Consider the following 112421-nt stretch of genomic DNA (forward strand, 5'->3'; position numbering starts at 1 on the left):
GCCAACCCGTAACGCCCGAAATGGTCATCTGTTTGTGACTGAGGGTGTGGTGAAAATCCGCAACGCCCGATACAAAGATGACACTGCGCCTCTGGATGCGGAGTGTGATTGTTACACCTGTCGCAATTATAGCCGTGCCTACTTGTATCATCTCGACCGTTGTAACGAAATACTGGGCGCGCGTCTGAACACTATCCACAATTTGCGCTACTACCAGCGTCTGATGGCAGGTTTACGCCAGGCCATCGAAGAGGGTAAATTAGAGCGCTTTGTAACTGAGTTTTACCAACGGACGGGCAAAGAAGTTCCGCCATTAACGTCTGATAATTCATCAATGAGGGAAATTTAATGAGCTTATTCATTTCTGACGCCGTGGCTGCAGCTGGCGCACCGTCTCAGGGAAGTCCGTATTCTCTGGTGATCATGCTGGTGGTGTTTGGTCTGATTTTCTATTTCATGATCCTGCGTCCGCAGCAGAAACGTGCGAAAGAGCACAAGAAGCTGATGGATTCCATCTCTAAGGGTGATGAAGTGCTGACCAGCGGTGGCCTGGTAGGCCGCGTAACGAAAGTCTCTGACACGGGCTACGTAGCTATCGCGCTGAATGACACCAATGAAGTGGTCATTAAACGTGATTTCGTCGCCGCCGTGCTGCCTAAAGGCACTATCAAGGCGCTGTAATTCTTTCTTCCCTAAGGGAACTGCCGTGTTAAATCGTTATCCTTTGTGGAAGTACGTGATGCTGGTCGTCGTCATTCTTGTCGGCCTGCTCTATGCGCTTCCCAACCTGTATGGTGAGGATCCGGCCGTTCAAGTCACTGGTGCGCGCGGAAGCGCCGCCAGTGAGCAGACGTTGGATCAAATTCAGTCCGCATTAAAACAAGACAATATCCAGAGCAAATCTGTTGCGCTGGAGAATGGTGCGATTACCGCGCGCTTCAGTAATACGGATGTGCAGTTACGCGCCCGTGAAGCGATCATGAAAGCGCTGGGTGAAAACTACGTTGTCGCGCTGAACCTTGCGCCAGCCACACCGCGCTGGCTGAGTATGCTGTCAGCAGAGCCGATGAAACTCGGTCTCGATCTGCGTGGTGGTGTCCACTTCCTGATGGAAGTGGACATGGACACCGCGCTCAGCAAGCTGCAGGAGCAGAATGCTGACACGCTGCGTAGCGATCTGCGCACCAAAAATATCCCTTATACCACCGTCAACAAAATCGCGAACTACGGCGTGGAAATTCGTTTCCGTGACGCTGCCAGTCGTGATGCGGCGATCTCATGGCTGGCCTCGCGTCATCAGGATCTGGTGATCAACAGCAGCGGCAGCGATGCTCTGCGTGCCACCATGAGCGATGCCCGTCTCAGCGAAGCGCGTGAATATGCGGTTCAGCAGAACATTACGATTCTGCGTAACCGTGTAAACCAGCTGGGCGTAGCTGAACCGCTGGTTCAGCGTCAGGGTTCTGACCGCATCGTGGTTGAGCTGCCGGGTATTCAGGATACGGCGCGTGCCAAAGAGATTCTGGGCGCAACCGCGACGCTGGAATTCCGTCTGGTTAACACCAGCGTGGATCCTACTGCGGCGGCCAGTGGCCGTGTACCGGGTGACTCTGAAGTCAAAGACATGCGTGATGGCCAGCCGGTCGTGCTCTACAAGCGGGTGATTCTGACCGGTGACCATATCACCGACTCAACTTCCAGCATGGATGAGTACAACCAGCCACAGGTGAACATTTCACTGGATGGCGCAGGCGGTAACATCATGTCCAACTTCACTAAGGACAACATCGGCAAGCCGATGGCGACCCTGTTTGTGGAGTACAAGGACAGCGGTAAAAAAGATGCCAATGGCCGTTCAATTCTGGTGAAACAGGAAGAGGTGATTAACGTCGCTAATATCCAGTCTCGCCTGGGGAACAGTTTCCGCATTACCGGTATCAACAACCCGAACGAAGCGCGTCAGCTGTCGCTGCTGCTGCGTGCCGGTGCGTTGATTGCGCCAATCCAGATTGTGGAAGAGCGTACTATCGGGCCGACCATGGGTCAGCAAAACATCACTCAGGGTCTGGAAGCCTGCCTGTGGGGTCTGCTCGCCTCGATCCTGTTTATGGTAGTGTTCTATAAGAAGTTTGGTCTGATTGCGACGAGTGCGCTGCTGGTTAACCTGGTGCTGATTGTCGGCGTTATGTCCCTGCTGCCTGGCGCGACCCTGACCATGCCGGGAATTGCCGGTATCGTGTTAACACTGGCGGTAGCAGTCGATGCTAACGTACTGATTAACGAACGTATTAAAGAAGAGCTGCGTAACGGGCGCTCGGTTCAGCAGGCAATTCATGAGGGCTACAAAGGCGCCTTCTCCAGTATTGTCGATGCGAACGTGACCACCCTGATCAAAGTTATCATTCTTTATGCGGTCGGCACCGGTTCGATCAAAGGCTTTGCTATTACCACCGCAATTGGTATCGCGACCTCAATGTTCACCGCGATTGTCGGTACCCGTGCCATTGTTAACCTGGTTTACGGTGGCAAACGCATCAACAAGCTGTCTATCTGAGGAGTGCGTTGTGGCACAGGAATATAACATTGAGCAGTTAAACCACGGGCGTAAAGTCGTCGACTTTATGCGCTGGGATAAGCTGGCCTTCATCATTTCAGGACTGCTGATTCTCGCTGCGATTGCGATCGTAGGTGTGCGTGGTTTTAACTGGGGCCTCGATTTCACCGGTGGTACGGTGATTGAGATCGCGCTGGAAAAACCGGCCGACCTCGACACGCTGCGCAGTGAACTGGTGAAAGCGGGCTTTGACGAGCCGCTGGTGCAGAACTTTGGCAGCAGCCGTGACGTCATGGTGCGTATGGCACCGGTTACCGGCCCGGCGGGTACGGAGTTAGGCAATAAAGTGGTGTCGGTGATCAACCAGACCACGCAGCAAAACGCGACCGTTAAGCGCATTGAGTTCGTTGGCCCGAGTGTGGGTAGCGACCTGGCGCAGGCGGGTGCGATGGCGCTGTTGTCTGCACTGATTGCGATTCTGATCTATATCGGTTTCCGCTTTGAGTGGCGTCTGGCGCTGGGCACCGTGCTGGCGCTGGCGCATGACGTGATCATCACCTGCGGCCTGCTGGCGCTGTTCCGCATTGAAATCGACCTGACGATTGTTGCCTCACTGATGTCGGTGATTGGCTACTCGCTTAACGATAAAATCGTGGTCTCTGACCGTATCCGTGAAAACTTCCGCAAGATCCGTCGCGGCAGCTCTTACGATATTACGAACGTGTCACTGACCCAGACGTTAAGCCGTACGCTGATTACCTCGCTGACGACGCTGGCAATGATCCTCATTCTGTTCGTGTTTGGTGGTGCGTTGCTGAAAGGCTTCTCACTGACCATGCTGATTGGTGTGACGATTGGTACGATTTCATCCATTTATGTCTCTTCGGCGCTGGCGCTGAAGCTGGGCATGAAGCGTGAACATATGATGGTGCAGAAAGTCGAGAAAGAGGGCGCGGATCAGCCTTCTATCCTGCCTTAATCGCGCGTCAGAAATAAAAATGGGCAGCCTTTTGGCTGCCCATTTTTTTTGCACCACGGTTAAGGATTAGCGGGTGCAGCAGGGGAGGTCTGGGCCGGTGCGTCACCGGTTACGTTGTGCACGCGGACATAACCCAGTTGCTCCGGTGTCAGGCCGCTGAGGCGCAGCGGGATGCTCGCCGAGTGCTGCGGGAGCAGCGAGGCAGGCACCGCGACCGTCTGAGTCAGACTGTCGCTGTTCAGCGGTTTACCGGTCGCCGGGTCGAGTTCACCCCAGATCACCGTCGCATGCAGGGCGGGCAGAGGCCGGTCGTCCATTGAACGCACCGTCAGGGTTGCCCGCGAGCCGCTGGCTTCGGCGGTGACAGGCGACAGCGTCAGTCGCAGCGTACCGAGTTGAGTCTGCAGCGCCACCGGCGTGTTCGCCTGCGGCACCAGCCAGGCACCCTGCTGCAACTGGCTATTGAGCTGCCCCTGGATCTCCAGCGCGCTGGCCTGTGAAGTCAGGTGCTGCATCTGCTGATTAAGCTGACTCACTTCCTGATGCAACTCTCTGACCTGAGGATTGCTGGCCGTGCTGCTGCAGCCACTCAGTGTAACCAGAGAAAGCGCCACCGGAATCCAAACCATCCTGCTCATAAGTTATCCTTGTCCGTTATTTTGGAATACGTAAAACCTGGCCAGGATAGATCTTATCAGGATGAGAGAGCATTGGCTTATTCGCTTCGAAAATCTTGTTATATTCTTTAGCGTTGCCGTAAACCTGTTTGGAAATCGCGCTCAGCGTGTCGCCTTTTTTCACGGTGTAAAGCTCTGACTCGGCCGCGCTGTCGGTCACGGTCACCTTGTCTTCGACTTTCGTGATGCCTGCCACGTTACCTGCCGCGATCAGAATCTTCTCTTTCAGCTCCTGGGAAAGGCCATCGCCGGTCACGGTCACGGTATCGCCATTAACCTTCACGTCGACCTTGTCGCTGTCAGGCAAGCCGAGCTTGTTGATGTGATCCTGCAGCTTTTTATTCTGGTCATCACCGCCGTTCACGGCGTCCCAGAGTTTTTCACCGGCTTCTTTCACAAAGTTAAACAGACCCATACAACCTCCAATGTGTTAGTGGAAAATTTTAATTGCAGCTCTTAAAGCGTAGTCCCTTTTGCCGCAGACGAAATTTAGCATCGTTTATCCTGCGATGAGAACCCCATGAAAGGCACGGAAGAGATTTTGTTGATTCGCAGTTCGCGTTACACTGTCAGGCCTATCACTCTCGCGTCAGGAAACGTCATGCATTGCCCATTCTGCTCCGCTGTGGACACCAAAGTGATTGATTCTCGTCTGGTTAGTGAAGGCTCCTCGGTGCGCCGCCGCCGCCAGTGTCTGATGTGTCATGAACGCTTCACCACCTTTGAGGTGGCGGAACTGGTGATGCCGCGCGTGGTGAAAAGCAATGACGTACGCGAACCCTTCAATGAAGACAAAATGGCCAGCGGGATGATGAAAGCGCTTGAGAAGCGTCCGGTCAGTGCCGACGCGGTTGAAAGCGCTGTGAACCATATTAAAACTCAGCTGCGCGCCACCGGCGAACGTGAGATCCCCAGTAAGCTGATTGGCAATCTGGTGATGGATGAGCTGAAAAAACTCGATAAAGTCGCCTATATTCGCTTCGCCTCGGTTTACCGCAGCTTTGAAGATATTCGTGATTTTGGCGAAGAGATCGCCCGGTTACAGGATTAACGTATGGATGAGCGCTATATGGCGCGCGCGCTGGAACTGGCGCGACGCGGCCGTTTTACGACCATGCCGAACCCTAATGTCGGCTGCGTAATTGTGCGCGATGGTGAAGTCGTCGGTGAAGGCTGGCATCAGCGCGCCGGTGAGCCGCATGCCGAAGTCCATGCGCTGCGCATGGCTGGCGAGAAAGCGCGTGGCGCAACCGCCTATGTCACGCTGGAGCCGTGCAGCCATCATGGCCGCACACCGCCCTGCTGTGATGCGCTGATCGCTGCAGGCGTCACCCGTGTCGTGGCCGCTATGCAGGACCCTAATCCGCAGGTTGCGGGTCGTGGACTGCACCGTCTGCATCAGGCGGGCATTGACGTCAGCCACGGTCTGATGATGCCGGAAGCGGAAGCGCTCAATCGCGGCTTCCTCAAGCGGATGCGCACCGGCTTCCCCTGGATTCAGCTCAAGCTGGGTGCGTCACTGGATGGTCGCACGGCCATGGCCAGCGGCGAAAGCCAGTGGATCACCTCGCCGGCTGCCCGTCGTGATGTGCAACGGCTGCGTGCGCAAAGCGCCGCCATCCTCAGCAGCAGCGCCACGGTGCTGGCGGACGATCCCTCGCTCACGGTGCGCTGGTCTGAACTCAGTGCAGAGACCCAATCTCTGCTCGATGAGCAGCAGCTGCGTCAGCCGGTGCGGGTGATTATCGACAGCCAGAATCGCGTGACACCGCAGCATCGGCTCATTTCGCAGCCTGGCGAAACCTGGCTGATGCGTCATGAGCCGGATCAGCAGAGCTGGCCCGCTGATGTCACGCAGATTGCCGTTCCGCTGCGCGAACAGCAGCTGGATCTGGTGGCCATGATGATGCTGCTGGGAAGACGACAGATTAACAGCGTCTGGGTTGAAGCAGGGGCCTCGCTGGCCGGTGCCCTGTTGCAGGCCGGACTGGTTGATGAACTGATTGTTTATCTGGCACCTAAGCTGCTAGGTCACGACGGTCGCGTCCTCTGTCAGCTGCCGGGACTCAGCCAGCTGGCCGACGCGCCGGCCTTCCGATTCAGCGATGTCCGGCAGGTCGGTGACGATTTACGCCTGACCCTGACACCACAATAACACGGTCGGAAAAGCGAGAGCACGCCGCCCAAGAGTATGATAGAATCCGCCCCCCTGCGCGGGGCTAACCAAACCCCTGAAAGGATAAGTATGAAAGTTATCGAAGCTGCTGTTGCAACGCCTGAGGCCAATGTTGCCATCGTTATTGCGCGTTTTAACAACTTCATTAATGACAGCCTGCTGGATGGCGCAGTTGATGCCCTGAAACGTATCGGCCAGGTCAAAGATGACAATATCACCGTAGTCTGGGTGCCTGGTGCCTACGAACTGCCTCTGGCAGCCCGTGCGCTGGCAAACTCCGGCAAATATGATGCGATTATCGCACTCGGCACCGTCATTCGTGGTGGCACTGCCCACTTCGAATATGTGGCGGGTGAAGCCAGCTCCGGTATCGCCAGCGTTGCCATGAACAGCGACATTCCCGTCGCGTTTGGCGTGCTGACCACTGAAAGCATCGAGCAGGCCATTGAGCGTGCCGGCACCAAAGCGGGTAACAAAGGTGCTGAAGCGGCTCTGACTGCGCTCGAAATGATCAACGTATTGAAAGCCATTAAAGCCTGATTTTTGTAAGGGGAATTTTGTGAAACCTGCTGCTCGTCGTCGCGCCCGTGAGTGCGCTGTTCAGGCGCTTTACTCCTGGCAGTTGTCGAATAACGACATTGCCGATGTGGAATACCAGTTTCTGGCGGAACAGGACGTCAAAGACGTCGACATTACCTACTTCCGCGAACTGCTGTCCGGTGTGGCGACCAACAGTGCGTATCTGGATGGACTGATGAAGCCCTACCTGTCGCGTCAGCTCGAAGAGCTGGGCCAGGTGGAAAAAGCGATCCTGCGCATCTCGCTGTATGAGCTGAGCAAACGTAATGATGTGCCGTATAAAGTGGCCATCAACGAAGGGATTGAGCTGGCGAAAGTCTTCGGTGCCGAAGACAGTCATAAATTTGTTAACGGCGTGCTGGATAAAGCCGGTCCACAAATTCGACCCAATCGCAAATAAACAAAAAGGCCGGCTTGCCGGCCTTTTTTCATGAAGGGTTAAGCGGAACGCAATTATGTCTTGTGGTGAATTTGAACTCATCGCACGCTACTTCAACCGCAGAACACGCAGCCGCCGTGATGTCGAACTCGGCATCGGTGACGATTGTGCGTTACTTAGCGTGCCGGAAAAACAGACGCTGGCGATCAGCACCGATACCCTGGTCGCGGGTGTGCACTTCTTACGGGATATCCATCCTGCCGATCTGGGTTACAAAGCCCTGGCTGTGAATCTCAGCGACCTTGCTGCTATGGGCGCCGATCCCGCATGGCTGACGCTGGCCTTAACGCTGCCGCAGGTCGATGAGAGCTGGCTTTCCGCCTTCAGTGAAAGCCTGTTTGAACTGCTGGAATATTACGATATGCAGCTGGTGGGCGGCGATACCACCCGTGGTCCGTTGAGCCTGACGCTGGCGATTCACGGTCTGATACCGCAGGGCCGCGCCCTGAAACGTTCCGGTGCGAAGCCGGGCGACTGGATCTTCGTGACCGGCACGCTGGGTGACAGCGCGGCGGGTCTGGCGCTGCTGCAGCATCACTGCCGCATCAGCGATCCGGCGGTGCATGAAGCGCTGATTAAACGTCATCTGCGTCCGATGCCACGCATTCTGCAGGGGCAGGCACTGCGATCGCTGGCCTCTTCGGCAGTGGATATTTCCGACGGTCTGATTTCCGATCTTGGCCATGTGCTCAAAGCCAGCGGCTGCGGCGCACGGCTTAACCTGGATGCGTTACCGCTGTCGGCGGCGCTGCGCGACCACTTCGAGCCAGAGCAGGTACTGCGCTGGGCGCTGAGCGGCGGCGAAGACTATGAACTCTGCTTCACCGTGCCGGAGGTGAATCGCGGCGCGCTGGATGTGGCGCTGGGTCATCTGGGCGTGCCTTATACCTGCATCGGACAGATGGCACCGGAGTCGGAAGGCCTGACGCTGCTGGATAACGGCAAACCCGCAACATTCCGCCATAAAGGGTTTGATCACTTTGATACTAAATAACGACGTGGCGAAAAGCCGCCTGCGGATGAGCAATCCCTGGCATCTGCTGGCGACCGGTTTCGGTAGCGGATTAAGCCCGGTCGTGCCGGGCACCATGGGATCGCTGGCGGCCATCCCATTCTGGTGGCTGATGACCTTTCTGCCGCAGGATCTCTATTCGCTGGTCGTGCTGGTCGGTATCTGCGTCGGCGTTTATCTCTGCCATCGCACCGCCAAAGATATGGGCGTACACGATCACGGTAGCATTGTCTGGGATGAGTTTATCGGCATGTGGATTACGCTGATGGCGATTCCGGTTAACAGCTGGCAATGGGTATTGGGCGGCTTTGTGCTGTTCCGTATTCTGGATATGTGGAAGCCATGGCCGATTCGCTGGTTTGACCGCAATGTGCATGGCGGCATGGGCATCATGGTTGATGATATTATTGCTGGTGTGATTTCCGCTGCCATGCTTTATGGCATTGGGGTCTGGCTGGCGGCTTAACCGCCGGGGCTAAACTAAACGCCTGATAAGAGGTGACGCCCGGGCAGGGCGTCACTTCGGATTTACTCGAATCCTACGGCCTGATGCGGCTGATAGACCTCTTCCAGCAGGGTAATCTCTTCGTCACTCAGCGTGACATCCACCGCCTTCACCAGATCCTCAAACTGCTCAGCACGCGACGCGCCAATAATCGGTGCGGTAACGACAGGCTTACTCAGCAGCCAGGCCAGCGCCACCTGCGCCCGCGTGACACCTTTACTTTCTGCGACCTGCGCCAGCCGCTCTGCAATCACCGCATCGTTCTCTTCGGTCTTGTCATAGAGCTTTGCCATCACCTGGTCAGAGGCGGAACGCGCGGTATTCTCACCCCACGGGCGGGTCAGCTTACCGCGTGCCAGCGGACTCCAGGGCAGCACGGCGATCTGCTCTTTCAGACAGAGCGGATGCATTTCACGCTCCTCTTCGCGCTGAATCAGGTTGTACTGATCCTGCATGCTGACAAAGCGATGCCAGCCCTGTTCCGACTGCATCTGCAACGCCTGAGCAAACTGGCTGGCGTGCATCGACGAGGCACCGATATAGCGGGCTTTGCCAGACTGAACGACATCATGCAGCGCTTCCAGCGTCTCTTCCAGCGGCGTGTCGTAGTCCCAGCGGTGAATCTGCAGCAGGTCGACATACTCCATGCCGAGGCGCTGCAGGCTATCATCGATTGACTGCAGGATATTTCTGCGCGACAGGCCCTGTGACAGATTGGTCAGCGGGAAATAGACTTTAGTGGCGACTACGATCTCGTCGCGGCGGGCGAAATCTTTCAGCGCCCGGCCCAGGATCTCTTCACTGCTGCCATCGGAGTAGCTGTTGGCGGTATCAAAGAAGTTGATGCCCGCGTTCAGCGCCTGCTGGATCAGCGGACGGCTGCTTTCTTCCGGCAGCGTCCAGGCGTGGTTACCGCGCGCTGGCTCGCCATAGGTCATACAACCCAGACAGAGGCGCGACACCTGCAGATCGGTGGTACCCAGTTGAATCGTTTTCATGATGGAGGCTCCTGCAGAAGTGCAAAGGTTACAGCATAGCAGGATGTTGCGCTCCCCAGGGGGAGCGCAGAGAAGGGAGGTTACTGCGCCAGCCAGCGGGCGATCTGCTGCTGAATGCCTTCGGCGTCCAGCAGATAGTCATGACGCACTTCATCCTGCGTGCCCTGCGGGATGAACTCATCGGGCAGACCGATATTCAGCACCGGAACCGCCAGACGTTTTGCCATGATAAATTCATTGACGCCGCTACCCGCTCCGCCTTTGATTGCGCCTTCTTCCAGCGTAATCAGTGAGTCGTGCGTGGCGGCGAGTTCGGCGATCAGTGCCTCATCCAGCGGCTTCACAAAGCGCATATCAACCAGCGTCGCATTCAGCGCTTCTGCCGTGGCAGCAGCTTCCGGTAACAGCGTACCGAAGTTCAGAATCGCCAGCTTTTCACCCTGACGTTTCACGACTGCTTTACCCAGCGGCAGACTCTGCAGCGGTGCCAGCGGCGTACCGACACCCGTGCCGCGCGGATAGCGCACGGCACTTGGGCCAGCCTGGTGGTGATAGCCGGTGTAAAGCATCTGCCGACACTCATTTTCATCGCTTGGGGTCATGATCACCATATCCGGCACGCAGCGCAGATAGGCGAGGTCAAACGCGCCCTGGTGAGTCTGACCATCCGCCCCCACAATACCACCGCGATCGATAGCAAACAGGACCGGCAGTTTCTGGATGGCGACGTCATGAATCAGCTGATCGTAGGCGCGCTGCAGGAACGTCGAGTAGATGGCAACAATCGGTTTGTAGCCACCAATCGCCATACCCGCTGCGAAGGTCACCGCGTGCTGCTCGGCGATCGCCACATCAAAATATTGATTCGGGAATTCGCGGGAGAAGGCCACCATGCCCGAGCCTTCACGCATCGCCGGCGTAATTGCCATCAGTTTGGGATCGTCGGCGGCCATTTCGCACAGCCAGTTACCGAAGATTTTAGAGTAGCTCGGCAGACCTTCTGCGCTTTTCGGCAGTTCGCCAATCGCAGGGTCAAATTTGGGTACGGCGTGCCAGGCAATCGGATCTTCCTCTGCCGGGGCGTAGCCTTTGCCTTTCTTCGTCATGATATGCAGGAACTGCGGGCCTTTCAGGCTGCGCATGTTGCTCAGCGTATTCACCAGCGTCAGCACATCGTGACCATCGACCGGGCCGATATAGTTAAAGCCCAGTTCTTCAAACAGCGTGCCCGGCACCACCATGCCTTTAAGATGCTCTTCAGTGCGTCTTACCAGCTCTTTAATCGGCGGCAGGCTGGTCAGCACACGCTTACTGCCTTCACGCAGTCGTGCGTAGGTTTTACCGGACAGAATCTGCGCCAGGCGGTTATTCAGCGCACCGACGTTTTCAGAGATCGACATCTCATTGTCGTTGAGGATGACCAGCATGTCCGGCTTGATATCACCGGCATGGTTCATCGCTTCAAAAGCCATACCAGCGGTGATGGCGCCATCGCCAATGATACAGGCGGTGCGACGTCCCTGACCTTCACGTTCTGCTGCTGCAGCCATGCCAAGACCGGCGCTGATGGAAGTCGATGAGTGACCGACGCTTAAGACGTCATATTCACTTTCGCCGCGCCACGGAAACGGGTGTACGCCATTTTTCTGACGGATGGTGCCGATGCGATCGCGGCGACCGGTCAGAATTTTATGCGGATAAGCCTGATGACCCACATCCCACACCAGATGGTCGAAGGGGGTGTTATAGACATAATGCAGCGCGACCGTCAGTTCGACTACGCCCAGACCCGACGCAAAATGGCCGCTGGAGCGGCTTACACTGTCTAACAGATACTGACGCAGTTCATCACACAGCGCAGGCAACTTCTCTTTTGGCAGGGCGCGCAGCTCCTGAACCGTGTTTGCCAGCGCCAGTGTCGGGTATTTAGCAATATCAAAACTCATCAGAGACTCATTATGGAAGTTATTTGTCGCGTTCAATTATGAAGCTCGCCAGCGCCTGCAGTGCTGTAGTGTTATAAGAGTGCGCAGCGAGCAATTCTAAAGCATCAAGAGCTTCCTGATACAAATCCCGCGCTTTGGCACGGGCATTTTCAAGGCCTAACAGTGAAGGATAGGTGCTTTTCCCCAGATCCTGATCGGCACCCTGGCGTTTTCCGATCACCGCCGTATCCCCCACGACATCCAGAATGTCGTCCTGCACCTGAAACGCGAGACCGATAGCCTCTGCGTAGCGGTCGAGCAGCGGCAGCGCTTCACGTCCTGCATCGCCTGCCGTTAATGCGCCTAACCGCACGGCTGAGCGGATCAGCGCGCCGGTTTTGTGACGATGAATCTGTTCCAATTGGTCGAGATCGACAGATTTGCCTTCTGCCGCTAAATCCAGTGCCTGTCCGCCACACATTCCGGCTACGCCGCTGGCTTTAGCCAGTTCGGAGAGCATCATCAGACGATATTCGGCGCTGACACCGGGCATGTCTTCATCGGCCAGAATAGAAAAGGCCAGCGTCTGCAGGGCGTCGCCCGCCAGGATCGCCGTGTCTTCGCCATATTTAATGTGACAGGTTGGCTGCCCGCGACGCAATGCATCATCGTCCATCGCAGGGAGATCGTCATGAATCAGAGAGTACGCATGAATGCATTCAACCGCGGCGGCGGGAACATCCAGACTCGCCGGGTCGGCGTGGAGCATTTCACCGGTAGCGTAGACCAGAAAAGGACGCAGGCGTTTACCGCCTAATAATGCCCCATAATGCATGGCATTCACCAGAGGAGAACTCTGAAAAGGAAGTGGCTCTATAAAACGCGTCAGCGCGGCGTTCACCTGCTGCTGATAAACGTCGAGTAATCGGGCGAAATCCATTAGTCGTTTTCCGGCGTGAAAGCAGTGAGGTCGGCATCTTTATCATCGTTCAGCAGAATACGGACCCGCTGTTCAGCCTGCTGCAGCGTCTGCTGGCCATTCCGCGCCAGCTGCACGCCGCGCTCAAATTCGTTCAGGGCTTCTTCCAGTGGCAGTTCACCACTTTCCAGACGGCTGACAATCTGCTCCAGCTGCTGCAATGACGTTTCAAAGCTGGCTGGCTGTTCGGCTTTTTTCGGCATAGTTCGTGTCGACTCACGGTTGGGACATTATCTCGCAATCGGTCATGGTAGCTGAGACCCTATGATTAGCAAAATAATCAATGCGGCGGCTGATGAAGAAGCAGTCACCTGACAAAGGTGATATACTCCCGCGCCTCGGATGCGGTTGCGCCTTGCAGCCCGCAATTTTGTGATTTTACCAGCTAAGTGCCGCCTGTTTTAGCACTTATTTGCCCAACGAAGCTGTGTCGCCATGAAGTTTATCATCAAGTTATTTCCTGAAATCACCATCAAGAGTCCGTCGGTGCGTTTGCGCTTTATCAAGATTCTTGCCAGCAATATCCGCAACGTCCTGAAAACCGTTAGCGACGAAATCGCCGTTGTGCGTCACTGGGATCACATTGAAGTGCGGTCAAAAAATGCAGCGCTGGGAGAGATTATTCCCGATGAGCTGGCGCGCATTCCCGGTATCCATCACGTTTTAGCGGTTGAAGATCGCGAGTACACCGATATTCATCACATCTTTGAACAGACGTTAGCGCAGTATCGCGACAGTCTGGAAGGGAAGAGCTTCTGCGTGCGTGTTAAGCGTCGTGGCAAGCATAGCTTCAGTTCGCAGGATGTGGAGCGCTATGTGGGCGGCGGCCTGAATCAGCATATTGAAAGCGCCCGCGTGCAGCTTAAACACCCGGACGTGACGGTGAATCTGGAAGTTGAAGAGAATCGCCTGACGCTGGTCACTGCGCGCTACGAAGGCCTCGGCGGTTTCCCGATTGGCACGCAGGAAGATGTACTGTCGCTGATTTCCGGTGGTTTTGACTCCGGTGTCTCCAGCTATATGCTGCTGCGTCGCGGCAGTCGCGTGCATTACTGCTTCTTTAATCTTGGCGGTACCGCGCATGAAATTGGCGTCCGTCAGGTTGCGCACTATCTGTGGAATCGTTTTGGTCGTTCACACCGCGTGCGCTTCGTGGCGATCAATTTTGAGCCGGTCGTGGGTGAGATCCTCGAGAAAGTGGATGACGGTCAGATGGGCGTGGTGCTGAAGCGTATGATGGTGCGTGCCGCCTCGACGATTGCTGAGCGCTACGGCGTGCAGGCGCTGGTCACCGGTGAAGCGGTCGGTCAGGTGTCGAGCCAGACGCTGACCAACCTGCGCCTGATCGATAATGCATCCGATACGCTGATTCTGCGTCCGCTGATCTCTCACGACAAAGAGCACATCATCCGGATTGCCCGTGAAATCGGCACCGAAGATTTCGCCAGCACTATGCCGGAATATTGCGGCGTGATCTCAAAAAGCCCGACCGTGAAAGCGGTGAAAGAGAAGATCGAAGCGGAAGAGCAGAATTTCGACTTCACGATTCTGGATCGGGTCATCGAAGAAGCGACCAATGTCGATATCCGTACTATCGCTGAGCAGACAGAAGAGGAGGTGGTGGAAGTTGAGACCGTCGCCCTGCTGAGTGAGAACGACGTGGTGCTGGATATCCGATCTATCGATGAGCAGGAAGATAAGCCTCTGACGCTGAAAGCCACGGAAGTAAAATCGCTGCCGTTCTACAAACTCAGCACCCAGTTTGGCGATCTCGATCAGAACCGCACCTGGCTGCTCTACTGCGATCGCGGTGTGATGAGCCGTCTTCAGGCGCTCTATCTGCATGAGCAGGGCTTTAAGAACGTTAAAGTTTACCGCCCGTAGTCACCTCTCAGAGCCAGTCAGCACCTGTTCAGGGCTGACTGGCTTCCTCTTTTTAAGCCTCTGTATTTAATCCTGATAGTCATAAATGCCGGGAGCCAGCACCAGCTGTGCGGCCACCTCGCGCGCCATCTCTTTTCCCACCAACAGATCAATCAGCTTCAGCGCAAAATCCATCGCCGTGCCAGGCCCCTGGCTGGTCAACAGATTGACACGCGGATCCCAGACCACACGTCGCTCCATCCACTTATTTGCCGGAATAGTCTCTTTTAAGCCGGGAAAGCCGGTCATGTTACCGACCGGGAAGAGATCGTGGGGGATCAACACGGTGCCCGCCGCGGCGCATATCGCGGCGACAATTTTCTCATTGAGGTGAAACTGACGCACCGTTTCGACGAGCAGCGGACTGTCACGGAAGGTTTCAGCCCCTTTCAGACCACCGGGCAGGACGATGGCAGCGAAGTCATTGTCGGCGACCTCGACCAGCGTGACGTCAGCCAGCAGGCGAACACCGCGTGAGCAGACGATCTCCCGGCTGCCATCGCTTTCGACGCTGGCGGTGACAACCTTTAGCCCGGCCCGAACCAGCAGGTCGATGGTGGTGACAGCTTCGGTTTCTTCACTGCCATGTGCCAGGCAAACCAGCACCGATGCGTTCGCGGTCATAATGGGACTCCTTGCGTTTAACAATGTCATACAGACGGGTGTTCTCCGTCAGCACCATGCCGTGCGTCCGGGCGCGGCGCAGCAGAAAGCCGCTGATATAGTCGATTTCGGTGAGCCGCTGGGCGCGAACGTCCTGCAGCATTGAAGAGGTGTTGGCCGCAGTGCTTTCGATCACATCGAAGATGATGTCCTGAAGGCTGTCGCTGGCAACGTTCTGGCCTTCGCGCTCCATGACCCAGCTGATCTCTTCGCACAGTTGCGCGATCTGCTCCGGATAAGCGCGCAGGGCGCCGTTCTGGCATTCATACTCCACGCTGAGCGGATTGATGACGCAGTTGACGGCCAGTTTACGCCAGCAGGCCGCCCGGATGTTGTCATGCCAGGCCACATCGGGCAGCGCATGGTGAAGTATATCGGCGAGATCGCTGTAAGCGGCGCTTTTGCGATTACCGGGGCCGATATGGGTGATGCCACTCGCAATGTGTTTGATGACGGTGCCATCGCGCATCGCCGCATGGGTAGTGACACCGCGCAGCAGTGGCTGAGTCAGCCCTTTCAACTCCTCCAGTGTCCCCATGCCGTTGTGCAGCAGCAGCACCGGGCAGTTTTCTGGCAGCACGCTTTCCAGATTTTTCACCGCAGGTGAGACCTGTGGGGCTTTGAGCGTGACCAGTAGCAGCTGGCTTTCCGCCAGGAACAGCGGATCGTTGGCGATAAAGGTGCGGTTCGATATGTTGCCCTGAGGATCAACCACATTCGCTGAACAGTAGGGCTGCGGCACGCGCAACCATCCCTGCACCTCATGTCCCTGGCGGGCCAGCGCTGTCAGCCAGACCTGACCCAGAGCACCGCAACCTAACACGGTAATTTTCATGCTGCCTCCCGCTGGCGGGCTATCCATCTATTATTTACTGTCACACTTTCATTATAGCGTTGTGTGCAGCCTGATTTTATTTAGCACCCTAAGACGCGTATTATGCATGTCACTTTAGCGTCAGGAGAAGAAGAGATGCCATCTTTCGATATCGTTTCAGAGGTCGATCTGCAGGAAATTCGCAATGCGGTGGAGAATGCCAACCGTGAAGTGTCTACCCGCTTCGATTTCCGCAACGTGAGCGCCGAGTTTGAGCTCAACGAAAAGAATGAAACCATCAAGATCACCAGCGAGTCTGATTTTCAGGTTAAGCAGCTGGTCGATATTTTGCGTGAGAAGTTGCTGAAGCGCGGAATTGAAGGCGGTGCCTTAGAGGTGCCGGAAGAGATTGAGCACAGCGGCAAAAGCTGGGCGGTCGATGCCAAACTGAAGAAAGGCATTGAAAGCGACGTGGCGAAGAAGCTGGTGAAGCTCATCAAAGACAGCAAGCTGAAAGTGCAGACCCAGATTCAGGGTGAAGCGCTGCGTGTGACCGGCAAAGCGCGTGATGATTTACAGGGCGCGATGGCGATCGTACGCGGCAGCAATCTGGGCCAGCCGTTCCAGTTTAAGAACTTCCGCGATTAAGCGGGGGCAGGTTGAGTTTTCTCAGTCTGAATGCAACAACAAGAGACCCGGCTTAGGCCGGGTTTTTTGTTGTTGAGTCGGGGCAATTGCTTTGAAAAGTATTTAGCGTCTGGAGCTGGCTGTGAGTAAGGTCGTCTGCGAGTGCGCGTTCTGGCTCAGGGAGCCTGTGCCTTACGCAAAGACGCAACAGCGCCATCCATGGCGGGCTCAGCGCGAGCGATTACGCACCTCATCCCTGAGGTGCGCCCGTAAACGGGCCAAAGCGTTGCGTTGTTCAAAAACGCTCCCGGCGTTTTTGTCCCTGGCCCGCTATGCTTTGCTACAGGCACAGGCTCCCATCGCTTTAGGCTGGTTAGTGGTCTGTAAGAAGGATTGTGTGGGGTGATATGATCAGAAACTTAAATGCGGGTGAACCTGGCAGCAACTCAAAAGCTTAGGGGCGCAGGGAACATGGGCAGAAGAGGAAAGCGTCCCGCGCCAGGACGGCGCGGGCCGAGCGTGCCATGGATGGCGGGTTTTGCGACTTTCCGATCTGACCGTGTTTCCTGAGCCAGCTCGATCATACAGCGAAACGGGCTGGTGCCTGGCTTTCAAGCCGTTTCGCAATGTACGCACCATCTAACAGCTAAGCATGCAATCCCACTTTTTATCAGCAACTCCCCAGCAGCGCTTCCAGCTCAGGCCGGCTGGTGACCTTGCTATCAATTTTGATATACGCGCTTTTCTCTTCCGGAACGATGAACACGGAATTAACCCCCGGCTGCGCTTTCAGGCGCTGCTCCAGATTCGGCACAGCCAGTGCAGCATCACTCAGCACGATGCGCAGACTGCTGACATAAGGCGGCTCCTGCATCGTCATGCTCACAAACAGCCAGGCCGCAGCCACCATCGCGCCAACCAGGAACACGGTCTGCGCATCGAAATGACCAAACACCCAGCCACCCATGCTGCCACCAACGGCCACACCCAGGAACTGGCTGGTGGAGTAGATCCCCATCGCCGTTCCTTTATAGCCAGCAGGTGACTCTTTACTGATCAGCGAAGGCAGAATGGCTTCCATCAGATTAAAGGCGAAGAAGAAAAGCTGAACACCAACTACCAGCGTCCAGAAATGACCTTCTGCACCCCACAGCACGATCTCAGCAATCACAATCATCCCGACGCAGCCGACAAACACGCGCTTCATGCGACGCTTCACTTCGGCATAAATGATGAACGGCACCACGCCCGCAAAGGCGATCAGCATCGTGGAGAGATAGACTTTCCAGTGTTCGGGGGCCGGGAATCCGGCCTGCTCAAACTGTCCTGGTAAGGCGACAAAGCTCGACATCAGCAGGACGTGCAGGCAGAAAATACCGATATTGAGCTTCACCAGACGCGGATTCGCCATCACTTTGCGGAAGCTGCCTTTCACCATGCCCGATTCACGGTTCAGTACATGATGGGAAGCGGACGGCACCACCAGCAGGGTAATCACGATACCCAGCGACGCCAGAATCGCAATCATCCAGAACAGCGCATGCAGGCCCAGCGCGTGAGTGACAATCGGGCCGACCACCATCGCAATCGCGAAGGTCACCCCAAAACTGATGCCAATAAACGCCATCGCTTTGGTGCGGTTCTGCTCACGGGTTAAATCGGATAACAAAGCCATCACGGCAGCGGCTATCGCCCCTGAACCCTGCAGCGCACGGCCCAGAATAATGCCCCAGATAGAGTCGGTGCAGGCGGCGATAACGCTGCCCAGAACAAACAGCAACAGTCCGCCAACGATCAACGGCTTACGGCCAATACGATCGGAAAGCAGACCAAAAGGAATCTGAAATATTGCCTGGGCAAGGCCATAGATGCCAATCGCCAGACCGATTAAGGTTTCACTTGCGCCCTGTAACGCCATGCCATAAGTGGTCAGTACCGGCAGGACCATAAACATTCCCAGCATGCGCAGGGAAAAGACCGTACCGAGGCCCCATGTGGCGCGCAGCTCCACCGGAGTCATTTTATTATCGTTCATTCCAACCTCTATTAATGTGCTGCATTTATTCTAGGTGGCGGGGCAGGGCGGGTAAAACAATAGTTTTTAAGCAGTGGTAACAAAAAGAAAGGGCGCGATAATCGCGCCCTTTTCATGCTGTATCGGTGCCGGTTACCAGACGTAAGTCAGCAGGTCCTTCGAGGCCGGAGCCAGCGAATCTACCGACATCATCACGCTCAGCGCGGTGATGGTCACGATAGAGAAGACGAACACTTTACGTGCCCAGACACGGTCATCTGCGGTTTTGTAACCCGATAACGCCATGCCCAGCCACCAGACGCTGACCGCAGCGGCCACCACCAGATATTTGTAGCCCGCGTAGCCTCCCAGCGTCAGCATCAGCGTGGCAATCATAAACGCCAGGATATAGAGCGTAATATGATTCTTAGCCACGGAAATCCCTTTCACCACCGGCAGAACCGGGATGTTCGCTGCCTGATAATCTTTAAAGCGGAAGATAGCAATCGCGTACGAATGCGGCATCTGCCACAGGCTAAAGATCGCCAGCAGGATTAACGCGCCAGCATCAAACTGGTTGGAGACTGCGCAGTAGCCGATAACCGGCGGCGCAGCACCCGACAGACTTCCAATCAGCGTGCCGTAAACGGAATTACGCTTCATGTAGAGACTGTAGATGCCCACGTACACCACGAAGCCCATCACCGCCAGCCACATGGCCAGCGGATTAGCACCGAAGTAGAGCAACGCAAAGCCAGCAATACCCAGCACAGTGGCATAAACCAGGCTTACTTTCGCGGAGATGAGGCCTTTTACCAGCACCCGATTCCTGGTTCTCTCCATCTTGATGTCAATGTCGCGGTCAATCACGTTGTTGAAAACACAACCTGACGCAACCACTAGTGACACGCCCACCAGGGTGAAGAGAAACAGGGCGTAATCCGTGTTGCCTTTGGAAGCCAACAGGAATCCGCCGATCACAGAAATTAAATTCCCGAAAATAATTCCTGGTTTTGTAACTTGCAGGTATTGCTTAAACATTACGCGTGACTCTTTAGTGAGGCATCATGTTGTAGTTGAGGTTCCACATGATCCACAGTGAGCCCACTACGACAATCAGGATGATGATGGCCGAGAAAACAATGGCTACCATGTTCCAGCCACCCTCAGATTTGCTGTCTAAGTGCAGGAAGTAAACCAGGTGAACCAGCACCTGGATTATCGCACAGACCAGAACAACACCGAGGATAGTACCGTGAGATGCACTGCCATCCATTACCATCCAGAACGGGATTGCCGTCAGGATGATAGAGAGGATGAAGCCGATCATGTAGGACTTCACGCTACCGTGTGAAGCGCCATGTTCGTTAACAGAATGACTCATTACATGGCTCCCATCAGGTAAACAACGGTGAAGACGCAAATCCAGACCACGTCCAGGAAGTGCCAGAACAGGCTCAGACACATGATACGGGTGCGGTTAGTCGCGTTCAGGCCACGTTTGGAAACCTGGAACATCAGAACCAGCATCCAGATCAGACCTGAGGTCACGTGCAGACCGTGGGTACCGACCAGCGTAAAGAAGCCAGACAGGAAGCCACTGCGATCCGGACCAAAGCCTTCAGCAATCAGGTGATGGAATTCATAGATTTCCATCCCGATGAAGCCCAGACCGAACAGGAAGGTCAGCGCCAGCCAGCCGATAACGGCACCTTTTTGCTCCTTGTTCATGGAGATAACAGCCATGCCGTAAGTGATCGAACTCAACAGCAGCAGGGCGGTTTCTACCAGAACAAACGGCAGCTCAAAGATATCTTTACCTGCCGGGCCACCGGCAGTGTTGTTGACCATGACAGCATAGGTCGCAAACAGGGTTGCGAAGATAATGCAGTCACTCATCAGGTAGATCCAGAAGCCAAAGACTTTATTGGCTCCTGCATCGTGATGCCCATGCTCCGCATGGGCGTCGTGGTGATGTTTAATCAGAGTTTCAGTTGACATTATTTCAGACCTGCTTTGCTGATTTCGTCAAAGTGCTGGTTTTCAATCTTCTGAACTTCAGCAACCGGAACGTAGTAATCCACGTCTTCGTCGAAGCTCTTCACGATCCAGGTAACGATCATGCCGAGGAATGAAAGACCCGCCATCCACCAGATATGCCAGATCAGCGCGAAGCCCATTACAGTGGCGAATGCGCAGATGACGATTGCTGCACCACTGTTTTTCGGCATATGAATCTCTTCATAAGATGCCGGCTGTTTGTACGCTTCGCCTTTCTCTTTCATTTCCCAGAATGCATCACGCTCATGCACGTGTGGGATCACAGCAAAGTTGTAGAACGGAGGTGGTGAAGAGGTTGCCCACTCCAGCGTACGACCGCCCCACGGGTCACCTGTCACATCACGGTTCTGATCACGGTCACGTACTGAAACGTAGAACATGGTCAGCTGACACAGGATACCCAGTGCAATCAGGCCCGCACCGACCGCAGCAACCACCAGAAGAGGGTGGAACTGTGGATCGATATCCTGGCTCAGACGACGGGTCATACCCATGAAGCCCAGTGCGTACAGCGGCATAAAGGCAACGAAGAAGCCAATGATCCAGAACCAGAATGCGCGCTTACCCCAGGTTTCGTTCAGGGTGAAGCCAAATGCTTTCGGGAACCAGTAGGTCACGCCCGCCATACAACCGAAGACAACACCACCGATGATAACGTTATGGAAGTGTGCAATCAGGAACAGGCTGTTATGCAGAATAAAGTCAGCGCCCGGAACGGCCAGCAGTACGCCAGTCATACCCCCTACAGAGAAGGTTACCAGGAAGCCAACGGTCCACAGCATGGCAGAGTGCATCTGAATGCGGCCCTGATACATGGTGAACAGCCAGTTAAAGATTTTAACCCCGGTCGGAATCGCGATGATCATCGTCATGATACCGAAGAAGGCGTTAACGTTGGCACCTGCACCCATGGTGAAGAAGTGGTGCAACCAGACGATAAACGACAGCACGGTAATGGCGATGGTCGCCCATACCAGAGAGGTATAACCAAACAGACGTTTTTTGGAGAAGGTCGCAGTAATTTCTGCGAACACACCAAACACCGGCAGTACCAGGATATACACTTCCGGATGGCCCCAGACCCAGATCAGGTTGACGTACATCATCATGTTCCCGCCCATTTCATTAGTGAAGAAATGGAAGCCGAGATAACGATCAAGGGTCAACAGCGCCAGGGTCACGGTCAGAACCGGGAACGCAGCGATGATCAGGACGTTGGTGCACAGCGCGGTCCAGGTAAAGACCGGCATTTTGAACAGGCTCATGCCCGGTGCGCGCATCTTCAGGATGGTCACGAAGAAGTTAATACCGGTTAAAGTCGTACCAATACCTGAGAGCTGAAGGCTCCAGATCCAGTAATCGACCCCGACCCCGGGACTGTACTCCGCGCCGGAAAGCGGCGGATAAGCTAGCCAGCCGGTCTGTGCGAACTCGCCCACACCCAGAGACAGGTTAACCAGGATCACACCGACCGCAGTAAACCAGAAGCTCAGGTTGTTCAGGAACGGGAACGCAACGTCACGTGCACCAATCTGCAACGGAACCGCGATGTTCATCAGGCCAACCACGAAAGGCATCGCCACGAAGAAGATCATAATCACGCCATGCGCGGTAAAGATCTGGTCGTAGTGGTGCGGTGGCAGAATGCCCGCTTCACCGGCCGAAGCCATAACCTGCTGGGTACGCATCATAATGGCATCAGCGAAACCACGAATCAGCATGACGAACGCCATGATGATGTACATGATACCCAGGCGTTTGTGGTCGACTGACGTCAGCCATTCAGACCACAGATATTTCCACTTACCAAAATAGGTGAGCGCAGCAACCAGTGCCGCTCCACCTATCAGGATAGCGGCAACCGTAACCATGATAATCGGCTCATGGTACGGCACTGCATCAAGTGTTAATTTTCCGAACATCGTATTATTCCTCGGCTCCCGCGGAAGCGGCGTGACTCATGTCCATACCTTCATGCTGTGGCATGTCCATTTTCCCGTGGCTCATCTTGAACTTGTCGATGACTTGCATGAACAGTTTCGGATCAGCTGAAGAGAAATATTCCACCGGGTGATTTTCGCTTGGCACAGCCACTTTCTCGAAATCATCCATAGTAGTCAGCGTGTTAGGGGCTGCTTTAACTTTAGCCACCCACTGCTGGAATTCCGCATCGTCTTTGGTTGCAATGGCTTTAAACTTCATGCCAGAGAAACCACGACCACTGAAGTTCGCAGAGATACCGTCGAAAATTCCCGGCTCATTCGCAATCAGATGCAGCTTGGTCTGCATACCAGCCATCGCGTAAATCTGGCTGCCGAGCGTTGGGATGAAGAAAGAGTTCATGACGGAGTTAGACGTAATTTTGAAGGTCACCGGAGTATTTGCCGGGAAGGCAATCTGGTTCACAGTCGCAATACCCTGCTCCGGGTAAATGAACAACCATTTCCAGTCCAGTGCAACCACATCGATCTCAACCGGTTTCACATCAGATTGCAGCGGTTTGCTGGGCTCCAGTGCGTGGGTCGATTTCCAGGTCAGTACGCTAAGGAAGAGAATGATCAGGATCGGAATGGTCCAGACCACGGCTTCCACTTTGTTAGAGTGTGACCAGTTAGGGCTGTACTTCGCATTCGTGTTGGACGCCCGATACTTCCAGGCAAACACCACGGCCATCAGGACTGCGGGAATCACGACGATCAACATCAGGCCAAAGGCAGTCAGTATCAGCGAACGTTGCTCCAGTGCAATCTGTCCTTTGGGATTTAACAATGCACTATCGCAGCCACTCATTAATAAAGTGCCTGCAATTAATGACAAAATCCCCAAACTTTTATTGTATTTACTGAGTCTCATTTAACGACCTCAATGACAAAGGGCTCTATTGTCGTTTAAGTGTGCGCGCATTTTACGGGAAGGTTTATGCAGTGTAAACCAGCTTAAGGATGTGTCAGATACGTGTTGACACCTTTTGCTAAGGGTGTCACAGATGTTGCGCCAGGTGACAAATAATTAACGCAGACAAGCAGTTGCCGTCAATATAACAAAAACCAATGGAAGTAACCGTAAAAAAATCAGGGAAAGGAATAACCCTTACTTTTAACTCCCAAATATTTAACAAGTCTGCATCATTTGCGCGATGAAATTTAACTAAAGTAATTGCTCACCGGTTTTTAGTATTTCCGCTACGCCTCCTCAGGTCATATTCTTATTTTTTAAAAATAACACGCGATGATAAATGACGACGACTTATTCGGATGCCAGAAAATAAGCCGCAGCGCGTTAATCTATCGATTTCGCTTAAGCGTCTGATGCGGGCAACACCGGCGTTCTCTTCAGCGCCCGGTAATCCAGCAACACCCCTGTAAACACCGCCAGTAAGGAGAGGGTCATGCCCAGTTCAAACAGACGGGTGAGCAGCGGTGCCAGCGCAGTCAGTCCCAGTGCATTCAGTGCCAGCGCAATCAGCCAGAGAGCCAGCACGCCACATCCGGCTGCAAAAAGACGATTAGTCCAGCGATAACCAAGTGGATAGTAGCTTCGTGTGAGGAAATTGCCACTCTGTTCGACCTGATTAAGCGTCTGGCGGCAAAAAGCCAGCAGCACCAGACCCGGCAGACCCGCGAACACTGTAAAGGCATAGAAGGTCGGCCAGCCCCAGAGTTCAACCAGCCAGCCCGCCGCCGGGCCGACATAGACCCGGCCAACAGCTGACAGTGCCGACAACAGGGCAAACTGGGTCGCTGAGAACGATTTATTGCACAGTGTCATCAGCAATGCGACAAAGGCCGCGGTGCCCATGCCCCCGCAGAGGTTTTCCACAAAGACGGCGCTGGCCATGCTCCACAACTGTTTGTCGGTCACCGCCAGCAGCCAGTAACCAAAGTTTGATACTGCCTGCAGCACGCCGAAAATCATCAGCGCCCGGAACAGACTCAGCCGCTGCATCAGCACGCCGCCATAGAGCGCCCCGATAATGGTCGCCAGCAGGCCCAGCGTCTTGTTAACCAGGCCGACATCACCGGCATTGAAGCCGACGCCGCGAATCAGAAAGGTGGTGGTCAGCGAGGCGGCAAAGGCATCGCCCAGTTTGTAAAGAATAATCAGGGTAATCAGCAGCCAGGCGTTGTTGCGCTGAAAAAAATCTTTCAGCGGATCGACAACCGCCTGACGCAGCGAATGAGGAGTGGAGATGCGCGTGTCCGGCTCGCTTGCCACCAGCGTGGCGATAATGCCCGGCACCATCATCAATGCCATCAGCCAGTAGGTCGCCTGCCAGCCCAGATAGCGGTCAGCCAGCCACAGTGCCAGCCCGCCTGATATCAGCATCGCCAGTCGATAACCCAGCACGGTGATCGCCGCGCCGCTGCCGCGCTCTTCAGGTGGAAGAATGTCGGTTTTCCAGGCGTCAAAAACGATGTCCTGCGAGGCGGAGCAGAAGGCGATCAGCACCGCCAGCGCGGCCATCATTGTCAGATCGCGACCCGGCTGCAGAAAGCCCATCGCGAAAATTCCGGCTACCAGCGCCAGCTGACTAAGCAGTAACCAGCCGCGACGCCGGCCCAGAAACGGCGGCGTATAACGGTCCATCATCGGCGACCAGAGAAACTTGAAGACATAGGCCTGGCCGACCAGCGAAAAGAAGCCGATGGTTTTCAGATCCACATTTTCCACCGTCATCCACGCCTGCAACGTGCCCGATGTCAGTGCCAGCGGCAGTCCCGAAGCAAAACCGAGGAGCAGCAAGACGGCGGCGTTTTTCTGGCTGAAGAGGCGAATGTAGTGGTTCATGCGGATCCTGCAGATAACAAAAAGCCCTGCGCAGGGCAGGGCAGAAGAGATAAGGTTTTAACGGGCGTTCTGCTTGATGAAGTCGTTGACGCTGGTGTCCTGTGCCATATCCGCGATCACATCGCTCATGGTGGAGTTAACCGCGTTGGTAATCTTCTGGTTATTGGCGTTGAACGCTCCTTCTACGCTGTAAGTCTGGCGGTAGTTTTTAACCTGTTTGTTGCCGTTTTTTGCGGTCGCGATGATCGAGATGTCCGCTTTGGTGGTAATGCTGTAGCGCACATTGCCCTGCGTTACGTCGGCATAGAGATTATTAACCACAATCTGCAGATCGACCGCACCATTAGGTCCAACCATGTAACCGCGAGCGGTCATCTGCTTCTCCAGCACTTCCTGCAGCAGGAAACGCAGATCGCGCGAAGAGGTCAGCGTCACTAACTGGCCATCACGGTTAACTTTTGCCAGCGCCTGATCTTTACGCTGGTCGGCACCGTTGATGCTGACCGTCACGCCCATCAGGCCCGGATCCTGCTGTGGCAACTGAATTTTAGGCTGAATAGTCAGGGTATTATTGCTGGTTGCACAGCCGGCTAAAATGAACGCAGCCAACAGTGGGAATAACAGTTTTTTCAACATACTTTTTCTCGTTGGTGTCAGGGGGTTGGTTTGCAAAAACTGGGGGCATCATAGCATTGCCCGGCAGTGAAAAAAGCCCTGTCGCCGGGGAAATTGTGTCTGAAACCGTTTTAAGCTCCTTCTCTGACAGGCCGGTATGCTGTTCGTTTCAGCTGCGTTATTATGCGCGGCGGAAGCGGGCTGACATAAAATGCAATATTTAGCGTCCGCTGACGAGTATGCGCACTAAAAGCGACTAAGATTGAATGAGATGGGGCATCGCGCTCGCCATTGAGGAGTAATAGCCATGATCCGCGAACAAATAGAAGAAAAGCTGCGAGTGGCATTTCAGCCAGCTCATCTGGAAGTGCATGACGAGAGCTACCGGCACAATGTTCCTGCCGGATCTGAAAGTCACTTCAAAGTGGTGATTGTCAGCGACTGCTTTGCGGGCCAGCGCTTTCTGGCGCGTCACCGCCTGATTTATGGCGAACTGGCGGCGGAATTAGCGGGCAGCGTGCATGCCTTAGCCCTGCATACTTATACCCTGAAAGAGTGGGAAGGGTTGCAGGATACCGTACTGGCTTCGCCTAACTGTCGTGGTGCCGGCACACTCGCCTGACCTCCCTTCATCTAAACGGCCTGCGGGCCGTTTTTTCTGTTATTTAGCGAAAAACGCGATCCCTGGCTCAAAAAAGCAGCAAACCTGCTGAAAAGTGGTGAGTTAGCGTCCTCGACTCATTCCAGCGATGCCGCTATAATGCTGCGTCTATTTTTCCGGAATGTCTTCGGGACGCTTCTGGTAACAGGGATCAGGTTCTCTTCACGGAAGCCGTCCCGGTTGTTGGATACGGCGCATTTCACTATGTGTGGTGTCTGAAGTTGACCGAGCACGTGATTTTTTGAGGTAACAAGATGCAAGTTTCTGTAGAAACCACTCAGGGCCTGGGCCGTCGCATTACGATTACTGTTGCAGCTGACAGCATCGAAAGCACAGTAAAAAAAGAACTGGTTGACGTTGCCAGGAAAGTCCGCATCGATGGTTTCCGTAAAGGCAAAGTGCCGATGAACATCGTTGCGCAGCGTTACGGCGCTTCTGTCCGTCAGGACGTGCTGGGCGAGCTGATGACGCGCAACTTCGTTGATGCCATCATCAAAGAAAAAATTAATCCGGCTGGCGCACCAAACTACGTGCCAGGCGAGTACAAAGAAGGTCAGGATTTCACCTACGCGGTTGAATTCGAAGTTTATCCGGAAGTTGAGCTGAAAGGCCTGGAAAACATCGAAGTCGAAAAACCCGTTGTTGAAGTCACTGATGCTGACGTTGATACCATGCTGGACACTCTGCGTAAGCAGCAGGCCAACTGGATCGAAAGCGACGCTGCTGCAGGTCCGGAAGATCGTGCCACTATCGATTTCAACGGTTCAGTAGACGGTGAAGAATTCGAAGGCGGCAAAGCCTCTGATTTCGTTCTGGCCATGGGCCAGGGCCGCATGATCCCAGGCTTTGAAGAAGGCGTTGTGGGTCACAAAGCGGGCGAGACTTTCACTATCGACGTGAAATTCCCGGACGACTACCACGCAGAAACCCTGAAAGGGAAAGATGCGAAGTTCGAGATCGTGCTGAAGAAAGTTGAAACGCGCGAACTGCCAGAGCTGACTGAAGAGTTCATCAAACGTTTCGGCGTTGAAGATGGTTCAGTTGCCGGTCTGCGTACTGAAGTGCGTAAGAACATGGATCGCGAGCTGAAAGGCGCTATCCGTAACCGCATCAAAACTCAGGCGATCGACGGTCTGGTTGAAGCGAACGAAATCGACGTGCCAGCTGCACTGGTTGACAGCGAAATCGACGTTCTGCGTCGCCAGGCTGCACAGCGTTTCGGTGGCAACGAACAGCAGGCGCTGGAACTGCCACGCGAACTGTTCGAAGAGCAGGCTAAACGCCGTGTGGTTGTCGGTCTGCTGCTGGGCGAAGTCATTCGTACCCACGAGCTGAAAGCTGACGAAGCACGCGTAAGCACCATGATCGAAGAGATGGCTTCTGCGTATGAAGATCCGCAGGAAGTGATCGAGTTCTACAGCAAGAATAACGAGCTGATGAACAATATGCGCAACGTTGCGCTGGAAGAGCAAGCGGTTGAAGCGGTCCTGGCGAAAGCTAAAGTGACCGAGAAAGAGACCAACTTCCAGGAACTGATGAATCAGACCGCTCAGGCCTGATCACGCATTTAACCGTCTGTGCTAAGCCCGTGACTGAAAAGTCGCGGGCTTTTTTGTGTTTTACGTACAGAACGCCACTCTTCGCCACTATTTGCTTAATTAATCAGCAAATTATTCATGCATCGCTTTTTCCTGGTTAGCGAACAGAGAAAAGGTTGTTATGCTTGAAACATGCGTGCAGCATCCCCAGATAGTGGGAGTATGCAGAAATGAGAGTGAGGCTGGCTGATTAACCGTCCTGAAGGTGTCGGAAAAGGTGCGACGTGGAGTTTCCCGCGCGTCTTACGTAGAATCGGTACAGAATGTTGCCAATGAAATTTATCCAGGAGACGGTAATGTCATACAGTGGCGATCGTGAATATACTGCACCGCACAATGCGCTGGTGCCAATGGTGGTTGAACAAACTTCGCGTGGTGAGCGTTCTTACGACATCTACTCCCGTCTGCTGAAAGAGCGCGTCATTTTTCTGACCGGCCAGGTTGAAGACCACATGGCTAATCTAATTGTGGCGCAGATGCTGTTTCTGGAAGCTGAAAACCCGGAAAAAGATATCTATCTCTACATCAACTCACCAGGCGGTGTGATCACGGCCGGTATGTCGATCTACGACACCATGAAATTTATCAAACCGGATGTCAGCACCATCTGTATGGGACAGGCCTGTTCAATGGGTGCGTTCCTGCTGACGGCGGGTACCAAAGGCAAACGTTTCTGTCTGCCAAACTCACGCGTAATGATCCACCAGCCGCTGGGCGGCTATCAGGGTCAGGCGTCAGATATTGAGATCCATGCGCGCGAGATCCTGAAAGTTAAGCAGCGTATGAATGAGCTGATGGCTGAGCACACCGGTAAAACGCTGGAAGAAATCGAGCGTGATACCGAGCGTGACCGTTTCCTCTCTGCAAGTGAAGCGGTAGAGTATGGATTAGTCGATTCAATTCTGACGCATCGCCAATAAGACCCGACTTACCGTTGTCCCTGGTCTATAGTTAACAGGACAACGGTACTATTATGGGTTGAATGAATTTCGGCCGTCTCTGCACGGCCAGAGCCGTACGCGGGTATGGCCTGAGAACAAGAAGAGGTTAACTGATGACAGATAAGCGCAAAGACGGTTCAGGAAAGTTGCTGTACTGCTCTTTTTGCGGCAAAAGCCAGCATGAAGTGCGAAAGCTGATTGCCGGGCCGTCAGTGTATATCTGCGATGAGTGTGTTGACCTGTGCAACGACATCATTCGCGAAGAGATTAAAGAAGTTGCCCCGCATCGTGAACGCAGTGCGTTGCCAACTCCGCATGAGATTCGCCATCACCTCGATGATTATGTCATCGGTCAGGAACGAGCGAAGAAAGTGCTGGCGGTTGCGGTCTACAACCACTACAAGCGTCTGCGTAACGGTGATACCAGCAATGGCATCGAACTGGGCAAAAGTAACATTCTGCTGATTGGTCCGACCGGTAGCGGTAAAACGCTGCTGGCAGAAACACTCGCACGCCTGCTGGATGTGCCATTCACCATGGCTGACGCCACTACGCTGACTGAAGCCGGTTACGTGGGTGAAGACGTTGAAAACATCATCCAGAAACTGTTGCAGAAGTGTGACTACGACGTACAGAAAGCACAGCGCGGCATCGTTTATATCGATGAAATCGACAAAATCTCACGTAAGTCAGATAACCCGTCGATTACCCGTGACGTGTCAGGTGAAGGCGTACAGCAGGCTCTGCTTAAGCTGATTGAAGGCACCGTCGCTGCTGTTCCGCCGCAGGGTGGACGTAAGCATCCTCAGCAGGAGTTTTTGCAGGTTGATACCTCGAAGATTCTGTTTATCTGCGGCGGCGCATTTGCCGGCCTGGACAAAGTGATCTCCCAGCGTGTGGAAACCGGATCCGGTATCGGCTTCGGCGCCACAGTGAAAGGGAAGTCGCAGAAAGCCAGCGAAGGTGAACTGCTTTCACAGTGTGAACCGGAAGATCTGATCAAATTTGGTCTGATCCCTGAGTTCATCGGTCGTCTGCCCGTGGTAGCGACCCTGAGCGAGCTGAGCGAAGAAGCGCTGATTCAGATTCTGCGTGAACCTAAAAACGCCCTGACAAAACAGTACCAGGCGTTGTTTAACCTGGAAGGCGTTGAGCTGGAGTTCCGTGACGAAGCCTTAACCGCCATTGCGAAGAAAGCGATGATACGTAAAACCGGTGCACGTGGTCTGCGTTCCATTGTTGAAGGCGCGTTGCTCGAAACCATGTATGACCTGCCTTCCATGGACGACGTGGAAAAAGTAGTGATTGATGAATCAGTTATTGAAGGACAGTCTGAGCCAATGTTGATCTACGGTAAGCATGAAGCGCAGGCATCTGGCGAATAATTAAACAGATCGTCCATGTTGTAATAATAAAAAAGGGGAAAATGTTTCCCCTTTTGCTTTTCTCGCCTCTGTGACGTTGAATGTCGGACAAGCATCCCCATATACTCAGATACCTGTGGGTTTAACTGCATACCTGCCTGATGCGGTTCCCATCACCTGGCGGACATTAAACAAAGAGAGAGCTCTATGAATCCTGAGCGTTCTGAACGCATTGAAATCCCCGTGTTGCCGCTGCGCGACGTGGTGGTTTATCCGCACATGGTAATTCCGTTGTTTGTTGGCCGGGAAAAATCAATTCGGTGCCTTGAAGCCGCAATGGATCATGATAAAAAAATCATGCTGGTCGCGCAGAAAGAGGCTTCAACGGATGAACCTGGCATTAACGATCTCTTTTCAGTAGGGACCGTTGCCTCAGTATTGCAAATGCTGAAACTGCCGGATGGCACTGTCAAAGTCCTGGTCGAAGGTTTACAGCGCGCCCACATTACGACGCTGGCCGATAACGGTGACCATTTTGTGGCACAAGCTGAATATCTGGTTTCGCCAGAGATTGAAGAGCGCGAGCAGGAAGTGCTGGTGCGCACGGCGATCAATCAGTTTGAAGGCTACATCAAACTTAATAAAAAGATCCCACCAGAGGTTTTAACCTCGCTGAACAACATTGACGATGCGGCACGCCTTGCCGACACCGTCGCAGCACATATGCCACTGAAACTGGCAGACAAACAGTCTGTGCTGGAGATGTCCGACGTCAACGAGCGTCTGGAATATCTGATGGCGATGATGGAATCTGAAATCGATCTGCTGCAGGTTGAGAAGCGTATTCGCAACCGTGTTAAGAAGCAGATGGAAAAGAGCCAGCGCGAGTACTATCTGAATGAGCAGATGAAGGCGATTCAGAAAGAGCTGGGCGAGATGGACGACGCGCCTGACGAGTACGAAGCGTTAAAACGCAAAATCGACGCGGCCAAAATGCCGGAAGAAGCGCGTGAGAAAGCCGAAGCTGAGCTGCAAAAGCTGAAAATGATGTCCCCGATGTCCGCTGAAGCCACTGTGGTTCGCGGCTACATCGACTGGATGGTTCAGGTTCCGTGGAACGCGCGCAGCAAAGTGAAGAAAGATCTGCGTAAAGCGCAGGAGACGCTGGATACCGACCATTACGGCCTGGAGCGCGTGAAGGATCGTATTCTTGAGTATCTTGCGGTTCAGAGTCGCGTCAGCAAAATTAAAGGGCCGATTCTCTGCCTGGTCGGACCGCCAGGGGTAGGTAAAACCTCCCTGGGTCAGTCGATCGCTAAAGCGACCGGCCGTAAATATGTGCGTATGGCGCTGGGCGGCGTGCGTGATGAAGCGGAAATCCGTGGTCACCGTCGTACTTACATCGGCTCTATGCCGGGTAAATTAATCCAGAAAATGGCGAAGGTCGGGGTTAAAAACCCGCTGTTCCTGCTGGATGAAATCGACAAGATGTCCTCCGATATGCGCGGCGATCCGGCTTCAGCGCTGCTGGAAGTGCTTGATCCTGAGCAGAACATTGCGTTCAACGACCACTATCTGGAAGTCGACTACGATCTCTCTGATGTGATGTTCGTGGCAACATCGAACTCAATGAACATCCCGGCACCGCTGCTGGACCGTATGGAAGTGATTCGTCTTTCGGGTTACACCGAAGATGAGAAACTGAACATCGCTAAGCAGCATCTGCTGACCAAGCAGATTGAGCGCAACGCCCTGAAAGCCAGCGAAATTACGGTTGAAGACAGCGCGATTGTCGGCATTATCCGTTACTACACCCGTGAGGCTGGTGTGCGTAGCCTTGAGCGTGAGCTGTCGAAGTTGTGTCGTAAAGCAGTGAAATCACTGCTGATGGACAAGACTAAGAAGCACATCACCATCAACGGCGAAAACCTCAAGGACTTCCTGGGCGTACAGCGCTTTGACTATGGCCGTGCTGACAGCGAAAACCGTGTTGGTCAGGTGACTGGTCTGGCGTGGACGGAAGTGGGTGGCGATCTGCTGACCATCGAAACCGCCTGCGTACCGGGTAAAGGCAAGCTCACTTATACCGGTTCTCTGGGTGAAGTGATGCAGGAGTCAATTCAGGCTGCGCTGACCGTGGTGCGTGCCCGTGCCGAGAAGCTGGGCATCAATGGTGACTTCTACGAAAAACGTGATATTCACGTTCACGTACCGGAAGGCGCTACACCGAAAGATGGTCCAAGTGCCGGCATCGCGATGTGTACTGCGCTGGTCTCCTGTCTGACCGGTAACCCGGTGCGTGCGGATGTCGCGATGACCGGTGAGATCACCCTGCGTGGTCAGGTGTTGCCGATTGGCGGGCTGAAAGAGAAACTGCTGGCAGCGCACCGTGGTGGCATTAAGACTGTGCTGATCCCGGACGACAACAAGCGTGACCTGGAAGAGATTCCACAGAACGTGATTGCCGATCTGGAGATCCATCCGGTGAAACGCATTGAAGAAGTGCTGAATCTGGCACTGGAAAATGCGCCATACGGTATGCAGGTCGCAACAGCAAAATAGTGATTAACGGCAAAAACCGTTAAAAAGCGGAGCTGGCAAGGCAATTGGCGCTTGCCAGCTTTTTTTTGTGCCGCTAATTTAGGTGGCTGTCGACGCGACGTTCTCAGAGAAATTCCGTTGTTTCGGCTCCACAGGCTTGATATAACTTGCTGCGCGTTCGTACCTGGCCGGATGCAGGGTACGATGTGAAATAATAAAAGAGGGGATGAATAGAGTGAATAAGTCACAATTGATCGACAAAATTGCTGCCGATGCTGATATTTCTAAAGCTGCAGCGGGACGTGTTTTAGATGCATTTATGGGCTCAGTTTCAGATGCACTGAAAGACGGTGATGAAGTGGCTCTGGTGGGTTTCGGCACATTCTCTGTGCGTGACCGCGCTGCACGTACTGGCCGCAACCCGCAGACGGGTAAAGAGATCACCATCCCGGCCGGTAAAGTTCCCGGTTTCCGCGCTGGTAAAGCATTGAAAGACGCTGTCAATTAATAACAACGAATAGATTCATTGACGCATTTTCTTCAGTGGATTAGAGGACGATTAACCCGTTCTCATGTAACATACGGGCACATCAATCAGATGTGCCTTTTTTGTTTTAACCGGTGAGAATCGGGCCGTAAGATGGACCTGGACCGGATTGAGACTGCCAGCTAAGCCAGCAGTTGCGTGAGTCGCCAGCCACTGGCGAATTGCGACCGAGCTTTACATTCACACTACAGCGGAGTGTTGCCATACCATGATGGACAATTTACGCGCGGCGTCGAACAATGTCGTGCTCAAGATTATTTTGGGACTGATTATGGTCTCCTTTGTGCTGACGGGCGTTGGCAACTATCTGATTGGCGGCAATAACGACTATGCGGCCAAAGTTAACGGTCAGGAGATTAGCCGTGGGCAGCTGGAGCAGGCGTTCAACAGCGAACGTAGTCGTCAGCAGCAGATGCTGGGCGACCAGTTCTCGCAGCTGGCCAGCAACGATGGCTACATGCAGCAGATCCGCCAGCAGGCGCTGTCGCAGTTAATCGATCAGGCGCTGCTCGACAGCTACATCAAAGATCTCCACCTCAGCATCAGTGACGATCAGGTTAAGCAGGCTATCTTCAATCAGCAGGCTTTCCAGACCAACGGTAAATTTGACAACGGTAAATATCTGGCTCTGATCGGCAATATGGGCTTCAGTGCTGACCAGTACGCCGAAGCGCTGCGCAAGCAGCTCTCCAATCAGCAGCTGATCAATGCCGTGGCTAACACTGACTTCACGCTGAAAGGCGAAGCCAGCCGACTGGTAGACCTGGTTTCACAGCAGCGCGATATTCGTCAGGCGGTGCTGGACGTCAATGCGCTGGCGGCGAAGCAAACTGTCACCGACGACGAGATCAGCCAGTATTATCAGCAGCATAAAACCAGCTTCATGGCACCGGAGCAGTTCCGTGTCAGCTACCTCCTGATGGATGCTGCCAGCATGCAGCAGGATGCCAGCGAAGCAGATATTCAGGCCTGGTACGACCAGCATAAAGCGGACTATTCGCAGCCACAGCGTACGCGCTACAGCGTGATTCAGACTAAAACTGAAGCCGATGCCAACGCGGTACTGGCTCAGCTGAAGGGTGGCGCTAACTTCGCGGATGTGGCGAAAGCCAAATCCATCGACCCAATCTCTGCGCGTAAGGGCGGTGATATGGGCTGGCTGGAACCGTCAACGACCCCGGATGAGCTGAAAAATGCCGGTCTGACTGAGAAAGGCCAGATGTCAGGCGTGATCAAATCTTCAGTGGGCTTCCTGGTTGTTCGTCTCGACGATATTCAGCCAGAGCAGGTTAAGCCGCTGGATGAAGTTCGCAGCGCCATTGCTGCGAAAGTGAAGCAGGAGAAGGGCGTTGACGCCTTCTACAAACTGCAGCAGAAAGTCAGCGAAGCCGCCAGCAATGACAATGAGTCACTGGCGGGGGCTGAGCAGGCTTCTGGTCTGAAAGCGAAAGAGACCGGCTGGTTCAGCCAGGATACGCTGCCAGACGCGCTTAACTTCGATGCGGTGAAGCAGGCGATCTTCAACGGCGGTCTGGTGGGTCAGAACGGCGCGCCGGGCAACAACTCCGATATCATCACTGTTGATGGCGATCGTGCCTTTGTGCTGCGTATCAGTGAGCACAAACCAGAAGCGGTTAAACCGCTGGATCAGGTTAAGGCGCAGATCACCGACACGCTTAAGCATGATAAAGCGACGCAGCAGGCGAAAGCCCAGGCCGATAAACTGCTGACCGACCTCAAAGCCGGTAAGCAGGATGCGCTGACCGCCGCAGGTCTGACTCTGAGCGCCAGCAAAACCGTTGATCGCAATGCGCAGGATCCGGTTGCACAGGCCGCCTTTAATCTGCCTCAGCCTGCGGAAAATAAACCTTCCTGGGGTGTGAGCGAAGATATGCAGGGCAACGTGGTTCTGGTGGCGGTTGATAAAGTGAAAACCGGCAGCATGCCGCAGGGGCAGATTGACGAAATGGTCAAAGGCGTCACGCAGAACAATGCGCAGTTGACGTTTGAAGCGTTACTGCAAAACCTGCGTAAAGAGGCCAAAATTAAGTACGGCGCTGCCGCACAAATGCAGTAAGCCTCGCAGAAACTGCGCAACGACTGTAACAATCAAAGGCCGCATTCGCGGCCTTTTCCATTTCTGAAATCCCGCTTTTGAGCCTTGTGCGCAGTAGTGTCACTCTGTCGCTGCTGTTTACACACAAGGAGAAACACAGCATGGCTAAACCTAAAATCATTGCCCTCTACCTCTCACTCGCGCTGGGCGGCGCACTCTGTCACAGCAGCGTCTCTGCGGCACCTGAACCTGCCAGCACAGCTGTCACACAGAACACACCGCCTGCGACGAAGCCGGAGGCCGCCGCGCAGCCACAGCAGGAGCAGGTCAGCATCAATGAAGCGACAGCCGAGCAACTCTCTGCCGTCATGAATGGAGTGGGACTAAAAAAGGCCCAGGCGATTGTGAGCTATCGCGAACAGTACGGACCGTTTAGCGCGATTCAGCAACTCAGTGAAGTGCCGGGTATTGGCAATGCGCTGATAGAGCGAAATGCGTCCCGGCTGAAATTGTGAGGCACTACACATCTGTGATGCTTAACTCACGCTAACCGGGTGACTCTGCTAAAGTGAACAGGTCATACCAGTTAACTTACAGCAGGAGAGCATGACCATGCAGACCACCATAAAAGTGCGCGGCTATCATCTGGATGTCTATCAGCACGTCAACAATGCGCGTTATCTTGAGTTTCTTGAGGAGGCGCGCTGGGCATGGCTGGAAGAGGCTGAAGCCTTCCACTGGTTGCAGGAACAGAAACTGGCTTTTGTGGTGGTCAACATCAACATCAATTATCGTCGCCCGGCAGTGCTGGGCGACGTACTGACTATCGACAGTGAGATCACGCAGTTAAATGGCAAAAGCGGCGTTATCGCGCAGCGGGTTTTGCTGGCAGGTCAGGAGACTGTAGTAGCGGATGCCGCACTCACATTTGTCTGTATTGATTTGCTCACCCAGAAGGCGGTTGCGCTGGAAGGGGAGTTACGCGAGCGACTGACGCGTCTGATGGCATGAGCCAATAACGCGGCGGCAAAGCAGATTCTCTGCCGCCACGCCAGACAGCTTTAGTTAAGGCCGCTCTTTGCTTTCATGGCTGCCATTACGCCAGCACGATCGTTGAGATAACCCTGCAAGCCGTTGGCCCGTAAATGACAGGCTGCGCACTCACCACATCCATCACCTTTCACGCCGTTATAGCAGGTCAGTGTTTGTTCGCGAACCAGCGCAAGCTGCTGCCAGTAATCCGCCAGCGCCCAGGTTTCCGCTTTATTGAGCCACATCAGCGGCGTCTCAAAACGAACCTCGCGCGCCATGCCAAGCGACACGGCATGGTTCAGCGCTTTGACAAACTCATCCCGGCAATCGGGGTAGCCGGAGAAATCGGTCTCGCACACGCCGGTGATCACCGCTTCCGCTTCAACCTGATAAGCGTAAACCGAGGCCAGCGTCAGGAACAGGATGTTGCGGCCTGGCACAAACGTGCTGGGTAAGCCACTGGCCTCAGGATTGTAAGCCGGCACCGGAATATTATCCCGCGTCAGGCTGCTGACGGCGAGTTCGTTCAGCATGGTGACATCCAGCACTTTATGTGCACGGGCACCCAGTTTAATTGCCAGATCGCGGGCGACATCGATCTCTTCCCGATGGCGTTGGCCATAGTCAAAAGTAACACAGTGAACTTCATCATATTGCTGCAAAGCCTGAATCAGGCAGGTAGTGGAGTCTTGTCCACCGCTGAAAACTACAACAGCGCGTTTCATGGTGTTTTCCTGATCATTAATTTTGCGCTTATGGTAATGCCTCAGTCCGCCGCTGAACAGCTGCAAGGCGGATCAATGGGCGGCGGAATCCATGCGCGGCTGAAATCGAACCAGCCCAGCGTGTTCAGTTCAATGCCTTCAACGCCAGGCGGCGCATAGATTTGGTAGCGGTAATTAAACAGTGGCAGCAGGATGCCGCCCGTCATCAGTTGGTGATAAAGCTGATGCAACGCGCGGGTACGCATGTCGCCATCTTCTATCTGCTGGATCGCCAGCAGTTGTGCCTGAACTTCTTCGCCCTGCGGTGTGGGCCACAGCCGTCGCCAGAGTGGGTCAATCTGCAACCAGTTGGCGAGGGTAAAGACCGGCGCATCACCAATAAGCCGATCGCCCATCACGATATCCGCCTCATCAAGCGAGTCGATGCGGTACCAGCTTTTCACCGGATGAAAAACCACGTTCAGGGTGCAGTCGTGCTGTTTTAACAATGCGACCAGCGCCTGTGACATCTGGTGCAGCTCAACCGGCAGCTGATAGTGCAGCGTCAGGGTCGCCGGCAGGGGAACCTGGACCGTATCCATCTGCGGTACATCCCAGCCGGGTAACAGCTCCTTGCTGGGGGTAATCAGGCCCTCATCCAGTGGCAACCGGCTGACGATGCCGCTTTGCTGGATCAGCTGGAAAAGCGTTTGCGCCTGCGCGGGTGTAAATCCGGCTCGCGGGCGGCAGAGCAGATAACAGAAGCCCAGACTGATGCTGCTGCTGACCGGTTGCAACGTCCTGAGCTCTGTGGCATCGCCTATTGCAATCTGCACCGGATGACGACAACTGCTGCCGAGAGCGGGATCAAACAGCTGAGGAGTAATCCAGTACTCCACCGCCTGCAACAGCGGGCGCTGCAGATGCCAGCGCGCATGACTTTCAATCCTGACCAGTTCGGCGCTGAAGTGCGCCCGTTTCCACGGCCCGCTGCCCGTGGTGGGATCATCAGGGTGGGGCAGCAGACACAACAGGTGGGCAAGACGATGGGGCAGCCAGAAATCAGGGCGTCGCATTACAAAACGCAGCGCAAGGGGATGAGGGGCATCCACGCTGACCACATCGGCCAGCAATAGACCAACGCGCGTGTCCCGCAACAGCTGGCGGAACTGCGTCACCAGTTGTGTAGCCTGCACTGGCTCGTCGTTGTGCCACATCAGCTGAGGCCGTAACCAGAATAACCAGCTACAGGATTCTTCATCGTGCTGCCAGTGATGCGCCAGGTCGCCAACCGGCTCATCCTGATCAAAACGCGTCAGACCGGAATAGATCTGGCGAACCAGGTGCTGTTCAGCCCGACCGGTAATCTTGTGCGGCTCGGTGCTTTCCATCGGGCGGTAGTAGGGGATGCGCAGGACCGGCGTGTCGTTCTGCCACTGTCCACCCATGAGTGGCCGCAGCATATTGATGAGTCTTTCCGGCGGCAGATCCAGCAGTTGTAAGGCATCCGCAGCCTCTCCGGCATCGAGCTGTCGTTGCAGCAACTGCTGTCTTAACTGTTCTGGCGTGCGCAGAAACTGTAATTGTCCCTGTTTGCCCCGCCCTGGCTCGCCGTGCCAGCTCAGCCAGCCTGCATGCTGCCATTGTGACAGCAACGTGCGCAGATGACGCTCGCTGCAGATGCAGTGGCGCGCCATCTCTGCCACGCAGGTTTGCTGAGGCGCGCCCTGGCTCTGCTGCCAGAGACGCTGAAACTGATTGAGGCGGTTAAGCTGACGCATATTAAACCCGGAACAGTTTTTTAAAAGTATTCACTATTAGTTCCGCAATTAACAGGCAATAGTGGAACTCATCTTTCAGCAGGAGGTAAAGCATGGTGCGTTTAGCGGCGTTCGATATGGATGGCACATTATTACTGCCAGATCATCAGCTGGGTCAGCAGACGCTGGAGAGCCTGCAGGCGCTGCAACTGCGTGGCGTTAATCTGGCGCTGGCGACGGGCCGTCATCTGCTGGAGATGCAGATCTTACGGAAAAAAATGACACTGCCCGCATGGCTGATTACCGGTAATGGCACGCGCGTGCACGATCAATCTGGCAATCTGATTTTTGCACGGGATCTGCCTTCTGCCGTCGCCGAAGAGGTCATCCACCGCCACTGGAATACGCCCGCCTCGATCCATATTTTCAACGATCGGGGATGGTTTACGGATCGACCCCAGCCTGAGCTGCTGGTGGCCCATCAGATGAGCGGATTTAGCTATCAGCTGTGCGACCTTAAAAAGCTGCCTGCGCATCAGGTGACAAAAATCTGCTTTATTAATGAGCATCAGCGTCTGTGCCAGCTAAAAACAGAGCTGGATGCCGCACTGGGCGATGAGGCGAACATCTGCTTTTCAGCTGCGGATTGTCTGGAGGTGCTGCCTGCCAGCTGCAACAAAGGCAGCGCGCTGGCGCTGCTATGTGCCCATCTGTCGCTGACAATGGCGGATTGCATGGCGTTTGGTGATGCAATGAATGACCGTGAGATGCTGGCGCTGGCCGGAAAGGGTTTCATCATGGGTAATGCGATGGCGCAGCTGAAAGCCGCGCTGCCGCATCTGCCGGTATTGGGGCATTGCGAGACACAGGCGGTGTCTCACTATTTAAATCACTGGCTGGCAACACCCGACCTCGCGTATTCCCCCGAATGCTGAGGATTGCCGTGAACCGGACAGGATGTCCGGTTTTTTATTCCAGCTCGCGCTGCCAGTGCGTAATATCGCCAATGTTTTTTGCCACCCATTCAGGCTGATAGTAGCTATCGGGATAGCGTTCACCGCTGTCGCACAGCAGCGTTACCAGCGAGCCCTGCTGATTCGCTGCCCGTAACCGTTTCGCCACCTGCATCATGCCCCAGAAATTGGTGCCGGTAGAGGCGCCAGGCTTGCGTCCCAGAATCTTTTCCAGCTTCAGCATGGCGGCCAGCGTCGCTCCATCCGGCACTTTGATCATTTCGTCGATCACGTCGGGCATAAACGACGGCTCTACCCGCGGACGGCCAATCCCCTCGATCATACTGCCACGCTTGCTGGTCAGGGTGGCATCACGGTGCTGCCAGTAGTCATAGAACACCGAGTGCTGCGGATCCACGACCAGCAGTTTCGTTTCCAGTCCCTGATAACGGATATAACGTCCCAGCGTGGCTGAGGTACCGCCGGTGCCTGCACTCATGATGACCGTATGGGGAACCGGATAGGGTTCATGCTGCATCTGCCGAAAAATGCTCTCGGCAATATTGTTATTGCCGCGCCAGTCGGTAGCGCGTTCAGCGTAGGTGAACTGATCCATAAAATGACCATTCAGCTCACGCGCCAGCCGTTCAGATTCCGCATAGAGCTGGCAGGGATCCTCGACAAAATGGCACTGTCCGCCATAAAACGTGATCTGTTCGATTTTGCGCTTCGCCGTGCTGGCGGGCATCACTGCAATAAACGGCAGGCCCAGCAGCCTTGCGAAGTACGCCTCAGAAACGGCAGTGCTGCCTGACGAGGCTTCGATAATCGGCGTATTCTCTTTAATCCAGCCGTTGGAGAGGCCATAGAGGAACAGAGATCGCGCCAGCCGATGTTTAAGACTGCCACTGGGATGCGTACTTTCATCTTTCAGATAGAACCAGATGCCGGGAAAGTCCGCCAGATCGAAACGGATCAAATGGGTCTCAGCCGATCGTTGAAAATCAGCATTAATTTCGTTGATAGCGTGGCGAATCCAGCAGGTCTGCATCTCAGGCGTCCGATAAAGAGTGATGCGGCTATTTTATGGCACGTGCAGGAAAAAGAGATTGCAAAATTACCGCTAAAATCGCGGTAATGGAGAAAATGATTCTCCCGGAGCCCCCAATGTTAGATAAAACTGACCTTAAATTGCTCTCACTGCTGCAGCAGGACTGTACGCTGTCGCTGCAGGCGCTGGCGGATGCCGTTAACCTCACCACCACACCCTGCTGGAAGCGCCTGAAAAAGCTGGAAGATGATGGCATCATTCGCGCTCGGGTGGCGCTGCTGGATGGGGATAAAATCGGACTGTCACTGACGGCGTTTATGTTTGTGAAAACGCAGCAGCATAGCCGAGACTGGTATCAGGCCTTTGTCTCGGTGGTGAGCAGCATGCCGGAGGTGATGGCCTTTTACCGTATGGCAGGTGAGTATGATTACCTGCTGCGCATTCAGGTCGCGGATATGAAAAGCTATGATGCGTTCTATAAGCGATTAGTGAATGGGATGCCCGGCCTGATTGATGTGACATCCAGCTTTGCCATGGAAGAGATTAAATACACCACGGCTTTACCTGTCGCCCCGTGAGGGCCTGAGATTGAGAACAGCGTTGTGAGATTATTCAGCCAGTTAAGTTGGTATTTTCTGCGGGAGTGGCGGCGCTATCTGGGCGCGGTCATCCTGCTGATTGTCATTGCTATTCTGCAGTTGCTGCCACCGCATGTGGTCGGTGTCATTGTTGATGGCGTGACGCGTGACAACATGAGTACCAGCCGCATCATGATGTGGATTGGAATCATGCTGGCAACCGCAGTGGTGGTTTATCTGCTGCGCTATGTCTGGCGCGTACTGCTGTTTGGGGCCTCTTACCAGCTGGCGGTTGAGCTGCGCGAAGATTTCTATCGTCAGCTGAGTCGTCAGCAGCCGGCATTTTATCTGCGTCATCGCACCGGCGACCTGATTGCGCGTGCCACTAACGATGTGGATCGGGTGGTGTTTGCGGCCGGGGAAGGGGTACTAACGCTGGTCGACTCGCTGGTGATGGGTTGTGTGGTGCTGCTGGTGATGAGTACGCAGATTAGCTGGCAGCTGACGCTACTGGCGCTGGTGCCGATGCCGATTATGGCAATCGTAATTCATCGCTACGGTAATCAGCTGCATCATCGCTTCAAGCTGGCACAGGCGGCCTTCTCCAGCCTCAACGATCAGACGCAGGAGAGCCTGACCAGCATCCGGATGATCAAATCCTTTGGCCTTGAACAGCATCAGTCGCAGCAGTTCTCCGACATCGCCCGTGATACCGGCGAGAAAAACCTGCGCGTGGCGCGGGTGGATGCCCGTTTCGATCCCACTATCTACATTGCTATTGGCTTCTCAAACCTGCTGGCGATTGGCGGCGGCAGCTGGCTCGTGTGGCATGACCAGATGACGCTCGGGCAGCTCACCAGCTTTGTCATGTATCTCGGCCTGATGATCTGGCCGATGCTGGCGCTGGCGTGGATGTTTAATATTGTCGAACGTGGCAGCGCCGCCTGGAGCCGTATCGGCGCGTTGCTGGCGGAAGCGCCAGCGGTGGAAGATGGCGAGAAGTCACTGCCACCTGAACCGGGCACGCTGCAGGTCGCGATTCGCGCCTTTCACTATCCGGCCAGCGCGTCTCCGGTGTTAAGTGATGTCAGCTTCCAGCTGAAACCCGGCGAGATGCTGGGTCTGTGCGGACCAACCGGCAGTGGTAAAAGTACACTGCTCAGCCTGATTCAGCGCCACTTCGATATTCAGCAGGGCGATATCCGCTATCACCAGATCCCGCTGCCGCAACTACGGCTCGACAGCTGGCGCAGCCGTCTGGCCGTGGTCAGTCAGACACCATTCCTGTTCTCAGACAGTGTGGCGAATAATATTGCGCTGGGGAAACCGGGCGCAACTCAGCAGGAGATTGAACATGCGGCCACGCTGGCCTGCGTTCATGACGATATTCTGCGTCTGCCACAGGGCTATGAAACGGAAGTCGGGGAGCGTGGTGTGATGCTGTCTGGTGGACAGAAGCAGCGTCTTTCTATTGCCCGGGCACTGCTGCTGAATGCCGAAATCCTGATTCTGGATGACGCGCTCTCTGCGGTAGACGGACGTACCGAACACGAAATCCTGCATAACCTTCGCATCTGGGGTCAGGGACGCACGCTGATAATCAGCGCGCACCGCCTGTCGGCGCTGACGGAAGCCAGTGAAATTCTTGTGCTGCAGCAGGGCAGCGTGGCACAGCGAGGCGACCATGACACGCTGGCCGACAGGGCTGGCTGGTATCGCGATATGTACCGTTACCAGCAACTGGAAGCCGCGCTGGATGATGATGAAAATGAAAAAGGAGTGCCGCATGGCTAAGTCTGCACGCTTGTGGCCAACCCTTAAGCGCCTGCTGAGTTACGGTAAGCCATGGCGTAAATCCCTGTCGCTGGCGGTAGGGATGCTGTGGATCGCTGCTGCAGCGGAAGTGACCGGTCCGGTGCTGGTCAGCTATTTTATCGATAACCTGGTGGCGAAACATCAGATGCCCTGGGGGCTGGTTGCCGGACTGGTGGTCAGTTTTATCCTGCTTCAGCTGCTGGCCGCCGGGCTGCACTACTGGCAGGCGCTGTTGTTCAACCGTGCCGCTATTGGTGTGGTTCAGCGGTTGCGCAGCGACGTGATGAATGCGGCGCTCTGTCAGCCGCTGAGCGCCTTCGATACCCAGCCGGTCGGGCAGCTTATCTCGCGTGTGACAAACGACACCGAAGTGATCCGCGATCTCTACGTCACGGTGGTCTCCACCGTGCTGCGCAGCGCCGCACTGGTGGGAGCCATGATGGTGGCGATGTTCAGCCTTGACTGGCGCATGGCGCTGGTGGCGATGATGATCTTCCCGCTGGTACTGATAGTGATGTTCATCTATCAGCGCTTCAGCACACCGATTGCCCGTCGGGTTCGCAGCTATCTGGCAGACATCAACAACGGCTTTAACGAAGTGATCAGCGGCATGAGCGTGATTCAGCAGTTTCGTCAGCAGGCGCGATTTGGTGAGCGGATGGGCGAGGCGAGCCGCTCTCACTATCTGGCACGCATGGAAACGCTGCGTCTGGATGGCTTTCTGCTGCGTCCGCTGTTGAGCCTGTTTTCAGCGATGGTGTTGTGCGGGCTGCTGATCCTGTTCAGTTTCTCCGTGCCGGGCGTGTTCGAAGTGGGCGTGCTGTATGCCTTTATTACTTACCTCGGGCGCCTGAATGAGCCGCTGATTGAACTGACTACGCAGCAATCGATGCTGCAGCAGGCAGTGGTTTCCGGTGAGCGTATCTTCGAGCTGATGGATGCCGCCCAGCAGCAGTATGGGGCCGATCAGCAACCACTGACGTCAGGCCGCATCGCCCTGAACAATCTGAGTTTTGCCTACCGTGAAAACCGCGATGTGCTGAGTGATATCAACCTTGAAGTCGCACCGCGTGAGTTCGTGGCGCTGGTGGGTCACACCGGCAGCGGCAAAAGCACCCTGGCTAACCTCCTGATGGGCTATTACCCGGTGACGCGCGGTGAAATCCGTATTGATGACCGACCGATTAGTGAGCTGAGTCATGCCGTATTGCGCCGTGGTATTGCGATGGTGCAGCAGGATCCGGTGGTGCTGGCCGATACGCTGCTGGCGAATGTGCGGCTGGGCCGCGACATCAGCGAAGAGGCTGTCTGGACGGTGCTGGAACAGGTGCAGCTTGCGCCGCTGGCACATGCTTTGCCAGAGGGCATTCATACCCGCCTGGGCGAGCAGGGCAATAATCTGTCGGTTGGACAAAAGCAGCTGCTGGCGCTGGCCCGGGTGCTGGTGGATTTGCCGCAGATACTGATCCTCGACGAAGCGACGGCCAATATCGACTCCGGCACCGAGCAGGCGATTCAGCAGACGCTTGAGAGGTTGCGCCAGCACAGCACGCTGGTGGTGATTGCGCATCGCCTCTCAACGATCATCGACGCGGACAAGATTCTGGTGCTGCATCGCGGTCGTGTAGTCGAGCAGGGCACGCATCAGCAACTGCTGGCGCTGCAGGGACGCTACTGGCAGATGTATCAGCTGCAGCAGGCAGGTGAAGATCTGGCGTCGGGCGTACCTGTAACATCTGAAAGCTGAGTTGCACCTTTTTTGCACATGTTTATCAGAATAATCTGTATAAATGCACTCCTTTGACGCCTTAAGCACCAAAGGAGTGCAGACCTCCGCTGCAATCCCAGCCATCCGGCCTCTTTCTTTACACTCCTCTTTAAAACATCCCTTGCCCTGTCTCGCCTGAATAACTGATTAACGTCAGTTTTACACTCTGGCACAGGCTTTGCTTATATCCCTGCGTGTCCGTAAACGTTACCTATTTACTCGCTGGAGGGGATCCAATGAAGCTGGTTACCGTCGTAATTAAGCCATTTAAGCTGGAGGATGTACGTGAAGCTTTATCCTCTATCGGCATTCAGGGACTGACCGTCTCCGAAGTGAAAGGTTTTGGCCGTCAGAAGGGCCATGCAGAGCTTTATCGTGGCGCAGAGTACAGCGTGAACTTCCTGCCGAAGGTCAAAATTGATATCGCGATTGCCGACGATCAGTTAGACGAAGTAGTGGATGTCATCAGTAAAGCGGCCTACACCGGCAAAATTGGCGACGGTAAAATTTTCGTGGCTGAACTGCAGCGCGTCATCCGTATTCGTACCGGCGAGACCGACGAAGCCGCTCTGTAATTAAGACTCAGTACTGTGATGGGATGGAATAAAAATGAATAAAATTTTAGCTAAGTTGGGCCTCACCAGCCTGGCACTGTTACCCTCACTCGCGATGGCTGCTGCGCCTGCCGTTGCGGACAAGGCTGATAACGCATTTATGATGATTTGCACCGCGCTGGTGCTGTTTATGTCAATTCCAGGTATTGCGCTGTTTTACGGCGGTCTGATTCGCGGCAAAAACGTTCTGTCGATGCTGACGCAGGTCGCAGTGACCTTCTCGCTGGTCTGCGTATTGTGGGTAGTCTACGGCTACTCGCTGGCCTTCAGCGAAGGCAACGCCTTCTTTGGCGGCTTTGGCTGGGCCATGCTGAAAAACATTCAGCTGACCGCCGTTATGGGCAGCTTTTATCAGTATATCCATGTTGCATTCCAGGCCTCATTTGCCTGTATCACTGTGGGTCTGATTGTCGGTTCCATCGCAGAACGTATCCGCTTCTCAGCGGTACTGATCTTTGTTGGTGTCTGGCTGACGCTCTCTTATTTACCTATAGCGCACATGGTGTGGGCGGGCGGTTTCCTGGCTCAGGATGGCGCGCTGGACTTTGCTGGCGGTACTGTGGTGCACATCAACGCCGCCGTAGCGGGTCTGGTGGGTGCTTACCTGGTGGGCAAACGTGCTGGCTTTGGTAAAGAGGCCTTTAAACCACACAATCTGCCGATGGTCTTCACCGGCACCGCCATTCTCTATGTTGGCTGGTTCGGCTTCAACGCCGGTTCTGCATCTGCAGCAAACGAAATCGCGGCACTGGCCTTCCTGAACACCGTCGTTGCAACAGCGGGCGCGGTACTGGCATGGACTTTTGGCGAGTGGGCCGTTCGCGGTAAGCCTTCTCTGCTCGGTGCCTGTTCAGGCTTTATTGCCGGTCTGGTCGCGATTACTCCGGCCTGTGGTTATGTCGGCGTCGGCGGTGCATTAATCATCGGCCTGGTCGGCGGACTGGCGGGACTGTGGGGTGTAACCACCCTGAAAAAATGGCTGCGCGTGGACGATCCCTGTGATGTGTTCGGCGTGCATGGCGTCTGCGGCATTGTCGGCTGTATCCTGACTGGCGTGTTTGCATCCTCTTCACTGGGCGGCGTCGGTTATGCTCAGGGCGTCACCATGGGCCATCAGGTCTGGGTTCAGCTCTTCAGCGTGGGTCTGACTATTGTCTGGTCTGGCGTTGTCGCCTTCATCGGCTTCAAACTGGCCGATATGATTGTCGGTCTGCGCGTACCGGAAGAACATGAACGTGAAGGTCTGGATGTAAACAGCCACGGCGAGAACGCTTACAACCAGTAATGTGCAGGTACTGAAAAGATTCATCGGGGGCGAGAAATCGCCCCCTTTTTTATTCGTTACGCTGACGCATTACCCCTTCCTGAACCGTAGAGGCCACCAGCACACCCTGCTGATTATAAAACTCACCCCGGACAAAACCTCGCGCGCCAGACGCTGAGGTACTGACCACGCTGTAGAGCAGCCATTCAGTGAAGTCGAACGGGCGGTGGAACCACATCGAGTGGTCGATCGTGGCGACCTGCATGTCCGGCTCTAAAAAGCCTTTACCGTGCGGCTGGAGCGCGACCGGCAGGAAGTTGAGATCGGAAGCGTAGCCGAGCAGGTACTGATGGATACGCAAGTCGGCAGGCAATGGGCCGTTAGCACGGATCCAGACCTGACGTTCAGGTTTGTCCACATGTCCCCGGAGAGGGTTGTGAATCTGCACCGGGCGGATCTCCAGCGGACGCTCAGCAATGAATATTTCGCGTAACTTTTCTGGCAGCATATGCGCCATCTTCTGCGCCATCGCCTGTTCCGTTAACAGATTTTCGGGTCCCGCCACCTGCGGCATCGGATTCTGATGTTCAAATCCGCTTTCCGGTGACTGGAACGAGGCGGTCATATAAAAAATCGGCTGCCCATTCTGAATGGCGCTGACCCTGCGTGCGCTGAAACTTTTGCCATCACGCAGCGTTTCGACATCATAAATAATCGCTTTCTGGCTATCGCCGGGCCGCAAAAAATAGCTGTGAAAAGAGTGTATAACGCGATCTTCCGGGACGGTTTGTTTAGCGGCATACAGCGCCTGACCCACCACCTGACCGCCAAACACCTGGCGCAGACCCAGATCTTCGCTCTGGCCGCGATATAAACCCTCTTCCAGTTTTTCCAGATTCAATAAATTCAGCAGATTCTGCAGTGCCTGACTCATGGCGCATTCCTCAATATAGTGACCTGCTCAGTGTGAAAGATCCGACCAGTTGACGTCAATCAGACTTTCCGTTTTGCCTGTGCCAGGCAAAATTTCAAATATGTGCCAAAATTAAGGACATACGGCGAGTGAAACGCTGTAAGCAGGATTCGCTGCCGACAATCATTTTGATCAAATGGAGACGACATCAATGAAACTCAGGCATGTGGTTAGTGGCGTGGTTATCGCGGTTGCTGTTGCGGGATGCGCCGACAAGAGTAAACCTGTACCGACGCCAACGCTGGGCTCTGCGGTTGCAGGCCAGACGGCCGCAATTGCGCAGCCAAATGTAAGTGGTTCAATCTATATTCGCCAGCGTATTGCGCTGCCGCCGGATGCGGTATTAACCGTGACGTTGTCTGATGCCTCTGTATCCGACGCACCCTCAAAAGTGCTGTCGCAGCGCGTAGTGCGTACCGAAGGCAAACAGGCGCCGTTCCAGTTCGTGCTGCCATTTAACCCGGCCGACATTCAGCCCAATGCGCGTATTCTGTTGAGTGCCGCTATCACAATCGACGGCAAACTGACCTTTGTGACTGAGGGCGTGAAGCCGGTCATCAACCAGGGCGGCACCAAAGCTGAACTGCTGCTGGTACCGGTACCGTCAATGGCGATGCCTACTCAGCCAGGCGCAGCGACCACCGTGCCTTCGACTTCACCGACTCTGGTGACGCCGTCTGCTGCTGTTCCTGCACCAACCCGTATTTAATTTATCGGGGCGACCTTGTCGCCCCTTTTTCCTGCCTGAAATCCCAGCGATAAGTCTTAAGATCGAGCTGTCCGTCATCATTGACTTCTATTCCTTCCGCTTCCAGCGCATCCCGCTGCCGCAACAGGCTGTCGCCCTGCAGTGAAATCGTACCGTGACGATTGACGACGCGATGCCAGGGAAGGGTGGTTCCTTCAGGTAAGCGGCTCAGCACGCCACCGACCTGACGTGCCGCGCGTGGCGAACCCGCCAACAGCGCGACATCGCCATAGGTGCAGACGTGGCCATACGGAATAGCGGCAACAATTTGCCAGATGCGTTGCTGGAAAGTGTCAGGCTGATCCATGTGCTTATTTCATCTGCTTTTTTCATCAGGAATAGGGCTTTAACTTTAGCATGAGGAGAGGGCGGTGAAAGCATCAAAGCAGCGGTTGTTCAAGAAAACAACGGTTGTCCCGACTACGCTTGCAATTGCCACCTCCTTCCCAGATAATGCCCCCGCTCTCGTAAAGAGGGCTTGTCAATGGGGGCCCTGTTGGTTCTCCCGCAATGCTAGCTTGTGAACTCGGTCAGATCCGGAAGGAAGCAGCCGTAGCAGGTGACGCGTGTGCCGGGATGTAGCTGGCAGGGCCCCCACCACTTTCTACCCTCCTTAAAATGACTCCATCAAAAACCGCAGACAGGCAAAACCCGCCTGGGCCGATCCTTTGCCGGCAGGCAGGAATATCTGGTACTAAACAGGGGTAATGCTAAGTTCTGATCGATCAGATTAACGGACAAATTTCCAGACTGAACCCGGGACTTTATCGTAAAGCTTATTCATCGTCAGCTCCGCCAGACGATGGTCAGCTGCCGAGTAAAATACCGCTAACTCGTCTTCAGGTAATTCATACTTATTTTTTTCTATCACCCTTTCCAGGGTATCAAGAGAGCGGCAACGCCGCAGTCGCATCAAATAATCGGTTTTAGTCAGGGTTTTGTTCATAAATAAACCGTTCTCATGTCTGTACTATAATGAATGGCTCGGTTGCTGGAGAAAAGCGCACTCTTCAGTGAACAGATTAAATAAGCGTTTTGCTGAACGTTGCCACCGTTGAAGATCCGGACTATTGACACCATAGTTGCTGAATAGCATAAAGGTATCATCAAGATATTCATCGATTTGCGAAATCAGCGCTTCATCTTCAACGTGCTTAATTTTGTAATTCATGGTGAAAGAGGCGATGTGCTCAATCAGATCGTTAAGCTGCAGATTGCTTTCAGAAGTGGGATCATTTACCCAGCCATGATGACTGTCGGTTAACGTTGCCATGCTGTCGTCAAACAGGCTTTCACACAGGTATTTAAGCTGGGCAATATCATGCCGTTTCGGTGAGTATTCGTCCATCTTTTTCCCCTCCATAGCTAGCACAGTTGCCGCAGGGCAGCGAGTGAGAATAACGCCGCCGGGAAGCGATTATTCGGGCAGTTATTAAACGGGATACCTTAAAGATAGTGTAAAACCATTAGTTCTGCTCACCTCCATTACTAAATATTACAATTCATCGCCGGGGGAGGGTTGCTCATTGTCAATCACATCAAACTCAAGTGCGCCGGGCTTAATGTGGAACTTTACCTGCTCCGATTGCGTGACCGTTTCATTTAAATCCTGGCAAGGACTAAATAAATTCCAGTCAAAATCGTAAAGTAATTTAAAACTATTCAGATCCTGATATTCAACCGAAACAATTTTTAAACTGCCTGGAACTAACTGCGCATTCTGCGAGTACCAGCGTAAATCCCCTACCAGCAAATCTGTTATTTTGAGAATATTCCGCTGAACAATCACTGCTATTTTTGCGCAGTCTGATTCGCCCGCAGCAATATCACATTCAATTCGTGACAGCATATCTCATCCGCTTATAACCGTTAATAAACCTATCATTGGTTTTCTGCAACTGGTTTGCAAGCCAGCAAAGCACAAAACCGTCAGTTTATAGATTTCTCCAGATGCATTAGCAGGTTGTTCCGCCAGTGTGTCTGATAGTCAGTGCAGGCGGTATTTATCTTTTGATACACAATCACGCGTTTAACTCACGATAACATCCGATATATTATTGTTATGTTATAACATATTGGTGAAGTGATGCGTCAGAGTGGATTACTTATGTCACTGGGTGGGCGACTGGCCGTCGCACTGCTATTCATTGCGCTGCTTGCCGTGGCGATTAAATGGGGGATCAGTGCATGATTCGGTTTAACGCGCTTCGCGCGGGCTATCAGGGACAGGTTGTCACCCCCGCGATCAACGGTCAGCTCGGAGCAGGCTCGATGACAGCCCTGGTCGGTGCTAACGGTAGCGGCAAATCAACCCTGTTAAAAACCATCGCGGGCTTATTGCCACCGATAGCGGGGCGCTGCGAGCTGCAGGTTGCGCGCCGGGATATCGGCTGGCTGCCGCAGCGCACCGAACTGGAGACACGCTTTCCCCTGACGGTGTTTGAACTGGTCTCGATTGGCTGCTGGCCACGCTGCGGCTGGTTCGGCGGCATCAACCGGATACTGCGTCGGGAAATCTGGCAGGCGCTGGAAGCCGTGCAGATGAGTGATTACGCGGAGGCCCAGCCCGCAACTTTATCCGGCGGACAACTCCAGCGGGTATTGTTTGCGCGGCTGATGTTGCAGCGCAGCCAGCTCTGGCTGCTGGATGAGCCTTTTAACGGCATAGATAGCCAGACGGTGACATTACTGATGTCGATCCTTGAGCAGCAACGGCAGGCTGGCACGACGCTGCTGGTGGTGCTGCATGATCGTCCGCTGGTGGCACGCTACTTCAGTAACGTGATGTCGATGGATGAAAGTGATGTCAGCTGCACCTGCCTGCCTGTTTCCCCTCTGCGGAGTCGTGCGCCGTGACCCTGATACAGCCTTTTATTGAGTTTGGTTTTATGCGGCGCGCGCTGGTCGCCTGCGTGGCACTGGCCGTCAGTGCCACACCGCTCGGCGTCTTTCTCTCGCTGCGTCGTATGAGTCTGATTGGCGATGCGTTATCACACGCGGTGCTGCCTGGTGCCGCCATTGGTTATCTGATCTCCGGACTGTCACTGGTTGCGATGGGTATCGGCGGTCTGATCGCCGGTTTAGCCGTGGCGCTGCTCTCTGGCGCGGTGAGTCGCTACACGCCCTTAAAAGAGGATGCCAGTTTTGCCGGGTTTTATCTCGGCTCACTGGCGCTGGGCGTCACGCTGGTTTCACTGCGCGGCTCAAGCGTAGATCTGCTGCACGTGCTGTTTGGCTCGCTGCTGGCGGTGGATAACGCTGCACTCTTGCTTGTCGGCGGCATCGCCGCTTTTACGCTGATTATGCTGGCGATTATCTATCGTCCGCTGGTTATCGACGCGTTTGACGGTGACTTCCTGAGGGCGCAGGGAAAGTGGAGCGCGCCGCTGGTACATGGTCTGTTTTTAATGCTGGTGGTGCTCAATCTGGTAGCGGGCTTTCAGGTGCTGGGCACGCTGATGTCAGTGGGCTTAATGATGCTGCCCGCCGCCAGCGCCCGTTTCTGGAGCCGTCATCTTGCCGCGATGCTGGTTATCGCCATTGTTATGGCAACGATCTCAGCCCTGGCTGGCCTGATGCTCTCCTGGCACTTTTCATTGCCGGCCGGTCCCGCTGTGGTACTGAGCGCCGCCATGCTGTTTTTCCTCTCCATTCTTGCAGGGCCATGCGGCGGGATTTTGCGCCGCCATTAATCTTAAGGGGTATCTATGAAAAAATTACCGGTTAGCCTGGCGCTCGCTGCGCTTTTTGCCACGCCATTCGCGATGGCAAAAACGGTGGATGTGGTGGCCAGCTTTACCGTGCTGGCAGACATCGTTAAACAGGTCGGCGGCGATCATGTCAAAGTGAAAAGTCTGGTGGGGCCGAATGGCGATCCCCACACGTTTGAACCGACACCGCAGGATAGCCAGGCGCTGGCGAAAGCTGATCTGGTGTTTGTCAGCGGACTGGGACTGGAAGGGTGGATGGATCGCTTAGTCAGCGCTTCGGGGTATCGCGGACAGCCTGTGGTCGCCTCAACAGGCGTCACCACCCGCAGCATGGAGGAGGATGGCAAAACCATTACCGATCCTCACGCCTGGAACAGCATGCAGAACGGCGTTATCTACGCGACTAACGTAATGAATGCACTGGTTAAAGCTGACCCTGAGGATGCGCCCGCCATCCGTCAGCGTGGACAGAACTACATACAGCAACTGCAGGCGCTGGATAGCTGGGCAAAAACCGCCTTTGATGCTGTGCCCCTCGACAAGCGTAAAGTGCTGACCAGTCACGATGCGTTTGGTTACTTTGGACAGCGATATGGCGTGACGTTTCTGGCGCCAGTCGGGTTCTCTACTGAAGCGGAAGCGAGTGCCAGCAATGTGGGGGGCTTAATCAACCAACTGAAACAGCAGCACATCAACCACTATTTCATTGAGAACCAGACCGACCCGCGCCTGGTTAAACAGATTGCCAGTGCCACCGGCGCAGAGCCGGGCGGTGAGCTTTATCCGGAAGCGTTATCCACGGCTTCTGGCCCGGCGGCGACCTATCAGGCCGCCTTTAAACATAACGTGAATGCGATTCTGAAGAGCATGCGCTAAGCATAAAAAAGGCCGGGCAAGCCCGGCCAGTCATCACGACACAAACTAGCTTTTTTTCTTTCTTCCCTGTACGGCTTTAAAGCGGGGATTGGTTTTACAGATGACGTAAATCCGGCCCTTGCGGCGCACCACTTTACAATCCCGATGACGAAGCTTTGCTGAACGCAGCGAGCTTAATACCTGCATGATGCTTTCCCTTATTTACGGCCAAGAAAACGCCCGAAACGCTGGTTAAAGCGCGCGGTGCTGCCTTCTTTGGCGAAGTCTTTCTGTTTACCGGTGTAGAAAACGTGTGAAGCCGACGACACATCCAGTGTGACGTAGGGCAACGTTTCGCCTTCGAACTCAACGGTGCGATCGGTTTTGATGGTGGATCCGATTTTGAACCAGACATCCGCGGACGTGTCATGGAAGACCACGTGGCGATAGTGGGGATGAATATTCGCTTTCATAATGCATGCCTATGTAATGTTATAATATAACATTATTATGCGCCGCGCCGTCCGGGATTGCAACTGCCGGAGCGCCAGTAAAAGAGCCGTGTCAGGAGAGGAGGAGGGCGGAATCGCAGGCAAAAAAAAGGCCGCTTGCGCGGCCTCAGATGATTTACAGCTTAGTGAGTCTGGTCAGATTCAACCGGATGACCGTTCGCTGATTCTTCTTTCTTCTTACCAAAGCGGCGGCGGACCACCACAAAGAAGACAGGAACGAAGAAGATCGCCAGGATGGTCGCGGTGACCATACCACCGATTACCCCTGTACCTACGGCGTTCTGCGAACCGGAACCGGCACCGGTACTGATCGCCAGCGGCAGTACCCCGAGGATAAACGCCAGTGACGTCATCAGGATAGGACGCAGACGCATACGGCATGCTTCCAGCGCAGCTTCAATCAACCCTTTGCCCTCTTTATCCATCAAATCTTTAGCAAATTCGACGATAAGGATGGCGTTCTTGGTTGAGAGGCCGATGGTTGTCAGTAACCCCACTACGAAGTAGACGTCATTACTCAGGCCACGCAGGGTGGTGAAGAGCAGCGCACCAATAACCCCGAGCGGAACCACCAGCATGACCGAGAATGGAATCGACCAGCTCTCGTACAGTGCGGCGAGACACAGGAAGACCACAATCAGGGAGATGGCATAGAGCGCAGGGGCCTGGTTGCCCGACAGGCGTTCCTGATAGGACATCCCCGTCCAGTCATAGCCGATACCCGCAGGCAGTTTCGATGCCAGCTGTTCCATCAGGTCCATTGCCGCACCCGAGCTTTTGCCTGGTGCAGGCTGTCCCAGGATTTCCATCGCAGGCAAGCCGTTGTAACGCTCAAGACGCGGTGAGCCATACTGCCATTTCGCCGTTGAGAAGGCAGAGAACGGCACCATAGTTCCGCTGCTGTTGCGCACGTACCATTTGCCAATGTCGTCCGGCAGCATGCGGGAATCCGCTTTACCCATGACGTAAACTTTCTTCACGCGACCACGGTCGATGAAGTCATTGACGTAAGAGCCACCCCAGGAAGCGGCCAGCGTGGTGTTGATATCACTCAGTGACACGCCCAGCGCCTGTGCTTTTTCCTGATCGATCATCAGCTTGTACTGCGGCGTATCTTCCAGACCGTTAGGACGCACGCCAACCAGCGTATCAGGATGCTGGGCAATCATGCCGAACAGCTGATTACGCGCTTCCGTCAGCTTATCGTGACCCAGGTTATTCTGGTCGATCAGCTCAAAGTCGAAGCCGGTCGCATTACCCAGTTCAATAATGGCTGGGAGGTTGAACGGAATGACCATCGCATCTTTGATCGCGCCCAGCGCCTGCATGGCACGGCCAGCAATCGCCGGAACCTTCATGTCTGCGCCGGTACGTTCATCCCATGGCTTGAGACTGACGAAGGCGATACCAGTGTTCTGTCCACGACCGGCGAAGCCGAAGCCGTTAACGGTAAACACCGATTTAACCGTGTCTTTCTCCTGCGTCAGGAAGTAATCCGTCACCTGATCCAGGACTTTCTGAGTACGTTCCTGGGTTGCACCAGCAGGCAGCTGCGCCTGAGCCAGCAGCAGACCCTGATCCTCTTCTGGTAAGAATGAAGAGGGCAGGCGCATAAACAGAAACGCCATACCGACCACGATCACCAGATAGATCACCATATAGCGACCCGTACTGCGAACCATGTGACCCACACCATCCACATAGTGGTTGGTGCTTTTGTCGAACATGCGGTTGAACCAGCCAAAGAAACCGGTGGTTTTGCCGTGCTCGCCTTTTTTAATCGGCTTCAGCATGGTGGCACAGAGTGCCGGCGTCAGGATAAAGGCAACCAGCACCGACAGCGCCATCGCCGATACGATAGTGATGGAGAACTGACGGTAGATAACACCGGTTGAACCACCAAAGAACGCCATCGGAATAAATACGGCGGCCAGCACCAGTGCGATACCGACCAGTGCGCCCTGGATCTGCTCCATGGAACGTTTGGTCGCTTCTTTTGGCGGTAATCCTTCTTCCGCCATGACGCGCTCAACGTTCTCAACCACCACGATGGCGTCATCTACCAGCAAGCCGATGGCGAGCACCATCCCGAACATCGTCAGGGTGTTTATCGAATAACCAAACGCGCCGATAACGGCAAACGTACCCAGTAACACCACGGGTACCGCGATAGTAGGAATGAGCGTGGCGCGGAAGTTCTGCAGAAACAGATACATTACCAGGAACACCAGCACAATCGCTTCGATCAGCGTTTTCACCACTTCGAAAATCGAGATCTTGACGAACGGCGTGGTGTCATACGGATAGACCACTTTCATACCGTTAGGGAAGGTCGGCTGCAATTTGGCCAGTTCTGCTTTCACCGCATTAGCGGTATCCAGCGCATTCGCGCCGGTAGCCAGCTTGATACCGATACCGGACGCAGGCTTGCCATTATAACGGGCAATGATTTCGTAGTTTTCTGCACCGAGTTCAATCCTTGCCACATCACGCAGGCGAACCTGAGAACCATCTGCGTTCACTTTAAGCAGGATTTTGCCGAACTCATCCGTTGAGGTCAGACGGGTTTGCGCAATGATCGAGGCGTTAAGCTGCTGTCCCGGCACCGGAGGCGTACCACCTAACTGACCGGCAGCAACCTGGGTGTTCTGGGTGTTCAGCGCGCTGATCACATCAACCGGCGTCAGGTTGTAGTTGTTCAGCTTGTGCGGATCCATCCAAATACGCATCGCGTACTGCGCACCAAATACCTGGGTATCACCCACGCCTTTGGTACGGCTGATGGGATCTTTGATGGATGACGAAATGAAATCAGAAATATCATTCTGCGTCATGTTGTCATCGTCGCTGATGAAGCCCGCAACCATCAGGAAGCTACTGGAGGATTTTTTAACCTGAATCCCCTGTTGCTGCACTTCCTGCGGCAGCAGCGGCGTCGCCAGCTGCAGTTTGTTCTGCACCTGAACCTGCGCGATGTCCGCATCTGTGCCTGACTCAAAGGAGATGGTCAGGGTCAGCGTACCGGAGGAGTCGCTGCTCGAGGACATATACATCAGTCCATCGATACCGTTCATGTTCTGCTCAATAACCTGGGTTACTGAGTCCTGCAGCGTTTTGGCATCCGCACCTGGGTAGGAGGCCTGAATCTCAATCGCCGGCGGAGCAACATTGGGATATTGCTCGATCGGAAGTTTGAGAATCGATAGCGCACCAACCAACATGATGATGATGGCGAGCACCCACGCAAAGATGGGGCGATCGATAAAGAACTTAGCCATGAATCAACGGCTCCTGTTATGACGATGACTTGTCAGACTGCGGCTTTGAATCGGGTGCCGCTTTCGCATCGTCTGAGACTTCTTGTGGGGTTACCTGTGCGCCCGGCTTGGCTCGCTGCAGACCCGTGCTGATCACACGTTCACCCGCTTTAACGCCGTCGGTGACTAACCACTTGTCGCCAATCGCCTGAGAGGTGGTGACCTGACGCGCTTCCACTTTATTGTCTGCACCCACTACCATCACCGTTGCCTGACCGGTTGGGGTACGGGTTACCGCCTGTTGCGGAACCAGCAACGCATTTGGATTGGTGCCTTCATCCAGACGCGCGCGAACAAACATGCCCGGTAACAGCGCATGATTCGGGTTCGGAACAATGGCGCGCAGGGTGATAGAACCGGTGGTCTCATCAACGGTAACGTCAGAGAATTCCAGCGTACCTTGCTGTGGATAGCTGCTGCCGTTCTGCATCAGCAGGGTCACGTTGGCTTTGCCATCGTTCTGCTTCAGCTGACCCGACTCCAGTTCTGAACGTAAGCGCATGAAATCTTCGCTCGACTGGGTAACATCGACATACATCGGATCCAGTTGCTGCACGGTCGCCAGCGCGGTGGTCTGGGCGTTCTGTACCAGCGCACCTTCCGTTACAGAAGATTTACCGATGCGGCCACTGATAGGCGAGGTGACTTTGGTGTAAGCCAGGTTAATGCGGGCTGTTTCCACGTTGGCTTTTGCAACCTGAACGGCGGCATCGTTTTGCGCGGCGGTGGCCACGGCGGTGTCATAATCCTGCTGACTGATATATTTGGTGCCGAGTAACGGCTTATAACGTTTGACGGTCAGCTGAGCGATGCGGGCATTCGCCTGCGCCTGAGTTAAGTCACCTTTAGCGCTGTCATAGGATGCCTGATAGGTAGCCGGATCGATCTGGTAAAGAGACTGACCTGCTTTGATATCGCTGCCTTCAATGAAATTACGCTTCAGAATGATACCGGAAACCTGCGGACGGACTTCAGCCACACGGTAAGCCGAGGTGCGGCCAGGTAATTCAGTCGAAATTTTCAGGGGTTCAGTTTTCAGTGTCACAACCCCCACTGCTGGCGGTTGCTGGGCGGCTTGTTGGGATTTATTGTTGTCACATCCTGTTAACAAAAAGCTGCCTGATAGCATCAGGACGGCCGCCAGAGGCGATAATCCTCTGATTTTATTCATAAATAAACCTCTAGTGTCCGATATCAATTGGTCAATGGATCACAAACTGAAAAACCCATTGCTGTGGCAAGTCGCAGGTCATGCTATGGTACATACATTCACAAATGTATGTAAACTTACCTGTTTGTAAAAAAAGCCCACTATGGCACGAAAAACCAAAGCGCAAGCACTTGAAACACGACATCAAATTCTTGATGCCGCCATTATTCTGTTTTCACAGCAAGGCGTCTCAGCCACTTCTCTGGCACAGATTGCAACCGCAGCCAGCGTTACGCGCGGGGCTATCTACTGGCACTTCAAAAATAAAGCCGATGTATTACACGAAATATGGCTTCGTTGTGATGCTGGTCTGGACGATGTGGAACTTGAGTATCAGACAAAATACCCTGGCGATCCACTCTCTGTGTTGCGCGCAATGCTGGTCTATATCTTTGATGCGACTGCAAAGGATCCGCAGCGTCGTGCTTTGATGGAGATCATTTTCCATAAATGCGAATTTGTGGGCGAAATGTCGGCACTGAAGAATATGCAGCAGAGCTTACTGCTGGAATGCTACGACAAAATTGAAGATGTCCTGCGACAGTGTATTGAAGCCGGACAACTTCCGGGCACGCTCAGTACGCGTCAGGCCGCTCTCATTATGCGTGGTTACGTCAACGGTATGATGGAAAGCTGGCTGTTTGCGCCGGACAGTTTTGATTTAGCTGCTGACGCGCCCGTCCTGACCAATGCCTTTATCGATATGCTGCTGCTCAGTCCGACGCTGACGACTCCGCGCTAAGCCGGCTGGCGATCGCGCTTGTTCTCGTAATCACGCTGCACCATAGCCAGCGCGGAGAGCACCGTTTCTACCGGCAGTTGATGCTCTTCCAGTAGCTGAATCAGATCCACTGCCAGTTTGACGTCGTCAGGGGCGTTTTCCAGTGACATCTTTTCTCCTAAATACGTAATCGGGCCGCGACCAGCAGCATCAGTAATGCGCCGAGAATCGCTATGCCCAGCGCGCCAGCGTGAAGCGTTGCCAGCGAGCCCAGTTCAAAATAGGTGGCGATGTAGCCGCCGATCAGTGCGCCAATCATCGACAGCGTCAGGGTCGCCATCAGGCCGCCGGGGCGTCCCGGCATCAGCAGACGCTTCAGCAACCCCAGCAGTAGTCCGCATATCAGCCAGCTCAGTAAGCCCATTTTTCGTCTCCGCGCCGAAATACACCCAGTATAGAAGCGCTTTTATCACGCTGCGCTTTATTCGCTGTGTTCGCCGCCGCGCAGCGAAGAGGCCCATTCAATTGAGCGAATCGCCTGCCGACAGCGCGCCAGTCGCGCCTCTAACGTTTCCAGATCCTGCTTCAGCTGATGCTGGATCGCCAGCGTTTCGGCCAGCGCCAGTCGCTGCTCACGCTGATCGATCATCGCCAGTAAACGCCGCTCAAACTCCCGGTACTCCTGATATTTTGAGGCACGTGGGTTCTTAAACGGCTGTTCGCGTCGGGTTCGCAGCTGTTGGGTGCTCGCCTCCCGTTGCAGGGCGGCAATCTGATCGACCAGACGTTCAGCCAGCCAGGCCGTGCGTTCAAGGTCGTCGCTGTTGTCGCACAGCCGCGCGAAATTCTGTTCCACTTCCAGCAGATAATCCGCCAGCCGCGTGCCTTTGGTGCGAAACAGCTGCGAGTCAAAGCGTGGCATGCGACAAACCCCATCGGAATGGCGCGCAATTTCCTGACGCAGATCGATAAGGAGCTGTTGCAGGCGCTGTTGTACGGCGATCGCACTCATCGCGTGACGCTCAGTTGTGCTAACGTACGCGGATGAAGAAAGAGCTGGGCGGGATTCATGCAACGCATTCTGTTATTAACCCTCGGCTGGCTGGCTATTGTGCTGGGGACGCTGGGCATTGTATTACCTTTATTACCCACCACGCCATTCATGCTGCTGGCAGCCTGGTGTTTTGCCCGTTCATCGCCGCGTTTCCATCACTGGCTGCTGTGGAAATCGCCATTTGGCCGCTATCTGCGCCACTGGCAACAGCATCGTGCGATGCCGCCGGGGGCCAAAGTCCGTGCTATCTGCCTGATAGTCGCCACCTTTACGCTTTCACTCTTCCTGGTGCATCAGCTCTGGGTCCGCATCATGCTGTTGATCATGCTGGCGGTGTTGCTGCTGTTTATGTGGCGTATTCCGGTGGTGGCAGAAGCAGCGGACGCACCGAAGCCGCCGCGATAAAGTTGCATTTAGCCGGTCATTTGCTTAGATTTGGGCGTCTTCGTGCGTGGCTTCCCTTTGTGAATTGACTTCCGCTGAGCCTTTTACCAGGTATTAGCGCTTCTGAAGCTGCGCGAAACAGAATTTTTTACCAGGCGTATCATTATGACCGACACTGCGCAGCAGCTTGAATTCATTAAAAACAGTATTAAAAGTATTCCCGATTATCCTAAGCCAGGCATCCTGTTCCGCGATGTCACCAGCCTGCTGGAAGATCCCAAAGCCTATGCCGCGTCTATTGCGCTGCTGGTTGAGCGTTACCGTAATAGAGGCATCACTAAAGTGGTGGGCACGGAAGCGCGCGGTTTCCTGTTTGGTGCCCCGGTGGCATTAGGTCTCGGCGTGGGTTTTGTTCCGGTGCGTAAGCCCGGCAAACTGCCGCGTGAGGTCTACAGCGAATCCTATGAGCTGGAATACGGCACCGATAAGCTGGAATTGCACAAAGATGCCATCCAGCCAGGCGATGTGGTGCTGGTGGTTGATGACCTGCTGGCGACCGGCGGAACCATTGAAGCGACTGTTAAACTGATTCGCCGTGCTGGCGGTGAAGTGAAAGACGCCGCCTTCATTATTAACCTGTTCGATCTGACCGGTGAATCGCGTCTCAATGCCCTGGGCGTCGAGAGCTACAGCCTGGTCAAATTCCCCGGCCACTAAGCCACGCTTTTGGCCTCGCCACCCGGCGAGGCTGTCACGCCTCCGGCGTCAAGATAACGAGTGCCAGCCAAAAGCGTAGCTGATAGACTACTGCAATCTTATACAGGGGTTGCAGAGCGTCTGCGCTCATCTTTCCATCCAACTTCGTCGAACTCCACATGAGCTATCAGGTACTTGCGCGAAAATGGCGTCCCCAGGCTTTTGCTGATGTTGTCGGTCAGGAACATGTTCTGACGGCGCTGGCGAATGGATTGTCTCTGGGACGCATCCATCATGCTTATCTCTTCTCCGGCACCCGCGGCGTTGGGAAAACCACTATTGCGCGTCTGCTGGCTAAAGGCCTTAACTGCGAAACCGGCATCACCGCCACGCCCTGTGGTCAGTGTGATAACTGCCGTGAAATTGAGCAGGGCCGCTTTGTCGATCTGATTGAGATTGACGCCGCATCGCGCACCAAAGTCGAAGATACCCGCGATCTGCTCGACAACGTGCAGTACGCTCCGGCGCGTGGCCGCTTCAAAGTCTATCTGATTGATGAAGTGCATATGCTGTCGCGTCACAGCTTTAATGCGTTGTTAAAGACGCTGGAAGAGCCACCTTCACACGTTAAATTCCTGCTGGCGACCACCGATCCGCAGAAACTGCCGGTGACCATTCTTTCGCGCTGCCTGCAGTTCCACCTTAAAGCGCTGGATGTTGATCAAATCCGTCAGCAGCTTGAGTATGTCCTGAAGCAGGAACAGATTGAGAGCGAGACCCGGGCGCTGCAGCTACTGGCGCGGGCCGCCGATGGCAGTATGCGCGATGCGCTGAGCCTCACCGATCAGGCGATTGCCATCGGGCAGGGCGCGGTGACCAGCAGTACGGTCAGCGTCATGCTCGGCACGCTGGATGACGAACAGCCACTGGGACTGCTGGAAGCGCTGGTCGACGGTGACGGTCAGCAGGTAATGAACCTGCTCAGCCAGGCCGCGTCACGCGGTGTGGAATGGGAGGCGCTGCTGGTCGAGATGCTGCGCCTGCTGCACCAGATTGCGATGGTGCAACTGCTGCCGACCTCGCTCAATGACGACGATGAGAGCAACGCCCTGCGGCTGCGGGAACTGGCGCGCGTGGTCCCGCCCGCCGATCTGCAACTCTATTATCAGACGCTGTTGATGGGCCGCAAGGATCTGCCAATAGCGCCCGATCGCCGGATGGGCGTCGAAATGACGCTGCTGCGCGCGCTGGCGTTTCACCCTAAAGCGGCGGTGGCCGAACCGATTGCCCGTCCCGCGTTAACCCAGCAGATGGCACCTGTCGCTCCGGCGCAGACGTCACCCGCACCATCCGTGTCTTCGCCTGGTGCACGCCACACGACAACACAGCCAGCGCAGACGTCACCTGCCGCCGCGATGCCGTCTCATACAGCGTCGCCTGTGGCGCAGCAGCCGACGCCTGCGCCGCAACAGCATGTTGCCGCTCAGCCGCAGATGGCCGCGCCCGATGCGGCTCCGCAGCCAGCGCCGCCGCGCGATGCAACGCCGGATGCGCCACTTTCCAGCTCCACCAGTCAGCTCCTGCAGGCGCGCACGCAATTGTTGCGTCAGGGAGCGAACAAGCCAAAAAAGAGTGAGCCGGCAGCGCCAGGTGCGCGGCCGGCCAACTCCGCGCTGGAGCGGCTGGCCTCGGTCACCGAGCGCAGTCAGCAGCGTATCCGCGATCGCGAGCCGGCCGCTCCGGTAAAAGAGGAAGCGTACCGCTGGAAAGCGGTTAATCAGCCGGTTGAAGTCGCGGAGCCGGTCGCGACGCCTAAGGCCTTGCGTTCCGCGCTGGAGCATGAGAAAACCCCTGAACTGGCGGCGCGTCTGGCGGAAGAAGCGCAGCAGCGCGATCCCTGGGCCGCAGAGATTGCGACCCTGCCGCTACCGAAGCTGGTGCAGCAGCTGGCGTTGAATGCATGGAAAGAGACCACCGAAAACGGGGTCTGTCTGCATTTACGCAGCAGCCAGCGTCACCTTAATTCACCCTCGGCGCAGCAGGTGTTAAGCGATGCGCTGAGTGAGCGAGCCGGGCAGAAAGTTGAACTCTCGGTCGTTGAAGACGATAATCCATCGGTGTTGACGCCACTGGAGTGGCGTCAGGCCATTTACGAAGAGAAACTGGCGCAGGCGCGTCAGTCGATCACCTGTGATACCCACATCCAGACGCTGCAGCGATTTTTTGATGCCGATCTGGATGAGGAGAGTATCCGACCTGTTTGAACACGCTGCTGCTATCGTAACGATAGCGTTGTAGCCTTAGCTGAGAGAGAAAACTATGTTTGGTGGTAAAGGCGGATTGGGCAACCTGATGAAACAGGCCCAGCAGATGCAGGACAAAATGGCCAAGGTTCAGGAAGAGATTGCCGCGATTGAAGTGACCGGTGAATCGGGTGCTGGCCTGGTAAAAGTCACCATTAACGGCGCGCACAACTGCCGTCGCGTGGAAGTCGATCCCAGCCTGCTGGAAGATGACAAAGATATGCTGGAAGATCTGATTGCAGCGGCGTTCAACGATGCGGCACGTCGCATTGATGAAACCCAGAAAGAGAAGATGGCGTCTGTCTCCTCAGGCATGCAACTGCCACCAGGCTTTAAGATGCCGTTCTGATGCAAACCAGTCCACTGCTTGAATCATTGATGGAGTCGCTGCGCTGTCTGCCTGGCGTTGGGCCGAAGTCGGCACAGCGCATGGCCTTTCAGCTGCTGCAGCGCGATCGCAGCGGTGGCATGCGGCTGGCGCAGGCGCTGACCCGCGCGATGTCGGAGATCGGACACTGTTCCGATTGCCGGACCTTTACCGAGCAGGAAATTTGTACCATCTGCGCCAATCCACGGCGTCAGCAGAATGGTCAGATTTGCGTGGTGGAAAGTCCGGCAGATATCCACGCCATTGAGCAAACCGGCCAGTTTGGCGGTCGCTACTTTGTGCTGATGGGACATCTCTCACCGCTCGACGGCATCGGTCCGGCTGATATCGGTCTGGATCGTCTGGAGCAGCGTCTGGAGAGTGAAACCCTGCAGGAAGTGATCCTCGCCACCAACCCGACGGTAGAAGGCGAGGCGACCGCGAACTACATTGCTGAGCTTTGTGGCCAGTATGGCGTCGACGCCAGCCGTATCGCGCACGGCGTGCCGGTAGGCGGAGAGCTGGAGATGGTGGATGGCACTACGCTGTCCCATTCACTGGCAGGCCGCCAGAAGTTTAAATTTTAATCACTTGCCGGTGTTGTGAAAGACTCCGGCTTGAAAATCCCCGCGTCATCCCCACATCAACATCAACGTTTGTTCAACCTGTTTTGTTGAGGTAGCAATGACCATGAAAGGACAAGAGACCCGTGGCTTTCAGTCGGAAGTAAAACAACTTCTGCACCTGATGATCCATTCTCTCTATTCAAACAAAGAAATTTTCCTGCGTGAGCTGATCTCTAACGCCTCGGATGCGGCAGATAAACTGCGCTTCCGCGCCCTGTCAGATTCCAGCCTGTATGAAGGTGATGGCGAGCTGCGCGTTCGTCTCTCTGTTGATAAGGACAACCGTACCCTCACGCTCAGCGATAACGGTATCGGTATGCGTCGCGATGAAGTCATTGAGAACCTCGGGACTATCGCCAAATCAGGCACCAAATCTTTCCTGAAATCCCTTGGTTCCGATCAGGCTAAAGACAGCCAACTGATCGGTCAGTTCGGTGTCGGCTTCTACTCTGCGTTTATTGTGGCGGATAAAGTCACGGTGCGAACCCGTGCCGCTGGCGCATCAGCCGATGAAGGCGTGTTCTGGGAATCAGCGGGCGAGGGCGAATATACCCTGGCGGAGATTGAGAAAGCCGATCGCGGTACTGAGATTACCCTGCATCTGCGCGAAGGCGAGGATGAGTTCCTGGACGCATGGCGCGTTCGCAGCATCATCAGCAAATATTCCGATCACATCGCGCTGCCGGTTGAGATCGAGAGCAAAGATGAAGAGGGCGAGGGAACGCACTGGGAGAAGATCAACAAAGCCCAGGCACTGTGGACCCGCAACAAATCTGAGATCAGCGACGACGAGTACAACGAGTTCTACAAGCATATCGCCCATGACTACAGCGACCCGGTCGCCTGGAGCCACAATCGGGTGGAAGGTAAGCAGGAGTACACCAGCCTGCTCTACATTCCGGCGCGTGCGCCATTCGATATGTGGAACCGCGATCAGAAGCATGGCCTGAAACTTTACGTGCAGCGCGTCTTTATCATGGATGACGCTGAGCAGTTTATGCCGAACTACCTGCGCTTTGTGCGTGGCCTGATTGATTCCAGCGATCTGCCGCTGAACGTCTCCCGTGAGATCCTGCAGGATAGCCGCGTGACCCAGAGCCTGCGTACTGCGCTGACTAAGCGTACTCTGCAGATGCTGGAAAGACTGGCTAAAGAAGACAACGAGAAATACCAGACCTTCTGGAATGAGTTCGGTCTGGTGTTGAAAGAAGGCCCGGCCGAAGATAACGCTAACCAGGAAACGATCGCTAAGCTGCTGCGCTTCGCCACTACTCAGAGCGAAGGTTCAGCACAGACCATTTCGCTGGAAGACTACGTCAGTCGCATGGTGGAAGGTCAGGAGAAGATTTACTACATCACTGCTGACAGCTATGCCGCCGCGAAGAGCAGCCCGCATCTGGAACTGTTCCGCAAGAAAGGCATTGAGGTGCTGCTGCTCTCCGATCGCATTGACGAATGGATGATGAGCTACCTCACCGAGTTCGATGGTAAAACCTTCCAGTCTGTCAGCAAAGCGGATGAGTCGCTGAGCAAGCTGGCGGATGAAGAGACCGAAGAGCAGAAAGAGGCGGAAAAAGCGCTGGAGCCGTTTGTTGAGCGTGTGAAAAATCTGCTGGGCGAACGCGTGAAAGAGGTGCGTCTGACGCATCGTCTGACCGACACGCCAGCGATTGTCACTACCGATGCCAATGAGATGACCACGCAGATGGCGAAGCTGTTTGCGGCGGCCGGACAGGAAGTGCCGGAAGTGAAGTACCTGTTTGAAATCAACCCGGATCACCCGCTGGTGAAACGTGTTGCGGATACGCAGGATGAAGCACGCTTCGGTGAGTGGATTGAGCTGCTGCTGGATCAGGCGTTGCTGGCCGAGCGCGGCACGCTGGACGATCCTAACCAGTATATTCGCCGCATGAACCAGCTGCTGACGGCATAACGGCTACAGGCCGGTGATTTTCACCGGTCTGTAGTGGCAAATGCAGCACTGGCTCAGGGAGCATACGCCCTTCGCAAAGACGCCAAAAGCCGCCATCCCTGGCGGGCTCAGCGCGGGCCATCCATGGCCCGCGATGCTTTGCTCCAGGCGTATGCTCCCATCGCTTGAGTTTGAAGCTGTCTGTCTGATTCTGTTCAGTGTTGATCAGGATTGAGCGTAGAAAGAATTGAGTTTATCAGCAGCATCAAGCCGGTGATCATCACCGGCTTTTTTATGGCTGTGCGGCATCCCGCAGCCAGTCTCGAAACACACTAATCTCCGTATCCTGACGACGGCTCTGCTTCGTCATCATCCAGGTCGCCCGCTCGACGCGGACAAAACCCAGCGGCGCAAGCAGTGTGCCATCCTCCAGTTCTTTGCGAACCAGCAAACGCGGTGCCATCAGAACGCCAAGACCACTTCGCGCAGCCTGAATGCCCAGCGTCAGCGTTTCAAAATGCTTACCGCCTTTAAAACGGCCGCTGAAACCGGTTTTTGCCGCCCACTCTGACCAGGCGTGCAGTCGGGTATCTGCATGCAGCAAGGTCATCTTTGCCAGATCCTCACCGACACGTAACTGCGAGGCTAAATGCGGCGCGCAAAGCGGCCCAATCTCATCCTCGCTGACCAGCGTCGCGTCGATATCGGGTTCAGGGGGATCACCGTGACTGAGGATCAGCACATCGATATGTTCGCTGCGCAGTTGCGAGACCGGTGCCAGCGGCAGAAAGTGAACTTCAATCTCCGGATAGCGTTGATAAAAGCTGGCGATGCGGGGTATCAGCCATTGAGATAAAAAACTGGGGGGACAGGAAATCCGGATCTGCTGAAGCAGGCCGCTGCGAATGGACTCGCAACTGCTGCGTAACTCACCGAATGCCTGCTGGCAGCTCAGCAGCAGTCGATCACCGTGTGCGGTCAGTTTCACGCGGCCATTGCTGCGGACAAATAGCGGTTTACCCATCCAGCTCTCCAGCTGGCGAATCTGATGGCTGATGGCGCTGTGTGTAACATGCAGATGTTCAGCCGCAACACTAAAGCTGCTGTGCAAGGCTGCCTGGTGAAAATAGTGCAGCGATCGTAGTGGCGGCAGTCCGTTCATCCCCTCTCTCCTGTGCAAAAATCTAACAGAGATTGTTAATTTATATCATTTTAAAGTCCAGCCGCATTGACCTACTCTGAGAGCAAATTATGGCAGGTTGACTCAGCCCTATATCTGTGATTTTTCACGGATATTGCATCTCGCTTAACCTGCGCTTACGCCGCATATTCCCCGAAGCGAGACAACCATGGCACACGGCCCTTTATCCTCTGAAACATCAGCAGAGGCGCGCCATCGGTTACGCCTGGCGCTCTCTCGTTATTACCGGCTGGAACAGTTCGATCTCTTCTTCGCGCCCTCACTCCATGTGGCGCAGGTCCTTCTTTCTCAGCTGTTTCTGCGGCAGGAGCAGGCGCGCAACCAGCATCGTTACGCCTCACGCTATCCGGTCACCGAGCTCAACAACCTGCCCGCGGTTCCGCTAATCGCGGGCAGCATCATGCTGGTCCCGCATATCGAGTTGCCAAATGGTCGCGTGCGTCCGTTGCAGGATTGCCAGAATCAGGGAGTGACGGAGGCGAGCGAGAGTTTTGCCAGCGTGCTGCATCAGAAACTGATCGACGAAGCCCATCTGTTTGTTACCCGGCTGGATCGCCACGCTGAGATCTGCAGCGATCTGGTGCTGGTGGCGTTGCGGACACACGACTTCAGCACGCTGGTGCGCAGCGAACTGCGGCTGTTTGAACAGGGGCTGACCCTGAATGCTACGCAGGATGCACTGCGCCGCTTCGCCGATTCCGAGTGGCGACCGTACAATGCCGCCACCGTCGATGCGCTTTCCCTGTCAGCGCCGCTGCCGCTGAACTCCTGCCATCAGCCCGGCTTGCCGTTCGCCAGTTTCAACGTTCCGGCTTCGCTGATCGCAGCGCTGTCAGATGCGGAAGATGTGGTGAAATGGCCACAACAGGCGCGTCTGCAGCTAAATGCTAACGTGCGCGGCAGCGGCAAAAAAAGCGTGAATATGACGCATCATCTGAGCCGGAGACTGCAATTCCTGCTCAGCGCAGGCGGTAAATCTGAAAAAGCAGCAGGCAGACTCGCCGGGTCGGGCTCAGGGCCAAAAAGCGACTAAAGTCGCCCCGCGCGATCCGCGCCCTTCCTTGTGATGAGCGGGTCATAATGGTATGTTCTTCCGCTTCTAAGATAGATCAATGCGATTCGCAAGGGGATTTACGCAATGCGTATTATTCTGCTCGGAGCTCCGGGCGCAGGTAAGGGGACTCAGGCCCAATTCATCATGGAGAAGTACGGCATTCCGCAAATCTCCACCGGCGACATGTTGCGTGCAGCAGTTAAAGCAGGCAGCGAGCTGGGCAACCAGGCGAAAGCCATCATGGATGCTGGCAAACTGGTGACCGATGAGCTGGTGATTGCGCTGGTTAAAGAGCGTATCACTCAGGAAGACTGCAAAAACGGTTTCCTGCTGGACGGTTTCCCGCGCACCATTCCTCAGGCAGATGCAATGAAAGAAGCCGGGATCAAAGTTGATCACGTGCTGGAGTTTGCCGTACCGGACGAACTGATCGTTGAACGTATCGTGGGCCGTCGCGTTCACGCACCCTCTGGCCGCGTTTATCACGTCACCTTTAATCCGCCGAAAGTGGAAGGTAAAGATGATCTGACAGGCGAAGAGCTGACCCTACGTAAAGACGATCAGGAAGAGACCGTGCGTAAGCGCCTGGTGGAATACCATCAGATGACCGCGCCGTTGATTGCTTACTACAGCAAAGAAGCGGAAGCGGGCAACACCGCCTATCACAAAATCGACGGCACCCGTAAGGTGACCGAAGTGAGTGCCGAGCTGGCTAAGATTCTCGGCTAAGCTCAATGGGGCCGGTATTACTGGCCCCTTTTGCAGTAATTGCTTTTACCTCCCACTAATTCCGCTACAATTTCCCTGTTTTCACGCATCCCCGTTGTCATCAAGGAACTCAAATGAGGCAAGATAAGCCCGGCGTGTTATTGGTTAATTTAGGCACGCCAGACGCTCCAACCACACCTGCTGTTAAACGCTATCTGAAACAGTTTTTAAGCGATCCGCGCGTGGTCGATGCGCCGCGCTGGCTCTGGTGGCCGGTTCTCAATGCCGTCATTCTGCCGTTTCGTTCGCCGCGCGTTTCTAAGCTCTACGCTTCTGTCTGGATGGAAGGCGGTTCTCCGCTGCTGGTTTACAGCATGCGTCAGCGCGATGCCCTGGCGGCTCGGGTCGATATGCCCGTCGAACTGGGTATGAGCTACGGCAATCCCAGCCTGAAAAGCGCAGTCGATAAACTGATGGCGCAGGGCGTGACCCGCCTGATTGTGCTGCCGCTCTATCCGCAGTTCTCCTGCTCCACCGTGGCCGCGGTGTGGGATGGCCTGACCGCCGTCTTCAAAGATTACCGTTCATTGCCTGACGTGCAGTTTATTCGCGACTACGCCGAACATCCGGGCTATATCGCCGCGCTGAAAGCGACGGTAGAGCGATCCTTTGAGCGGCACGGTCAGCCCGATCTGCTGGTGTTGTCATTCCACGGCATTCCGCAGCGCTTCGCCAACGAAGGCGATGACTATCCGCAGCGCTGTGCGGATACCACGGCTGCCTTGGTCAAAGCGCTGGGCCTGCGAGACGATCAGTACATGATGACCTTCCAGTCGCGTTTTGGTCGTGAGCCCTGGCTGATGCCTTACACCGACAAAACCATGGAAAGCCTGCCCGCCAAAGGGATCAAACATGTTCAGGTGATGAGCCCGGGCTTCTCGTCTGACTGCCTGGAAACGCTGGAGGAGATCAGTGGTGAAAACTGCGAAATCTTCATGCATGCCGGTGGTGAGAAGTTTGAGTATATTCCTGCGCTGAACGCCGATGAGGCGCACATCGACATGATGGTGCAACTGGTCGACGCACGCCGTTAAAGCGCTGGCGGAGAGTGTGATATCATTCTCCGCCTGTTTTTCCAGACGGCATTCCCGATGAAATTTCCCGGCAAACGCAAATCCAAACATTACTTTCCTGTCAGCGCACGCGATCCCCTGTTACAACCCGCTCAACACGACGTTGATGCAGGCAGCTGGGTGGTGGGTATCGACCAGACGCTGGTGGATATCGAAGCCAAAGTCGATGATGACTTTCTCGCACGTTATGGCCTGAGCGCCGGGCACTCGCTGGTCATCGATAATGCCGTCGCGGAAGCGTTGTACAATGAGCTGATGCGTGACGCGCTGATCACCCATCAGTTTGCCGGTGGCACCATCGGTAACACGCTGCATAACTTCTCGGTACTGGCCGATGACCGCTCCGTGCTGCTGGGCGTGATGTGCAACAACATCCAGATTGGTGGCTACGCCTATCGCTATCTCTGCAATACCTCAAGCCGGGTCGATCTCAACTATCTGCAGGGCGTCGATGGTGCCATTGGCCGCTGCTTTACGCTGATTGGCGAGCATGGCGAGCGAACCTTCGCTATCAGCCCCGGCCAGATGAACCAGCTGCATCCGGATAATGTGCCGGAAGAGGTGATTGCCGGCGCTTCTGCGCTGGTACTGACCTCCTATCTGGTGCGCTGCGTCGAAGGTGAACCGATGCCGCAGGCGACGTTACGGGCGATTGAGTACGCCAAACGCCACAACGTGCCGGTGGTGCTGACGCTGGGCACTAAACATGTGATTGGCGATAATCCTCAGTTCTGGCGCGATTTCCTGCGCGAGCATGTCACTATCGTAGCGATGAATGAAGAGGAAGCGCTGGCGCTGACCGGCGAGTCCGATCCGCTGCTCGCCTCCAACATGGCGCTGGACTGGGTGGATCTGGTGCTCTGCACCGCTGGCCCGATTGGGCTTTATATGGCGGGCTACACCGAAGACGAGTTCAAACGTAAAACCAACCATCCGCTGCTGCCTGGCGCGATTGCTGAGTTCAACCAGTATGAGTTCAGCCGCGTGATGCGCCAGCAGGATTGCCAGCAGCCGCTGCGTATTTTCTCGCACATCGCGCCTTATATGGGCGGCCCGGAAAAGATCATGAACACTAACGGAGCCGGAGACGGTGCGCTGGCGGCGTTACTGCATGACATCACCGCCAACAACTATCACAGCCTGAATGTGCCGAACTCCAGCAAACATGCGCGTCCGTATCTGACCTACTCGTCGCTGGCGCAGGTGTGTAAGTATGCCAACCGCGTCAGCTATCAGGTGTTGAATCAGCATTCGCCGCGTTTAACCCGCGGCCTGCCGGAGCGGGAAGACAGTCTGGAAGAGTCTTACTGGGATCGGTAAAGCGGGTCGCCACAGGACGGCAGACAGTTTGCAAACTTAAATTAGGGTGAATCTGACAGCAATGGATTAGCTCAATGCGCAGGGAGCAGGGTCAGAAGAGGAAAGCGTCCCGCGCCAGGACGGCGCGGGCCGAGCGTGTCATGGATGACGGCTTTTGCGTCTTTCCGATCTGACCCTGTTCCCTGTGCCGTCTCAATATCACAGCTATACGGGCCAGACTTAATCAGCGCACAACATCGCAGGGCTGTAAATCTTCGCCCTGCGTCATTTCATCCTGCAGGATTTGCAGCATACTGCTGGCAATCTCACGCTCACCCATCACGACGCGGGTGGCACCCCGCTCCATGATGTACTCCACTTCATCGTCATAGTGGGCGCGGGCGATAATCTCTATATTCTTATGTTTTTCACGCGCCGCCGTCACCACTTCACCCGCTTCATAGCCATTCGGGATGGTCAGTAACAGCCAGCGTGCGCAGTCGAGTCGTGCCAGTTCCATGGTATCCGCGCGAGCCGCATTTCCCAGCACCGCTTTGATGCCCTGCTCGCGCAGCGCTTCAACCCGCGTGCGGGAGTTTTCAACCACCACCAGCGGCACATTAGCCTCAAGAAGCTTCTGACCAATCAGACTGCCAACCCGGCCGTAGCCCACAATCACGGCGTGATTGCAGAAGTCCACCGGGATCTGCTTCTCTTCTTCAATCGCTTCTTCCAGCGTCTGCTCTTCCATCGTCTCTGTTTTCGCCAGGAAACGCTCAAGCAGAGTAAACAGAATTGGGTTAAGCATAATCGACAGGATGGCGGCGGCCAGCACCAGATTGCGGCCCTCATCATTCAGCAGGCCCAGCGAGATGCCCAGACCGGCCAGAATGAAGGCAAACTCACCAATCTGCGCCAGGCTGACCGAAATGGTCAGAGCCGTACGACGCGAATGGCCGAGAAGCGACACCAGCAGCCAGGCGGCCATCGACTTGCCGACCACAATAATCACCAGCGCGCCCAGCACCGCCAGCGGCTGCGTCACCAGAATCGACGGGTCAAACAGCATGCCGACGGAGACAAAGAACAGCACGGCAAAGGCATCGCGCAGCGGCAGGGTATCGCGCGCAGCTCGGTGGCTCAGTTCAGACTCGTTCAGCACCATACCGGCGAAGAAGGCCCCTAGCGCAAACGACACATCAAAAAATTCAACCGCACCAAAGGCGATACCCAGCGCCAGCGCTAACACCGCCAGCGTAAACAGCTCGCGTGAGCCGGTGGCGGCGCTGCGGGCGAGGATCCAGGGTACGGCACGGCGTCCCACCACCATCATCAGCACCATAAAGGCGGCGACTTTGCCGATGGTCCACAGCAGATCCCAGGCCAGCAGTCCGGCGCTGGCGTTGCCCTGTTCCATCATGCCGGCAATCGCAGGCAGCAGCACCAGCGTCAGCACCATCACCAGATCTTCGACAATCAGCCAGCCAATCGCAATCTGCCCGCGTTGGCTATCAATCAGCTGTCGCTCCTCTAACGCACGCAGTAACACCACGGTACTGGCGGTAGAGAGGCAGAGACCAAACACCAGGCCGGTCATCCACGGCCACCCCAGCGTCCACGACAATCCCATTCCCAGTAACGTCGCGACCGCGATCTGCGCGATGGCACCGGGAATGGCTATCGACTTTACCGACATCAGATCTTTCATTGAGAAGTGCAGGCCGACACCGAACATCAGCAGGATAACGCCGAGTTCTGCCAGTTCAGGGGCCAGATTGGTATCAGCAACAAAGCCGGGGGTAAAGGGACCCGCCAGAACGCCTGCAAGCAGGTAACCTACCAGCGGGGAGATACGCAGGCGGTGGGCAAGCATCCCAAGGAGAAATGCCAGAACCAGTGCTCCGACGATGGTAGTGATCAACGGTGTGGTGTGATGCATGCCTGTCTCCTTGTATACAAATGTATCCGCTTGTAACAAATGAGTTTAAAACAAAATCTATTCTTTCGCTGAGCAATTTGCGGGAATACCTCAAAAAACCGCGAAAAAAAGTCAAATGCGCAATTGAAAGGGTGTTTTTGTTCATTATCCATAATATTGGCTGATTTGACGCTTTAAACCGGGTCGGATAAATAAAATTTAGCCTCAGTAAATGACCCAGGTGTGGCACGAATGAGGGGTAAATACGCCGATAGAGTGGGTAAAGCCTGCCAGCGGCACTTTTGCAGGAGCAAACAACTGCTTAACAACATGGTTTACTGCATGCCTCTGCCAGATCCGCAGAATCAGGCGCGGTGCTGGCGTCGTCTGGCAGTTAGCATCACGGTCAGCAAAGGCGGACCAGAGATAAAAAGAGGTGGATTATAAGCCGCGCGGATGTGCATGGGCCTTGAGTTCGCCGGGGGAATGTGCGACACAGTGGGGCAAAGCGGCAGAAAATCTGGCCAGACGGCAAATTAAGGAGAATCACAGTGTTGTTTTCTAAATGGACAGGGGCAGGGGTGGCGCTACTGGTGGCCCTGATGCCGCTGTTTTCACAGGCTGCTCAGGCCGATCGCACCTATCGTTTCAGCCTGCTGCACACTAATGATGAGCATGGTCACTTCTGGTTTAATGAACAGGGTGAATATGGTCTGGCCGCGCAGAAAACCCTGATAGATACCATGCGTTACGATGTGCAGGCCCATGGCGGTGGCGCATTGATTCTCTCTGCGGGCGATGTGAATACGGGCGTGCCGGAGTCCGACGAGCTGGACGCTGAACCCGATTTTCGCGCGATGAACCTGATTGGCTACGATGCGATGGCGCTGGGCAATCATGAGTTCGACAAGCCGATCGCGGTCCTGCGCAAGCAGGAGAAGTGGGCGCGCTTCCCGCTGCTGGCCGCCAACGTTTACCAGAAAAGTACCGGTAAGCGCATGTTTAAACCCTGGGCGGTATTCAATCGTCTCGGACTCAAAATCGCCGTGGTCGGACTGATCACCCCGGACACCGCAAAACTGGCTAATCCGGCCGGACTGACAGATACCGAGTTCCGCGATCCGATCGCGGAGACGGAAAAGGCGGTAGCCGAACTGCGCGCCACTGAGAAGCCGGACGTCATTGTCGCGCTGACCCATCTTGGCCACTATGATGACGGTAAGCATGGCAGCAACGGCATTGATGATGTCACCCTGGCGCGCAGCCTGCCTGCCGGCACCATCGATCTGATTGTCGGCGGTCATTCGCATGATGCGGTCTGCATGGAAAAAGAGAACGTCAGCGTCAATAATTATCAGCCCGGTCAGCCCTGCAAACCCGATCAGCAGAACGGCATCTGGATCATGCAGGCGGATAAATGGGGCAAATATGTCGGACGCGGCGACTTCACCTTCCGCAATGGTCAGGTGACACTGGAGGCTTATCAGCTGGTGCCGGTTAACCTCAAACACAAGATAAAGAATGCGGATGGCAGCGAAACCTGGCTGACCTGGCAGGAAGAGATCCCGAAAAACACCGCCATGATGAAGCTGCTGATGCCGTTCCAGAAACGCGCTGAGGCGAAGTTAACCGTGAATGTCGGCAGCGCCGACGGCAACTTCAGCGGTGAAAAAGAGCAGGTTCGCTTTGAGCAGACGAATCTTGGCCAGCTGATTCTGCGCGCCCAGATGGCGCACACCAAAGCCGATTTTGCGGTGATGAGCGGTGGCGGAATCCGTACCTCGCTGAAAGCGGGCAAGCTGAGCTGGCGTGACCTGTTGCAGGTTCAGCCGTTTGGCAACCAGGTGGTTTCGGTCAGCCTGACCGGCGCGGAGATCAAAAAATATCTGGATGTCGTCGCCAATATTCAGCCTGACTCAGGCGGCTACGCTCAGTTTGTCAACATCAGCCTGACCACAGACGGTAAGCAGGTCAGCAACGTTAGCATTAACGGTAAACCGCTGCAGGACACGCAGCGTTATCGCATGGCGACCAACAGCTTCAATGCGGCGGGTGGCGACGGTTATCCGCGTCTGGATAATCACGCCGGATACGTCAACAGCGGAGCCGTCGATGCGCAGGTGCTGCGTGACTTCATCAAGGCGCATTCGCCGGTCAAAGCCAGCGACTATGAGCCGAAAGGGCATATCGTGCATCTGACGGATGAGCAGATTAAAGCGCGGGATAAAGCAGCGGAAAAAGCGCGGAAGCGTAATTATCCAAAAATGATTCTGGCGTGGATCTGGCCGTGGGGAAACGAAACAGCCCGCACGCATTGAACTAAACGGGAGGCGCTTGCGCCTCCCGTTTTTCCTACGCCCGGCAAGGGTGACGTCTGATCCAGCGCTCGCGCAGTTTGTCCCACACCCAGTTGTAGGTCATGGTGTAGGGCAGGAAGAAGAGGAAAAAGGCCACTTCGACCAGCAATGCCTGCCACAGGGAGATATCCAGCATCCAGGCCGCAATCGGCAGACCAATCAGGATAAACCCGCCTTCAAATCCCAGCGCATGTAATACACGCACGCCCGCTCCGCGTTTCTGGCCCGGCGGATGGAGCCGGTCAAATCCGCTGTTGTAAATCATGTTCCATAGCATCGCGACCGTTGAGAGCATAATCGCCAGCGATCCCATCTGAAACAGCGGCTTATCCATGACCCATGCCGCCAGTGGCGAAACGGTCAGAATCGCCAGCGTTTCAAAACAGACAGCATGAAGAATACGTTCTTTAATTGAGCGGGTACGCATTGTTAATTCTCCTTGAATAATGCGGCGCATTTTCACACGTCAGAATGCTAAGATAAAATGAACACCTATCGAAAAAAGCGATGGTTCAGATGCGTTACTCCCCGGAATCCCTTGAGGCTTTTATGCAGACCGTGGCGAGCGGGTCTTTCTCTGCGGCGGCGCGCGCGCTGGGTAAAAGCCAGTCCACTATCAGCGCGGCGGTGGCAAATTTAGAAGACGATCTCGGCTTTATGCTGTTTGATCGGGCCGGTCGTCAGCCGATCCTGACCGAGCAGGGACGTCGCGTTATCCCTCAGGTTCAGCAAATCCTCGCCGCCAGTGAACGGCTGGATGCGCTGGCGATACGTCTGTCGCAGGGCGTTGAACCCCGACTCAGTTTTGCCATGTCCGACTTCTGGCAAACCGATCATCACGAGCATCTGCTCAGGCAATTTGATGCCCGTTATCCGGAGATAGAACTGGAGGTCATGATTGCCGAGGATGGTGATGTGCTGGATCTGCTGCAGGCCGGGCGGGTCCATCTGGGCGTGGTGCGGGCGCAGCCTAATCTGCCGGTGGATATCGCGGTGGCGAGATTACAGGTTGAAGCGCAGATGGCAGTTTTTTTGCATCGCGATCATCCGCTGGCACAGCTTAATACCGTTAGCGAAAGCGAGCTGGAAGGGGTTCGATATCTGCGATTAAACACCTGGGTTGAAGCCTCTGAACCTGCGCCAATGGGGCGCATCTGGTCGGCACCCACCTATTTATTGCTGCTGGAGATGGCGGAGCAGGGGTTTGGCTGGACGGTTCTGCCGCGCTGGCTGGTGAAGCAGTTTGGACATGACGTCCTGAAAGAGCTGTCGATGCCGGGCTGGCCGCAGCATATCGCTGTTGAGGTGGTCTGGTCGCGACGCACGCCGCCCGGTCCGGCAGGTCGCTGGATGATCGATCAGCTTTGCGCCCAGCCGCGGGTTTAGTCGTGGCGGGCGATATCCGCAAACGGTGCGTTGAGTAGCCGTGAAAGATCCTGCGGGGCCAGTTCGATGTCCAGTCCACGCTTGCCGCCAGAGATAAACATCGCATTAAACGCGCTGGCAGAGTGGTCGATCACTGTGGGCAGACGCTTTTTCTGCCCCAGCGGACTAATGCCGCCCACCAGATAGCCGGTAACCCGCTGTGCCAGCTGCGGATCGGCCATATCTGCTTTCTTCGCGCCCAGCGCTTTCGCCACCTTCTTGAGATCCAGCTGCGTTGATACCGGCGTAATCGCCACCGCCAGCTGTTTCGCCTCGCCATTCAACGCCACCAGTAGCGTTTTATAGACCTGGCGCGCATCCAGATTAAGTTTACGAACCGCTTCTTCACCGAAATGGGTTTCGTTACTGTCATGCTCATAGGGATGCAGGATGAAGCTGACTTTCTGTTTTTCCAGCAATTTTACGGCGGGCGTCATACAGGTTCCTTACTAAGAAAAATCTTATTACGCGGAATCATGGAAAAAGGTGGCGAAATTTTGTTCTTTAAGTAAAATTGGCCGCGCGCCAGCCATCTGATTGCTGGCGATAACCAAAATCATAATCAAATTCCTCTTTGACGGGCCGATAACATTATCGGCTCTCTTTTTTTCAGGGCTTCCTCAGCATCTCAGGCAGGTTATCTTCGCCATAAAGATGCAACGCACCGACCGCCACCACGTAGTTACCCGCCGCTAACCCCTGTAACCTGTCGCACCACTGCGCATTACGCTGACCGATCAACGTATCATTCAGCGCCTGACTGAAGGTGGCGGGCAGGGTGATTTCCGGCTGGCGTGGTGGCGTATCGAGCCACCAGCTCACCATCATCTGCAACAGCCGTGCATTGGTGTGCCAGTGCAGCAGCGTATCCTGTAACAGCGCGATGCCGTCATCCGGAAGCGCAGTCAGCAGAGCGATCTGCGCTTCTGCGCCTTCCAGTTCAATCACCGGTTTATTAAAGCCTTTCGCTGCCTGTAACAGCTGATAGTCGATGCCGTAGTCAGGCCGTAACCCCAGCCGTTGCGCCTGCTGTGCCTGTAACATCAGCGCCACCTGCCAGGCGGGCAGATTGTCGAACAGGCTGAGGTTGAGGCTCATCTCCTGACACAGCGCGGTGAGCGTTTGCATCGCGCAGCTCTCCAGCCGCGTAGCGAGCGCAGGGCGATCGCCACGGTGATCGAAGGGTGAGCCACCCTGCGTAATATCGGCTTCCACAATCAGCGCATCCGCCTGTTGTAACTGACGCAGCAGGCGAGCGGGCAACGGCTGCATGTCGCGCGTTCCCATGTGGATGCTGCCTACCAGATGCAGCTGACGATCGCCAAGCCGGACATCCATCGCAGGCCAGCGATAACTGGCGGGAAAAAGCTGGCTGATAAAGCCGCGCAGTGAGCGCCAAACGTTGCCTGTCATTCCCGGTCCTTTGCGATTCAAAACCCCATGCTAGCGACTTCAGAGAATGAAAAACAGCGCTGAAACGGCGATTACTGGCGCGGCGGCCGGTAACGCAGCAGGCGGTTAGCATTGCTGACCACGGTAATGGATGACAGCGCCATCGCCGCACCGGCCACAATCGGGCTGAGCAGGGTGCCGGTCAGCGGATAAAGAACACCTGCGGCGACCGGAATGCCGATACTGTTATAGATAAAGGCGCCAAACAGGTTCTGCCGGATATTGCGCAGCGTCGCGGAGGAGAGCGCTAACGCATCCGCCACGCTGTTGAGGTCGGCGCGCATCAGCGTAATGCCTGCGGTTTCTACTGCCACATCACTGCCGCCACCCATGGCAATACCCACATCGGCCTGCGCCAGTGCGGGCGCGTCATTGATGCCATCACCCACCATTGCGACGCGGCGCCCCTGCTGCTGTAACTGTTCAATAGCAGCCGCTTTGCCTTCCGGCAGCACGCCCGCTATCACTTCATCAATGCCAGCCTCGGCAGCAATGGCTCGCGCGGTATTTTCATGGTCGCCGGTCAGCATAATCAGCCGATAACCCTGCTGATGCAGTCGCTTAAGAGCATCGATGCTTTCCGGTCGCAGCGGGTCGCGCAGCGCAATTAATCCGGTTAACTGGCCCTGCTCAGCCAGTAACACTGGCGTTGCACCCTGCTGCGTCAGGCGCGCAATCTCTGCTTCTGCCGCCCGGTAATCGACGCCATTGTCCTGCAACAGCGCGGCGTTACCCAGCAGCAGCGTTCTGCCATCCAGACTACCGCTGACCCCTTTGCCGCGTATTGTACGAAATTGCGCTAACACAGGCGGTTGCGTCAGTTTTGCTTCGGCGACAATCGCTTTTGCCAGCGGATGACCCGAGGCGAATTCCAGCGCGGCAGCGGTCGCTAACACGGATTCACGGCTGGCCTCACCCCAGACCAGCACCTCACTGACCTGTGGCTTTCCGGCTGTCAGGGTGCCGGTTTTATCAAACACCAGCGTGTCGATCTGGCTGGCGCGCTGCAGCGCATCGGCGTCGCGCACCAGTACGCCCAGCTCGGCGGCACGGCCAACACCGGCAATAATCGACATCGGCGTCGCCAGTCCCAGCGCACAGGGGCAGGCGATAATCAGGACGGTTGTCGCGATCACCAGCATGTAAGCAATCTGAGGCTGTGGCCCGAACAGATACCACACCGCCCCGCTGAGCAGCGCAATCAACACCACCACTGGAACAAAAACGGCGGAGATGCGATCGGCCAGGCGGCCCACATCGGGTTTGCTGCTCTGCGCCTGACGTACCAGCCGGATAATGCGCGACAGGGTGGTGTGATTTCCGGTCGCCCGGGCGATAAATTCTACTGAGCCGTCCTGCACCAGGGTGCCTGCGAAGATCGCCGCACCCGGATTTTTGCTTTGCGGCACCGCTTCGCCGGTCAGCATCGCTTCATCAAACCAGGCTTCACCCGTGGCGATTTCGCCATCGACCGGCACCCGATCGCCCGTGACCAGGCGCAGCGTCATGCCGGGCTGGACGTCGCTGACCGGGATCAGCCGGTCACCCTGTTGATCGACCAGCCGCGCCAGGGCTGGTGTCAGATCAAGCAGTCGTTCCAGCGCCTTTGACGATCGTTGACGCGCCCGCTGCTCCAGCGCATGGCCGAGATTGATCAATCCCAGGATCATGACGCTGGCTTCGAAATAGAGGTGACGGGCCTGCGGCGGGAAAAATTCAGGCCACAGCACCACGCTAAAGGAGTAAATCCAGGCCGCGCCTGTGCCGAGCGCCACCAGGGTATCCATGGTGGCACTGCCATTACGCAGACTGCGCCAGGCGCTGCGATAGAAATGGCTGCCGGTCACGATCATGATCAGCAGGGTCACAACGCCCAGCGTCAGCCAGGTGATGTGGTTGCTGTCGGTGAGCATCATGTTGTCGCCCACCATGCCCCAGATCATCAGCGGCACGCCAAACGCTAAGGCGACAGCCGCCTGCCAGCTGAAACGCCGCATCGCGCTGCGGGCACTGAGCTGCTGCTTCTCACGTCGCTCCTGCTCGTCATCCACCACCTGCGCGCCGTAACCGGCGGCATCGACGGCAGCCACCAGCTGCTGCGGATCGGCATCGCCCAGCACCAGCGCACTGCGTTCGCCGAGATTGACCCGCGCCTGGCTGACGCCTGCAACCTGCTGCAGCGCTTTTTCTACACGACTTACGCAGCTGGCGCAGGTCATGCCCTCAATCAGCAGCATATGTGTAGATAATGTTTTTTCTGCCGGATAAGACGCGGTCTCCGTTGTCAGCGCCTCCGGCGGCGGCTCCGATGCTGTCAACGGTTCAGACTTTGGGGAGGCGTTGGCTGTTTTCAGCGTGGCGTGATAGCCCGCCTGCTCGACGGTGGCGATCAGTGCGGCTGCATCGGCATGACCGGAAACCTGGGCCTCCTGTTGGGTCACTTCGGCCTGGTCAACGTCGTCGCGCTGTTCCAGTGCTTCTTTGACGCGTTTGACACAGTGGCCGCAGGACAAGCCGTCCAGAGCCAGGGAAATGGTGTGTGACATAATCAACTCCTCTTGTAATCCCATTTGACCGATTGGTCACTTTCGATTCATGCTTAAGCATAAACCTTCCATCAAGGGGAAGGTCAAGGGGACGAAAATGAACATCAGCGATGTGGCGAAAAAGACCGGGCTGACCAGCAAGGCAATCCGTTTCTACGAAGAGAAGGGGGTGGTGACACCGCCGTTGCGCAGTGAAAATGGTTACCGCAGTTATAACGGCCACCATCTTGATGAGCTGAACCTGTTACGTCAGGCGCGGCAGGTGGGTTTTACGCTGGATGAGTGCCGTGAGCTGGTGGCGCTGTTCAATAATCCGTCGCGCCACAGTGCCGATGTCAAAGCCCGCACCCTGCAGAAAGCCGATGAAATTGCGGCGCACATTGAAGAGCTGCACGCCATGCGTGCTCGTCTGTTGGCGCTGGCGGATGCCTGTCCCGGCGATGACAGCGCTGAATGTCCGATCATCAACAATCTGGCCGGATGCTGCGGTCAGCGTGGCTGAATACGCAGAGTGATTCCCTCAATGCCGACCACCACGACCGGCGTGCCTGCAGGTAGATCCCGATCCGCCTCTACCCGCCAGCTGCTATCCCCGATGCGTATGTGCCCGGTGCGATTATGCAGCGCGGTATCCAGCGTCAGCTGCAATCCGATCATCTGGTTGCCGCGCTGATTCAGGGCATTCGGTCTCTGACGCACTTCACGATGCAGCATCCAGCGATACCACAAAAAGACGCAAACCAGCGTCATGGCGGCAAACAGGGAACCCTGCACCGTCCAGCTTACCGGTACAAACCACTCAATCAGGCCGACGATGACCGCCGCCAGCCCGCTCCACAGCAGATAACCGCTGGTGCCCAGCATCTCAGCCGCCAGCAGTAATCCACCCAGCGTCAGCCAGAACCAGTGCGGGTGAGCGATAATGTCGACCAGCATCAGCGTTTTGACTCAGTGCGTGATTCCTTCAGCAGTTCACCGATACCCGCGATCGAACCCAGCAGACTGCTCGCCTCAAGCGGCATCATCACCACTTTCGTGTTGTTGCCTTCACCGATTTTTTGCAGTGCATCGGTGTACTTCTGCGCCACGAAGTAGTTGATCGCCTGAATGTCACCTGCCGCGATCGCTTCCGAGACCATTTTGGTGGCGTTAGCTTCCGCTTCAGCCTGACGCTCACGCGCTTCTGCCTGCAGGAACGCCGAAGTCCGTTCGCCTTCCGCTTTGAGGATCTGCGACTGCTTATCCCCTTCAGCCCGCAGGATCGCCGCCTGTCGCACGCCTTCGGCCGTCAGAATATCAGCACGCTTAGTTCGCTCTGCTTTCATCTGCGCATTCATCGCACCGATCAGCTCCTGCGGCGGACGCACATCGCGAATCTCGATACGGGTAATCTTGACGCCCCACGGGTTGGTCGCTTCATCTACGATATGCAGCAGGCGGGTGTTAATGCTGTCGCGCTGTGACAGCATTTCGTCCAGCTCCATGCTGCCAAGCACGGTACGCATATTGGTCATGGTGAGGTTCAGGATCGCCTGCTCAAGATTACTGACCTCATAGGCGGCACGCGCGGGATCAACGACCTGAATAAAGCAGACCGCATCAATGGTGACGTTGGCGTTGTCTTTAGAGATGATCTCCTGCGAGGGAATATCCAGTACCTGTTCCATCATGTTGATCTTACGACCGACGCGATCCATGAATGGCACCACCAGGCTCAATCCTGGCTGCAGGGTGCGGGTATAACGGCCAAAGCGCTCAACCGTCCATTGAAAACCTTGTGGCACGATCTTCACGGTCGCCCAGACCGCCACCAGTGCCAGAATAATCAGGGCAGGAATTACAGTTATCATACAACCTCCGCATTGTCAGATGAACGGGCCGAGTCGCTTCGGCCCGTGGTGCTGCTGTTTAGTACAGCAGGGAATAGAGCTGGCGACGATAGCGCGCAGCCAGTGCATCACCGGTACCCAGCGCCGCCAGAATCTCCTGCAGCATTTTACGCGCCTGGCCATCAGCGGCATTAAGATCGGATTTCAGGAAGCTGAACAGCAGCTCCAGGGCTTCTTCATTACGGCCCACCTGATGCAGCTGTAACGCAAGTTTAGCAGCCAGCCCGGCGTTAGTCGGGTCCGCTTCCAGCTCAGATTGCAGCTGCTGAATCTCCGGTGTATCCGCAGCCTGTTTGAGCAGATCGATCTGCGCCATCAGGCTCTGATAGCGGGTATCCTGATCCTGCAGGGGCACCACTTTCAGCACTGCTTCCGCTTCATCGCTGCGGTTCAGAGTAATCAGCACCTCGGCCAGCAGGAAACCAATTTCACTGGACTGGTTGCTCAGCTGCCACGCATCTTTTAACAGCGGCAGCGCCTCCAGCGGTTTATCTTCCTGCATCAGGGCCATCGCCTGCTGCGCTTTCAGCTCTTCTTCGCGCGGCAGCACTTTTTCCAGCAGGGCGCGGATTGCTTCTTCCGGCTGTGGTCCCTGGAAGCCGTCAACCGGCTGACCATCCTGGAACAGGTAGACGGTCGGGATGGAACGCAGACCAAACTGCGACGCGACTCTTTGCTCTTTGTCGCAATCCAGTTTTGCGAGAATAAACTGACCCGCGTACTCCTGCGCCAGACGCTCCAGCACCGGCGTCAGCTCCAGACAGTGCTGGCTGCGCTCAGACCAGAAGTAGAACAGCACCGGCAGCTGCATCGACTGCTCAAGGGTCTGCTGCAGGTTAGATTCGTTGATGTCGATGATAGAAGCTTGTGGTGACATGGATAAGTCTCTTTGCAAAAAGTGTTCTAAGAATATGGGGCCAACTGGCCCGGCTTCAAGCGCTATTGCGCAGGCCTTACTGATGGCTGCGCAAAATGCGATCCAGCATCCAGCCTGGCAGCAACCGTTTAAGCAGGCTCATCACGTGTGCGACCAGCGTCACCGGATAGCGTAAACGTGGATATTTACTCTCGAGTGCATGACGAAGTTTAGGCAGAATGGCTTCCGCTGGCAGGGTAAAGCGCGCCGCGATGCCGGGGTTACGTACCGGGTTATGCTGTTCGCCCTGCGACACATTGTCAGTAAAGCGGGTCTCAATCGGCCCTGGCTCAATCAGGCTGACCCGGATGCCGCGGCTGCGCACTTCCAGCCGCAGCGCATCGCTCCAGGCTTCCAGCGCATATTTACTGGCGGCGTAGGCGCCCCGGCCTGGCGTGGAGATCAGGCCCAGTACCGAACTGGTGTTAACAATGCGGCCATCGCCGTTAGCCTGCAGCGCGGGTAACAGCCGCAACGTCAGCTGGTGGACGCCGAAAAAGTTGCTGGAAAACTGCTGCTCCAGCTGCTGACGGGAGAGGGTATGCAGCGGACCATAGAGGCCAAATCCGGCGTTGTTAAACAGCGCGGCCAGACGGTTATCGCAGAGTGCGAGTACCGCATCCGCCGCCTGATCCACGCTCTGCGGATCGTCGAGATCGAGCTGTAGCCCGATAAAACCCAGCGTATTCATGCGCGCAACATCGTCGGCTTTGCGGCAGGCGGCGATCACCCGGTAGCCCCGCGCCAGCAAATCGTGCGCGGCGACCAGGCCAATACCGCTGGAACAACCTGTAATCAGAATGTTTTTTTGCATTTCTTTACCCTATTTGCGCATCCAGGCGCGCTACGGCTGCTTAACTAAGGGAGCCAGTTCTTTTGCCATTAACCCGGCGATAAACGGCTGGGCATCAGGATTGGGATGAATACCATCCTGCTGCATCCACTCGGGTTTCAGATAGACCTGCTCCATGAAAAAGGGCACCAGAGGAATATCATGCTGCTGCGCGAGTCCAGGATAGATGCCGCTGAACGCCTCGGTGTAGCGGCGGCCATAGTTGGCGGGCAGGCGGATCTGCATCAGCAGCGGTTTCGCATTGGCGGCTTTGACATCGTCGATCACTTTACTCAGATTCTGTGCGATAGCGTCGGGCGGGAAACCGCGCAGACCATCGTTACCGCCCAGTTCGATTAACACCCATTGCGGCTGATGCTGTTTTAATAGCGCAGGCAGGCGCGCCAGTCCCTGTGCGGCCGTATCGCCGCTGATGCTGGCGTTGACCACTTTCGGTTTCTGCTGCCACTGCTTATCGAGCAGGCTGGGCCAGGCCGCGGTGGCCGACATGCGATAGCCCGCACTCAGGCTGTCGCCCAGCACCATCAGGGTATCGGCAGCAGCAAGACGTGACACCAGCAGAAGAATCAATAACAGGAAGGGATAATGCCAGCGGAAAACATTGTTGAAGTTCATCATCTTACTAAGTCCGTCGGTCAGGGAGAGCATCAGTTAACCATCCTTACCGGAGTTGAGTTGGTTGTCAAACCAGCCGAGACCATTGCGCTGATTGGCGAGTCCGGCTCCGGCAAGTCCACCCTGCTGGGAATCCTGGCCGGGCTGGACGATGGCAGCAGCGGCGAAGTCCATCTGCTGGGGCAGCCGCTGCACCAGATGAACGAAGAGCAGCGTGCGGCCCTGCGAGCCCGTCAGGTCGGCTTTGTGTTTCAGTCCTTTATGCTGGTGCCGACCCTGAATGCGCAGGAGAACGTGCAGCTGCCTTCACTGCTGCGTGGCGACAGCGACCGCCAGAGCCGCGAACAGGCACGTGAACTTTTGACGCTGCTCGGGCTGGGTGAACGTCTGCATCATCTGCCCGCCCAGCTTTCGGGCGGCGAGCAGCAGCGTGTCGCGCTGGCCCGCGCCTTCAGCGGTCGTCCGGGGTTGCTGTTTGCCGATGAGCCCACCGGCAATCTCGATCGTAAAACCGGTGACCGCATCGCCGATCTGCTGTTTTCCCTTAATCGCGACTTCGCCACCACGCTGATTCTGGTGACGCATGACGAGCAACTGGCGGCGCGCTGCGATCGCCGTCTGCGGCTGCGCGACGGTAAATTGTGGGAGGAGCAATGATCTGGCGCTGGTTCTGGCGCGAGTGGCGTTCGCCCTCGCTGCTGATTGTCTGGCTGGCCCTGACGCTGGCGGTGGCCTGCGTACTGGCGCTGGGGTCGATCAGCGATCGCATGGAAAAAGGGCTGAATCAGCAGAGCCGTGATTTTATGGCCGGTGACCGCACGCTGCGCAGTACCGATGCTGCGCCAGAAGCCTGGCTGAAAAAGGCAGAGGAAACCGGCCTGAAGGTCAGTTCTCAGCTGACCTTTATGACTATGACCTTTGCCGAACAGTCACCGCAGCTCGCTTCAGTCAAAGCAGTGGATGACCGCTACCCGATGTTTGGCACGCTGCAGACGCAGCCGCCAGGTCTGCGGCCACAGGCGGGCACCGCGCTGGCAGCACCGCGCCTGATGGCGCTGCTGAATCTTAAAGTAGGCGACACGCTGGAAGTCGGCGATACCCAGCTGCGCATCAGCGGTGAGGTAATCCAGGAGCCGGATGGCGGCTTTAACCCGTTCGAGATGGCGCCGCGCCTGCTGATCAATCTGGCGGATGCTGGCAAAACCGGTGCGATTCAGCCGGGCAGCCGCATCACCTGGCGCTATAAATTCTCCGGTAATCCCGAACAGCTAGCCAGCTATGATCGCTGGATTGAACCGCAGCTGAAGGCGGACCAGCGCTGGATCAGCGTGGAGAACTCGGAAGATGCGCTGGGCCGTTCGATGCAGCGGGCGCAGCAGTTCCTGCTGCTCTCGGCCCTGCTGACGCTGATGCTGGCAATTGCCGCCGTGGCGGTCGCCATGAGTCACTACTGCCGCAGCCGCTACGATCTGGTGGCGGTGCTGAAAACCCTGGGCGCGACGCATGGCGCGTTGCAGCGGTTGATCATCGGTCAGTGGCTGGCGGTGTTGCTGCTGGCGGCGATTGCCGGAGGCATTGTAGGGCAGGGCGTGGAAGCGATCCTGATGACGATGCTGAAACCGGTATTGCCCGCCAGCTTACCGGCGGCCAGCGTCTGGCCGTGGATCTGGGCGGTGGGTTCGCTGTTTGTGATTTCGCTGCTGGTCGGCCTGCGTCCCTATCGTCTGCTGCTGGCAACCCAGCCGCTGCGGGTGCTGCGGCGCGATGCGGTGGCGAACCTCTGGCCGCTGAAGTTCTATATTCCGGTAATGATCGTGGTGGTGGTGGCGCTGTTAGCGCTGCTGGTCGGCGGCAGTAAAATGCTCTGGGCGCTGCTGGCGGGAGTGGTGGTGCTGGCAGGATTACTGGCGTTACTCGGCTGGGGAACACTTCTGCTGCTGCGGCGGCTGGTGGTGCGCAATCTGGCGTTGCGACTGGCGATCAACCGGCTGCTGCGCCAGCCTGGTATGACGCTGAGTCAGCTTGCGGCCTTTTCGCTGTCGTTTATGTTGCTGGCGCTGCTGCTGGTGATGCGTGGCGATCTGCTGGATCGCTGGCAGCAGCAGTTACCGGCGGATAGCCCGAACTTCTTCCTGCTCAACATGACGGCGGATCAGGTGCCGCAGGTGCGTGATTTCCTGCAGGCGCACCAGATCAAACCCGAAACCTTTTATCCGATTGCGCAGGTGCGGCTCAGTGAACTCAACGGTAAGCCGGCCGATCCGAAACTGGATAATGCCCTTAATCGCGAACTCAACCTGACGGCGCTGGCCGAGCGCCCGGATCACAATCCGCTGGTAGCAGGCAACTGGCCGCCAAAGGCCGGGGAAGTGTCGATGGAGGTGGAACTGGCGGACCGTCTGGGGCTTAAAATTGGCGATACCCTGACGTTCGACGGCGATACGCAGACGTTCAGCGCCCGTATCACCAGCCTGCGTAAAGTGGACTGGGAAAGCCTGAAGCCGAACTTCTTCTTTATCTTCCCGCCGGGTGCGCTCGACAGCCAGCCGCAGACCTGGCTCACCAGCTTCCGCATGGAGGCGAATCCTGTTCTGCTGGCGCAGTTGAACCGTGCTTTCCCGGCGCTGAGTCTGCTGGATATCGGCAGCATTATGCAGCAGATCGGTCAGGTACTGACGCAGGTCAGCCGGGCGCTGGAGATCATGGTGGTACTGGTCACCGCCTGCGGTGTGTTACTGCTGCTGGCGCAGATTCAGGTCGGGATGCGGCAGCGTCGGCAGGAACTGGTGGTCTATCGCACGCTCGGTGCGGGCAAACGCCTGCTGCGCACCACGCTGTGGTGTGAGTTTGCGCTGCTCGGCGTGGTCTCCGGCGTGGCGGCCGCAATGGGAGCAGAAGCGGCGCTGTGGGGATTACAGACAAAGATTTTCGATTTCCCATGGCAGCCTGACTGGACATTATGGCTGGCGTTGCCGTTGTGCGGCGCACTGCTGTTATCGCTGTGTGGCGGCTGGCTGGGAATCCGGTTACTGAAAGGGAAAGCGTTGTTCAGGAAGTTTGATGCGGCATAAGGCAGGACTGGAATAAGGCGGCACGAGGCCGCCTTTGACCTTTATCCAGACGCACCCATTACCCGCAGGCGGGTAACGGGAAACTACAGCTTTTCAATGGCCCAGGCGATGCCGCTGGCGTACTCTTCAGGTAGCTGAGGCACCAGCGCATTCAGCGCCGCTTTCAGCCGCTCTGCATCGCTGTCGGTCAGATTGAGGTGGCCCACTTTACGACCCGGACGCACCTCTTTGTCATACCAGTGCAGATGAACCAGCGGCTGCTGCAGCCAGCTGAGATTCACGTCGGTGCCAATCAGATTCACCATTACCGACGGCGCAAACACCACCGGCTTCGGCAATGCCAGGCCAAGAATAGCGCGCAGATGTAGCTCAAACTGGCTGATCGACGCACCGTTCTGCGTCCAGTGACCACTGTTGTGCACACGCGGCGCCAGCTCATTGATCAGCAGTCCGGCTGGCGTAACAAAGCACTCCATAGCCATCACGCCCACGTAATTCAGCGCCTGCATGATCGCGCCCAGCATCGATTCGGCCTGCTGCTGCTGTGCCGGATCCGCCTGCGGGAACGCCACGCTGGTGCGCAGAATGCCGTCCTGATGCAGGTTATGCGTCAGCGGATAGAACACCACCGAGCCATCGTGACCGCGCGCGCCCACCAGTGACACTTCACCGGAAAAGTTGATGCCCTGCTCAACGATACATTCGCCATAACAGGCATCCGGCAACTGGTGCGTTTCATCAGCACGCAGACGCCATTGCCCCCGCCCGTCGTAACCACCGGTGCGGCTTTTGACTATCGCCAGCTCGCCCAGTGAATCAAACACTGCGGGCCATTCGCTTTTATCCGCCAGCCACTGCCACGGTGCGGTGGCAAGCCCCAGCTGATCCAGCAGCTGTTTCTGCGTCAGACGATCGGCCAGACGCGGAAAAATATCCCGGTTCACAAAGGCCGGATGGCTCGCCAGCTCGCGCGTCAGCGCGGTCTCCGGCCAGCGTTCGATTTCGGCGGTGATCACGCTATCGGCGATTGGCAGGGCAGTGGGATCGGCGTCCAGGCCCACCGGATACACCGCGATACCCAGCGGCTCACCCGCCTGGCGCAGCATACGACCTAACTGGCCATTGCCCAGTACGCAAACCGGCTTCATACATCCTCCCGAGGATCGGGATGGTTCAGCACCTCATCGGTCTGGCTCTGACGCCAGTTATTCAGACGTGACGCCAGCGCGCTGTCGTGCAGCGCCAGAATCTGTGCGGCCAGCAGCGCGGCATTGGCTGCGCCCGCCTTGCCAATTGCCAGCGTGCCAACCGGAATACCGCGCGGCATCTGCACAATCGAATAGAGGCTATCGACGCCGCTCAGGGCAGCGCTCTGCACCGGCACACCCAGCACCGGTACCAGGGTTTTAGCCGCCAGCATACCCGGCAGATGGGCCGCGCCACCTGCGCCAGCAATAATCACCTGAAAACCATTACCGGCTGCCGTTTCGGCGAAGCTGAACAGTTTATCCGGGGTGCGGTGCGCAGAGACCACTTCAACATGAAAAGGGACGTCCAGGCTGGTGAGGATTTCAGCGGCGAACTGCATGGTGGCCCAGTCACTTCTGGAACCCATAACAAGGGCGATGCGGGCCGGGGCGTTGGATGACATGCGGTCAACTCCTGTGAATGAACAAACAGACCTGGCCGAGCGGACAGGTTTTGAAGGGCACCGAGAATAGCATGAGAAGCACGCAAGGAAAACGGTTGCGTCAGCCTGAAGTCGGGGAGTTAACCGCAGATTAGAAGTCGAAATGGATGAGCTGAATGCCGCTGGCGTCGAGCTGAATCATGGAACCCCGGCTGTGCCAGGCACCGAGCACCACGCGTTGCGCCGTTTCACCCTGCAGGCTCAGCGTATGAATCGCCGGGCGATGAGTATGACCATGGATCAACAGCGGCACCTGCTGGCGCAGCATGGCGGCGGCCACGGCATCCTGGTTCACATCCATGATGGTCTGGGATTTGTGCTGGTTGGCCTGTTTACTGTCGGCGCGCATCCGGGCGGCGATGCGTTTGCGTATCCACAACGGCAGCGCCAGGAACAGTCGCTGGATCCACGGATTGTGCACTTTGGCTCGAAAGCGCAGATAACCCGCATCGTCCGTACAGAGCGTATCGCCATGCATGATCAGCAGCCGGTGGCCGTAGAGCGTCAGCACCTGCTCTTCCGGCAGCAGCGTCATACCGCTGGCGCGCGCAAAGCGTCGGCCAATCAGGAAGTCGCGATTGCCATGAATGAAGTAAACCGGAACCGGCAGGGCGCGCAGGGCGCTGGCAATCTGCTGATGCAGCGGATTGGGATCGTCGTCGCCAATCCAGGCTTCAAACAGATCGCCGAGAATATAGAGCGCGTCGCAGTGGGGCGCTTCGCGCTGTAAAAAATGCAGAAAACCGGCGGTAATCGCCGGTTCTTCCTGACACAGATGGAGATCTGCGATAAACAGCGTGCGCGACATTACTCGCTGACGGTCACTTTCTGGATAACGACGTCATCTTTTGGCACATCCTGGTGCATGCCGCTGCGGCCGGTAGAAACCGCTTTGATCTTCTCGACCACATCCATGCCTTCAACCACTTCAGCGAATACGCAGTAGCCCCAGCCCTGAACGCTTTCGTCACGGAAGTTCAGGAAGTCGTTATCAGCGACGTTGATGAAGAACTGTGCGGTCGCAGAGTGCGGCGCAGAGGTACGAGCCATTGCCAGCGTACCTTTGGTGTTTTTCAGGCCGTTGCTTGCTTCGTTCTGAATTTCGGCTTTGGTGTCTTTCTGCTTCATGCCCGGCTCGAAGCCGCCGCCCTGAATCATAAAGCCGTTGATTACGCGGTGGAAAATGGTGTTGTCGTAAAAACCTTCACGGCAGTAATCCAGGAAGTTCTGTACGGTTGCCGGCGCTTTATCATCGAAAGTTTTGATTACGATATCGCCATGGTTCGTCTGGAAAGTTACCATTTTTGTCGTCCTGTAAAGGTTGTGATCAGTTGCTGAGGTCGCGTTGTCGATCGGCGTACCCCTTTTTGTCGACCGTTCTTATATCATAATTTCCAATGACGCGTCAGCAGCGCGGCGCAGTTGGCTTGCTTTGCGTCGCGCGAGCGATAAAAATACGGCACAATGTCTGGATACTTAAAAGTGTCAACCACACGCGAAAACGGAACCGTTCAATGCTTAAGATTTATAACACCCTGAGTCGACAGAAAGAGGAATTCAAACCCATTCATGCCGGTAAAATCGGGATGTATGTTTGCGGCATCACGGTGTATGACCTCTGTCACATTGGTCATGGGCGGACGTTCGTGGCGTTTGACGTGGTGGCGCGCTACCTGCGCTACCTCGGTTATCAGCTTAATTATGTACGTAACATCACCGACATTGATGACAAAATCATCAAGCGCGCCAATGAAAATGGCGAGAGCATCGAAACCCTGACCAACCGCATGATCGGCGAGATGCACAACGACTTCGCTGCGCTGGGGATCCTGCCTCCTGATGAGGAGCCGCGCGCGACCCGCCACATCGCTGAAATCATTGAGCTGGTGGAAACACTGATCGCGCGTGGTCACGCCTATGTGGCGGACAATGGCGACGTAATGTTTGATGTGCTGAGTGACACCGATTACGGCGCGCTGTCGCGTCAGGATCTGGAGCAGCTGCAGGCGGGCGCACGCGTTGAAGTCGCCGACGTGAAGCGCAATCCAATGGACTTCGTGCTGTGGAAAATGTCCAAAGCGGATGAGCCAGCCTGGTCATCGCCGTGGGGCAACGGTCGTCCTGGCTGGCACATCGAGTGTTCGGCGATGAACTGCAAACAGCTGGGCACCCATTTCGATATCCACGGCGGCGGTTCAGACCTGATGTTCCCGCACCATGAAAACGAAATCGCCCAGTCGAGCTGCGCCCATGACGGTCCTTACGTCAACTACTGGATGCACTCCGGCATGGTGATGGTAGACCGCGAGAAGATGTCTAAATCGCTCGGCAACTTCTTCACCGTGCGAGACGTGCTGCAACATTATGATGCGGAGACGGTGCGTTACTTCCTGATGTCCGGTCACTATCGCAGCCAGCTCAACTACGGCGAAGATAACCTGAATCAGGCGCGTGCAGCGCTGGAGCGCCTTTATACGGCACTGCGTCACACCGACAGCAGCGTGAAAGCCCACGGCGGCGAAGCGTTTGAAGCGCGTTTCCGCAGCGCGATGGATGATGATTTCAACACTCCGGAAGCCTACTCGGTGCTGTTCGATATGGCGCGTGAAGTTAACCGCCTGAAAAGCGAAGACGGCGCATCAGCGCACGGACTGGCGTCGAAGCTGCGTGAGATGGCTAACGTGCTGGGCATCCTGCAGCAGGATCCTGAGCTGTTCCTGCAAAGCGGCGCACAGGTCAATGATGAAGAAGTTGCCGAGATTGAGCATTGGGTGAAAGCCCGTGCCGATGCGCGGGCAGCCAAAGCCTGGGCGGAAGCGGACATCGCGCGCGACAAACTTAACGCGCTGGGTGTCATCGTCGAGGATGGGCCACAGGGCTCCAGCTGGCGTCGAAAATAAACCGGAGAGGGCGAGCAATCGCCCTTTTTTATTATGGCGATTGAACAGATTCAGATCCGCGGCTTCCGCTCAATACGTAACCTGACGCTGTCACTGCAACAGCTGAATGTGGTGAGTGGTCCCAACGGCTGCGGTAAATCCAACCTCTATAAAGCGGTGCGGCTGTTGCACGAGGCGGCCAGCGGTCGTCTGGCGCTCGCACTGGCTGATGAAGGCGGCATTCAGAAAGCAATGTGGGCGGGCGGCTTGCGGCGTGGCGATCGCCGACACGATCCAAAGCGGCTGGAGCTGGCTGTGGTCATGGATGACATGGATTACCAGCTGGAGATTGGCTTTCCCGAGCCGCTGTCGACCAGCCTGTTCAATCTCGATCCGCTGGTGAAGCAGGAACGGCTCTGGCTCAGCGGCCAGCGTCGTCGTCCTTCTGCCTGCATCATGCAGCGCGAAAATCAGACCGCCTTTCTGCACAACGTTGAGGGCGATCGCGTCGCCTGGCCGGCGGTGCTTCATCCGGAAGAATCGCTGTTTGGTCAGCTTGGCGAACCGCATCTCTACCCGGAGCTGTCGCAGCTGCGCGAACGGCTGCATCAATGGCGCTTCTATCATGAGTTCGCCGTCTGGCCTGGCTCACCGATACGGGCACCACAGATTGGCGTGCGCGCGCCGGTGCTGAGCCATGATGGCAGTAATCTGGCAGCGGCGTGGGCGACCATCGTGGAACGCGGTCATTCAGAACTGTTGTTTGAGGTGATGGCGCAGGCGTTTCCTGACAGCCAGTTTGATGTTGAGGTGCAGAACGGTCGCTTTCAGATGCTGATGTCCCGCCAGGGTATTCTGCGTCCGCTGGAGAGCGCGGAGTTTTCAGACGGCACGCTGCGGTTTCTCTGTCTGGTTGTGGCGCTGCTCAGCCCGCGCCCACCCGCCTTTATGGCACTGAATGAGCCGGAAAACAGTCTGCATGAAGATCTGTTGCCTGCGCTGGCGCGTTTAATCGCCGAAGCCAGTCAGTACAGTCAGCTCTGGATTACCAGCCATTCACCCCGCCTCGCAACGCTGATTGCGCAGCATACGGCGGTGAATCATATTGCACTGGAACAGCGGGAAGGGGAGACGTGTGTGAAAGGAGATGAACTGCTGTGACAGCGTCCCCGCAGGGACGCCCGGGAATTACTCGACCACAGTGATGCGGAAACCGGCAAACTCCACGGTCTGACCGGCAACGATCTTGCAGCGCTTGCGCGTTTCAACCGCGCCATTGACCTTCACTTCACCCTCGGCAATCACGACTTTCGCCTGTGCGCCGCTCTGAACCCAGCCTTCCAGCTTCAGCAGGTCACACAGATCGACATGCGGGAATTTACCCAGTGAGAAACTCGTCATTTATACATCCTCTTTATCATGAAACTCTTCGCACGCCTGCAGCGTGTTTTGAATCAGTGTTGCGACTGTCATCGGCCCGACACCGCCCGGCACCGGGGTGATGTAGGAGGCGCGCTCTGATGCGCTGTCAAAATCAACGTCGCCCACCACTTTGCCGCTGTCCAGACGGTTGATGCCCACGTCGATAACGATGGCACCTGGTTTGATCCAGTCGCCCGGAATAAAGCCGGGCTTACCCACCGCAACGACCAGCAGATCGGCATGCTCAACGTGATGGCGCAGATCTTTGGTAAAGCGATGAGTCACGGTGGTGGTGCAGCCCGCAAGCAGCAACTCCATGCTCATCGGACGACCGACGATGTTGGACGCCCCGACCACCACAGCGTTCAGGCCATAGGTGTCAATGTTGTAGCGTTCAAGCAGCGTCACGATACCGCGTGGCGTGCAGGGACGCAGGGTTGGCGCACGCTGACACAGGCGACCGACGTTATAAGGGTGGAAGCCATCGACATCTTTATCCGGCGTGATGCGCTCCAGCACCTTCACGTTATCGATGCCCGCTGGCAGCGGCAGCTGCACCAGGATGCCATCGATTTCATCGTCCTGATTGAGCTTATCGATCAGCTCCAGCAGCTCAGCTTCGCGGGTGGTGGCAGGCAGATCATAAGAGCGGGAGTGGAAACCGACCTCTTCACAGGCGCGGCGTTTGCTGGCCACATAGATCTGCGATGCCGGGTTTTCACCCACCAGAACCACTGCCAGACCTGGCGCACGTTTTCCGGCGGCCAGACGCTGCTTCACTTTTTCCGCAACCTCAACGCGCACCTGCTGCGCAATCGTTTTACCGTCAATAATTTTTGCTGCCATCAGAGAGGAAATCCACTGTGTTGTGTTGAATCGGGGAAGGGGGGTATTTTGTCAGAAGCGCGGCGCGCTGTCAGTCACAGTTTCAGCCGCGTAGATGCTTTCCGGCTTTTTCGTCGCGACGAGTGCCAGCCTGCATGCGTATGATATCTGCAGGACAATCCGGGGACGATGTAATGATTTGGATAATGCTTGCTACGCTGGCGGTGGTATTTGTCGCTGGATTTCAGCTGCTCACCGCGGGCTCACGCCACGCCGCTCAGCGGCTCAGCAAACGGCTGCAGCTGCCACCGGTACAGGTGGAATCAATGATCTCTATGATGGGGAAAGAGGCGTCGAAAGAGTTTACCGACTATCTCAGCAAAGATAATGAAACGCATCTGCATAATGGTGCAGCGGTAGTGCTGATCTGGCAGGTGTTGATTGTTGACGGCAGCGAGGAGAACAGTCAGCGCTGGCATGCGATTCTCACTCGTGCCGGTTTTCCACCGCTTATCAGCCGCCAGCAATTGCTGCTTGCGCTGGGCTTTCTGCGCCAGCTGGAGCCGGACAGCCAGGAGCTGCACGCACTTCGTGAGCAATACAATGCGCGTTTCACATCACAAGGGATTGAGCTGGAAGGAGAATTTACCGGCACCAGTAAACTCGTGTCGCTAAGCGAATGGCGCAGGCGTCACTGACGTCAATTGGTCATTACCGCAGCACTTCGCTGCGGAGAAGCGGCAAAAACGTTGACGTCCCCGCTTCCCGACGTATAATCCGTGCCATCTCCATGCGCCCTTAGCTCAGTTGGATAGAGCACCGGCCTTCTAAGCCGTAGGTCACAGGTTCGAATCCTGTAGGGCGTACCAAATTCTCTCTTCTGTTTCGTACCCTAAGACTCTTTTTTCCTTTACTGTCAGTACGATACCTGAATATTCTACTCTTAATTGTTTCCATAAATTTAATTGCCAGCATTACTCGCATGGCAGTCTGGATAGAGTTGTATTTTTTCTACGCTTACGATCTGTTAATAGTTCGTAGTGTTTTTTGCATATAGCATTTTAATATTATGCGCTATTGCATGATAAGTATGATGTTCAAACAGAGCCTTCTGAGGTGAGGAACGTTGATACCAGTGCTGGCCAGGTAAGCAGGTTAGTTAGCATGTGTCTGTTTCACTGTGCTATATTTCGCACGTATCGCAACGTTATTCAGGATGAATCAGATGAACGAATTTGAGCAAGAACTCTATAATAACGGCTTCTCTGCTAAAGACATCGGTAAGCTGAAGAGCATCATTAAAAAAGACGAATCAAAAAAAGACACACTCCAAAGCCTCGTTATTGATCTGAGTAAACGCTTCTGGGGCGGAGTCATTGCTCTTGTTATTTTGATGCTTATTGGATTGGATGGCATTTTCAATGCAGATGCTTCAAATGCCATTCCATATATTATCGTTCTGACGTTTGCATTCCTTGTGGTCTATTTTGTGACTCCACTGAACCTCTCCTGGAAAGCTAACAGGTTTATCAGAAGAACCAGAGGTTAGTTTTGTGCGGGGCTATTTTGCATATGGTATAGGTTCAGACCTACTCCAACCCCCTTATAGGCTGCTCCAGCGCCTTTTATGGCAAGTGCTGGTTTACTCATAACCTGAACTTTTCGGTAATAGTCAGTTGGCAGATATTTGTATAGCCTCCATGCCTCTGGCTTTAAAGTCAGTTTGAAAATGCCATAGTATGAGGTTGTCAAATCAACTACCTGATAGGCTAACAAGCCGAGTCGCTTATCAAAGCCAAAAAAATCTGCAACATCTTCATATTTATCTCTTATTGGGTTTGATGGGTGGGCCACACCGCTGAGTTTACCTATGCTCTCAATCCCTGATCCCACTCCATTCATCACCAGTGTTGAACCTGCTACAACACCTAAAACATTACCTGTAGTGACAGAACCTACAATAAGACCGACGCCAGCCACGATTTGTAAGCCACTCAATACCACGCCGATACCATTGATTACATACCCAATCACCTTTTCATGGTCATGATAAAACTGCGCCGAAGACGATACGACAGCTTCACCCGTTCTGAGCATTCTGTCCTGAATCCTGAGGTGCTGGCTTTCCTGCTTCAGATTCTGAATGCACTCCTGGCACTGATCGTCAGAATTCGAAGTACGAATGGTATGGATCTGTAAACGAGCGAACTCGCGCACCTCATCCTGGAATTTCAGTCTTACAAGAGCATCCTTGAGATGAAATTGAGAAAGTGAAGTGGCTATGTTAACTAAATGATTAGCCTCCAGATTTGCCATCGTCAGAAAGTAGTTTGAGAGTCTTTTTGTGTCCCAGTAGTTGTCCATAACAGTGCCTCTGTAAAAACGTGGTCTCACTAAACATGATTTTCAGATCCTAAAATAGCTGGAGTTGCAAAGGATCTCAAATTGAGGCGTGGAGGTTCTGCATTAGTGATCCACTAAGGGAAAGTTCACTACAGAGTGGCATTACGGGCGATAAAACATAAAAAACGGATTCCAGATCCAACTTTGGCCTGGACAGAAAATGTGCATCCGTACTTTCCCTTTAGCTGTTCCGCACAGTTGTCCGGAAACCGGGCATATGGAAGACGTTGCATTGAATTATGAGAAAATCACACCCCTTTATAAAAATGGTAATCTGCTGGCACATGATGCCTGCAATTAACATCCTACAGCATAAGTATTGAGGTATTTTTCAGACTACTGGTCTTTATAGAAAGAATGGTGATTTCTTTAAATTGAATGCCGAATATTAGCGGCAGATAACAGCAGTTAAATAGTAATTTACGCACTCATCATGCGACAACCTCAATCTGCCGCTCCCCAACCCGAAGCGGCATCCTTTCACCTCAACGCCATTAACCCGCAACTACACCGGACAACGCAAGCACCTGCTTCTGTTTCCTGGCAGGCAGCTTATTCAGCTGTGCTAACGCGTTGACCAGTTGCTCATCGACCGGCTCTGGTGGTTTCACGGTCAGCACGATACGGCCTTCTGTGACATTCACCTCAACTTCGGTGCCGGTGGTAAATCCCGCGGCAGCCAGCCACTGGCCTTTCATAATGATCGACGGAATACGGATATAGTCTGGATACCGGCTGGCGTAACTCACCGTTAATTTACGCCGGGTAACGGAAGGGGCTTCAGGATTTAAACCAACTGCATTACACTCTGAATCAGTCATGATCTCTATTCCTGTAAAATAGGATTGTGATTAGCGATCCAGGGGTGCTCCAACACCTCTGTATCGCGCTAAATACCTGTACATATAATCAACTAATACAGACAAAGTCCAGATGAAAATCGATGTAAATCAGCAGGTTTCTTCACAGTTAAAAGGCTATTTTTTTGCGGCGAAAATCTCAGATTAAAGTAATTAACTGCAACACTTCAGGCAATGTAAAACAGACAGTCGATTCTATTTAGCGTAAATGAAATAACGATTTTCACCTGACCACGCTTATTTATAAAACGCGGCCTATCCTGACGTCACCAGACTGATTATCTCGCTTGTACCGATCCCTGAAGCCATAAACGCTGCCAGCCAGAATCCCCGGTAAACAAAATTCCACACCACGCACGAACGCAGAAAACCATCACACCTTTTTTTCCTTCCGCCGCAATGCCATGATGACCTCCTCAAAACTACCGCTCACGGCCAGCCCGCCACAGAGCGCATAAACAGGGAGCACCGCGTCATGGACAGTAAAAATCTGACAGATATTGCTGAGGCATTTCCTCAGTTAGCGATCGATCTTAAATATGCCACCGCCGATAACCTTACCGGTCAGCCGATCTACCGCGATGCGCGCTGTCTGCTGCATGTTGATGCGGTCAGAGCGCTGAAAAAAAGCATCGAAATTGCCCGTGTTGCGGGCTATAAACTGCTGATCCTCGACGCGTACCGGCCACCCGCAGCGCAGGCGATTCTGTGGAATGCCTGCCCGAATCAGGACTATGTCGCACCGCTGACGCGCGGCTCAAACCACAGTCGCGGCACGGCGGTAGATGTGACGCTGATGGACGAGCACGGCGAAATCCTGGATATGGGTACGGGCTTCGATGAGATGAGTGAGCACTCCCATCCTTATCATCCTGCGGTGCCCGTTCAGGCACAGCGCAACCGGCTGATGCTTAATGCCATCATGCTGGGTGGTGGCTTCACCGGCATTGCGACGGAATGGTGGCATTTTGAATTGCCGGGTTCAGAAAGCTATCTGCTGATTGATGGCGTGTTTGGCTGTTATTCCTCATCACAGACAGAAAATATCAGCCTCTGAGGCGAGTGGGATTGCGATTAATTACCGGGGATATATTTTACAGCGCAGAATAGAAATAAGCCGTGGCAGGCGCCACGGCTAACGATTTATGCAGACTGCCATTCACTTTCAACATCCGCTTTGGCTTTAGACAGGATGACTTTATTATCATCAACCTCTTTTACCCAGCTGAATGGAATAATGTGATGTTTGCCGCCCGCTTCAGGATCGCTTTTCGCCAGCTTAATTTTGTCGTCGCCTTCAAAATGGTCAACAATACCGACATGTTCGCCATTCACATCAACAACCTGTGCGTGATCCAGAATCTCTGATTTATCTACCATGGTGGCTTAATCCTTATATTTGATGAGTTCAGTTGCCCTCAGACAGAACAAGCCTGGTTGTTAAATGCAGTTTTAGCCAGGCAATTAACAAAATGAAATAGTTAAGTGAGCTGGTCCTGGTAAATATTATTTATTTCCGCAAAGAGAATAAAAGGAAAATAAGCGAAGCCGTGAAAAGGCTGAATGGTCTGTTATATCTGGCCTGACAACCTCTCTACCTGTCACTCCGGCTTAATCAGATTTACCGCGAAGTCAGCTGTTTGTTCACCAATCAACGCTATGATAATCAGAACAATCGCTATGCAGCAGCCCGGACTGAATGCAGGCGGTTTAACTTACAGAAAGGAGTCCCTATGACAGCAGTGAGTTCACTGACCACCGAAGGCGGCGTCTGGATTAATCAGCCGCCGGTGCACAGTCTCGATGGCGATGCGTTGCAGTTCGAAACCGCGTTAAACAGTGATTTCTGGCAGCGCACCTGGTACGGCTTTGAACGGCACAGCGGCCACGCCTTTGGCTTCTGGGTAGAAAATGATTTTACCGTTCAGGTGCAGGTGAGGGCGGACTTCAGCCAGCTCTACGATCAGGCCGGTCTGTTTATTCAGGATAGCGAGACGCACTGGGTCAAGGCGGGGATCGAGTTTAACGATGATCAGCCTGCCATTGGCTGTGTGGTGACGCGTGAGTTTTCTGACTGGTCCACCGGCGTGTTTCCTGGTGATGCGCGGCAGTTCTGGATGCGCGCCACGCTGCAAAATGCGGCGCTGAGGATCCAGTACTCCACCGACGGGGTGACCTGGCCGCTGTTGCGGCTCTGTCCGTGGCCCGATGAGGCAAGGCGCTTTGTCGGGGTGATGGGCTGCTCGCCGGAACGCCAGGGGCTGGCAATCCGTTTCAGCGACTTCACGCTGGGTCCGCCGCTCGGTAAAGCACTGCATGATCTGTCCTGAAGGCTGATTGCATATCGTCGCGGAATCGGCTTAATTGTCAGGTCAGATTTTGCGGTGACGCGTCGCCCGTGTAAGACGACGCCTTTACAGGGAAAGCTATGCGTTGCCCCACCTCGATTACCACGCTGCTGGTCTCGCTTTGCTGTGCCGGATGGGCACAGCAGGCCGCAGCTGATACGGTCTGGCTGAATAATGGCGACCGGCTGACCGGCACCATCCGTTACCTTAGCGGCGGCAAGCTGGCGATAGAGACACACTACGCTGGCACCATTACGCTTGACTGGAGTGCGGTCAGCACGCTCGCCAGCGAAAATCCCGTCAATGTTGAAAATAAGCATACCGGCGAACACTATCAGGTACGGCTTACCTCGTCTGATCCCGGCTATGTCTGGGTGGAACGTAACGAGCAGGAGCAGCAGGTCTCGCTGCGGCGCATCGACGAGTTTATGAAAGCCAAAGTCCGCACCGATCAGCTCGCCTGGACCGGCAACATCGATGCGGGCGTGAAGGTCAAAAAAGCCTCGACCAAAACCGATGACTACAGTTTTGCGCTCAACACCAAACTCAATCAGGGTAAATGGCGGCACGACATCGGCGCGACCTTCAATCGCGAGCAGGAAAACGACAGCATCAACACAAACAACTACAGCCTGCGCTACGCCTTTGACTATCTGGTCAGGGAGCAGTTCTTCTGGCAGACCCGCGCGACCTACAAACGCGACTGGGTGGAGAATCTCTCGCAGCAGGCGCTGATTGGCACCGGGCCGGGCTATCAGCTGTGGGACACCGAACTCAGTTCGTTCTCACTCTCGCTGCTGGGCGGTGCCTTTGAATATGGCTACAGCGATGACAGGGAAGAGCGGCACTTCGGCGGCTCAGTGCGCTGGAACTATCAGCGCTATCTGCTGGGCAAATCGGTCACGCTTTACAGCAACGGCGATATCGGCCATTCGCTGGATGATGACGGGGTCTTTATGCTGGATGCGGAAGTCGGGATGCGGTACAGCCTGACCTCCTGGTCAACCCTGCATATCGGCTATCATCGCAATCTGGTCAGCGGCATACCCGATACCCTGAATGAAGGCATCTTCTCGACCGGACTGGGGCTGAAGTGGTAATCCGCTGATTGCGCAACGTCGCAGCAAATCCTTACTGTTTTTATCCGGTTACAGGCCCGGCATTAGCTAAGCTCCTTGTACTGTCACAACAGGAATGCAGAAGATGATCGTAAGCAGCATGGTGTATCGTCCGGGATGCGCGGGCGAAGAGGTCCAGGTCGATGATATCAGTGAAGTGATTAAGGAGCCGGAAGCATTTATCTGGCTCGGGCTGTGGCAGCCAGACGCCGAGTTTATGGCGAAGATTAAAGAGGAGTTCGGACTGCACGAACTGGCGGTTGAGGATGCGCTTAATGCCCATCAGCGGCCCAAAATCGAACACTATGGCGACTCGCTGTTTATCGTGGTGAAGACGGTTTGCGCGAAGGATGACACCTGCGAGCTGGGCGAATCCCATTTCTTTGTCGGAAAAAAATTCCTGATCAGCATCCGTCACGGCGCATCGGAAAGTTATACGCCGGTGCGACAGCGTGCCTCTGAGAACCCGGCGTTGCTGAAGTTTGGCCCGGCGTATCCGCTCTATTGTCTGCTCGATTTTGTGGTGGATCGCTATGCTCAACTCTCCACTTCTCTGAATGAGCGGGTCGGTCAGATGGAGAACGATCTCTTCACCAGCGAATTTGATCGCAAGTCGGTGCAGTCGGTCTACACCATGCGGCGTCATCTGCTGTCGCTGCGAAATGCGGCGCTGCCCGTCGAAGAGATCTGCAACCAGCTGATCCACCTGCACGAAGATTTGATCCCGCGTCCGCTGCGCGCCTATATCCGCGACGTGCAGGATCACGCCCGGCATGTGGTGACCGACGCGGAAGATATGCGCGAGATGCTGACCAGCGCCATGCAGGTCAATCTGGCGCTGGTGACGGTGCAGCAGAATGAGGTGGTCAAAAAGCTGGCGGGCTGGGGTGCGATTCTGGTCATTCCGACCGTGGTGTTCAGCATGTATGGCATGAACTTCGAGCATATGCCGGAGCTGAAGTCGCTGTACGGCTATCCGCTGGCGGTCGGGCTGACGCTGCTGGCCTGCGGCGGGTTGTGGGCTAAACTGCGCCGATCGGGCTGGCTTTAATTCGGCTATTTATTTCGGAACGGCGGGGCGGATTAATTATCCGCCTCGCTTACTTTTATTTTCTCTTATTTAAACGCAGCGAGAGCGGCGTAGAATAATAACGGCTTTTACCTCACTTCATCCTGTAACAATAAAATCATTTTCGTGATCGTCGTTATTACGCAGGCACGACTGCTGGCCGATTTTTTATTTCTTCACTACGATGATCAGATAACTTCACAGATAAACGCCTTGCTGGCGAAATAAACCTGATGCTGAGGACGTGCAGCACAATCAGACTTTATCCTGCTGATATCCACAGCGATGCAGTTGAACGCACGGCTGTCTGCTGCGTGTCTGAGATTTCGGGGAAACACCATCGTGAATGACAGCGACTGGATTCTGACAATCGCCCGAACGCAGTTTGCGCTCACCATGGGCATGCATATTTCGCTGGCGGCGCTGACGCTGGGACTGGCACCGTTTCTGGTCTGGTTTGAGGCGCGCTGGCTGTGGGGTAAACAGCAGGCCGCCCGGGATGCCCTGCACTTCTGGCTAAACATCTTTTCCCTGACGGTGGCGATTGGTGCCGCGTCGGGCGTAGTGATGGAGTTTCAGTTTGGTACGCACTGGGCGCGCTTTTCGCATCAGGTCGGCGGCGTGATAGGCCCCTTAATGTTTTATGAGGTGCTGATCGCCTTTTTCCTTGAATCGGCCCTGACCGGCGTAATGCTGTTTGGCTTCAATAAAATCCGGCCTGGCGTGCATTTCGCGGTGACCTGTCTGGTGGCGCTCGGGGCGCTGCTCAGCGCTTTCTGGATTCTGGCCGCTAATTCCTGGATGCAGACGCCGGTCGGTTTCACCCGCGATCAGAATGGGGTCTTTCTGGCAGAAAGCTGGCAGTCGATTTTGCTGGCACCATCCCTTCCGTGGCGCTTCAGTCATATGGTGGTGGGATCGCTGATCGCCGTGGCGGTGCTGATCATGGGCGTTGCGGCCTGGCGGCTGCGTCATTTCAGCGGGGAGTTCGCTTCGCGGCTGATGCTCAACAGCGCGCTGACCTTTCTGCTGTTTGCCGTTCCGCTGCAGATCGTACTCGGCGATCTGCACGGTGAAAATACCCGCGACTATCAGCCCGCCAAACTGGCCGCGATGGAAGGCAGCTGGCACCAACCCGCGCAGGGTGAGGGCGAACCGTTGCGCCTGTTTGCACTACCGAACCAGCAGGCGCAGCGGAACCATCTGGAGGTCAGTGTGCCCCGGATTGGTTCGCTCTATCTGCGGCACAACCTCTCCGGCCACATCAAAAGCCTGAGCGAGTTTCCTGCGGAGGCGATTCCCCCGGTGTTACCGGTCTTTTTCGCGTTTCGCCTGATGGTGGGGCTGGGGCTGATTATCCTGCTGACCACGCTGATAGCTAATCTGCAGCGCTGGCGAGGTCGGCTGGCGATGTCAGGAGGCTTGCTGCGCTGGCTGACATGGCTCTCACCGGCGGGCTTTATCGCACTGCTGTCAGGCTGGGTGGTGACTGAAGTCGGACGTCAGCCGTGGACGGTCTATGGCATGTTACGCACCGCACAGAGCGTATCGCCGCTGTCCCTCAGCACCACGCTGGGCATTTTCGTAGCCGTGCTGCTGATTTATGCGCTGGTCTTCGCCCTCGGTTTACGTTATCTGCTGCGCCGGGTGAAGGGTGAACTGCCGTCGGGGCAACCGGTGGTGATTGCGCTAAAAACGCCACATTAGGAGTCTGTGATGGCCGATCTCTCAGCGCTGATTATCTGTCTCTCTCTGCTGCTCTATCTGCTGCTGGATGGCACGGACCTGGGCGTGGGGATGCTGTTTTGCTGGTTTCACGATGATGAACAGCGTGAGCTGATGACGCACAGCATTCTGCCGGTCTGGGATGCGAATGAGACCTGGCTGGTGCTGGCGGCGGGCGGACTGCTGGCGCTGTTTCCGCCGGTCTACGCAGTGTTGTTCAGTAAGTTAAGCATGCCGCTGTTCGCCATGTTGCTGGCGCTGCTGGTGCGGGCGATGGCACTGGAGTATCGCGCCCAGAGTTCCGCGCGACTGCGTCCCTGGCTGGATCGCGTCATGGCCGGCAGTTCGGCGCTGGCGACCTTTATTCAGGGCTGGTGCGCCGGGATGATCATCAGCGCACAGCCGCAAACCGGCCTGCCGGATGGACTGAGCCTGGTGCCGCTGGTCAGCGGCGCGGGGCTGATGGCGATCAATTCGCTGCTGGCCTGCTGCTGGATCGGCTGGCGCATTGGCGACAGAGTTCAGCCACTGGCGTCGGCACAGAGCTGGCTGTGGTGGCTGCTGGCGCTGATGATCTTTCTCGTCGAATGCTACCTCAATGCTGACCTCTGGCAGCAAAGCTGGCAGCAGCCGCTGGGGAAAGTCGCGGCGGGGGTAATTGTGATGCTCTGGATCGCGTTGCCTCTGGCCTTATGGCGAGCCGGGCCGCTTGTCCAGCTCATCCTGACGCTGGTGCTGATCGGCGCAGTGTTTACCGGCCTGCTGTGCGGACTCTATCCCTGGCTGGTGCCGCATCTGTTCACGCTCAGTGACAGCGCGTCGTCGCCGGTCACCCAGCGCTTTGTGCTGGTGGGGGCAGCGATTGCCATGCCGCTGACGCTGATCTATCACAGCTGGTCGTTCTGGGTTGAGCGCCGGGCTAAATAATATTCGTCCACACTGCTACAGGCAGCGATGTTGTGCTGAAAGGAGAGAATTGAAGAGTGAAAAAAGATCACACTGTGAGTCGGGATGGCCCGATAAAAGAGGACATTCGCTGGGTACGGCGAGAATGGCTGATTCAGCGGGCAGGGGAGTATCTGTTAATCCTGCTGGTGGTGCTGGGCGCGTGCGGACTCTTTTCTAAAGGCTTTCTGAGCGACAGCAGCGCCCGCTCGCCGGACGGCACACTCCACGTGGAGTATGAGCGGTTTGGCCGGGTCGAGAGCAACATGGATATGCGCATTCGCTACAACGCGCCGACAGGCGATCGTTTCAGCATCACGATTGGCGGGGGCGCACTGGATAACCTGCAAATCCAGACGCTGCAGCCTCAGCCGCTGGAGGCGGTGACGACGGGCAGCGATCTGCGACTGACCTTCTCCGCCCGCGACACCGGGCCGGAACACGCCATCTGGCTCGGCCTGCAGCCACGCAATGCGGGCCGCATTCACGTCACTATTTACGGCGGCGACCATGCTCCGGCCCGTTTTACCCAATGGATCTATCCCTGACAGAGGCGCGCTATGGAAACGGTAGTACGAGCGGCAGCAATTTATCTGGTGCTGATGGTGGTGTTCAAAATTGCCGGCAGACGCACGCTGTTGCAGATGACCTCTTTCGATCTGATTCTGCTGTTGATCATAAGCGAAGCCACCCAGCAGGCGCTGCTGGGCGACGATTTTTCTGTTACCGGCGCTGCGCTGACTATTATCACGCTGGTAGCGATTGATATTGTGCTGGGCAAACTGAAAAGTCGCTTTCCGGTGGTGGAGCAGGTGATCGATGGCGGCCCGGTGATCCTGGTCGAGAATGGTAATCTGCTGACTGACCGCATGAAGATGACCGGCATCAGTCCTGATGATGTGCTGGAAGCGGCGCGCTCCGGGCAGGGTCTGGAGCGATTTGATCAGATTAAATATGCGGTGCTGGAGGTTAACGGGCATATCTCCATCATTCCCCGCGCGGAAACGTAGCAGCATCGGGCTGCCGCTTCCCTTGTGATTAAGTGGATTTCGGTCAGACTTAAACCTGAAAATGTCTCTATTAAAGCAGGCCTGACTCTCAGTCAGCGTCAGGCTTCATCGTCAGGTTTAAAAGTGAATGAATTCAAAAGTTTTACCTTCTATCCGGTCACTGGCTGGCACATCGGCCCCTTAAGCGATCATCGGGCGCTGGTGCTGCAGTTCGGCTACCTCGATCCCACAGCCTCACGCGAACAGCCCCCGCAGGAGACGCTCTTTTTCGGCCTGACCATTGAGATGGCGAAAGAGCTGGTCAGCAACCTCTCCGATCAGATCGATTTCGCCGAAAAGAAAGGCGCGAAGCATTGATTCTGTGGCAATCCATCTGTTATCAAACTGGTTTATCGGCGGGCGCAAACACCCGCAGCGCACGGGCGATCAGCCGGAAATGGGCGGGCGTCTGACCGATAATTTCGCCGTCTGCATTGATGTAGTGAGGACGACGTGTCTCAATCGTCAGTTCCGTGGCGCTGAATGCCCGCACGTTGCGCCAGCGGCCATGGGTGCCGCGCCGCAGAAAGGGCAGCAGCGCAATGAGCTGCCAGCTGTGCTTTAACTCCAGGCTGTAGACATCGAGCAGCCCATCGTCGGGTGCCGCGCGCTCTTCCACCGTCATGCCGCCACCGTAGAAGCGTCCGTTACCTACTGACACCTGAACCGTTTTGATCGGCGTCCGCTGGCCCTGATGGACCAGCGTGGCGCTGAACGGACGGCTCTGTCGCAGCAGCCGCAAAGCTGCCAGAGCATAACCGCCCACACCCCAGCGTTTTTTCGATTCCGCCGTGAGGTTACGCGCCAGCTCTGCCGAAAAGCCGATGCTGGAGACGTTAAGAAACAGGTGCTGATTCACTTCACCCAGATCCACGGCGCGCAGCTGTCCGTCTGCAATTATCTTCACCGCCTGTTCCAGCGTGGCGGGAATACCCAGCGTCCGTGCAAAATCGTTGGCGGTGCCCAGCGGTAAAATCCCCAGCGGCAGGCCGGTCTGCATCAGTCCTGGCGCGGCCGCGTTAAGCGTGCCGTCGCCACCGCCGACGATCACTGCATCGACGCGACCGGCATACGCTTTGATCAGTTCGCTGTAGCTGCGGGTCTCATCTTCCTCTGGTTGCAGCAGGGTGAACCCGGCCTGAGCCAGCAGCGTCTGTGCCCGGCTGGCTTCAATGCGTCCTTTGCGTGAGCGCTGATTTATCAGCAGCAGGGCGGTTCTCTCATGGTGAGACATACTTTTGCGTCATCCTGATGTCAAAATGGGGGGAACGAGACGGTAAGTACAGCATCGGCCTGACCGGGGAACAACGTTGCTTGCGCTACTTTACGTAAGGTATTGAGTGCCATAGGCGGCGATAAAGATCGTCTACACTGCTTAGGGTCAGTTCCACATTGAGGAGTTGCAATGACCGAACACGAATTCAGAAAGTTGTTAGCCGAACAGGGTTTTGACGAGCCGCTGCTGATTGAGCGTGCAGCGTCAACTGAGCTTGATAATCACGTCCATCCCTTTGAAGCGTTGGCACTGATTCTCAGTGGGGACATCACCATCAGTACCGAACAGGGCGACACCACTTATCATCCGGGCGAGACCTTTCACCTGCAGCCGAATGAACTGCATCGCGAGGCGTTCGGGGCGCAGGGCGTCAGTTATCTGGCGGGACGTAAATATGAGTGACTGGCATCAGTATGAAAGTGTCTGACGATCTGTTTACCCGGCTGGCACGTTCGCCGTTCCGCCAGCGCTTTCGTCTGGGACGCGCTGAGTATGATTATGCGAACAGCAAAGGCGAGCCGGTGTTGCGTCAGCACGCTGCAGAGTTTGTGGCACAGCGCCTTGCGCCTGCCCAGCCTGAGAATGATGGCAAGCAGACGCCGATGCGTGGTCATCCGGTGTTTATCGCCCAGCACGCCACCGCGACCTGCTGTCGTGGCTGTCTGAGCAAGTGGCACAACATCGGACAGCATCAGCCGCTGAGCGCTGAGCAGCAGGCGTATGTGGTGGCGGTGTTACTGGAGTGGATTACCCGACAGATGCAGCAGCCTGCGCCCCCTGCTCGTGTAGCCCGAAGTCAGCCAAAACAGGACGACGATCCGCAGCTGGCACTCTGGTAGTGGACGAAAAATCTACAGTCAGCGTCTTTTTGTGGTGAAAACTGGCCCTTTTTCATTCCTGGTTTATTCTTAAATCTTTCCTGGGAAGGTTATGCCAGGATTTAAACCTACACGGCAACGATGAATACAGAGGGAATTATGAAGAAATCAATTATTGCACTGTCTGCTATTTTGCTGGCCTCGCCAGTATTTGCTGCTACCACCACAGACAACACCGTAGCAGAAGCGCATAAAGGCGCTGATACTGCGAAAGAAAAATTGCACCAGACCCAGAATGAAGGCAAAGAGCTGAAGCTGAAGTCTGAGCATGCCGCTGAAGGCAAGAGCCACACCACCGGTAGCAAAATCACCGAAGGGACTCAGAAGGGCTGGCACAAAACCAAAGAAGGCACTGAGAAAGGCTGGGATAAAACCAAGCAGGGTGCTGAAGAGCTGAAAAATAAAGCGACTAACTAAGACGCTGGTTTTCAGGTTAAAAAAAGAACCCACCGAAAGGTGGGTTTTTTTATGGGTGATAAAGCTGATTCACAATGCCTCTGGCAGCAACGCATAAACTCAACGCGCAGGGAACACGGTCAGAAAAGGAAAGCGTCCCGTGCCATGGATGGCGGCTTTTGCGTCTTTCCGATCTGACCGTGTTTCCTGAGCAGGCCTCGCTCTGACCGCGACACGAGTCTGAGTTTGCCTGAAACGTATTACGCTTTCTTTTCCACGGTCTCTTTCTTCAATGCTAAGGCTTTTGTCTCAGCCTCTGCAGCTGCCCCGGCAGAAGCCGCTGCTGCTTCAGCCGCGGCTTCTGCGGCAGTATCCGACTGCTTCTTACCGTCTTCGATAAACTCTTCGTCGATGGCTTCGATGTTTTCGCGGTTATCGCGACCAGAGAGCAGATTCCAGCAGGCGATAAACAGCGCGGCAATCACCGGACCGATAACAAAACCGTTAATGCCGTAAATTTCCATGCCGCCCAGCGTGGCGATAAGGATCATATAGTCAGGCATTTTGGTGTCTTTGCCGACCAGCAGCGGGCGCAGGATATTATCCACCAGACCGACAATCACCACGAAGAAACCGACCAGGAACAGGCCTTTCCACAACGCGCCGGTGGCGAAGAAGAAGATCGCCGCAGGCACCCAGATGATGGCGGAGCCGACTGCCGGAATCAGGGAGAGGAAGGCCATCAGCGCACCCCACAGCAGGCTGCCGTCGATGCCGGTAAACCAGAAGGCCAGCCCGCCGAGAATACCCTGAACGATACCGACCACCACCGTGCCTTTCACCGTCGCGCGCGCCACGGCAGCAAATTTCACCATCAGGTGATGCTTCACGTAGGTTGAGAGCGGCAGCGCTTCCAGGATCAGATGCACCAGATAGGAACCATCTTTCAACAGGAAGAACAGCAGATAGAGCATGATGCCAAAGCCAACGGTGAAGCTGAACGTCCCTTTACCGATGATAAAGGCGCTGCCCGCGACATACTGGCCGCCCTTGAGGGCGAACGAAGAGAGCTTCTGCTGAATCTGCTCTGCATTATCCAGATTATTTTCAGCCAGGAAATGCTTCGCCCAGCGCGGCAGATGCTGCAACAGATCGGCGAATACGGCCGGGAACTGCGACGAGTTGGTCTGCAGTTTGTGATAGACCGCGTTGGTTTCAACCGCCAGCGAGGAGGCGATAATGGCCAGCGGCGTGAACACAATCAGACAGATACAGAGCAGGGTAATTAACGCGGCGAGGCCATTACGATCGCCCAGTCGGTTGCGGAGATACGTTTTCAGCGGATTGAAAATCACCGCCAGAATCGCTGCCCATAAAATCGACGAGAAATAGGGCGAAAGCACGTCAAAAAATGCGACGGTGGCGATAGCCAGAATCAAAATGAAAAATCCGATGTTCAATCCTTTAAAACGCATGGAAAAACCTCATCTGGAACAAACTCTGATAAACCCGACGCGCAAAATTTTCTGTATCCGGCTTCGCTTATGCGAATGCCTCGTCACGGATTAACGGTCAGGCTGTGCTCTTAAACGCTGCGGGTGGCAACGTCATGCCTCATGGGTTGAAAGATCTGGCAGAAAAGATGAACGGAGAATGTGCGTTCGCTGCGTGACTTCCGGTCGGTAACAGGCTGCCTGTAACTGCAGCGCGCTGGATCCTACATTAGCGTAGCGGTTTCGACCATTATTGGTAGGTCAGAGACTCATGTTCCTGGTGTATGCTGCCGATAACCCTTTTAATCGGGCAAAAAACAGGCAATGAAAAATGGGTAAACAGACATTTTTAGTGGTGCTGCTGACGCTGGTATTAACCGGCTGCGCCACCAAGCAGTATCCACAGGCGGCTGCGGTGACGCCGGAAGAGACCGCGACACTGAACTGCAGCGCACTGGATCAGGAACTGGTCAAAGCGCATAGCGTGCAGAGTGATATCGATCAGACCGGCCAGTTCGATGCACTGACCGTGCTGGGCTTTGTCGGGGATTTCGGGCTGGGTAATGGCATTGCGAAATACAATGCCACCCGGAAAGCGGAAAAACGTGTTACTGAATTGCAATCGCTTAAAGCTGCAAAATGCAG

The 112421-nt window shown here is 55.4% G+C and carries 117 protein-coding genes, 1 tRNA gene, 1 other RNA gene and 1 other annotated feature (2 of these 120 only partly in view); of the genes, 66 read left to right on the forward strand and 53 right to left on the reverse strand.

Translation table 11 applies throughout. The features are described 5' to 3' along the window. The 4 genes in view from tgt to secF are tightly spaced (at most 25 nt apart) and all read left to right on the forward strand, a layout consistent with a single transcriptional unit that may run on beyond the window. Nucleotides 1–349, forward strand: the end of a protein-coding gene (tgt, locus tag ACN1CO_RS00555; protein WP_013356969.1) for a tRNA guanosine(34) transglycosylase Tgt. 800 nt of this gene lie to the left of the window's left edge; 349 of the gene's 1149 nt are visible here — the last part of the coding sequence; its start codon lies off the left edge, out of view; its stop codon occupies nt 347–349. After that, a complete protein-coding gene (yajC, locus tag ACN1CO_RS00560; RefSeq protein ID WP_009091760.1) occupies nt 349–681 on the forward strand; it encodes a preprotein translocase subunit YajC in 333 nt (110 codons plus the stop codon). The genes tgt and yajC overlap by 1 nt, the downstream gene beginning before the upstream one ends. A gap of 25 nt (nt 682–706) precedes the next feature. Next, on the forward strand, nt 707–2554 hold the full coding sequence (gene secD / locus ACN1CO_RS00565) for a protein translocase subunit SecD (RefSeq protein ID WP_419136885.1): 1848 nt from the start codon (nt 707–709) through the stop codon (nt 2552–2554). 10 nt (nt 2555–2564) lie between these two features. Next, nucleotides 2565–3533, forward strand: a complete 969-nt coding sequence (gene secF / locus ACN1CO_RS00570; RefSeq protein WP_283546100.1) for a protein translocase subunit SecF — start codon at nt 2565–2567, stop codon at nt 3531–3533. A 59-nt stretch (nt 3534–3592) separates the two neighbouring features. On the opposite strand, the gene ACN1CO_RS00575 is transcribed toward secF, so the two are convergent. Together ACN1CO_RS00575 and lysM are read right to left on the reverse strand one after the other, a co-directional pair. Continuing rightward, nucleotides 3593–4171 carry a DUF3251 domain-containing protein gene (locus ACN1CO_RS00575; RefSeq protein WP_419136887.1) on the reverse strand — a complete coding sequence of 193 codons (579 nt, stop codon included), beginning with the start codon at nt 4169–4171 and terminating at the stop codon, nt 3593–3595. Between the two features lie 16 nt (nt 4172–4187). Then, on the reverse strand, nt 4188–4625 hold the full coding sequence (gene lysM, locus ACN1CO_RS00580) for a peptidoglycan-binding protein LysM (RefSeq protein ID WP_419136889.1): 438 nt from the start codon (nt 4623–4625) through the stop codon (nt 4188–4190). Between the two features lie 186 nt (nt 4626–4811). On the opposite strand from lysM, the gene nrdR reads away from it, so the two are divergent. The 6 genes from nrdR (at nt 4812) to pgpA (ending at nt 8882) form a co-directional block, all read left to right on the forward strand. Next, entirely contained in the window at nt 4812–5261 is a 450-nt protein-coding gene (nrdR, locus tag ACN1CO_RS00585; protein WP_009091750.1) for a transcriptional regulator NrdR, read from the forward strand. A gap of 3 nt (nt 5262–5264) precedes the next feature. Further along, a complete protein-coding gene (gene ribD, locus ACN1CO_RS00590; RefSeq protein WP_419136892.1) occupies nt 5265–6365 on the forward strand; it encodes a bifunctional diaminohydroxyphosphoribosylaminopyrimidine deaminase/5-amino-6-(5-phosphoribosylamino)uracil reductase RibD in 1101 nt (366 codons plus the stop codon). Between the two features lie 90 nt (nt 6366–6455). Continuing rightward, nucleotides 6456–6926, forward strand: a complete 471-nt coding sequence (ribE, locus tag ACN1CO_RS00595) for a 6,7-dimethyl-8-ribityllumazine synthase (protein ID WP_136196561.1) — start codon at nt 6456–6458, stop codon at nt 6924–6926. A gap of 19 nt (nt 6927–6945) precedes the next feature. Beyond that, on the forward strand, nt 6946–7365 hold the full coding sequence (gene nusB / locus ACN1CO_RS00600) for a transcription antitermination factor NusB (protein ID WP_010255372.1): 420 nt from the start codon (nt 6946–6948) through the stop codon (nt 7363–7365). Between the two features lie 55 nt (nt 7366–7420). Then, nucleotides 7421–8398: a thiamine-phosphate kinase gene (gene thiL, locus ACN1CO_RS00605; protein WP_419136895.1), complete on the forward strand. Its 978-nt coding sequence runs from the start codon at nt 7421–7423 to the stop codon at nt 8396–8398. Beyond that, nucleotides 8388–8882 (forward strand): phosphatidylglycerophosphatase A, encoded by a 495-nt coding sequence (gene pgpA / locus ACN1CO_RS00610; RefSeq protein ID WP_090963271.1) that lies wholly within the window; start codon nt 8388–8390, stop codon nt 8880–8882. Before thiL ends, pgpA begins: the two co-directional genes overlap by 11 nt. 62 nt (nt 8883–8944) lie before the next feature. Here the strand turns inward: pgpA and ACN1CO_RS00615 are convergent, their stop codons facing one another. The 4 genes from ACN1CO_RS00615 to xseB form a co-directional block, all read right to left on the reverse strand. Then, nucleotides 8945–9919 (reverse strand): aldo/keto reductase, encoded by a 975-nt coding sequence (locus ACN1CO_RS00615; protein WP_419136897.1) that lies wholly within the window; start codon nt 9917–9919, stop codon nt 8945–8947. An 80-nt stretch (nt 9920–9999) separates the two neighbouring features. Beyond that, complete coding sequence (gene dxs, locus ACN1CO_RS00620) at nt 10000–11865, reverse strand: 1-deoxy-D-xylulose-5-phosphate synthase (RefSeq protein WP_090963267.1); 1866 nt, start codon at nt 11863–11865, stop codon at nt 10000–10002. 19 nt (nt 11866–11884) lie between these two features. After that, nucleotides 11885–12784, reverse strand: a complete 900-nt coding sequence (gene ispA / locus ACN1CO_RS00625; protein ID WP_419136899.1) for a (2E,6E)-farnesyl diphosphate synthase — start codon at nt 12782–12784, stop codon at nt 11885–11887. Further along, the gene (gene xseB / locus ACN1CO_RS00630; RefSeq protein WP_013356982.1) at nt 12784–13026 is read right to left on the reverse strand and encodes an exodeoxyribonuclease VII small subunit; all 243 of its coding nucleotides are present in this window, start codon (nt 13024–13026) and stop codon (nt 12784–12786) included. Before xseB ends, ispA begins: the two co-directional genes overlap by 1 nt. Before the next feature lie 232 nt (nt 13027–13258). Here xseB and thiI point away from each other — a divergent pair, with 232 nt between their 5' ends. Beyond that, nucleotides 13259–14707: a tRNA uracil 4-sulfurtransferase ThiI gene (gene thiI / locus ACN1CO_RS00635; RefSeq protein WP_419136901.1), complete on the forward strand. Its 1449-nt coding sequence runs from the start codon at nt 13259–13261 to the stop codon at nt 14705–14707. Nucleotides 14708–14773: 66 nt separating this feature from the next. On the opposite strand, the gene yajL is transcribed toward thiI, so the two are convergent. Both yajL and panE read right to left on the reverse strand, forming a co-directional pair. Further along, the gene (gene yajL, locus ACN1CO_RS00640) at nt 14774–15370 is read right to left on the reverse strand and encodes a protein deglycase YajL (protein WP_419136903.1); all 597 of its coding nucleotides are present in this window, start codon (nt 15368–15370) and stop codon (nt 14774–14776) included. Continuing rightward, nucleotides 15324–16244, reverse strand: coding sequence for a 2-dehydropantoate 2-reductase (panE, locus tag ACN1CO_RS00645; RefSeq protein ID WP_419136905.1), 921 nt, complete (start codon nt 16242–16244; stop codon nt 15324–15326). The genes yajL and panE overlap by 47 nt, the downstream gene beginning before the upstream one ends. Nucleotides 16245–16379: 135 nt before the next feature. Here panE and ACN1CO_RS00650 point away from each other — a divergent pair, with 135 nt between their 5' ends. Further along, nucleotides 16380–16871, forward strand: a complete 492-nt coding sequence (locus ACN1CO_RS00650; protein ID WP_003852530.1) for a YajQ family cyclic di-GMP-binding protein — start codon at nt 16380–16382, stop codon at nt 16869–16871. Between the two features lie 649 nt (nt 16872–17520). On the opposite strand, the gene ACN1CO_RS00655 is transcribed toward ACN1CO_RS00650, so the two are convergent. From ACN1CO_RS00655 to ACN1CO_RS00690, 8 genes are all read right to left on the reverse strand, one after another. Then, complete coding sequence (locus ACN1CO_RS00655) at nt 17521–18885, reverse strand: MFS transporter (protein ID WP_283546090.1); 1365 nt, start codon at nt 18883–18885, stop codon at nt 17521–17523. A 132-nt stretch (nt 18886–19017) separates the two neighbouring features. Continuing rightward, a complete protein-coding gene (gene cyoE / locus ACN1CO_RS00660; protein ID WP_090963256.1) occupies nt 19018–19905 on the reverse strand; it encodes a heme o synthase in 888 nt (295 codons plus the stop codon). A gap of 13 nt (nt 19906–19918) precedes the next feature. Beyond that, nucleotides 19919–20248, reverse strand: coding sequence for a cytochrome o ubiquinol oxidase subunit IV (locus ACN1CO_RS00665; protein ID WP_136196568.1), 330 nt, complete (start codon nt 20246–20248; stop codon nt 19919–19921). Continuing rightward, nucleotides 20248–20865, reverse strand: coding sequence for a cytochrome o ubiquinol oxidase subunit III (locus ACN1CO_RS00670; RefSeq protein WP_013356987.1), 618 nt, complete (start codon nt 20863–20865; stop codon nt 20248–20250). Before ACN1CO_RS00670 ends, ACN1CO_RS00665 begins: the two co-directional genes overlap by 1 nt. Continuing rightward, nucleotides 20865–22847 carry a cytochrome o ubiquinol oxidase subunit I gene (gene cyoB / locus ACN1CO_RS00675; protein ID WP_292989579.1) on the reverse strand — a complete coding sequence of 661 codons (1983 nt, stop codon included), beginning with the start codon at nt 22845–22847 and terminating at the stop codon, nt 20865–20867. Before cyoB ends, ACN1CO_RS00670 begins: the two co-directional genes overlap by 1 nt. Before the next feature lie 4 nt (nt 22848–22851). After that, nucleotides 22852–23778 (reverse strand): cytochrome o ubiquinol oxidase subunit II, encoded by a 927-nt coding sequence (cyoA, locus tag ACN1CO_RS00680; RefSeq protein ID WP_419136910.1) that lies wholly within the window; start codon nt 23776–23778, stop codon nt 22852–22854. 444 nt (nt 23779–24222) lie between these two features. After that, nucleotides 24223–25713 (reverse strand): muropeptide MFS transporter AmpG, encoded by a 1491-nt coding sequence (gene ampG / locus ACN1CO_RS00685; protein WP_419136912.1) that lies wholly within the window; start codon nt 25711–25713, stop codon nt 24223–24225. Between the two features lie 57 nt (nt 25714–25770). Next, the gene (locus ACN1CO_RS00690; protein ID WP_419136914.1) at nt 25771–26349 is read right to left on the reverse strand and encodes a lipoprotein; all 579 of its coding nucleotides are present in this window, start codon (nt 26347–26349) and stop codon (nt 25771–25773) included. A 286-nt stretch (nt 26350–26635) separates the two neighbouring features. Between ACN1CO_RS00690 and bolA the strand changes: the two genes are divergently transcribed. The 9 genes from bolA to ACN1CO_RS00735 all read left to right on the forward strand — a co-directional run bounded on the left by bolA (nt 26636) and on the right by ACN1CO_RS00735 (nt 37047). Next, nucleotides 26636–26950, forward strand: coding sequence for a transcriptional regulator BolA (gene bolA, locus ACN1CO_RS00695; RefSeq protein WP_008924895.1), 315 nt, complete (start codon nt 26636–26638; stop codon nt 26948–26950). Nucleotides 26951–27243: 293 nt separating this feature from the next. Continuing rightward, nucleotides 27244–28548 carry a trigger factor gene (gene tig / locus ACN1CO_RS00700; RefSeq protein ID WP_419136916.1) on the forward strand — a complete coding sequence of 435 codons (1305 nt, stop codon included), beginning with the start codon at nt 27244–27246 and terminating at the stop codon, nt 28546–28548. 335 nt (nt 28549–28883) lie between these two features. After that, a complete protein-coding gene (gene clpP / locus ACN1CO_RS00705) occupies nt 28884–29507 on the forward strand; it encodes an ATP-dependent Clp endopeptidase proteolytic subunit ClpP (protein WP_003850496.1) in 624 nt (207 codons plus the stop codon). A gap of 134 nt (nt 29508–29641) precedes the next feature. Continuing rightward, a complete protein-coding gene (gene clpX, locus ACN1CO_RS00710) occupies nt 29642–30913 on the forward strand; it encodes an ATP-dependent protease ATP-binding subunit ClpX (protein ID WP_179896739.1) in 1272 nt (423 codons plus the stop codon). Between the two features lie 186 nt (nt 30914–31099). Further along, nucleotides 31100–33454, forward strand: coding sequence for an endopeptidase La (gene lon / locus ACN1CO_RS00715; protein WP_003850493.1), 2355 nt, complete (start codon nt 31100–31102; stop codon nt 33452–33454). 214 nt (nt 33455–33668) lie between these two features. Continuing rightward, nucleotides 33669–33941 carry a nucleoid-associated protein HU-beta gene (gene hupB / locus ACN1CO_RS00720; protein WP_009091701.1) on the forward strand — a complete coding sequence of 91 codons (273 nt, stop codon included), beginning with the start codon at nt 33669–33671 and terminating at the stop codon, nt 33939–33941. Nucleotides 33942–34188: 247 nt separating this feature from the next. Further along, nucleotides 34189–36057 carry a peptidylprolyl isomerase gene (ppiD, locus tag ACN1CO_RS00725; RefSeq protein WP_419136920.1) on the forward strand — a complete coding sequence of 623 codons (1869 nt, stop codon included), beginning with the start codon at nt 34189–34191 and terminating at the stop codon, nt 36055–36057. 140 nt (nt 36058–36197) lie between these two features. After that, entirely contained in the window at nt 36198–36551 is a 354-nt protein-coding gene (locus ACN1CO_RS00730) for a ComEA family DNA-binding protein (protein WP_419136922.1), read from the forward strand. A 97-nt stretch (nt 36552–36648) separates the two neighbouring features. Then, on the forward strand, nt 36649–37047 hold the full coding sequence (locus ACN1CO_RS00735) for an acyl-CoA thioesterase (protein ID WP_419136924.1): 399 nt from the start codon (nt 36649–36651) through the stop codon (nt 37045–37047). 50 nt (nt 37048–37097) lie between these two features. Here ACN1CO_RS00735 and queC read toward each other — a convergent pair whose 3' ends face one another. Both queC and ACN1CO_RS00745 read right to left on the reverse strand, forming a co-directional pair. Then, nucleotides 37098–37793, reverse strand: coding sequence for a 7-cyano-7-deazaguanine synthase QueC (gene queC / locus ACN1CO_RS00740; RefSeq protein ID WP_419136926.1), 696 nt, complete (start codon nt 37791–37793; stop codon nt 37098–37100). A 41-nt stretch (nt 37794–37834) separates the two neighbouring features. Continuing rightward, nucleotides 37835–39553: an SgrR family transcriptional regulator gene (locus tag ACN1CO_RS00745; protein ID WP_419136928.1), complete on the reverse strand. Its 1719-nt coding sequence runs from the start codon at nt 39551–39553 to the stop codon at nt 37835–37837. A gap of 92 nt (nt 39554–39645) precedes the next feature. Between ACN1CO_RS00745 and cof the strand changes: the two genes are divergently transcribed. Next, nucleotides 39646–40467: an HMP-PP phosphatase gene (gene cof / locus ACN1CO_RS00750; RefSeq protein WP_419136930.1), complete on the forward strand. Its 822-nt coding sequence runs from the start codon at nt 39646–39648 to the stop codon at nt 40465–40467. A 34-nt stretch (nt 40468–40501) separates the two neighbouring features. Here cof and ACN1CO_RS00755 read toward each other — a convergent pair whose 3' ends face one another. Next, complete coding sequence (locus ACN1CO_RS00755) at nt 40502–41536, reverse strand: PLP-dependent cysteine synthase family protein (RefSeq protein WP_419136932.1); 1035 nt, start codon at nt 41534–41536, stop codon at nt 40502–40504. 116 nt (nt 41537–41652) lie between these two features. On the opposite strand from ACN1CO_RS00755, the gene ACN1CO_RS00760 reads away from it, so the two are divergent. The 5 genes from ACN1CO_RS00760 (at nt 41653) to amtB (ending at nt 47596) form a co-directional block, all read left to right on the forward strand. Next, complete coding sequence (locus ACN1CO_RS00760) at nt 41653–42114, forward strand: Lrp/AsnC family transcriptional regulator (RefSeq protein ID WP_090963233.1); 462 nt, start codon at nt 41653–41655, stop codon at nt 42112–42114. Nucleotides 42115–42138: 24 nt separating this feature from the next. Further along, on the forward strand, nt 42139–43908 hold the full coding sequence (locus ACN1CO_RS00765; RefSeq protein WP_419136934.1) for a SmdA family multidrug ABC transporter permease/ATP-binding protein: 1770 nt from the start codon (nt 42139–42141) through the stop codon (nt 43906–43908). Further along, nucleotides 43901–45676 carry a SmdB family multidrug efflux ABC transporter permease/ATP-binding protein gene (locus ACN1CO_RS00770; protein ID WP_419136936.1) on the forward strand — a complete coding sequence of 592 codons (1776 nt, stop codon included), beginning with the start codon at nt 43901–43903 and terminating at the stop codon, nt 45674–45676. Before ACN1CO_RS00765 ends, ACN1CO_RS00770 begins: the two co-directional genes overlap by 8 nt. 257 nt (nt 45677–45933) lie before the next feature. Further along, the gene (gene glnK, locus ACN1CO_RS00775) at nt 45934–46272 is read left to right on the forward strand and encodes a P-II family nitrogen regulator (protein WP_003850469.1); all 339 of its coding nucleotides are present in this window, start codon (nt 45934–45936) and stop codon (nt 46270–46272) included. A gap of 34 nt (nt 46273–46306) precedes the next feature. Then, nucleotides 46307–47596, forward strand: a complete 1290-nt coding sequence (gene amtB / locus ACN1CO_RS00780; RefSeq protein ID WP_419136938.1) for an ammonium transporter AmtB — start codon at nt 46307–46309, stop codon at nt 47594–47596. Nucleotides 47597–47645: 49 nt separating this feature from the next. Here the strand turns inward: amtB and tesB are convergent, their stop codons facing one another. After that, entirely contained in the window at nt 47646–48509 is an 864-nt protein-coding gene (gene tesB, locus ACN1CO_RS00785) for an acyl-CoA thioesterase II (protein ID WP_419136940.1), read from the reverse strand. Nucleotides 48510–48699: 190 nt separating this feature from the next. Between tesB and ACN1CO_RS00790 the strand changes: the two genes are divergently transcribed. Next, nucleotides 48700–49257 carry a YbaY family lipoprotein gene (locus ACN1CO_RS00790; protein WP_419136942.1) on the forward strand — a complete coding sequence of 186 codons (558 nt, stop codon included), beginning with the start codon at nt 48700–48702 and terminating at the stop codon, nt 49255–49257. Between the two features lies 1 nt (nt 49258). Here ACN1CO_RS00790 and ACN1CO_RS00795 read toward each other — a convergent pair whose 3' ends face one another. Then, complete coding sequence (locus ACN1CO_RS00795) at nt 49259–49603, reverse strand: MGMT family protein (RefSeq protein ID WP_419136944.1); 345 nt, start codon at nt 49601–49603, stop codon at nt 49259–49261. Between the two features lie 187 nt (nt 49604–49790). Here ACN1CO_RS00795 and ffs point away from each other — a divergent pair. Continuing rightward, nucleotides 49791–49887, forward strand: an RNA gene (gene ffs, locus ACN1CO_RS00800) — signal recognition particle sRNA small type. Nucleotides 49888–50026: 139 nt separating this feature from the next. Here the strand turns inward: ffs and ACN1CO_RS00805 are convergent. From ACN1CO_RS00805 to ACN1CO_RS00815, 3 genes are all read right to left on the reverse strand, one after another. Then, nucleotides 50027–50242, reverse strand: a complete 216-nt coding sequence (locus tag ACN1CO_RS00805; RefSeq protein ID WP_003850458.1) for an HHA domain-containing protein — start codon at nt 50240–50242, stop codon at nt 50027–50029. 24 nt (nt 50243–50266) lie between these two features. Continuing rightward, a complete protein-coding gene (gene tomB / locus ACN1CO_RS00810; protein WP_003850455.1) occupies nt 50267–50644 on the reverse strand; it encodes an Hha toxicity modulator TomB in 378 nt (125 codons plus the stop codon). 147 nt (nt 50645–50791) lie between these two features. Next, nucleotides 50792–51145, reverse strand: coding sequence for a hypothetical protein (locus ACN1CO_RS00815; protein ID WP_419136947.1), 354 nt, complete (start codon nt 51143–51145; stop codon nt 50792–50794). A 338-nt stretch (nt 51146–51483) separates the two neighbouring features. Between ACN1CO_RS00815 and ACN1CO_RS00820 the strand changes: the two genes are divergently transcribed. Genes ACN1CO_RS00820 through ACN1CO_RS00830 form a run of 3 tightly spaced genes read left to right on the forward strand, consistent with a single transcriptional unit; the run spans nt 51484 to nt 53882 of the window. Continuing rightward, a complete protein-coding gene (locus ACN1CO_RS00820; protein WP_419136949.1) occupies nt 51484–52152 on the forward strand; it encodes a metal ABC transporter ATP-binding protein in 669 nt (222 codons plus the stop codon). Next, entirely contained in the window at nt 52149–52988 is an 840-nt protein-coding gene (locus tag ACN1CO_RS00825; RefSeq protein WP_419136951.1) for a metal ABC transporter permease, read from the forward strand. The genes ACN1CO_RS00820 and ACN1CO_RS00825 overlap by 4 nt, the downstream gene beginning before the upstream one ends. A gap of 15 nt (nt 52989–53003) precedes the next feature. Continuing rightward, the gene (locus ACN1CO_RS00830; RefSeq protein WP_419136953.1) at nt 53004–53882 is read left to right on the forward strand and encodes a metal ABC transporter substrate-binding protein; all 879 of its coding nucleotides are present in this window, start codon (nt 53004–53006) and stop codon (nt 53880–53882) included. A gap of 45 nt (nt 53883–53927) precedes the next feature. Here the strand turns inward: ACN1CO_RS00830 and ykgO are convergent, their stop codons facing one another. The 4 genes from ykgO to ACN1CO_RS00850 form a co-directional block, all read right to left on the reverse strand. After that, nucleotides 53928–54068, reverse strand: coding sequence for a type B 50S ribosomal protein L36 (gene ykgO, locus ACN1CO_RS00835; RefSeq protein WP_419136955.1), 141 nt, complete (start codon nt 54066–54068; stop codon nt 53928–53930). Between the two features lie 11 nt (nt 54069–54079). Next, the gene (locus ACN1CO_RS00840) at nt 54080–54334 is read right to left on the reverse strand and encodes a type B 50S ribosomal protein L31 (protein ID WP_136196485.1); all 255 of its coding nucleotides are present in this window, start codon (nt 54332–54334) and stop codon (nt 54080–54082) included. A 161-nt stretch (nt 54335–54495) separates the two neighbouring features. Next, the gene (locus ACN1CO_RS00845; RefSeq protein WP_419136958.1) at nt 54496–57651 is read right to left on the reverse strand and encodes an efflux RND transporter permease subunit; all 3156 of its coding nucleotides are present in this window, start codon (nt 57649–57651) and stop codon (nt 54496–54498) included. A gap of 16 nt (nt 57652–57667) precedes the next feature. After that, nucleotides 57668–58861: an efflux RND transporter periplasmic adaptor subunit gene (locus ACN1CO_RS00850; RefSeq protein ID WP_419136960.1), complete on the reverse strand. Its 1194-nt coding sequence runs from the start codon at nt 58859–58861 to the stop codon at nt 57668–57670. 142 nt (nt 58862–59003) lie between these two features. Between ACN1CO_RS00850 and acrR the strand changes: the two genes are divergently transcribed. Continuing rightward, a complete protein-coding gene (gene acrR / locus ACN1CO_RS00855; protein ID WP_419136962.1) occupies nt 59004–59642 on the forward strand; it encodes a multidrug efflux transporter transcriptional repressor AcrR in 639 nt (212 codons plus the stop codon). Here acrR and rsmS read toward each other — a convergent pair. From rsmS to priC, 3 genes are read right to left on the reverse strand one after another with little or no spacing between them, the layout of a single operon-like run. Then, nucleotides 59639–59791 carry a pleiotropic regulatory protein RsmS gene (rsmS, locus tag ACN1CO_RS00860; protein WP_179896691.1) on the reverse strand — a complete coding sequence of 51 codons (153 nt, stop codon included), beginning with the start codon at nt 59789–59791 and terminating at the stop codon, nt 59639–59641. The two genes, acrR and rsmS, sit on opposite strands and share 4 nt — an antisense overlap. 8 nt (nt 59792–59799) lie before the next feature. Further along, nucleotides 59800–60045, reverse strand: a complete 246-nt coding sequence (locus ACN1CO_RS00865; RefSeq protein ID WP_283546064.1) for a hypothetical protein — start codon at nt 60043–60045, stop codon at nt 59800–59802. A 57-nt stretch (nt 60046–60102) separates the two neighbouring features. Continuing rightward, a complete protein-coding gene (gene priC, locus ACN1CO_RS00870) occupies nt 60103–60633 on the reverse strand; it encodes a primosomal replication protein PriC (protein WP_419136965.1) in 531 nt (176 codons plus the stop codon). A 57-nt stretch (nt 60634–60690) separates the two neighbouring features. Between priC and ACN1CO_RS00875 the strand changes: the two genes are divergently transcribed. From ACN1CO_RS00875 to htpG, 6 genes are all read left to right on the forward strand, one after another. Beyond that, nucleotides 60691–61080: a DUF454 family protein gene (locus ACN1CO_RS00875; protein ID WP_419136967.1), complete on the forward strand. Its 390-nt coding sequence runs from the start codon at nt 60691–60693 to the stop codon at nt 61078–61080. A 144-nt stretch (nt 61081–61224) separates the two neighbouring features. Next, nucleotides 61225–61776, forward strand: coding sequence for an adenine phosphoribosyltransferase (apt, locus tag ACN1CO_RS00880; RefSeq protein ID WP_419136969.1), 552 nt, complete (start codon nt 61225–61227; stop codon nt 61774–61776). A 158-nt stretch (nt 61777–61934) separates the two neighbouring features. Beyond that, entirely contained in the window at nt 61935–64019 is a 2085-nt protein-coding gene (gene dnaX / locus ACN1CO_RS00885) for a DNA polymerase III subunit gamma/tau (RefSeq protein ID WP_419136971.1), read from the forward strand. Further along, nucleotides 63361–63422, forward strand: a sequence feature (DnaX frameshifting element). It overlaps the preceding gene by 62 nt. Nucleotides 64020–64074: 55 nt before the next feature. Next, nucleotides 64075–64407 (forward strand): YbaB/EbfC family nucleoid-associated protein, encoded by a 333-nt coding sequence (locus ACN1CO_RS00890; RefSeq protein ID WP_003850423.1) that lies wholly within the window; start codon nt 64075–64077, stop codon nt 64405–64407. After that, a complete protein-coding gene (gene recR / locus ACN1CO_RS00895) occupies nt 64407–65012 on the forward strand; it encodes a recombination mediator RecR (protein ID WP_013357024.1) in 606 nt (201 codons plus the stop codon). The genes ACN1CO_RS00890 and recR overlap by 1 nt, the downstream gene beginning before the upstream one ends. Nucleotides 65013–65109: 97 nt before the next feature. Next, nucleotides 65110–66984: a molecular chaperone HtpG gene (gene htpG, locus ACN1CO_RS00900; protein ID WP_419136974.1), complete on the forward strand. Its 1875-nt coding sequence runs from the start codon at nt 65110–65112 to the stop codon at nt 66982–66984. A 271-nt stretch (nt 66985–67255) separates the two neighbouring features. Here the strand turns inward: htpG and ACN1CO_RS00905 are convergent, their stop codons facing one another. Next, the gene (locus ACN1CO_RS00905; RefSeq protein ID WP_419136976.1) at nt 67256–68125 is read right to left on the reverse strand and encodes a LysR substrate-binding domain-containing protein; all 870 of its coding nucleotides are present in this window, start codon (nt 68123–68125) and stop codon (nt 67256–67258) included. A 187-nt stretch (nt 68126–68312) separates the two neighbouring features. On the opposite strand from ACN1CO_RS00905, the gene ACN1CO_RS00910 reads away from it, so the two are divergent. The 4 genes from ACN1CO_RS00910 to ACN1CO_RS00925 all read left to right on the forward strand — a co-directional run bounded on the left by ACN1CO_RS00910 (nt 68313) and on the right by ACN1CO_RS00925 (nt 72379). After that, nucleotides 68313–69197 (forward strand): DUF6024 family protein, encoded by an 885-nt coding sequence (locus ACN1CO_RS00910; RefSeq protein ID WP_419136978.1) that lies wholly within the window; start codon nt 68313–68315, stop codon nt 69195–69197. A gap of 105 nt (nt 69198–69302) precedes the next feature. Continuing rightward, nucleotides 69303–69947: an adenylate kinase gene (adk, locus tag ACN1CO_RS00915; protein WP_419136980.1), complete on the forward strand. Its 645-nt coding sequence runs from the start codon at nt 69303–69305 to the stop codon at nt 69945–69947. 113 nt (nt 69948–70060) lie between these two features. Next, on the forward strand, nt 70061–71020 hold the full coding sequence (gene hemH, locus ACN1CO_RS00920) for a ferrochelatase (protein ID WP_090963183.1): 960 nt from the start codon (nt 70061–70063) through the stop codon (nt 71018–71020). 57 nt (nt 71021–71077) lie between these two features. Next, on the forward strand, nt 71078–72379 hold the full coding sequence (locus ACN1CO_RS00925) for an inosine/guanosine kinase (RefSeq protein ID WP_419136982.1): 1302 nt from the start codon (nt 71078–71080) through the stop codon (nt 72377–72379). Between the two features lie 223 nt (nt 72380–72602). On the opposite strand, the gene ybaL is transcribed toward ACN1CO_RS00925, so the two are convergent. Then, a complete protein-coding gene (gene ybaL / locus ACN1CO_RS00930; RefSeq protein WP_419136984.1) occupies nt 72603–74297 on the reverse strand; it encodes a YbaL family putative K(+) efflux transporter in 1695 nt (564 codons plus the stop codon). 581 nt (nt 74298–74878) lie between these two features. Here ybaL and ushA point away from each other — a divergent pair. Beyond that, nucleotides 74879–76594 (forward strand): bifunctional UDP-sugar hydrolase/5'-nucleotidase UshA, encoded by a 1716-nt coding sequence (gene ushA / locus ACN1CO_RS00935; RefSeq protein WP_419138947.1) that lies wholly within the window; start codon nt 74879–74881, stop codon nt 76592–76594. A gap of 34 nt (nt 76595–76628) precedes the next feature. On the opposite strand, the gene ACN1CO_RS00940 is transcribed toward ushA, so the two are convergent. After that, nucleotides 76629–77060, reverse strand: coding sequence for a multidrug/biocide efflux PACE transporter (locus tag ACN1CO_RS00940; protein WP_419136986.1), 432 nt, complete (start codon nt 77058–77060; stop codon nt 76629–76631). Nucleotides 77061–77149: 89 nt separating this feature from the next. Here ACN1CO_RS00940 and ACN1CO_RS00945 point away from each other — a divergent pair, with 89 nt between their 5' ends. After that, nucleotides 77150–78019, forward strand: coding sequence for a LysR family transcriptional regulator (locus ACN1CO_RS00945; RefSeq protein WP_419136988.1), 870 nt, complete (start codon nt 77150–77152; stop codon nt 78017–78019). Here the strand turns inward: ACN1CO_RS00945 and ybaK are convergent. The 3 genes from ybaK to copA form a co-directional block, all read right to left on the reverse strand. Beyond that, entirely contained in the window at nt 78016–78495 is a 480-nt protein-coding gene (ybaK, locus tag ACN1CO_RS00950; RefSeq protein WP_419136990.1) for a Cys-tRNA(Pro)/Cys-tRNA(Cys) deacylase YbaK, read from the reverse strand. The genes ACN1CO_RS00945 and ybaK overlap by 4 nt on opposite strands. A 172-nt stretch (nt 78496–78667) precedes the next feature. Continuing rightward, nucleotides 78668–79471, reverse strand: a complete 804-nt coding sequence (locus tag ACN1CO_RS00955) for a TraB/GumN family protein (protein ID WP_419136992.1) — start codon at nt 79469–79471, stop codon at nt 78668–78670. A 71-nt stretch (nt 79472–79542) separates the two neighbouring features. Beyond that, nucleotides 79543–82056: a copper-exporting P-type ATPase CopA gene (copA, locus tag ACN1CO_RS00960; protein ID WP_419136994.1), complete on the reverse strand. Its 2514-nt coding sequence runs from the start codon at nt 82054–82056 to the stop codon at nt 79543–79545. Between the two features lie 97 nt (nt 82057–82153). Here copA and cueR point away from each other — a divergent pair, with 97 nt between their 5' ends. Continuing rightward, the gene (gene cueR / locus ACN1CO_RS00965) at nt 82154–82558 is read left to right on the forward strand and encodes a Cu(I)-responsive transcriptional regulator (protein WP_419136996.1); all 405 of its coding nucleotides are present in this window, start codon (nt 82154–82156) and stop codon (nt 82556–82558) included. Here the strand turns inward: cueR and ACN1CO_RS00970 are convergent. From ACN1CO_RS00970 to tesA, 5 genes are all read right to left on the reverse strand, one after another. Beyond that, nucleotides 82546–82992, reverse strand: a complete 447-nt coding sequence (locus ACN1CO_RS00970) for an NfeD family protein (RefSeq protein ID WP_419136998.1) — start codon at nt 82990–82992, stop codon at nt 82546–82548. The genes cueR and ACN1CO_RS00970 overlap by 13 nt on opposite strands. Then, complete coding sequence (locus ACN1CO_RS00975; RefSeq protein WP_419137000.1) at nt 82992–83906, reverse strand: SPFH domain-containing protein; 915 nt, start codon at nt 83904–83906, stop codon at nt 82992–82994. Before ACN1CO_RS00975 ends, ACN1CO_RS00970 begins: the two co-directional genes overlap by 1 nt. 58 nt (nt 83907–83964) lie before the next feature. After that, on the reverse strand, nt 83965–84822 hold the full coding sequence (locus ACN1CO_RS00980) for a co-chaperone YbbN (protein WP_419137002.1): 858 nt from the start codon (nt 84820–84822) through the stop codon (nt 83965–83967). 76 nt (nt 84823–84898) lie between these two features. Beyond that, a complete protein-coding gene (locus tag ACN1CO_RS00985; protein WP_419137004.1) occupies nt 84899–85675 on the reverse strand; it encodes an SDR family oxidoreductase in 777 nt (258 codons plus the stop codon). Nucleotides 85676–85705: 30 nt separating this feature from the next. Next, entirely contained in the window at nt 85706–86332 is a 627-nt protein-coding gene (tesA, locus tag ACN1CO_RS00990) for a multifunctional acyl-CoA thioesterase I/protease I/lysophospholipase L1 (RefSeq protein WP_139229468.1), read from the reverse strand. Between tesA and ybbA the strand changes: the two genes are divergently transcribed. Together ybbA and ybbP are read left to right on the forward strand one after the other, a co-directional pair. Then, nucleotides 86300–86986: a putative ABC transporter ATP-binding protein YbbA gene (gene ybbA / locus ACN1CO_RS00995; RefSeq protein ID WP_010259059.1), complete on the forward strand. Its 687-nt coding sequence runs from the start codon at nt 86300–86302 to the stop codon at nt 86984–86986. The two genes, tesA and ybbA, sit on opposite strands and share 33 nt — an antisense overlap. Next, nucleotides 86983–89400, forward strand: a complete 2418-nt coding sequence (gene ybbP / locus ACN1CO_RS01000) for a putative ABC transporter permease subunit YbbP (RefSeq protein WP_419137006.1) — start codon at nt 86983–86985, stop codon at nt 89398–89400. The genes ybbA and ybbP overlap by 4 nt, the downstream gene beginning before the upstream one ends. Before the next feature lie 83 nt (nt 89401–89483). Here ybbP and purK read toward each other — a convergent pair whose 3' ends face one another. From purK to ppiB, 4 genes are all read right to left on the reverse strand, one after another. Further along, the gene (gene purK / locus ACN1CO_RS01005) at nt 89484–90548 is read right to left on the reverse strand and encodes a 5-(carboxyamino)imidazole ribonucleotide synthase (RefSeq protein WP_419137008.1); all 1065 of its coding nucleotides are present in this window, start codon (nt 90546–90548) and stop codon (nt 89484–89486) included. Further along, nucleotides 90545–91051: a 5-(carboxyamino)imidazole ribonucleotide mutase gene (gene purE, locus ACN1CO_RS01010; RefSeq protein ID WP_419137010.1), complete on the reverse strand. Its 507-nt coding sequence runs from the start codon at nt 91049–91051 to the stop codon at nt 90545–90547. Before purE ends, purK begins: the two co-directional genes overlap by 4 nt. 130 nt (nt 91052–91181) lie before the next feature. After that, a complete protein-coding gene (gene lpxH / locus ACN1CO_RS01015; RefSeq protein ID WP_419137012.1) occupies nt 91182–91898 on the reverse strand; it encodes a UDP-2,3-diacylglucosamine diphosphatase in 717 nt (238 codons plus the stop codon). Next, entirely contained in the window at nt 91898–92392 is a 495-nt protein-coding gene (ppiB, locus tag ACN1CO_RS01020) for a peptidylprolyl isomerase B (protein ID WP_419137014.1), read from the reverse strand. Before ppiB ends, lpxH begins: the two co-directional genes overlap by 1 nt. A gap of 212 nt (nt 92393–92604) precedes the next feature. Between ppiB and cysS the strand changes: the two genes are divergently transcribed. Both cysS and ACN1CO_RS01030 read left to right on the forward strand, forming a co-directional pair. After that, nucleotides 92605–93990: a cysteine--tRNA ligase gene (gene cysS, locus ACN1CO_RS01025; protein WP_033782242.1), complete on the forward strand. Its 1386-nt coding sequence runs from the start codon at nt 92605–92607 to the stop codon at nt 93988–93990. Nucleotides 93991–94023: 33 nt separating this feature from the next. Next, entirely contained in the window at nt 94024–95130 is a 1107-nt protein-coding gene (locus tag ACN1CO_RS01030; RefSeq protein ID WP_419137016.1) for an AAA family ATPase, read from the forward strand. Nucleotides 95131–95157: 27 nt separating this feature from the next. Here ACN1CO_RS01030 and ybcJ read toward each other — a convergent pair whose 3' ends face one another. Together ybcJ and folD are read right to left on the reverse strand one after the other, a co-directional pair. Then, nucleotides 95158–95370, reverse strand: coding sequence for a ribosome-associated protein YbcJ (gene ybcJ, locus ACN1CO_RS01035; protein ID WP_003849455.1), 213 nt, complete (start codon nt 95368–95370; stop codon nt 95158–95160). Next, nucleotides 95371–96237 carry a bifunctional methylenetetrahydrofolate dehydrogenase/methenyltetrahydrofolate cyclohydrolase FolD gene (folD, locus tag ACN1CO_RS01040; protein ID WP_033731804.1) on the reverse strand — a complete coding sequence of 289 codons (867 nt, stop codon included), beginning with the start codon at nt 96235–96237 and terminating at the stop codon, nt 95371–95373. 173 nt (nt 96238–96410) lie between these two features. Between folD and ACN1CO_RS01045 the strand changes: the two genes are divergently transcribed. The 3 genes from ACN1CO_RS01045 to ACN1CO_RS01055 all read left to right on the forward strand — a co-directional run bounded on the left by ACN1CO_RS01045 (nt 96411) and on the right by ACN1CO_RS01055 (nt 97765). Then, the gene (locus ACN1CO_RS01045) at nt 96411–96914 is read left to right on the forward strand and encodes a DUF1198 family protein (protein ID WP_419137020.1); all 504 of its coding nucleotides are present in this window, start codon (nt 96411–96413) and stop codon (nt 96912–96914) included. A 94-nt stretch (nt 96915–97008) separates the two neighbouring features. After that, nucleotides 97009–97085: transfer RNA gene (locus ACN1CO_RS01050), tRNA-Arg, on the forward strand. 356 nt (nt 97086–97441) lie between these two features. Further along, nucleotides 97442–97765: a hypothetical protein gene (locus ACN1CO_RS01055; protein WP_419137022.1), complete on the forward strand. Its 324-nt coding sequence runs from the start codon at nt 97442–97444 to the stop codon at nt 97763–97765. Here ACN1CO_RS01055 and ACN1CO_RS01060 read toward each other — a convergent pair. Both ACN1CO_RS01060 and ACN1CO_RS01065 read right to left on the reverse strand, forming a co-directional pair. Then, a complete protein-coding gene (locus ACN1CO_RS01060) occupies nt 97762–98580 on the reverse strand; it encodes a DUF4225 domain-containing protein (protein WP_419137024.1) in 819 nt (272 codons plus the stop codon). The genes ACN1CO_RS01055 and ACN1CO_RS01060 overlap by 4 nt on opposite strands. A gap of 533 nt (nt 98581–99113) precedes the next feature. Beyond that, on the reverse strand, nt 99114–99440 hold the full coding sequence (locus ACN1CO_RS01065) for a SymE family type I addiction module toxin (RefSeq protein ID WP_419137026.1): 327 nt from the start codon (nt 99438–99440) through the stop codon (nt 99114–99116). Between the two features lie 514 nt (nt 99441–99954). Here ACN1CO_RS01065 and ddpX point away from each other — a divergent pair. Further along, nucleotides 99955–100536: a D-alanyl-D-alanine dipeptidase gene (gene ddpX, locus ACN1CO_RS01070; RefSeq protein ID WP_419137028.1), complete on the forward strand. Its 582-nt coding sequence runs from the start codon at nt 99955–99957 to the stop codon at nt 100534–100536. A gap of 86 nt (nt 100537–100622) precedes the next feature. Here ddpX and ACN1CO_RS01075 read toward each other — a convergent pair whose 3' ends face one another. Then, nucleotides 100623–100859 (reverse strand): DUF2171 domain-containing protein, encoded by a 237-nt coding sequence (locus ACN1CO_RS01075; RefSeq protein ID WP_003854080.1) that lies wholly within the window; start codon nt 100857–100859, stop codon nt 100623–100625. Nucleotides 100860–101212: 353 nt separating this feature from the next. On the opposite strand from ACN1CO_RS01075, the gene ACN1CO_RS01080 reads away from it, so the two are divergent. From ACN1CO_RS01080 to ACN1CO_RS01115, 8 genes are all read left to right on the forward strand, one after another. Next, nucleotides 101213–101809: a DUF1349 domain-containing protein gene (locus tag ACN1CO_RS01080; RefSeq protein ID WP_419137031.1), complete on the forward strand. Its 597-nt coding sequence runs from the start codon at nt 101213–101215 to the stop codon at nt 101807–101809. Between the two features lie 98 nt (nt 101810–101907). Beyond that, the gene (locus ACN1CO_RS01085; RefSeq protein WP_419137033.1) at nt 101908–102927 is read left to right on the forward strand and encodes a DUF481 domain-containing protein; all 1020 of its coding nucleotides are present in this window, start codon (nt 101908–101910) and stop codon (nt 102925–102927) included. Between the two features lie 103 nt (nt 102928–103030). Beyond that, complete coding sequence (locus ACN1CO_RS01090) at nt 103031–103996, forward strand: magnesium and cobalt transport protein CorA (protein ID WP_090963108.1); 966 nt, start codon at nt 103031–103033, stop codon at nt 103994–103996. Between the two features lie 360 nt (nt 103997–104356). Beyond that, complete coding sequence (locus ACN1CO_RS01095) at nt 104357–105721, forward strand: cytochrome ubiquinol oxidase subunit I (RefSeq protein WP_419137036.1); 1365 nt, start codon at nt 104357–104359, stop codon at nt 105719–105721. A 9-nt stretch (nt 105722–105730) separates the two neighbouring features. After that, on the forward strand, nt 105731–106666 hold the full coding sequence (locus ACN1CO_RS01100; protein ID WP_419137038.1) for a cytochrome d ubiquinol oxidase subunit II: 936 nt from the start codon (nt 105731–105733) through the stop codon (nt 106664–106666). 56 nt (nt 106667–106722) lie between these two features. Beyond that, nucleotides 106723–107232, forward strand: coding sequence for a hypothetical protein (locus ACN1CO_RS01105; protein WP_419137040.1), 510 nt, complete (start codon nt 106723–106725; stop codon nt 107230–107232). Nucleotides 107233–107244: 12 nt separating this feature from the next. Then, a complete protein-coding gene (locus tag ACN1CO_RS01110) occupies nt 107245–107694 on the forward strand; it encodes a DUF421 domain-containing protein (protein WP_419137041.1) in 450 nt (149 codons plus the stop codon). Between the two features lie 123 nt (nt 107695–107817). Then, nucleotides 107818–108051: a hypothetical protein gene (locus tag ACN1CO_RS01115; protein WP_419137043.1), complete on the forward strand. Its 234-nt coding sequence runs from the start codon at nt 107818–107820 to the stop codon at nt 108049–108051. A gap of 22 nt (nt 108052–108073) precedes the next feature. Here the strand turns inward: ACN1CO_RS01115 and ACN1CO_RS01120 are convergent, their stop codons facing one another. Next, nucleotides 108074–108967, reverse strand: a complete 894-nt coding sequence (locus ACN1CO_RS01120; protein ID WP_419137045.1) for a lipid kinase — start codon at nt 108965–108967, stop codon at nt 108074–108076. A gap of 171 nt (nt 108968–109138) precedes the next feature. Here ACN1CO_RS01120 and ACN1CO_RS01125 point away from each other — a divergent pair, with 171 nt between their 5' ends. The 3 genes from ACN1CO_RS01125 (at nt 109139) to ACN1CO_RS01135 (ending at nt 110304) form a co-directional block, all read left to right on the forward strand. After that, nucleotides 109139–109411, forward strand: a complete 273-nt coding sequence (locus ACN1CO_RS01125; RefSeq protein ID WP_419137047.1) for a cupin domain-containing protein — start codon at nt 109139–109141, stop codon at nt 109409–109411. An 11-nt stretch (nt 109412–109422) separates the two neighbouring features. Next, complete coding sequence (locus ACN1CO_RS01130) at nt 109423–109848, forward strand: DUF4186 domain-containing protein (protein ID WP_419137049.1); 426 nt, start codon at nt 109423–109425, stop codon at nt 109846–109848. Between the two features lie 138 nt (nt 109849–109986). Next, nucleotides 109987–110304, forward strand: a complete 318-nt coding sequence (locus tag ACN1CO_RS01135) for a hypothetical protein (RefSeq protein ID WP_283546011.1) — start codon at nt 109987–109989, stop codon at nt 110302–110304. Nucleotides 110305–110543: 239 nt separating this feature from the next. On the opposite strand, the gene ACN1CO_RS01140 is transcribed toward ACN1CO_RS01135, so the two are convergent. Beyond that, the gene (locus tag ACN1CO_RS01140) at nt 110544–111758 is read right to left on the reverse strand and encodes an AI-2E family transporter (RefSeq protein ID WP_419137051.1); all 1215 of its coding nucleotides are present in this window, start codon (nt 111756–111758) and stop codon (nt 110544–110546) included. A gap of 349 nt (nt 111759–112107) precedes the next feature. Here ACN1CO_RS01140 and ACN1CO_RS01145 point away from each other — a divergent pair, with 349 nt between their 5' ends. Then, nucleotides 112108–112421, forward strand: partial view of a hypothetical protein gene (locus ACN1CO_RS01145; RefSeq protein ID WP_419137053.1) — the 5' portion only. The gene runs 16 nt beyond the window's last position; only the first 314 of its 330 coding nucleotides appear in the window; it begins with the start codon at nt 112108–112110; its stop codon lies beyond the right edge, outside the window.

This window comes from Pantoea sp. R13S299 (assembly GCF_048515925.1).
Classification (GTDB): Bacteria; Pseudomonadota; Gammaproteobacteria; order Enterobacterales; family Enterobacteriaceae; genus Pantoea.

Bases quoted from the DNA above. Each gene is read 5' to 3' on its own strand.
- yajC (WP_009091760.1), top strand. From the start codon at position 349: ATGAGCTTATTCATTTCTGACGCCGTGGCTGCAGCTGGCGCACCGTCT.
- ACN1CO_RS00575 (WP_419136887.1), bottom strand. From the start codon at position 4,171: ATGAGCAGGATGGTTTGGATTCCGGTGGCGCTTTCTCTGGTTACACTG.
- lysM (WP_419136889.1), bottom strand. From the start codon at position 4,625: ATGGGTCTGTTTAACTTTGTGAAAGAAGCCGGTGAAAAACTCTGGGAC.
- nrdR (WP_009091750.1), top strand. From the start codon at position 4,812: ATGCATTGCCCATTCTGCTCCGCTGTGGACACCAAAGTGATTGATTCT.
- ribD (WP_419136892.1), top strand. From the start codon at position 5,265: ATGGATGAGCGCTATATGGCGCGCGCGCTGGAACTGGCGCGACGCGGC.
- ribE (WP_136196561.1), top strand. From the start codon at position 6,456: ATGAAAGTTATCGAAGCTGCTGTTGCAACGCCTGAGGCCAATGTTGCC.
- thiL (WP_419136895.1), top strand. From the start codon at position 7,421: ATGTCTTGTGGTGAATTTGAACTCATCGCACGCTACTTCAACCGCAGA.
- ACN1CO_RS00615 (WP_419136897.1), bottom strand. From the start codon at position 9,919: ATGAAAACGATTCAACTGGGTACCACCGATCTGCAGGTGTCGCGCCTC.
- dxs (WP_090963267.1), bottom strand. From the start codon at position 11,865: ATGAGTTTTGATATTGCTAAATACCCGACACTGGCGCTGGCAAACACG.
- ispA (WP_419136899.1), bottom strand. From the start codon at position 12,784: ATGGATTTCGCCCGATTACTCGACGTTTATCAGCAGCAGGTGAACGCC.
- xseB (WP_013356982.1), bottom strand. From the start codon at position 13,026: ATGCCGAAAAAAGCCGAACAGCCAGCCAGCTTTGAAACGTCATTGCAG.
- thiI (WP_419136901.1), top strand. From the start codon at position 13,259: ATGAAGTTTATCATCAAGTTATTTCCTGAAATCACCATCAAGAGTCCG.
- yajL (WP_419136903.1), bottom strand. From the start codon at position 15,370: ATGACCGCGAACGCATCGGTGCTGGTTTGCCTGGCACATGGCAGTGAA.
- panE (WP_419136905.1), bottom strand. From the start codon at position 16,244: ATGAAAATTACCGTGTTAGGTTGCGGTGCTCTGGGTCAGGTCTGGCTG.
- ACN1CO_RS00650 (WP_003852530.1), top strand. From the start codon at position 16,380: ATGCCATCTTTCGATATCGTTTCAGAGGTCGATCTGCAGGAAATTCGC.
- ACN1CO_RS00655 (WP_283546090.1), bottom strand. From the start codon at position 18,885: ATGAACGATAATAAAATGACTCCGGTGGAGCTGCGCGCCACATGGGGC.
- cyoE (WP_090963256.1), bottom strand. From the start codon at position 19,905: ATGTTTAAGCAATACCTGCAAGTTACAAAACCAGGAATTATTTTCGGG.
- ACN1CO_RS00665 (WP_136196568.1), bottom strand. From the start codon at position 20,248: ATGAGTCATTCTGTTAACGAACATGGCGCTTCACACGGTAGCGTGAAG.
- ACN1CO_RS00670 (WP_013356987.1), bottom strand. From the start codon at position 20,865: ATGTCAACTGAAACTCTGATTAAACATCACCACGACGCCCATGCGGAG.
- cyoB (WP_292989579.1), bottom strand. From the start codon at position 22,847: ATGTTCGGAAAATTAACACTTGATGCAGTGCCGTACCATGAGCCGATT.
- cyoA (WP_419136910.1), bottom strand. From the start codon at position 23,778: ATGAGACTCAGTAAATACAATAAAAGTTTGGGGATTTTGTCATTAATT.
- ampG (WP_419136912.1), bottom strand. From the start codon at position 25,713: ATGAACCACTACATTCGCCTCTTCAGCCAGAAAAACGCCGCCGTCTTG.
- ACN1CO_RS00690 (WP_419136914.1), bottom strand. From the start codon at position 26,349: ATGTTGAAAAAACTGTTATTCCCACTGTTGGCTGCGTTCATTTTAGCC.
- bolA (WP_008924895.1), top strand. From the start codon at position 26,636: ATGATCCGCGAACAAATAGAAGAAAAGCTGCGAGTGGCATTTCAGCCA.
- tig (WP_419136916.1), top strand. From the start codon at position 27,244: ATGCAAGTTTCTGTAGAAACCACTCAGGGCCTGGGCCGTCGCATTACG.
- clpP (WP_003850496.1), top strand. From the start codon at position 28,884: ATGTCATACAGTGGCGATCGTGAATATACTGCACCGCACAATGCGCTG.
- clpX (WP_179896739.1), top strand. From the start codon at position 29,642: ATGACAGATAAGCGCAAAGACGGTTCAGGAAAGTTGCTGTACTGCTCT.
- lon (WP_003850493.1), top strand. From the start codon at position 31,100: ATGAATCCTGAGCGTTCTGAACGCATTGAAATCCCCGTGTTGCCGCTG.
- ppiD (WP_419136920.1), top strand. From the start codon at position 34,189: ATGATGGACAATTTACGCGCGGCGTCGAACAATGTCGTGCTCAAGATT.
- ACN1CO_RS00730 (WP_419136922.1), top strand. From the start codon at position 36,198: ATGGCTAAACCTAAAATCATTGCCCTCTACCTCTCACTCGCGCTGGGC.
- ACN1CO_RS00735 (WP_419136924.1), top strand. From the start codon at position 36,649: ATGCAGACCACCATAAAAGTGCGCGGCTATCATCTGGATGTCTATCAG.
- queC (WP_419136926.1), bottom strand. From the start codon at position 37,793: ATGAAACGCGCTGTTGTAGTTTTCAGCGGTGGACAAGACTCCACTACC.
- ACN1CO_RS00745 (WP_419136928.1), bottom strand. From the start codon at position 39,553: ATGCGTCAGCTTAACCGCCTCAATCAGTTTCAGCGTCTCTGGCAGCAG.
- cof (WP_419136930.1), top strand. From the start codon at position 39,646: ATGGTGCGTTTAGCGGCGTTCGATATGGATGGCACATTATTACTGCCA.
- ACN1CO_RS00755 (WP_419136932.1), bottom strand. From the start codon at position 41,536: ATGCAGACCTGCTGGATTCGCCACGCTATCAACGAAATTAATGCTGAT.
- ACN1CO_RS00760 (WP_090963233.1), top strand. From the start codon at position 41,653: ATGTTAGATAAAACTGACCTTAAATTGCTCTCACTGCTGCAGCAGGAC.
- ACN1CO_RS00770 (WP_419136936.1), top strand. From the start codon at position 43,901: ATGGCTAAGTCTGCACGCTTGTGGCCAACCCTTAAGCGCCTGCTGAGT.
- glnK (WP_003850469.1), top strand. From the start codon at position 45,934: ATGAAGCTGGTTACCGTCGTAATTAAGCCATTTAAGCTGGAGGATGTA.
- amtB (WP_419136938.1), top strand. From the start codon at position 46,307: ATGAATAAAATTTTAGCTAAGTTGGGCCTCACCAGCCTGGCACTGTTA.
- tesB (WP_419136940.1), bottom strand. From the start codon at position 48,509: ATGAGTCAGGCACTGCAGAATCTGCTGAATTTATTGAATCTGGAAAAA.
- ACN1CO_RS00790 (WP_419136942.1), top strand. From the start codon at position 48,700: ATGAAACTCAGGCATGTGGTTAGTGGCGTGGTTATCGCGGTTGCTGTT.
- ACN1CO_RS00795 (WP_419136944.1), bottom strand. From the start codon at position 49,603: ATGGATCAGCCTGACACTTTCCAGCAACGCATCTGGCAAATTGTTGCC.
- ACN1CO_RS00805 (WP_003850458.1), bottom strand. From the start codon at position 50,242: ATGAACAAAACCCTGACTAAAACCGATTATTTGATGCGACTGCGGCGT.
- tomB (WP_003850455.1), bottom strand. From the start codon at position 50,644: ATGGACGAATACTCACCGAAACGGCATGATATTGCCCAGCTTAAATAC.
- ACN1CO_RS00815 (WP_419136947.1), bottom strand. From the start codon at position 51,145: ATGCTGTCACGAATTGAATGTGATATTGCTGCGGGCGAATCAGACTGC.
- ACN1CO_RS00820 (WP_419136949.1), top strand. From the start codon at position 51,484: ATGATTCGGTTTAACGCGCTTCGCGCGGGCTATCAGGGACAGGTTGTC.
- ACN1CO_RS00830 (WP_419136953.1), top strand. From the start codon at position 53,004: ATGAAAAAATTACCGGTTAGCCTGGCGCTCGCTGCGCTTTTTGCCACG.
- ykgO (WP_419136955.1), bottom strand. From the start codon at position 54,068: ATGCAGGTATTAAGCTCGCTGCGTTCAGCAAAGCTTCGTCATCGGGAT.
- ACN1CO_RS00840 (WP_136196485.1), bottom strand. From the start codon at position 54,334: ATGAAAGCGAATATTCATCCCCACTATCGCCACGTGGTCTTCCATGAC.
- ACN1CO_RS00845 (WP_419136958.1), bottom strand. From the start codon at position 57,651: ATGGCTAAGTTCTTTATCGATCGCCCCATCTTTGCGTGGGTGCTCGCC.
- ACN1CO_RS00850 (WP_419136960.1), bottom strand. From the start codon at position 58,861: ATGAATAAAATCAGAGGATTATCGCCTCTGGCGGCCGTCCTGATGCTA.
- acrR (WP_419136962.1), top strand. From the start codon at position 59,004: ATGGCACGAAAAACCAAAGCGCAAGCACTTGAAACACGACATCAAATT.
- rsmS (WP_179896691.1), bottom strand. From the start codon at position 59,791: ATGTCACTGGAAAACGCCCCTGACGACGTCAAACTGGCAGTGGATCTG.
- ACN1CO_RS00865 (WP_283546064.1), bottom strand. From the start codon at position 60,045: ATGGGCTTACTGAGCTGGCTGATATGCGGACTACTGCTGGGGTTGCTG.
- priC (WP_419136965.1), bottom strand. From the start codon at position 60,633: ATGAGTGCGATCGCCGTACAACAGCGCCTGCAACAGCTCCTTATCGAT.
- ACN1CO_RS00875 (WP_419136967.1), top strand. From the start codon at position 60,691: ATGCAACGCATTCTGTTATTAACCCTCGGCTGGCTGGCTATTGTGCTG.
- apt (WP_419136969.1), top strand. From the start codon at position 61,225: ATGACCGACACTGCGCAGCAGCTTGAATTCATTAAAAACAGTATTAAA.
- dnaX (WP_419136971.1), top strand. From the start codon at position 61,935: ATGAGCTATCAGGTACTTGCGCGAAAATGGCGTCCCCAGGCTTTTGCT.
- ACN1CO_RS00890 (WP_003850423.1), top strand. From the start codon at position 64,075: ATGTTTGGTGGTAAAGGCGGATTGGGCAACCTGATGAAACAGGCCCAG.
- recR (WP_013357024.1), top strand. From the start codon at position 64,407: ATGCAAACCAGTCCACTGCTTGAATCATTGATGGAGTCGCTGCGCTGT.
- htpG (WP_419136974.1), top strand. From the start codon at position 65,110: ATGACCATGAAAGGACAAGAGACCCGTGGCTTTCAGTCGGAAGTAAAA.
- ACN1CO_RS00905 (WP_419136976.1), bottom strand. From the start codon at position 68,125: ATGAACGGACTGCCGCCACTACGATCGCTGCACTATTTTCACCAGGCA.
- ACN1CO_RS00910 (WP_419136978.1), top strand. From the start codon at position 68,313: ATGGCACACGGCCCTTTATCCTCTGAAACATCAGCAGAGGCGCGCCAT.
- adk (WP_419136980.1), top strand. From the start codon at position 69,303: ATGCGTATTATTCTGCTCGGAGCTCCGGGCGCAGGTAAGGGGACTCAG.
- hemH (WP_090963183.1), top strand. From the start codon at position 70,061: ATGAGGCAAGATAAGCCCGGCGTGTTATTGGTTAATTTAGGCACGCCA.
- ACN1CO_RS00925 (WP_419136982.1), top strand. From the start codon at position 71,078: ATGAAATTTCCCGGCAAACGCAAATCCAAACATTACTTTCCTGTCAGC.
- ybaL (WP_419136984.1), bottom strand. From the start codon at position 74,297: ATGCATCACACCACACCGTTGATCACTACCATCGTCGGAGCACTGGTT.
- ushA (WP_419138947.1), top strand. From the start codon at position 74,879: ATGCCGCTGTTTTCACAGGCTGCTCAGGCCGATCGCACCTATCGTTTC.
- ACN1CO_RS00940 (WP_419136986.1), bottom strand. From the start codon at position 77,060: ATGCGTACCCGCTCAATTAAAGAACGTATTCTTCATGCTGTCTGTTTT.
- ACN1CO_RS00945 (WP_419136988.1), top strand. From the start codon at position 77,150: ATGCGTTACTCCCCGGAATCCCTTGAGGCTTTTATGCAGACCGTGGCG.
- ybaK (WP_419136990.1), bottom strand. From the start codon at position 78,495: ATGACGCCCGCCGTAAAATTGCTGGAAAAACAGAAAGTCAGCTTCATC.
- ACN1CO_RS00955 (WP_419136992.1), bottom strand. From the start codon at position 79,471: ATGACAGGCAACGTTTGGCGCTCACTGCGCGGCTTTATCAGCCAGCTT.
- copA (WP_419136994.1), bottom strand. From the start codon at position 82,056: ATGTCACACACCATTTCCCTGGCTCTGGACGGCTTGTCCTGCGGCCAC.
- cueR (WP_419136996.1), top strand. From the start codon at position 82,154: ATGAACATCAGCGATGTGGCGAAAAAGACCGGGCTGACCAGCAAGGCA.
- ACN1CO_RS00970 (WP_419136998.1), bottom strand. From the start codon at position 82,992: ATGCTGGTCGACATTATCGCTCACCCGCACTGGTTCTGGCTGACGCTG.
- ACN1CO_RS00975 (WP_419137000.1), bottom strand. From the start codon at position 83,906: ATGATAACTGTAATTCCTGCCCTGATTATTCTGGCACTGGTGGCGGTC.
- ACN1CO_RS00980 (WP_419137002.1), bottom strand. From the start codon at position 84,822: ATGTCACCACAAGCTTCTATCATCGACATCAACGAATCTAACCTGCAG.
- ACN1CO_RS00985 (WP_419137004.1), bottom strand. From the start codon at position 85,675: ATGCAAAAAAACATTCTGATTACAGGTTGTTCCAGCGGTATTGGCCTG.
- ybbA (WP_010259059.1), top strand. From the start codon at position 86,300: ATGCCAGCGGAAAACATTGTTGAAGTTCATCATCTTACTAAGTCCGTC.
- tesA (WP_139229468.1), bottom strand. From the start codon at position 86,332: ATGATGAACTTCAACAATGTTTTCCGCTGGCATTATCCCTTCCTGTTA.
- ybbP (WP_419137006.1), top strand. From the start codon at position 86,983: ATGATCTGGCGCTGGTTCTGGCGCGAGTGGCGTTCGCCCTCGCTGCTG.
- purK (WP_419137008.1), bottom strand. From the start codon at position 90,548: ATGAAGCCGGTTTGCGTACTGGGCAATGGCCAGTTAGGTCGTATGCTG.
- purE (WP_419137010.1), bottom strand. From the start codon at position 91,051: ATGTCATCCAACGCCCCGGCCCGCATCGCCCTTGTTATGGGTTCCAGA.
- lpxH (WP_419137012.1), bottom strand. From the start codon at position 91,898: ATGTCGCGCACGCTGTTTATCGCAGATCTCCATCTGTGTCAGGAAGAA.
- ppiB (WP_419137014.1), bottom strand. From the start codon at position 92,392: ATGGTAACTTTCCAGACGAACCATGGCGATATCGTAATCAAAACTTTC.
- cysS (WP_033782242.1), top strand. From the start codon at position 92,605: ATGCTTAAGATTTATAACACCCTGAGTCGACAGAAAGAGGAATTCAAA.
- ACN1CO_RS01030 (WP_419137016.1), top strand. From the start codon at position 94,024: ATGGCGATTGAACAGATTCAGATCCGCGGCTTCCGCTCAATACGTAAC.
- ybcJ (WP_003849455.1), bottom strand. From the start codon at position 95,370: ATGACGAGTTTCTCACTGGGTAAATTCCCGCATGTCGATCTGTGTGAC.
- folD (WP_033731804.1), bottom strand. From the start codon at position 96,237: ATGGCAGCAAAAATTATTGACGGTAAAACGATTGCGCAGCAGGTGCGC.
- ACN1CO_RS01045 (WP_419137020.1), top strand. From the start codon at position 96,411: ATGATTTGGATAATGCTTGCTACGCTGGCGGTGGTATTTGTCGCTGGA.
- ACN1CO_RS01055 (WP_419137022.1), top strand. From the start codon at position 97,442: ATGAACGAATTTGAGCAAGAACTCTATAATAACGGCTTCTCTGCTAAA.
- ACN1CO_RS01060 (WP_419137024.1), bottom strand. From the start codon at position 98,580: ATGGACAACTACTGGGACACAAAAAGACTCTCAAACTACTTTCTGACG.
- ACN1CO_RS01065 (WP_419137026.1), bottom strand. From the start codon at position 99,440: ATGACTGATTCAGAGTGTAATGCAGTTGGTTTAAATCCTGAAGCCCCT.
- ddpX (WP_419137028.1), top strand. From the start codon at position 99,955: ATGGACAGTAAAAATCTGACAGATATTGCTGAGGCATTTCCTCAGTTA.
- ACN1CO_RS01075 (WP_003854080.1), bottom strand. From the start codon at position 100,859: ATGGTAGATAAATCAGAGATTCTGGATCACGCACAGGTTGTTGATGTG.
- ACN1CO_RS01080 (WP_419137031.1), top strand. From the start codon at position 101,213: ATGACAGCAGTGAGTTCACTGACCACCGAAGGCGGCGTCTGGATTAAT.
- ACN1CO_RS01085 (WP_419137033.1), top strand. From the start codon at position 101,908: ATGCGTTGCCCCACCTCGATTACCACGCTGCTGGTCTCGCTTTGCTGT.
- ACN1CO_RS01090 (WP_090963108.1), top strand. From the start codon at position 103,031: ATGATCGTAAGCAGCATGGTGTATCGTCCGGGATGCGCGGGCGAAGAG.
- ACN1CO_RS01100 (WP_419137038.1), top strand. From the start codon at position 105,731: ATGGCCGATCTCTCAGCGCTGATTATCTGTCTCTCTCTGCTGCTCTAT.
- ACN1CO_RS01110 (WP_419137041.1), top strand. From the start codon at position 107,245: ATGGAAACGGTAGTACGAGCGGCAGCAATTTATCTGGTGCTGATGGTG.
- ACN1CO_RS01120 (WP_419137045.1), bottom strand. From the start codon at position 108,967: ATGTCTCACCATGAGAGAACCGCCCTGCTGCTGATAAATCAGCGCTCA.
- ACN1CO_RS01125 (WP_419137047.1), top strand. From the start codon at position 109,139: ATGACCGAACACGAATTCAGAAAGTTGTTAGCCGAACAGGGTTTTGAC.
- ACN1CO_RS01130 (WP_419137049.1), top strand. From the start codon at position 109,423: ATGAAAGTGTCTGACGATCTGTTTACCCGGCTGGCACGTTCGCCGTTC.
- ACN1CO_RS01135 (WP_283546011.1), top strand. From the start codon at position 109,987: ATGAAGAAATCAATTATTGCACTGTCTGCTATTTTGCTGGCCTCGCCA.
- ACN1CO_RS01140 (WP_419137051.1), bottom strand. From the start codon at position 111,758: ATGCGTTTTAAAGGATTGAACATCGGATTTTTCATTTTGATTCTGGCT.